Origin of the sequence: Rhizobium aethiopicum, assembly GCF_014197535.1 — a bacterium.
GTDB lineage: Bacteria > Pseudomonadota > Alphaproteobacteria > Rhizobiales > Rhizobiaceae > Rhizobium > Rhizobium aethiopicum_A.
In genome coordinates this window covers 4,082-109,935 of record NZ_JACIFV010000009.1, presented here as the reverse complement: position 1 = coordinate 109,935, position 105,854 = coordinate 4,082, and the positions used below count along the sequence as shown (strand labels likewise).

Here is a 105,854-nt window from a genome sequence, read left to right as displayed (position 1 = left end):
TCCTGACGACGCTTCAATCAGGACAGCTCTCGATGGTATCAGGCATACATCACGTTACAGCCATCACCCGAAAGGTGCAGGCGAACGTAGATTTTTACGCCGGCTTTCTCGGCATGCGCCTCGTCAAGCAGACGGCCGGCTACGAGGATGCGACGCAGCTCCATCTGTTCTACGGCGATTCGGCAGGCACGCCGGGTTCGCTCGTCAGCTTCCTCGTCTGGGAGGATGGCGCGCCCGGCCGGGCGGGTTACGGCCAGATCAGCGAAATTTCGCTGGCGATCGATCCGGCGAGCGTCGGCTACTGGTTGACGCGCGCCATGAGCTTCGGCCTGCGCTCGGAAGGACCCGCCGATGAATTCGGCGAGCCCGTTCTCAGGCTGAAAGACCCCGACAATATCATCCTCAAGCTCGCGGGCGCAAAGAACCTCACATCGCCTGCTGTCTGGGACGGCGCCTCGATCCCGGTCGAGCATGCCGTCAAGCGTGTGCGCGGCGCAACCATGCTGACGGAAAAGCCGGCCGAGAGCCGCAGCTTCCTCGAGCGCCATTTCGGCTACCGCTTCCAGGCCAACCGCGGCACGATCGACAGGCTGGTGTCGCAATCGGGCGACGTCATCGACGTGCGCGATGCGCGCGGTTTCTGGTCCGGCGCGCCGGGAACCGGCACTGTCGATCATGTCGCCTTCCGGGCCGCCGATGAGGAGGAGCTGCGTTCGGTTTCCGAGGCGCTTGAGAAGACCGATGCATCGCCGACCAACATGCACGACCGCAAGTATTTCCGCTCGCTCTATGCCCGCGAGCCGGGCGGAACGCTGGTGGAGCTTGCAACCGACAAGCCCGGCATGACTGTCGACGAAGAGCATGCGGCCCTCGGCACCAAGCTCTTCGCGCCGCCGGGCGCGATCACCAGTCTCGACGACCTCAAGGTGGTTCTGCCGCAATTTTCGATGCCCGGCCAGCCGCGCATCAATTACCGCGAGCTGCCGTTCGTCCATCGCTTCTATACGCCGCCCAATCCCGACGGCAGTGTCTTCGTGCTGCTGCACGGCTCGGGCGGCAATGAGACGACACTGATGCCGCTCCTCAACAAGGCGGCGCCGCGCGCGACCCTGCTCGGCGTCCGTGGCCGGGCGACGGAAGAGGGTTTTCCGCGCTGGTACAAGCGCATCACCCCCTTCTCCTTCGACCAGAACGACATCAAGACCGAGGCCGAAGCCTTTGCGGCCTTTATCGAAGGCGCCGTCAAATCCTATGGCCTAGATCCCAAGAAGATCGTCTATGTCGGCTATTCCAACGGCGCCAACCTGTTGAACTCGCTGCTCTACCTGCACCCGAACCTCGTTCACAAGGCGGTGCTGCTACGCTCCATGCCGGTCCTCAGCGACTATCCGCATGCCGATCTGAAGGGCACGGACCTGCTGGTCATCAGCGGCAAGACCGACGCCTACGGCAAATATGCGAGCGAGCTGGAGGAAAGGCTGAAGAGTTCGGGCGCCACCGTCGATTCCGACGTCATCCCCGGCGGCCACGATCTCGGCGACGCAGATGTGCCGATCATCCAGAAGTGGCTGCTCCAGAGAATGGGGGATGATCCACCGCCGCTGGAGCAGCAGGCGGTCAAGCCGACGAGCGAGCCGTTCGGGCAACCATAATGCCGGCGAGCACCACTGCGGCGCCCAGCGCCTGCATCGTCCCGATCGCCTCATTGAGCAGCGCCCAGGCGAGGATTGCGGCGACGACCGGCTGCAGCAGCAGCGTCAGCGATGAAAAGGCGGGCGGCAGATAGGCCAGCGCATAGGTGATCGCCACCTGCCCGCCGGCATGGCTGACAAAGGCGAGGCCGAAGAGGATCGACCAGCCGTAAAGGGTCGCCGGCAGCATCTGCCCTTCGAAGAAGAAGGCGATCGGGAAGATGCAGACGGCAGCCGATGCCGTGCTCCACAGCATGATGCGGATCGTAGCGAACCGGCTGCGCAGCCTGCCGATCGCCAGGATATAGCAGGCATAGAAGAAGGCGGCGATCATCGCGGTGCCGTCGCCGCTCAGATCCCCGTGGCCGAGCCCTGCCGGTCCGCCTTTCAAGATAACGACACCGGCGAGCGCCAGGCCCAGTCCCAGCAGGAAAACGCCGCTGGTTCGCGCCTTAAAAAACAGGACGGCGATCAGTGTGACGAAAACAGGCGCGAGGTTTGCAAGCAGCGTCGCGTTGGCGACCGAGGTCATGGTGAGCGAAAGATGCCAGGCGGCGAGGTCGAGCGCCAACATGAGGCCCGGAAGAGCCAGCAGGCCATAATCGGAAAGGCTTTGCGGCTTCGGCCCCGCATCCTTCTTCACGAGCGAGACGATCAAGATCGGAATCAGCGCCAGTGCCACACGCCAGAAGGCAGTGGCCATCGGCCCGGCTTCGGACAGTCGGACGAAGATCGGCGAACCGCCGATCGCTGCCCCGCCGAGAATGAGCGCCGCAAGGGCCAGACGATTGGAAGGCGAGGCTCCGGCGAGGGTGGAAGCAGGCTGCGACATGATCTCGATATTTCTGATTGCCCGCAGACCGGCGGCGGGCCATTAACTGCCGAGTGAGTAGCAGAAGTCGACCGCCGGCGACAGTCGAAGAACGACTTCCGAACGGAAAATCAGGCCGGGCGGGTGTTCGTCGCGGCCATCCGCAGCTTTGCGGCGATTTCGCCTGCAACGAAGAAGGCATGCTCGGTCACCTGCGGCAGCCCCATCAGTTCGCCGAAAGTGCCGCGCGCCAGCGGGCCGGAGATCAATAACGAAGGCTCCGCCTTGCCCGACGGACCAATCGCCTCCGACTGCTCGGTGCAGGCAAGGCCGAGGCCTGTGGGATCGAGCGACAGGTGGCCGCTTGCGGCAAGCGCCGCGAGCCAGGGCTGGGTTTCGAGAATGCCGCCATGCGCCGGCCCGGTGGTGACGACGACGGCGTCATAGCTCCGCTCCAACGGCTGGCGCCGGTGGCGCGGCTGCAGGCTGCAAACGATAAGCTCGCCTTCAATGCGCGCATCGGCGACCGACCCGGCAAGGATTTCCAGGCGGCCGGCGGCAGTCGCCGCGTCGAGCACGGCTTCCACCTGCGGCGCGATGCGGAACCGATGCACATCCCAATAGGGACGCAGATGACGGACGAGACGGCGCCGTTCGGCGACCGGCAGCGCCTGCCAGAGATCGTGTCCCTGCGCCCGCACCTGATCAATCACGCCGTGCCAGCTTATGCCCTGCGCCTTCGCGGCCTCTATGTCGGCGCGGATCCTGACAAGCAGCGCAAGGGCGGAATGCGCGGCATGGGAGACGAAGTCTCCAAAGAGCTGCTGCGGTATCGGCGCATGGCCGCGCGAACGCAGGCCGCGGCGCGAGATCGCCGTCACAGGCCCATCATGACCGCACTCGGCAAGAGAGGCGATGACATCGGCGGCGGTCAAGCCGTTGCCGATGACCAGCACCCGGTCATGCCGGCCGATCACGCCGAGCGCGCCCGGCTTGGTGGTATCGGCGACGAAGCGGGGATGGGCCGCCAAGCTGGCGGCAAGCCGGCCGGGCGCTGCCGGCGGCGGATGGCTGGTGGCGATCGCAACTATATCGGCCTCAGTCACCCCGCCTTTGTCGTCCTGGATCGACCAGCGGCCGCCCCGGCGCTCAAGACCGATCACGCGGGCGCGGTTGTGCAGCACGACGCCTTCTTCCTGCAGCGGCTTGAGAAGCGAGGCGACATATTCGCCGAAGAGCCGGCGCCGGGGGAAGAGCATGCCGTCCGGTTGCCTCGCCCCTGGATCGTCCGCGACGGCATCGCGGGCTTCGATCCAGGCCTGGAACTCGCCTAGATCGTCGGGCTGCAGGCTCATCTTGGCGGCGGGAACATTGATACGGTGTGCCGGATCGTCCGTATCATAGGCAAGGCCGCGGCCGAGCTCCGCGCGCGGTTCGAAGACCATGATGACCGGGGGCTCACCGCAATTTGCCCTGGCGAGATGATAGGCGACACCCGCGCCGGAGAAGCCGCCGCCGATAATGGCGACGACGGGTTGTTCAGACATCGGGAGAGGCTTCAGATGCATGGCGGCCGGGATATTCACTTTCGATGCCCGAGCATAAATGCCGGACATTTCCCACGCAATCTCCCTCTCCCCAATTGTCTAGGTTTCGAGTGCGGCCCCTATCTCGCTATCGTGGTCGAGAATTCGGGAGTGCCGCGGATGGTGTTGCTGACCGTGCAGATCTCGTCTTCGGCGGCATCGACGATCTTGCGGCGGGTCTGTTCGTCGACATCGCCCTTGATCGAGAAGACGATGTTGAATTTCGCAACACGTGAGAGCCCTTCCGGCGCCTTCTCGCCGGTGACGTCGGCCGTGATCTCGCTGATCCTGTCGAGAACCCCCATCTGACTGGCTGCAATGCGGGCACTGAGCACGAGACAGGCCGAGAGCGAGGCATAGAGCAGATCGAGCGGGCTGAAGCCCGGCTGAGAGGGTGCGGTGACGATATCGATCTCACCCTTGGTGGTGGACGTGACATGCGGAAAGCCGGTACGGCCGAGAGTGGCGATAGCACCTGTCGGACGGGGGCGAGCCTTGAGATCGGCCATGAAAAAATCCTCTGACAACAGCCTCGCAGAGATAGCGAGTTACGCCTCGGTCCGCAACGACGGCGCAACGCTTGTCACGGAACCTTTCCATCCGTCATCAGTTGACTACACCTGAACGAAATCAGTGACAAAGGTGCATAGCGATGCCGCATGCCCGCAACATGCATCGCCAGAATCGGCGGATGGACGCCCGCGACCGGCTGATCGTCGCGCTCTATGCACAGCTGAAGGCAGAGCGGGAAACGCGCGAGACGCTGGAATGGGCGATCCGCAACGGCGCCATCTCGCAGGAGGTGCTTGAGGCTATCGCGGCCGATCCGGTTCCCGTCGTCACCAGCGAGGACATCACCTCCCTCGAGAAAATCATCGCGCTCGATGAAAGGCGCAAACCAAATCGGAACTAGGCGTGATGCCGAAGCGTGCGCGGTTTTCGGCCGACACCATGCCATCGAACTGAAAAGAGGAGATCCGAAATGGCTGACATCACCTATCAGGTCGTGCCGCATGACAATGGCTGGGCCTACAAGCTCGGTGACACGCTGTCGGAAACCTATGCGACGGCTGAGGAAGCAATTATCCACGCCAAGGATGCTGCGTCACGTCAGAAAATCGGCGACGGCGACGCGTTGCTCGCCTATCCTGCACCCGACGGCGGCTGGGCGTTCCAGGAGCTCGAAACCGACAAGAGCAACAGTCGGCTCTGATTTGCAACGGAGGATGGCATGGCCGCGCGGGCAAGCTGGAAAGGTCATCTGAAGGTAGGCGACCTTGCTTGCGCCGTCGGGCTCTACACAGCCATCTCCTCCTCCGACCGCGTTTCCTTCAACATCATCAACCGCAGGACCGGCCACCGGGTGGAACGGCAATTCGTCGACAGCGAGACCGGCAAACCGGTCGAGCGGGACGATCAGGTCAAGGGTTATCAGATGGAGAATGGCGACTACATCGTCATCGAAGGCGATGAGATCGCAGAGATCGTGCCGGAGAGCGACAAGGTGCTCAACGTCAAGGCTTTCATCGCCTATGACGATATCGACAAGCTTTATTTCGATCGCCCCTATTACCTCGCACCTGCCGACGAACATGATGTAGAAACGCTGTCGCTGATCGTCCGCAGCATGTGCGACGGCAAGGTCGCGGCGCTCGCCCAAGCCGTGCTTTTCCGGCGCATCCGAACGCTGCTGATCCGGCCTCATGAGGGCCACATCATCGCGACCACGCTGAACTTCGACTATGAGGTGCGCTCGGCCGAGGCAGTCTTCAAAGACATTCCCGACATCAAGTTCGACAAGGAGATGCTCGAGCTCGCCGGTCACATCATAGAGACCAAGCACGGGAGCTTCGATCCGAGCGCCTACGAGGACCGCTACGAGGCGGCCCTCGTCGAACTGGTGAAGGCAAAGATCGACGGCCGGGCGCCGCCGAAGAAGAAACCGGCGCCCGAAGGCAAGGTCGTCGACCTGATGGAGGCGCTGCGCCAAAGCGCGGGCATGAGCGGCAAGACGGCGAAGAAGGCGTCGGCAAAGAAGAAGGCGCCGGCGCGCAGCGATAGCCAAAGGAAGAAGGCAGGCTGAGATGGCCCTCGAGACCTATCAGGCGAAGCGCAATTTCAAACTCACTCCGGAGCCACGTGGTCGCTTGGGCCGCAGCAGCGGCAACAGTTTCGTCATCCAGAAGCATGACGCAACGAGGCTGCACTATGACTTCCGGCTGGAGATGGATGGGGTGCTGAAGAGCTGGGCGGTGACCAAAGGGCCGAGCCTCAACCCCGAGGACAAGCGCCTTGCCGTACACGTCGAAGATCACCCGCTTTCCTATGGCGATTTCGAAGGCATCATTCCAAAAGGTCAATATGGCAGCGGCACTGTCATCGTCTGGGATCGCGGCACCTGGACGCCGCTCGGCGATGCGCACATGGACTATCGCGAGGGCCATATGGAATTCGAGCTCGATGGCGAAAAGCTGAAGGGTCGCTGGCACCTCGTGCGCATGCATGGCCGGCCGGGGGAAAAGCGGGAGAACTGGCTGCTGATCAAAGGAGACGACGCCGAGGCGCGTCGCGACGGCGACATTCTCAAGGAGCGGCCGGAATCGGCAAAGACCGGCCGCCAACTCGAAGAGGTGGCGGAAAATCCGGATGCGACCGGGGAGTTCAAGTCGAAAGACGGCAAGGCGATTGCCGCCAAAACACCGGCGGCAAAGGCCAAATCTCCGGCGCCCCGAGAACGCGACTGGCCGAAGGGTGCACGCAAGGGCGCAATGCCCGATTTCATCGAACCGGCGCTTGCCAAGCTGAAGCCGAAGCCGCCGGCTGGTGACCGCTGGATCCATGAAATCAAGTTCGACGGCTACCGGCTGCAGGTCAGGGTCGAGAACGGTAAGGTCAAAATGTTGACCCGCAGCGGCCTCGACTGGACGGAGAAATTCGGCAGCGAGGTGCTCGAGGCCTTTGCCGCCCTGCCGGTGCAATCGGCGGTGATCGACGGCGAAATCGTCGTCGAGCGCGATACCGGCGCCTCGGATTTCTCAGCGCTCCAACGCGATCTCAGCGAAGGCCGTGATGATCGCTTCGTCTTCTATGCCTTCGATCTTCTGCACCTCGACGGCCACAGCCTGGTCAATGTGGCGCTGATCGATCGCAAGCAGTTGCTCGAAAGCCTGCTGCCCGACGACAACGACAAGCTGCGCTACAGCGGGCATTTCAACGAAAGCGGCGGCCTGGTGCTCGACCATGCCTGCCGGCTCAGCCTCGAAGGGGTGATTTCCAAACTGCGCGACAGCAAATACACGTCGGGACGCAAAGGCGATTGGATCAAATCGAAATGTTCGCACCGGCAGGAATTCGTCATCGGCGGCTACGTGCCGTCGACGTCGATGAAGAATGCGATCGGCTCGCTGGCGATGGGCTATTACCAGGACGGCGAGCTCAAGCATGTCGGGCGCGTCGGCACCGGATATACGGCGGCAACCGCGCAGCTGCTCTATGAGAAACTGTCGCGTCTGACGCAGAACGAGAATTCATTCGATGACACGCTGACATCGGAGGAGCGGCGCGGGCTGATCTATGTGAGACCGCAGCTGGTCGGCGAGGTCGAATTCCGCGCCTGGTCGGCTGATGGCAATCTGCGCCACGCGGCCTTCCGCGGCCTGCGAGAAGACAAGCCTGCCAAGGACGTGACGCGCGAGACGGAAAAGACCATGGCCCCTGCCCTGCCGAAATCAGCGGTGAGACTCACCCACCCCGACCGCATCTACTGGCCGGACGAGGGTGTTACCAAGGAGGGGCTGGCCAATTATTACGCCCAGGTCTGGCGCTTCATGGCGCCTTTTGTCGTCAACCGGCCGCTGGCGCTCCTGCGCCTGCCGGACGGGATCAACGGCCGGCAGCGGTTTTTCCAGAAGCACGCCTGGAAAGGCATGAACTCGCATATCCAGGAGATTACCGACCCCAAGGACAAGCAGGGGGAGAAGCTGCTCAGAATTACCGATTTCGACGGCATCATGGCGCTGGTGCAATCGGCCGCGCTTGAAATCCACCCCTGGGGCACAACGACCGGCAATTGGGAAAAGCCCGATATGATCACCATGGACCTCGATCCCGACGACGAGGTGGCGTGGGCAGATGTGATCGCCGCTGCTTACCAATTGAAGGAGCGGCTGGAGGCCGAAGGCCTCGCCGCCTTCGTCAAGACCTCGGGCGGCAAGGGGCTGCATGTGGTGACGCCGCTCACGCCGAAGGCCGGCTGGGCCGAGGTGAAGGGCTTCGCCAAATGGCTTGCCGACAGCATGTCCGCCGACGATCCCGACCGTTATCTGGCGACGGCGACGAAGGCCAAACGCAAGGGGAAGATCTTCATCGACTATCTCCGCAACGGTCGCGGCAATACGGCGGTCGCACCCTATTCGACACGGGCACGGCCGGGTGCTGCGGTCTCGATGCCGCTGGAATGGAGCGAACTCACGGCCGATGTCGGGCCAGCCTATTTCACGGTTGATAATACGCCAACCCGGCTCGACGCGTTGCCGCAAGATCCCTGGGACGGATTTTTCGCCGCGGCGAAGCCGTTGGAAAAGAAGAAGCGGTAGAAGAAGCCTTCCCAGCTCCAACCTTTTGGATTTACGCAATTCCGGACGGAAAACCGCTTCGCACTTTTCCTGGAATTGCTCTAACGCGACTTCCGCCCGCCTTCCGCCGTCAGGCTCTTCTTCAGCGCATCCATGATGTTGATGACGTTGCCGGTCGATTTCACCGGTGCGGGTTTTTTGGCGGGTGCGGCCTTCTTCAGGCTCTTCTGCTTGTTGCGGATCATCGATTTCAGCTGCTTCTGGATCGGGTCCTGCACCATGGTCGGGCTCCAATCCTTCGTCTCTTCCTTCACCAGCCGCTTCATCAGCGTCAGCAGCTTGCTGTCGACCTTCGCCTTATCGTCGATTTCGGCCGAGGGTTCGCGCACCTCGTCGCCATAACGCAGAGTCCAGAGCACGATGCCCTTGCCTTGAGGCTCCAGGAGAACGGCGCGCTCGCGGCGATAGAGAACAAGGCGGGCAATGCCGACGACGTCATTCGCCTTCATCGCCTCGCGGATGACGCAGAAGGCTTCCACGCCGACCTTGTCCTCCGGCGCCAGGAAATGCGGCTTGTCGTACCAGACCCAATCGATCGAGCCGCGCGGGACGAAACTCTCGATATCGATGGTGCGGGTGCTTTCGAGCCCGACCTCCTCGATCTCCTCATCTTCGAGAATGACATAGTCGTCCTCCCCGCGTGGGAAACCCTTCACCTGGTCACGGTCAGCCACCGGCTTATGGGTGACGCTGTCGACATAGCGGCTTTCGACACGATTTTTCGTCTGGCGATTGAGGACGTGGAAGCGCACCTTGTTGCTTTCGGTTGTCGCCGGCGTCAGCGAGACGGAGGCGGTGACGAGCGAGAGCTTGAGATAACCTTTCCAGAACGTCTGACGTGCCATGACTGTCCTGCCCTCCCGAAGCGATGGAACTTGGCAATCAACGGCAAAAACCGGCCTTCGGTTCCAGGCCCGGCATTGCCGGCAGCACTTGGCTCAGATCGAGAGATACCGCTTCTGCCACGGCAGCTTCTTTTCCTCCCATGCGCGCGGCGTGAACTCGTCATAGGCGGTTTCGGCGATCGCGAGCATCCAATTGCGGCCCTTACGGGCCAACAGCACGCAAGACAATTCCATGCCAGGCGCGACGGCAATCGACGGCCGGTTGGCGCCAGGAATATCCAATCCCTTGTCGCGCCACTGGATGACGATCTCATCGGGCTCGGATGTCCATTCCCCCGAGGCAACCGAGGCCTTGCCGTCGGAATTGAAGCGGAGCGGCGGCGCCACGACGTTCAGAAAGCTGCCGTCATTATGATAATTGCCGTCGATCTGACCGCTGGTGGCTTCACCCTTTCCCTTCAGAACCATGTCCTGGCCGCATCGCATGAATATGTTGCGCCGGAAGCTCCCCGACCATGGCCGATTGGCGAAGAAGGCGATGTCGCATCCGTTGATGACGTTGTCGTGGATGTCGATGTCCTTGCGAAAGGCCCGCTCCTGGTCGGAAAAGCCGCTCAGGCTGATGCCGCGATTATTGTTCTCGATCCAATTGTCATAGACATGATGGCCGGTACGGTCTGCCTTGTCTCCGATGCCGTAGCCGAAGGAATAGTCGTTCATCCTGCCGTCGCGCATGATGTTGCTGCGCACCACGGCATCATCGCCGACCGATGAAAAGGAGAAGTTCTTGCCGCCGATGAAATTGTACTCGACGAGATAGTTGCGGGTTTTATCGCAGACCAGGGCACCTTTGTTCGAGGTGCTCGTCGGCGACTGCAGGAAGAGGTTGCCGCGGATCACGACGTCCGAACTGATATTGTCGTCGCTGTTCTGATAGGCGAACTGGCAGCAGTCCGCGCCCTCGCCCGGAGCCGCCCCCATGCGATTGTTTTCCAGAAGAACGTTCTTCGTCTTCGTCAGATAGATGCCGTCGCCCTTGACATTCTCCGTTTCACAGCGCCTGACGACGAGGTTGTTGCCGTTGTGAAACTTGAAGCCACGAGGCGAGTTCTTGACGATGACGTCTTCGACCACCGTATCGGAAAACACCTGATAGGCGACGCCGATATCCTCTGCCCCGTCGATGACCTCAGCCCGGGTGGACGCTCCGTGAACTTTTTTTCGCAGGACTGCAGGCATCGGATCTCCATCGACGCGGTTACCGCAGCGCTGCGCATCTTCTCAGATGCGCCAAGGGTGCGGCTAGGCTTTGAGCTGCTGCAGCATTATCCTTAAATCAATTCCGATCTAAGACATACGCTGTCGCGTCGAATTAATGCAGGGCATGTGGCAGGAGTTTGACGGCCTGCCTCGACTTCACACGCTGCCATGCGACCTCAGAGGCCCACGCCTGGCGGTCGGTCACCGCGTTTCGAGTATCCGCATCAACCGGCCGCGATAGCTGTCCAAGATGACGGCAAGCACGATGACGGCGCCGATGACGATCGGCTTGATGTTGTCGTCGGCGCCCAGCAGCTGCAATCCCGTCGACAGCACCTGCAGAATGCAGGCACCGACCAGCGTTCCGACGATCGAGCCCTTGCCGCCCGAGAGGCTGGTTCCGCCGATGATGACCGCGGCGATCGCATTCAATTCATAACCGATGCCCGCAACCGGACTGCCGACATTGAGGCGGAGCAGATAGACCATGGCCGCGATGCCGGCCGTCAGGCCGGAGATGGTGAACACCGCGATCTTGTAGCGTTTCGGCTCATGTCCCGACAGCCGCACAGCCTCTTCATTGGTGCCGATCGCGAAGACGAAACGCCCGAACACGGTGTAACGCAGCACGAACCAGCCGACGAGGACGACGACGATCGCAATCAGAAAGATCGACGGGAAGATGCCCCCGAAGATCAGATTTCCGAAATCGACAAAGGGCTGTGGCAGGCCGGTGATGGTGGAGTTGTCGCTGACGACGCGGGCGAGACCGCTGGCGACATTCAGCATGCCGAGCGTGACGATGAAGGACGGCAGCTTCCACTTTTCGCAGACCCAGCCGTTGATGGCACCGAGGACCGCGCCGGTGCCCATCGAGGCGAGTGAAGCGAGCACAATCGCCTGCCAGGGCGAGAGCCTGGGGTCGATCATGATCGTCGCGCCGATGACCGTGCAAAGGGCCAGCAGCGAACCGACCGAGAGATCGATGCCGCCAACCAGGATGACGAAGGTCATGCCCGAGGCAAGCACAGTGTTGATGGCAATCTGCACGAAGATCTTCAGGAAATTCTCCGGCGTGGCGAAATAGGGCGCCGTCGCCGAGAAGAAGATGACGATCAGGATGAGGGCGATGGCAACGCCTGCTTCTTTCATCGAGATCCGGATCAGCTTGTCCCAGAAGCCTGTTTCTTTCGCTTCGACCTTGGTTTCAATGTTGCCGGACACGACTGTACTCCTTGTAAGCGAGTGAGAGGATCCTGCTCTCTTCGAATTGATCCCGCGCGATTTCGCCGGCGATCTTGCCGTCCGACAGGACGATGATGCGATGGCAGATGCCGATGAGCTCCGGCAGATCCGAGGATACGACCAGAACACCCTTTCCTTCCGCGGCAAACTTCCAGAGAAGCTCGTAGATTTCAGCCTTGGCGCCGACATCGATGCCGCGGGTCGGCTCATCGAAAATCAGCACTTTAGGACCGCGGAACAGCCATTTGGCGATGACCACCTTCTGCTGGTTGCCGCCCGAAAACGTTCTGACCAGCTGATGGACCGAGGGCGTTTTGATGCGCAGCTCGCGCACGAGGCGCTGCGCGTTTTCGTTCTCCATCCTGCGGCTGATCAACCCGTTCCGGGAGATCTTGCCGAGATCAGTGACCGTGGTGTTTTCCGCGCAGCTCATGTCGAGCATCAGGCCCTGCAGCTTGCGGTCTTCGGTCGCCAGGCAAAGGCCGGCGGCAACCGCATCCTTTGGCGAATGGATCGCAACCGGCTTTCCGTCGACGCGGATTTCGCCGCCGGCTTTGGCGTCGGCGCCGAATATGGCGCGGACCGCCTCTGTCCGGCCGCTGCCCACAAGCCCGGCAATGCCGACGATTTCTCCCTTTGCCACGGAAAAGGACAGTTCCGGGCTGTTGCGTGTCACCTTCAGGCCGGAAACGCCAAGCGCCTCGCCGAACACGGCGCTGTCACTGCGAAAGACGCCGTGATCCGAGAGCGTTCGCCCGACCATCAGCTCGACGATGTCGGGGATGGCCAAGCCGGACAGCGGACGCGTGATGACATGCTGGCCGTCGCGCAGCACCGTGACGTCATCCCCGACTTCGAAAATCTCCTCGAGCCGGTGCGATATATAAAGCGTCGTCACCCCACGCGCCTTCAGCCGCTTCAGAATTTCGAACAGCCGGTCGACTTCCTTGGACGTCAGGGTTGCCGTCGGCTCGTCGAGAACGAGCAGCTTGCTTTCGTAGCAGAGCGCCTTGGCGATTTCGAGCAGCTGCAGTTGCGCGACGCTGAGGCGACTGGCGAGCGTCGTCGGCGCCACATCGAGGCCGACTTCCGCCAGCAGTTCGGCCGCCCGGCGGTTCATTTGCCCGTAGTCCACCAGGCCGTATCGACGCGGAAGATGCTCGAAGAGCAGATTTTCAGCGACGCTGAGATTGGAAAGCGGATGGAGTTCCTGGTGGATGATGCGGATGCCGGCCTTGAAGGCCTCCAGCGGCGAGGCAGGATGATAGGGCCTGCCGTCAAACGAAATGTGGCCATCGTCCGGCTTGAAGACGCCGCCCAGCAGGTTGATCAAGGTCGACTTGCCTGCGCCGTTTTCGCCGAGCAGGACGTGGCCCTTGCCGCGGCCGATCCGCATGGAAACGTTCCTGAGCGCGACGACGCCCGGGAAGCGCTTGCCGATCCCTTCCAGCTTCAGGATGTGGTCATCTGCTGCGTCCGACACGTCCACCTCGTGCATGATCTGTTTGAATTCGATGGCCATCACCACACATGCGCACTCCGAAAGCCGCAACGAGCGCCATCGGGTGATCACCATGAAGTCGGGTGGCAGCGGTCAGCGCCGGCAGCAGCCGGCGCTTCCTTTTGTCTTAAACCAGTCGGCGATGGCGATTATTTGAGGTCGCCTGACGTGACGAGCTTGATGTCGGTCTTGACCCAGCCGGTGAACTTTTCGCCGGCAAGTTCACGCATGCCATAGTCGATGCCCATGACCGCCATCTGCGCGCCATATTGCTCGACGGTGGCAAGCATCTTGCCGTCCTTGATCAGCGGCTGCACCGGCGGGATGTTGTCGAAGCCGACGACCTTGATCTTGCCGGCCTGGCCGGTTGCATCAAGAGCCTTGACGACGCCCAGCGCCATGGAATCGTTGGCCGCCATGACACCTTGAATGTCCTTATACTTCGTCAGGAAATTCGTCATGACGGTGTTGGCTTCTTCTGTCTCCCAATGGGCGGTCTTGCTGTCGAGAAGCTCGAGCTTGCCCGACTTGACGGAGTCCATGAAGCCTTCCTTGCGCTCCTTGGCGTTGTCGGCCTCAGGATTGCCCTCGAGAATGACGACCTTGGCGCCCGCCCCCAGATCCTTGGCCAGCGCGTCGCCGGCGAGCTTGGCGCCTTCGCGGTTGTCCGGGCCGAAGAATGCCAGGTCGATGCCGGCTGCCTTCTTGGCATCGGCATCGAGCGGCACGTCGATGTTGATGACCTTGACGCCTGATTTCACGGCCTTTGCAAGCGGCGTGGCCATCGCCTTCGAATCGGCCGGAGCGACGACGATGATGTCGTATTTCTGCGTCACGAAGTTCTCGACGGCATCGACCTGAGCGGCAAAATCACGCTCGTCCTTCATGCCGACGGCCTTGAAGTCGAACTTGTCCTTGTTCTCGGCCGCATATTTATCGGCACCGGCCTTCATCTGCTTGAAGAACTCATTGGACAGAGACTTCATGATCAGGCCGACCTTCGGCTTGCCGGCCGCGAAAGCGGGCGACACGCCGCAGGACAGTGCGAGCACCAAGGTGCCGGCAAGTCCAAGCTTCAATGCCGCACGGCGCGGCGCACGCATCAGGACGGAATCACGCTTCGTAGATTGGGACATTTCTCTCCTCCGAACGGTTCCGGGCCTATCCTCACCTGAGTACCCTCATGATGAACCGTTTCCAACAGCACTTGGGTAACAACGGTCCGCGGGATTGTCAAGGCAGCCAAAATGGCTGGATATAGGAGAACGCGGCACCAATCCTGACTTTCTCGAGACTCGATGGTGAACCGTTTCCATTGAATGCCGGTGTTCCTCGTGTTATGCAGACGCCGTCAAATTGACTGCGGCCCTTTGACGAAGGCGATGGAGACCATTAGCTGAAGCCCGGTCGGGTGCCTCCGCGTCCCCGAGACTGAAATGAAGGGACATGTTCTTCCATTATGCCAAAGGTCGGAATTCGAGACGTTGCCAAACTTGCCGGCGTTTCCACCGGAACTGTCTCGCGGGTCCTGAATGACCATCCCGCCGTGACGGATGAGCTGAGGGGACGCGTCAGACGCATCATCGACGAGCTCGGCTATATGCCGGACCCGTCGGCCCGAAGCATGCGCAGCAAGGTCAGCCGGCTCATCGGCATCGTCATTCCCGATCTCACCAATCCGTTCTTCTCGGAACTCGTGCAGTCCGCCGAACAGGCGGCGGCGAGCCATGGCTACAACATCATCGTCATGACGTCTTTTGACGATGCGGCCAAGGAGGCAGACCGCATCGGGCAGCTGACAAGCCGGAAAGTCGACGGCATCATCCTCGTTCCCAGCAATGATTTCCATACGCTCAAGCTGCCGAAGGGACTGCCGATCGTCGTCGTCGACCGTCTCATGCCCGGATATTCCGGCATCGCCTCCGACCACCGCGCCGGCGTGCGTCTCGGCGTCGAGCATCTTTTGCAGCTCGGCCATCGCCGCATCGGCTTCATCTCAGGCCCCAGACATTCCGTGCCTGCCAATGATCGCCTCAAGGGTTATCTGGACGCCATGGGGCAGCCCGACGACGGCGGACAAGGTCAAGGGTTGCCGCTGATCGCCGAGGCGGCTTTCGATTATGAAAGCGGACGATCGGCGGGAAACTACCTGCTGGCACGTGCCCGCAGCGAACGGCCGACCGCCATCTTTGCAAGTTCGGATCAGCAGGCGATCGGCTGCATGAGAGCGGCACATGATCTGGGAATACCGATACCCGCAGCGCTTTCTATTGTCGGATTCGACGGCATCCCGCTCTCGAGCATGACCACGCCGCGGCTGACAACCGTCAAGCAGCCGATTCAGAAGATTGCCGCCGCGGCGGTCGCCGTCTTGTTGAACAGGCAACCGACGCCAGATCTCGACCACCCGATCCTGCTCGCCTGCGAGCTTTCGGAAGGGGAGACGACCGCTCCACCGCAACCCGATTGAGCGTCGGCGGCAGGCCTTTCGTATAGTTTTCCGCCGCTCACTCGGGCTGCGGATCCGTCGCAACGCGCGGCGATTCCTCCCATCACCACCATGACTACCGCCGGCGCTCCAAGCGTCCGCGTCCGACCTTGCGCCGACATCCCGAAGTGAATCCTGTTGACGGATATCCTACAAGTGGATATGTCTCTAGCATCTCCACTGCAGACGAATGAGAACGCATGTCGCTGAAATCCATGAAGCCCCTCACCCGTGCGCCTCTTCTCCACGTCTCCGTGCAGGAAAGCCTGCGCGCCTATATCAGCGACAACGGATTGAAGCCCGGCACGCTGCTTCCGGCCGAATCCGACCTGGCGAACCAACTCGGTGTCAGCCGCAATTCCCTGCGCGAAGGCATCAAGGCGCTGGAATCGCTGGGTGTGCTGGAATCGCGCCGGGGTGTCGGCATCTTCGTAAAGGCATTCTCATTCGAGCCGCTGCTCGACAATCTCGCTTATGGCCTCGGCGGCGCCTTGCGCCAGATCGAAGAAGTGATCGAGATCCGCCGCACCCTCGAAGTCGGGCTAATCGGCAAGACGCTTGAGATGATCGGCGACGACGATATCGCCGAGCTGCGCGCCACGGTGGAGCGCATGCGGGTCCATGCGGAGCGTGGACAATCCTTTGCCGACGAAGACCAGCTTTTTCATACCCTACTCTTCCGCTGCCAGAACAACATGACCCTTGCCCGGCTGATCGACGTGTTCTGGCTCGCCTTCTACAAGGCGTCCGATTTCGTCAATCTCGACAATGTCGACCCTGTCGCCACCTGGAGGGATCACGCGGCGATCGTCGATGCCATCGAGGCGAAGGACGTCGCGGAAGCGCAGAAGCGCCTGGACCGCCATTATGACGGCATTTCCCGGGTGATCGCAGCCAACAAGAAAAGTGCAAATCTGGGAGGAGCACAATGAAACGACTGCAAAGACTATCATCGGCCATCGCATTGACTGCTTTGATGGCGACGACCGTCGTCCCGGCCTTCACCGGCCCCGCGCAGGCAGCCACGCTGTCCGGCGGCTTCGATGTCGGTCCCGGCGGTTTCCAGGGCAATTTCAATCCGCTCGCCGCGACGGGCGGCTTCACGTGGCTCAGCGTCTATTTCGAGCCGCTGGTGACCTATGACGAGAAGCTCGAGAAGGTCGTCGGCCAGCTCGCCTCGTCCTATGAGGTCAGTCCCGACCAATTGACCTACACCTTCACGCTTGCCGATGCGAAATGGCATGACGGCAAGCCTTTCACGGCAAAGGACGCCAAGTTCACCATCGAGCTCGCCAAGAACGCCAAGACCGGCTCCGTCCTGGCGGCCCGCCTGAATGCCGTTTCCTCGGTCGAGGCCAAGGACGACAAGACCCTGGTCATCAAGCTCTCGGCCCCGTCCGCCAGCCTGATGGACACGCTGACTAAGGTGATGATGCTGCCGGAGCACGCGCTTTCGCAGATCCCTGCCGATCAGCTCGCCAAGAACACATGGTGGTCCACCGCGCCGATCGGCACAGGGCCGTTCAAGTTCAGCAAATATGTCACCGATCAATATGTCGAACTTGTCGCCAACACCGACTACCGCGGCGGCAAACCGGCGCTCGAAAAGATCATCAACCGCTATTTCGCCAATCCGGCAGCGGCGATCGCCGCACTGCGCGCCGGCGAGATCCAGTTCACTTATGTCGATTCCAACGATCTGAAGGCCTTCAACGACAATAAGGATTTCCGCGTCATCGAAGGCAATTCCTTCGTCGTCAACTATCTCGGCTTCAACCACGACTCGCCGATCTGGAAAGATGTTCGGGTCCGTCAGGCGGTGATGTACGCGATCAATCGCGATGCAATCATCCAGAGCCTCTACGGCGGCGCGGCGAAACCTGCAAACTGCGCCTATGTCGCCGATCAGGTGGTGCCGAAAGGCATCGAGACCTATGCCTATGACCCGGAGAAGGCCAAGCAGCTGCTGAAGGAGGCCGGCTGGGATGAGATCAACGGCAACAAGCCGATCACCCTTCTGACCTATTACACGACGCCGCTTGCCGCCAATGTCATGGCGGCGGTCCAGGCGATGCTCGCCCAGGTCGGCATCAACGTAACGCCGCGCGCCGTCGACACCCCGACCTACAACAGCATCGTACTCAATCCGACGCCTGACGTCGCACAATTTCAGATGGTCTATGCCGGCCTGCAGAACGGCCCGGATCCGGGGAGCATCAATGTCGGCCTCAACGAAAAGCAGATCCCGCCGGCCGGCCCGAATGTCGCGCGCGTGCGCATGCCGGTGCTGACGGCCGCTCTCGACGCGGCGCTTGCCGAAACGGATGCTGCAAAGCGCGACGGCCGTTACCAGGACGTCTGCAGGGTGATGAACAAGGAACTGCCCTGGGGTCCGCTATGGGTGGCGAAACGGTACGGCGTCGCCGCCTCCAAGCTGAAGGACTTCGTCTGGACCCCTGCTCCCGGCGGCGGCCCATATCAGGCGCATCCGGAGAAATGGGCGATCGCCGAATAGGGCGTAACGCATCCCGAGAAGCATAGGTCGGTCCCGCGCGTCTTTCGAGGCGCAGTGGGCCGCCCGCACAGGAACGGATTTCATGCTGAGATACAGTCTCCGGCGCCTGCTGATCGGAGTGGGCATGCTGCTTGCCTTGAGCGTGCTGATCTTCGCCATGCTGCGCCTCACACCCGGCGATCCGATCGACGCCTATATCGACCCCAATATTCCGATGTCGTCGTCGGATCTTGCCGAGCTGCGCGCCACGCTCGGGCTCGATCAGCCGCTGCCGGTGCAGTATCTTGGCTGGCTGCGCCAGGCGCTGACGGGCAATCTCGGCTATTCGATCAAGCGGCCGGACCAGCCGGTGCTCGGCCTCGTGCTCTCGCGCGTCGGCCCGACAGTCCTCTTGATGGGATCCGCGATCGTGATCGCGATCGTTGCGGGCATCGCGACCGGCGTCGTCAGCGCGGTTCGCCGCAACTCCATCACCGACCTGTCCCTGTCGGTCTTCGCAGTCACCGGTATTTCCAGCCCGCCCTTCCTCAGCGCTCTTGTCGGTCTCTATCTCTTTTCGGTCTATTTCAACTGGATGCCCTCCGGCGGCATGCTGACACCGGGCCAGGAATTTTCCGTCACCGACCTTCTCCATCACCTCATCCTGCCCGCGACATTGCTGGCCGTCGCCCAGACAGCGCTGATCATGCGCTATATGCGCGCCTCGATGCTGGAGGTCCTGAACCAGGACTATGTGCGCACCGCCCGCGCCAAAGGCGTCTTCGAATTCTGGGTCATCACCAAACACGCTTTGCGCAATGCGCTGCTTCCCGTCATCACGCTGATCGGCTCGACCATCGGCCTTGCGATCGGTGGCGCGATCTTCATCGAAAGCGTCTTCAACTGGCCCGGCATGGGCCTGCTCATGGTCGATGCCGTGGAGGGTCGCGACTATCCGGTGATCATGGGTTCGACGCTGGTGATCGGCGCCTGCGTCATCGTCGTCAATCTTCTGACCGACCTTGCCTATGCGGTGGTCGATCCGCGGATCAAGGTGGGCTAAGCGATGCTGGCACGAAACCCTGCCCGCAGCCCGGGCCCGATCGTACGCTCCCTGCATCGCTTCCTGCTCAACCGGACCGGCCTGCTCGGCCTCTGCATGATCGCGCTGATGATCGCCGCGATCCTTTCCTATCCGCTGTGGTGGAGCTTCAAGCCCAACGACATCGATCTCATCGCGATGAATGCGCAGCCGGGGCCGACACACTGGTTCGGCACGGATGGGGTCGGCCGCGACATCCTCGCCCGGGTCCTGGACGGCGGCCGCATTTCGCTGCTGGTGGCCCTCACCTCGACCGTCATTTCCGCCATCATCGGTTTCCTGATCGGCGCCGTCTCGGCACTTGCCGGCCGCTTTGCAGATGCGGTCACGATGCGGTTCGTCGATCTCGTCATGACGCTGCCGCCGGTCATCTTCCTGCTGGTGCTCGCCTCGATCGCCGGCACCGGCATCTGGCCGACGGTCTTCGTCATCTCGCTTCTATCCTGGCCTCTGCTGGCGCGAATGGTGCGCTCGCGGCTCTTGGAACTTCGCGAACGCGACTTCGTGATGGCGGCAAGAGGCATGGGGGCGGGTCTGCCGCATCTCCTCTTCCGCCACGGCCTGCCGAACTCGATCGACATCCTCGTCGTCTTCGCGACGCTGCAGATCGCCAATGCCATCCTGCTCGAGGCCGGACTTTCCTTCCTCGGGCTCGGCATTGCGCCGCCGGCGGCAAGCTGGGGCAACATGCTGAATGCCGCCCGCTCTACCGCCGTGCTCGAACAATACCCCTGGCAGTGGCTGTTTCCCGGCGGGTTCCTGGTGCTTGCCGTCCTTGCAATCAACTTCATTGGCGATGGTCTTCGCGATGCCTTCGACCCTCGCGCCGAATTAAACTGACGATCGAAAGAAAGCGAAAATGAGCAAATTCAAGGGTGTCGTTCCTCCCGTCATAACCCCGCTGAACAAGGACTACACGGTCGATTACCCGTCCTACACCCGGGTGCTCGAAAATCTGATCGAGGCCGGATGTCATGGCCTGTTCGTGCTCGGTTCGACCAGCGAGGTGATCTTCCATGACGAAAAGAGCCGGGAGGAGATCATCGAGCATTCGGCCAAGGTCATCAACGGTCGCGTACCGCTAATCGTCGGCGTCATCGACCCGACCACCGACAGGGTCATCAACCATGCCAGGACCGCGAAATCGGCCGGCGCCGACGCGGTCGTCGTCACGGCGCCGTTCTATACGGTCACCAGCCAGGCCGAGATCATCGATCACTTCCGCTATATCCGCGACGCCGTCGACGTACCGCTGATCGCTTATGACATTCCCGTCTGCGTGCATGTGAAACTGCAGCGCCAGACCAGCGTGACGCTTGCGAAAGAGGGAACGATCATCGGCATCAAGGATTCGAGCGGCGACGACGGCAATTTCCGTTACGTGCTGCTCGATCTCGCCGACCACAAGGACGTCTTCCTGATGACCGGCTCCGAAATCGTCGTCGATACGGCGCTGCAGATGGGCGCCCATGGGGTGGTGCCTGGCATCGCCAATGTCGATCCGCACGGTTACGTCAGGCTCTGGAATGCCGCCCAGCGCGGCGACTGGGCCGCGGCCCGCAAGGAGCAGGAGCGCCTCTGCCGGCTCTTCGAAATCGTCTGGGTCGGTGCAGGCCGCGTCAGCGGCGGCGCCGCCGGCATCGGCGCCTTCAAGGCCGCGATGAAGAGCCTCGGTATCATCGATACGGCGCTGATGCCGCGTCCGCGGGCAGCCCTCAACGAGGCCGAAACGGCAAGGATCGACGAAATCCTGCGCGCGACCGGCCTGCTTCCCTGATGGACGCCATGCAACAGACCGCCGACACCATTCTCGACGTCAAGGGACTGCGGACCGTCTTCCGTATCCGCTCGGGCGAAGTGACGGCGGTCAACAGCATCGATCTGACGGTGGCCGCCGGCGAGACGCTTGCTCTCGTCGGCGAGTCCGGTTCGGGCAAATCGGTCACCAGCCTTTCGGTCATGCGGCTTCTGACCCGCAATATCGGTGCGATCGCCGCCGGCAGCATCCATCTGAAGCGCAAGAACGGCGCCGTCAGCAATCTTGTCTCGCTCGCCGAACACGAGATGCGCGCCATCCGCGGCAATGATGTCGGGATGGTCTTTCAGGAGCCGATGTCGAGCCTCAACCCGGTCTACACCATCGGCGACCAGATTTCCGAGCCGATCCGCATCCATCGCTGGGCGGACCGGAAGACCGCGATGGATGCGGCCGTCGCCCTTCTCGACAGCGTCGGCATTCCCGATGCCCGGCGCCGCGCCGGTCAATATCCGCACGAGCTCTCCGGCGGCATGCGCCAGCGCGCCACGATCGCCATGGCGCTTGCCTGCGACCCGACGCTGCTGATCGCCGACGAGCCGACGACGGCGCTCGACGTCACCATCCAGGCGCAGATTCTGGCCCTGCTGCAGAAGCTGCAGCGCGAACGCGGCATGGCCATGCTCTTCGTCACCCATAATCTCGGCGTTGTCGCCGAAATCGCGCATCGGGTAGTGGTGATGTATGCGGGGCGGATCGTCGAGACCGGGCCAGTGGCCGAGGTTTTCCGCAATCCGAGACATCCCTATACGATCGGCCTCATGGCCTCGATGCCGAAACTCGGCGATGCAAGCCGGATGAAGCAGGCGGGTGAAAGGCTGGCGGCCATTCCCGGCGTCGTGCCGAGCCTGATGAACATGCCGGCCGGATGCGCTTTCCAGCCGCGCTGCAAATTCGCCATCGACGCCTGCCGCCTGGCTCTGCCGCCGCTTGCCGAGGTCAATCCGTGCCACCAGAGCCGCTGCATTCGCTGGCAGGAGATCCGATGAACGACCCCCTTCTCTCCGTCCGCGACCTTGGCAAACATTATGCGTCCCGCGGGACCAGACTGACAATTCTACAGGCTATTTCCTTCGATATCGGCAAGGGCGAGGTGGTCGGGCTGGTCGGCGAATCCGGCAGCGGCAAGACGACGATCGGCCGATCGGTCCTGCGGCTGGTCGAACCGTCGGCCGGCAGAGTCCGCTTCGACGGCACCGAACTCACCACCTTGTCCTCATCCGAAATGCGGCGTCTGCGGCCGCGGATGCAATATATCTTTCAAGACCCGTTCGCGAGCCTGTCGCCGCGCATGACGATTGGCGAAATCCTGACAGAGGGATTGAAGATCCAGGGCCTGGGGACGGCAAGAGAGAGATTGGAACGCGCCCGCCGGGCGCTCGAACAGGTCGATCTTCCGCCGGAGGCCGTCAACCGGTACGCCCACGAATTCTCGGGCGGCCAGCGGCAGCGGATCGGCATCGCGCGTGCGCTGACGCTCGCGCCGGAATTCATCGTCGCCGACGAGCCGGTCTCGGCGCTCGATGTCTCGATCCAGGCGCAGGTGATCAATCTTCTGCGCGACCTGCAGCAGCGCCTTGGTCTGACCATGCTGTTCATCAGTCACGACCTCGCCGTCGTCGAATATATCTGCGACCGGGTGATCGTGCTCTATCTCGGCCGGATCATGGAAATCGCGCCCAGTGCCGAGCTTTACGCCAGGCCGCTGCATCCCTACACGCGGGCGCTTCTTTCTGCGATCCCCTCGCCCGATCCCGATGCGCCGCGCGACCGCCAGATCCTGAAGGGCGATATTCCGAGCCCCGCCAATCCGCCGAGCGGTTGCGTCTTCCGCACGCGCTGTCCGAATGCCCTGCCCGCCTGCGGCGAGACCGTGCCGGAGCTGCGCGAAATACAGCCCGGGCATTTCAAGGCCTGCATCCGTGATGACCTGAACTGAAGGACTTGCGATGACCACCACACCCCGGCGCCACCCGATCGCGGGCAACTGGGCAAGCCTGCTCTTACCGATCGCCGAAGACGACAGCATCGATTTCGAAAAGCTCGCCGAGGAAATCGACATACTGATCGCCGCCGGGGTCGACGGCATCTATTCGAACGGTACGGCGGGAGAATTCCACAATCAGACGGAAGCCGAGTACGAGCGAATTCAGGACGTGCTGGCGTCGCGTTGCCGCGCGGCCGGAATGCCGTTCGTCATCGGCGCCTGTCAGCCGGATCCGATCATCATGCTCGATCGGCTGCGCCGCGCAACTCTTCATAAGCCATTGGCGATCCAGGTGATCCTTCCCGACTGGTGGCCGCTCACCAATCTCGAAGCCACCGATTTCCTGAAGCGCGCGTCGGAGGCGGCGGAAGGAATCCCGCTCATCCTTTACAATCCGCCGCATGCGAAACGTGTCCTGTCGCCAGCCGAGCTCAGCGAGGTTTGCGGCCCCTGCCCTTCAGTGGTCGGGATGAAGATCGCCGATGGAGACGACGCCTGGTATTCGCAGGCACGAGCGCATCTTTCCGAATTTTCGCTGTTCATTCCCGGCCACCATCTCGCAACCGGCATGAAGCAGGGCGTCGCTGCCGGGGCGTTTTCGAATGTTGCCTGTCTTCATCCCCGCGGCGCCCAGGCCTGGACAGAGCTGATGCACCGGGATCTCGACGCAGCGCTTGATATTGAAAGCCGCATCTGCGCCTTCATGGACGATCACATCGTCCCGTTTCGCCGTGACCGCGGCCATTCCAACGCAGCGCTCGACAAACTGCTTGCCGCGATCGGCAACTGGGGTCCGGTCACCACAAGGCTGCGCTGGCCTTACCGCTTTATCGCTGAGCAACAAGCGGTAAGTCTGCGCGATCATGCGCGCCTGATCATCCCCGAGCTCTTCGCTCAGTAGGACCGAACGGGAGCCCTGTGGGATCATGCCGGAATGCGGGCGATGACCTTGATCTCAAAATCGAAGCCCGCCAGCCAGTTCACGCCGATCGCGGTCCAGTTCGGATAGGGCGGCTTGCTGAAAGTCTCCTGCTTGACGGCCATGATCGTTTCAAACTGGTTCTCGGGATCGGTATGGAACGTCGTCACATCCACTATGTCGTCAAAGCTACAGCCGGCAGCCTCCAGCGTCGCCTTGAGGTTTTCGAAAGCCAGCCGGACCTGGCGCTGGAAGTCCGGTTCAGGTGTTCCATCGGAACGGCTGCCGACCTGGCCGGAGACGAACAGAAGATCGCCGGTTCGGATGGCGGCCGAATAACCATGGTCCTCGTAAAGGGCATGTCTGTTCGCCGGAAAGATTGCTTCGCGTCGGTTCATTGTCATCTCGTTTCCTATCATTGGATGAGCAGCAGGCGGAGCTTCACAGGTCCCTATGCCATCTGATATACGGTGCGTATATGAAATAGGCCACATACGGGCCGTATGTCAAGCTTCATATACGCACCGTATGTGAAATTGGAGATGAGATGGCAAAAAAACGCAGCCAGACGATGGAGGAAAATCGTGCGAAGCTGATCGCGGCTGCCCGAAAAGCCTTTGCCGAGAAGGGATATGCCGCCGCCTCGATGGACGAGCTAACTGCCGAAGCCGGCCTGACGCGGGGGGCGCTGTACCATAACTTCGGAGACAAGCGCGGGCTGCTTGCAGCAGTTGTCGATAAGATCGACACGGAAATGGCATCGCGCGCCCAGGAGATTGGCGCCCGTGCGGGTGACGACTGGCAAGGTCTGCTCGCAGAAGGCGCGGCTTATATCGAAATGGCGCTTGATCCGGAGGTCCAACGCATCGTTCTGCTCGACGGGCCCGCCGTATTGGGTGATCCATCGCAATGGCCGAGCCAGAGCAGCTGCCTTCAGGCAACCAGGCAGACAATCGATCGCCTTATCGTCCAGGGCGCCCTCAAGCCGGTCGACGCGGAAGCAGCCGCCCGGCTGCTCAACGGCGCTGCTCTGAATGCCGCCCTCTGGATCGCTGCCAGTGACGAGCCGCAGGATGTGCTGCCGAAAGCTGTCGAGGCCTTCGACGCTCTGGCTGCAGGCCTTCTCAAGGCGTCCGCATAAGCTTGCGACATACTGGCGGCAAATCGGGTCTTGATGGGAGAGATGCGGTGCGGAGTGGCCAAAACTGTCGTCTGTCACCAGTAGCTCCCGAAAACCAGGAAAACCGCACCGACCGCGATGACAACCAGCGCCGGCCAGTTCCGCGCCAAGCTGAGGAACCTCAGGCCTTGGCGTCGCGGTTCGAGCGTGGCGCCGCCTTGCGGCATCAGGTGCGGATCACTCGGCTTTCGACGAAGCGTCGGCCGCAAGAGAAAAACAAGGCCACCAATTATGAGAGCGGCACCAATCAGAACTGCCCACATCGTCACCTCCGTCGGAGATACGTGGTGCGAGTTAAACCAGATCCTGCTGTGATTGTTCCGCTGGCCGATTGGGCTGCTGCTTCTGGTATTTGCGGCTTTTCAAGACAAACGGATTTGTCACTGCCCGACCAAACATGTATTCGATCGCCGAAAAGCTCTTGCATCAACCTTGGCGGCTGTTCTGCCGCGCCCCAACCGAACGCGATTGCAAATGACTGAACATGCCATGACCTGGGGGATCGCCGGCCTCACTGCGATGGCCGTCGTCGTCCGTCCCTTTCGGTGGCCGGAAGCGATCTGGGCCGTTTTCGGCGCCCTGCTCCTGCTCGCCTTCCGCCTGCTCGGACCCCATGATGCCCTGGCGGGCGTCGCCAAGGGCGGCGACGTTTATCTCTTTCTGATCGGCATGATGCTGCTCTCCGAACTTGCCCGGCGCGAAGGCCTGTTCGACTGGATCGCCGCCATTGCAATCGCCTACGCCCAACGATCACCCCGCCGTCTCTTCGTGCTCGTCTATCTTGTCGGCGTGGTTGTCACCGTCTTTCTTTCCAACGATGCGACGGCCGTGGTGCTGACGCCGGCCGTCTATGCCGCCTGCCGGACGGCGCGGGTGAAGGACCCGATGCCTTATCTGTTGATCTGCGCCTTCATCGCCAATGCCGCGAGCTTCGTCCTGCCGATTTCCAATCCGGCCAATCTGGTGATCTTTGCCGGCGGTGATATGCCGCCGCTGTCCCGCTGGTTGTCGACATTCATGCTGCCATCGATAATTTCGATCGTCGCCACGTTCCTCTGCCTCTACTGGACGCAGCGCCGCGCCCTTGCAGAAGATACTCTTGCCGCCGACACGCAGCGGCCGCCCCTCTCCCGCAGCGCCCGCCTGGCCGGATGGGGGATCCTGCTGACGGCCATTGTTCTTATCGCTGCGTCGGCCGTGCATGTCGATCTCGGCGTGCCGACCTTTGTTGCGGGCACGATCACCACCGCGATCGTTCTGATGCTGACGCGTCAAAGCCCGGCCGAGACGATGAAGGGCATCAGCTGGAGCGTTCTGCCGCTGGTCGCCGGCCTGTTCGTCATCGTCGAATCTCTCGATCACACCGGCTTGACGAACATTCTCTCCGATCAGCTGGCTGCGCTTGCCTTGTTCTCGCAATCGCAGGCGATCGGCACGGCGGGCCTGCTCGTCGGCGTGATCTGCAACCTCGTGAACAATCTTCCGGCCGGCTTGCTTGCCGGCAGCGTGGTGCAGGCCGCCGGTGTCTCCGACAAGATCGCCGGCGCCGTGCTGATCGGCGTCGATCTCGGGCCCAATCTGTCGGTGACGGGGTCGCTGGCGACGATCTTGTGGCTGTCTGCCCTGCGCCGCGAAGGCCTGCATATCGGCGCCTGGACGTTTCTAAAACTCGGAACCGTCGTCATGTTCCCCGCACTCATTCTGTCTCTGGGGTCGCTCCTCCTGTTTTGAGTGTCTACAGGCGCTACGCATGCCGCCTAACCTTTTGGATCTACGCAATTATCTGGCAAAATGGCGCGAGAGGCCTTCATGCAGGCAGTTTCCGAAGCAAGAATTTACTTGCGCAGCGAATGCGACACATTCGAACGACTGACGGCCACTCAGCGGGAGGATCGACGATGGGCATCATCGACGAGCGTGAAGAAGCACTCGAGAAAGAGTACATCGTCAAGCTCGAGCGTTCGTTCCATATCAAAGCTAGGCGCGACCGGATGCTGGCACGCTGGGCGGCCGAGCTCATCGGACGAAATGACTTCGACGTCTATTTCGACGAAGTCATTTCCGCCGGGTTGCTGGAGTCAGGAGATGAGCACGTCTTCAGAAAGATTCTCAGCGACCTGCAATATGCGGGCGTCGCGATCAGCGCTCAGACGGTTCGCGAAAAAATGAAGCAGCTTCTGCTTGACGCGGCAAGGTCCCTCGACGACGCCGACTAAAGCCTTTCGGGCGATGTGCGCCAGCCTGCCGGCACTTTCGTGCAGGAGACATCTCATGACCGTCTCTTCCCCTCCGGCGCAGGCCCTCATGCCAGCTGAGCGCCTCCTCAGGGAGATGAGGCGTCTGGTCGCCGCGTCATTTGCGGCGCTGCAAGACAAACGGATCAACCGCGATCTTGCCCCCGCCGAACACGACCAATGCCAGCGCCATTGCCGCCCAGGGCAAGTGAAAGTTCGCCCAGCCCTCCGGGATGGTGAGCTGGATAATCGCCGTCATCAGCAGCAGACCGAGAGCAGCGAAGCGTGTGGCCAAGCCGAGGATAAGCAGAATTGGCAGGACCAATTCTCCGATTCCGGCGGCCGTCGCCATCGTCAGCGGAAACGGGTAGGCGACTGCGCTGCCGAAGATATGAAGCTTGAACTCCTGCTCGAAAAGATATCTTGCGCCCGATGAAAGCGTCAGGAAGCCGTCCCATTTCGTCAGCCCCGACTTGAAGAAGGGAATAGCCAGCGCAAAACGCAATGCCAGCAGCGGCAGTGACCTGGGAAATGAGGCGAGCAGGCTTTCCGCGCGTGTGACGAGGGCGGCAGCGGCAGCGCCAAAGCCGTGCGAAGGGGCCACTTCGGTTTTCATGTGGAGTTTCCTTTATACTATTGAAGGGTGCTGAACGCGCCAAGACCTGCAAGGCCGACCAGCGCCGTTCCGAAATCGAATCCCGGGGCAGCCGCACATGCCGCCTCTGCCGCCTCGCCGAGAGTGGCGGCGTTGAACAAGGCGGCTGTAAAAACGGCGTCCCGCGGCGGCAGGACATGAACATGGACCGACATCTCCGGTCGCACGACCAGGACCGCTTGCCCGCTCCAGTCGGAGACCGGCGAAACCATCTCCTCTTGATGTGCGCTCCAGATCGAACCAACCGGAAAATTCGACAGGATCAGGTGCGCCGAGGGGTGTGGGACGAGCCGCAAATCCGAAAGCATCTCGGGCGCCACGGCTCTGAGTGCCGCAAGATCGAGAGGCGCGCTGTCGGCGGCGTGGTAAGCCTCCGTCCAGGCGGCCTCGAGCCGTGCGACATCGGGCAGATAGACAAGCGTGTCTGCAGGCTCAAAAGCTGTGATGAAGTCGGGGAAATCCTCGCCATATTCCATGATCAGCGGCGAGGCCGGCTTGTGATCCTGAGCGTAGGCCCGCGCCATGGCCGCAAAGAACTCCGAACCGACGAGCCTCTCAGTTACCGGAAAGCGTTGCGCCAGCGCCTTTGTCAGCCCGACGAACACATTGTTGCGGTGTACGGCAAAGCGTGCCGCGTCGGGCTTGCCTCGCGCGTTGACGACGCCTTCCGGCACCGGCCGCTCGGCATGCAGCAAGGCATCGGCGAAGGCGGTTTGGCAGGTTGCGAAATCCATCGTCACGCCGCCCGGATCCGGCGCCCGCCGCGGCGAAACGTTTCGGCGGCGAGCATCGCATCCACACGTTTCGCCTCTGAATACAGTGTGGCGAAATCCGGAACATTATTGTCCCATTCAATCAGCGTCGGGAGTGCGCCGGTGCGCGCGAGGGTATGTTTGTAGAGCGCCAATACGTCGCTCTTCACGGCTGTCGCATGCGCGTCAATCAGCAGCCGGTCGCCGGCGGGGTCGACGGTTTCGTCGTAACCGGCGAGGTGAATCTCACCGACGAACTCGACCGGAAAACGATCTATATAGGTAGCGGCATCGAGCCGGTGGTTCACCGCCGAGACCATCACATTGTTGACGTCGAGCAGAAGGCCACAGCCCGTCCGCTCAGCGATCGTCGCCAGAAAATCCACTTCGTCGATCGTACTGTCCGCGAACAGTATATAGGTGGAAGGGTTTTCCAGCAGCAGTTGCCGCCCGAGCGCCTGTTGCGTTTCGTCGACATGGTCGACGACGCGCGCCAGCGTTTCTGCCGTGTAGGGTAGCGGCAACAAATCGTTGAGATATCCCGTGTCATGCGTCGACCAGGCCAGATGTTCGGAAAAGCTCTGCGGCCGATAGCGATCGAGCAAGCTGCGAAGCCGCTTCAGATGCGCCTTGTCGAGCCCACGCGCCGCACCGATCGATAAGCCGACCCCGTGCAGCGACAGCGGATAGTGTTCCGTGATGGCTTCGAGGTAGCGATGCGGCGGCCCGCCTGCGCCCATGTAGTTCTCGGCATGGACCTCAAAGAAGCCGACATCCGGCAGATCGGCCAGAATAGTGTCATAATGCTCGGGCTTTAGGCCGAGGCCGCCCCGCGCCGGCAGCAGGACAGGTCGGGTTGTCGAAGCAGTCATCGCATTCTCCCGGTTTGGCGAGAAAAGATGGAGGCCCGAACATCGGGCCTCCGCTTTCGTGGTCAGGCTTTCGTCGGCTCGAGCTTACCCATGTGCCCCTTGACGTTCATGCTGGTGCAGGTGCCGGCTGGGACTGCCTTCCAGGCGTTGCCCTGATAATCCATCGTCGATGTCCCTGCGCAGGTCGTGCCGGCACCGGCGGCACAATCATTGTGACCCTTGAGCGCGATGCCATAGCATTTCTCCTTGCCCACCATTTTCTCCGCCGGCAGCGGTGCGGCGAAGGCAGCGGATGAAATCGCAGTGGCGAGCGAGCCTGCGAGGGCGAGGCTGAGAGTGGAACGGTTCATGGATGGTCTCCTCTTGCAAAGATCCGCGCACCGGTCATCGGCCCGCGTAATCCCTCTTTCGAGACGACGATCCCGCTAGTTACAGGCATGACGAACACGAATTGGTGATCGGCCTTCGCACGATGGTACGGTTTTGTTCGTGGGACGTGGCGGGGCTCGTTTGGCGCAGGCGCCGCCGGAGGATTGCGCCGCACTCAGCTTATGGGGATTCACCTGCGACGGCTTCAAGGACCAGCGGTCCTTCCGCCTCCAGTTTGACGCGGCCCCGGCCGACGCGCGCGAGGCGGATGGGCGCCTGCTTTTCTTCGAGCCGGCGGCGCAACAGCAAGAGCCGGGTTTCGAGATTGTCCTTGATCTCCGGCATGCGTGCGCCGGCGGTCAACCGCATTTCCCGGTTGGTGAACTCGCTTCTGCCGTCGCTCAGATGCCAGTCGAGCATCAGGCGCAGCAGTGTGCCGGCAACGCCCTTCACGATGTAAGTGCCATCGATGAACACGCTGTCATCGAAGCGGTGATGGACAATGCGAATTTCTCGGCCGGCGGCAACAGGCTCGGGCGTGCTGATCGCAGGTCTCTGTTCGGCGGCAGCCGCTGCCCGCTCGCTGGCCCTGAGGGCGCTGGCAGCCTGTCCCGCCAGTATCTCGAGAGCAGCCTCGTCCTCTTCTCGAAAGGCGAGCCGCTCCGTGCTCTCGATGAAGAGCACGCCCGTCACCGCGCCGCCGGCGATCATGGGAACGGCAATCTGGCTCATTGCCGTCGGCAAATGCGGGAAAGCGATCGTGCGCGTCGCATTTTCAGCCCCTTCCGCCTCCAGACCGATGGCTTCGCCAAACCGGCGCACACGGCTCATGTCACTGACCTTGATCGTCTGTCCACCCGCTGCCGCAGCCCCGATCAATCCTTCGCCGCCTGCGATTTCGGATCCGAGGCCCGAGCGCTCGTAGCCGATGCTGCCCGTCGTGATCAGGCAGCCGCGATGGTTGTCGTGGATGAGCACGAGCGCGTTGCCGTATCCCAGCACGTGCTTGACGCCGACGAGCAGGCTGTCGATGATCTCATCGGCCTCCGACTGTCGCTCGATCGCCTTGATCGCCTTGGAAAGATCCGGGAGGCTGACAGGCGCCCGGCTGCTCGGCGGCGAAGCTGTTTCCACCGGCGAGGGAACCTTCTCAATTCCGTACACCCGGAAAATATCGGCGCTCCTCAGCCGCATGACATCCGACATGCCGATCTGCGCGCTGCTCGCCTTGAGCTGGCGGGCGATCTTGTCGAACAGCGCGCCGGCATCGACCGAACGAACAAAACCAATGTCGAGCAGAAACTGGTCGCCGGTGAACCCGTCCACCAGGATCAGCGTGACCTTTGGGTTGGCGCGTATATTCGCCGCCGTCTTGGCGAAGAACTGGTTGGAGAGCGCGACATGCTCCTCATCGACCCGCACCACATGGGAGAGATAGGATATGTTCGGCATGCCGTCGGCCGAGGCCGTGGCGATGATGGAGGGAATGACACCCTCGAAGCAGGCGGAAAGATCGGAAAGCCGCAGATTCATTGGGACCGCGCGCCAACATGGGTGCCCGCCAGCATGCCGGCGAGCGGACCGGGCGTCTGGACATAGATTTCACTGATCACCAGCCGGGCGACCCGCGCCTCGCGCGCCGTCAGCCATGGCGCGATAAGACGCCGGGGGACGCCGAGCGATTCGAGCTCGTTCGTCGCCGCGGCGATGAAATGATCGGCGCGATCGAGGTCAGAACGCTGGATCTCTCGCATCCCGGCGCTCCCCTTCAGCTGGAAACTTACATAATCCGAGGGGGTTACGAAGGTGGCGGCGATCCGCCCGGTCTGGCGTATACCGATTTCGAGCCGCGGCCACTGCCAGGCTGAAAAGATGACGTCGATCGTTTCCCGGTCTTCAAGAAGATGGAAGCCGACGCCGCGTCCCGCCGAAGGACGGCCGGTCTCGTCAGCCACCGCGATGATGCACATCAGCGGCCTGTTGAAAAAATCGAGAAGCCTGTCATCAAGCCTCACTGGCGTCCCCCATTGCTTTGCCCCAATCCTCCTTAGCAAACTTTTAGGATTCCCGGTACGGCTTGCACATTCATTTAGGAACGCCGGTTTTTTCGCTGCGCTATAGAAGCGACGTACCGGCCGGACGGCCTCGATTATCATCACACCCGGGTGTTCGGCGGCCCCGTGCCGCCGGGCGAAAGACAATCGCGCCCGCCCCGCATAGCGGAGCGGGGCACGGATTTCTGCGTTTCGCCGCAGGCGAAACCGCCGGCGGTCGATGCGGGACGAATTTGGAGAAAGAGAAATGGAGAAGTTTGATCATGCGGCGGTTTCGCCGCCGGCGCACGGGATGGCGGTAATGGCCTTTGGCAAGCATGTCCTTCGTATTATGGCGGAAAATACCGGCGGTTCGCTCGGCATGTTCGAAGCCTGCGTGCTGCCTGGCGAAGGTCCGCCACTGCACGTGCATGAGCGCGAGGACGAGTTGTTTCGCGTTCTTTCGGGCCGCTTCGGCTTCTGGTGCGCCGGCGATTATGTCGAACTCACGGAAGGCGGCTCTATCGCCTTGCCGCGCGGTGTGCCGCACCGGTTCCGCAATGTGGGGCAGACCGAGGGCCGCCTCATGGTCATCGTCACCCCGGGCGGGTTCGAAAGCTTCTTTCCGATCGTAGAACTCTGCAAGCCGGAAACGCCCGAGCAGATCGCCTCGATCGCCCGCGGCTTCGGCCTGACCTTCCCACCCGAGGACGATCGCAAGGTGGCCTGAACCAACGCAAACACGTCTCGATAATGAGCAACGGTCCATTTGAAAGGAGACCGAACGATGACACATGTACCTTCGAATGAAAACGCAGTGACCCTGACAACCGCGCAACTCGATGCCTATTTGGCCCGGATCGGGGTCGAGCGGCCTTCGCGCCTCGACATCGACAGCTTGTCGCAGTTGCATCGCGCCCATCTCATGAGTTTTACATGGGAGGCACTGGACGCCTTCATGGGATGGCCCTCCGCGATCACCCCGGCTGCGGCATTCGCCAAGATGGTCGAGAGGCGGCGCGGCGGCTGGTGTTATGAGATGAACGGCCTCTTCGGCGCCGCGCTTGCTGCACTGGGCTTCCGTGTGACGCGCCTTTGCGGCGCCGTCGACCGGGAAAAGCTTGGCGATATCGCCATCGGCAATCATCTGACGCTGCGTGTCGACTTCGACCGTCCCTATCTCGCCGAGGTCGGCATAGCGGACGCCATCATCGAGCCGGTGCCGCTTGTGGCCGGGCCGATCAGCCAACGCGGCTTCGATTTCTCGATTATGCCGGCCGACGGGAACTGGCTGCGCTTCAGTAACCATGTGCTCGGCATCGCGAAAAGTTTCGATTTCCGGCTCGACTACAGCGACGAAGCCGCGATGGCCGCAACACATGGCTGGCTGATGCAAGATCGCGGCTCTCCGTTCACCAATGCGCTCGCGGTGTTGCGGCACACGGCGGACGGCTACGTCGCCCTCCAGAACGACCGTCTGCGCCGCGTGACGGCGAACAGCCTCAGCGAGGAGAGCATTACGAGCGCCGCCCATCTCGGCGACACGTTCGAGACAGTCTTCGATCTCGACATTCCCCGGTCCGACCGCGTCTGGGAGCGCCTCCGGACGATCCGCCGCGACAAGGCGGCGTGAGCCGACAACCTCATCATTTCCCATCCGAGGAACTATCAATGCTTCGCATAACTGCACTCGCCCTTGCTCTGGCTTTGACCACGACCTTTGCCCATGCCGCCGCCACCGATCCTGCGCCGGGCGGACCCTACAAGACCGATCCCTCGCATTCGAGTTTCAATTGGTCGTTCGACCATTCCGGCCTGTCCCACTACACCGCGCGCTTTACCGGAGTCGATGCGCGGCTCGACTGGAAGCCCGAAAAACCTGAGGCCTCCACGCTTTTGGTCACGATTGATCCGCTTTCGGTCCGCACCGACTATCCATGGCCCGAGAAGGTCAACTTCGATGCGGAGATCGGCGGAGACGAGAGCTTCCTGGCGGCCAAGCCGATCACCTTCGTTTCTAGGAAGATCCATGTAACGGGCAATAAGACCGGCACCGTCGAAGGCCTCCTGACCTTACGCGGTGAGACGCACCCGGCAACGCTCGACGTCACCTTCAACGGTTCAATGGCCGAGCACCCGATGATGGGCGTGCCGAAGATCGGTTTCTCGGCGACCGGCAGCATCCGTCGCAGCGAGTGGGGATTGGATTTTGCCATCCCCGAACTCGGCGACATCGTCACCTTCGCTATAGAAACGCAGATGGTGCCGGCTGATTACTCATTCCAGTGAGAAGCGAAGCGAGCTGCAGGTCCAACCTGACCTGCGCCTCTTTTCCGATTTCGCTGGAAATGGCGATGCGACCCCTTTATCTTGCAGGGATGGCGTGTGCTGCGTGCGCCACGGGCTTTCCCGAAATCGACGGAGACTGAAGATCAACCTTCCAAAACAAAAGGGAGCGCTGACCGGTGTCGCAGCCTATCTCTCCAGGTCTCATCCGATCCACCCTTCGCCAGTTCCTCGATAGCGAAGCGTCAGGCGGTCTCGCCCTGATGGCAGTCGCCTTGGCGGCAATCGTGACGGCGAACTCACCGCTTGCAGAGGGTTACTTCCACGCTCTTCACGTCTATCTGGGGCCGCTCAGCCTGCTGCACTGGATCAATGACGCGCTGATGGCGCTGTTCTTTCTGCTCGTCGGCCTCGAGATCAAGCGCGAAATGCTGGACGGCCAGCTCTCCAGCTGGAGTCGCCGCATGCTTCCGGGCGCAGCCGCCGTGGGAGGCATGCTCTTCCCCGCCCTGTTTTATCTCTTGTTCAACTGGGAAAACCCGGCGGCCCTGCGTGGCTGGGCGATTCCGACCGCGACGGACATCGCATTCGCACTGGGCGTCATCTCGCTGTTCGGACCGCGCGTGCCTGCCTCGCTGAAGATCTTCCTGGCGGCACTGGCGATCATCGATGACCTGGGGGCCGTCGTGATCATCGCGCTGTTCTACACGAACGATCTCAACCTCCTGGCGCTTGCCGGGGCTGCGGCAGTGCTCGCGGCGCTCTATGGCATGAACCGTGCCAGGATTCTGAAGCTCTGGCCGTATCTGCTGCTCGGCGCCGTGCTGTGGGTGCTCGTCTTTGCATCCGGCATCCACGCGACGCTGGCCGGCGTTCTCCTCGCTCTGACGATTCCGCTAAAGGTGACCCCTGGCACGCCCGAAGCAAGCCACGAGCAGTCGCCGTTGCACCATCTCGAGCACATCCTCCACAAGCCCGTCGCATTCGTCGTCGTTCCGATCTTCGGCTTTGCCAATGCCGGCGTCTCCTTCTCCGGCGTCTCGGCAGCCACGTTGACAGAGCCATTGACGCTCGGCGTGGCGGCGGGCCTATTGCTCGGAAAACTGGTCGGCGTCCTCACCACGGTCTTCCTGCTCGTCAAAATCGGTCTCGCCGACCTTCCAGCCAAGGCGAGCTGGGGGCAGATGACCGGTGTGGCCGCCCTCTGCGGCATTGGTTTCACCATGAGCCTTTTCATCGGGCTGCTTGCATTCAACGATCCCGACGTCCAGGACCATGTGAAGATGGGCATCCTGCTGGGGTCTCTGCTGTCCGGTCTGGTCGGCGCGGCGATGCTCGCAACATTCAATCGCCGATCCTGAGAGAGCGGGGCTGCAGGTCTCCATGAAGAACCCGGCCGATATCGCCCTTTGTTAATCAAACGTCTACAACAAAAGCCTGCTCGAATTGTACGCAAATTTTGGATAAAGTCGGCCAGTCGCTGGCCTAGCAGTGACTTTTGTCAATTCGCTATTTCTATTATCCCGAACCAGCATCGCTTACACTTCGGTTTAAATGTCGATATCATTACGTTCAGCCTCACTGCAGAATAGATGCCGCAGCTACAGTGTTGAAGATCTCATGACGGACGCCGCCTTTGCGGCAGCTCTGCGTGAATCCGCCTTAGAATTACTGGCAATCCATCGCAGAGCGCCGAGAATAGTGCGTTATGTTGCCGATCTGCAGAAGTGGCTGCTCAGCCAGGCGGCGTTGGCATTGCATTTTGAGCGGAAGCTCAACCCGTCTTGTCCCCCTTTGACCGCTTCCAACCTCGCAAAGTTTCTGATCGAGAACCACATCGCCAGCCCCAACACCGTGGTCGCACATGTGAAGGAGATGGCGTATTACAAATTATTCGAGCCGGTAGAGACGACCGATCGGCGCGCCAAGCCGTTACAGGCGAGCGCCTATGCTGAAAGCTTGATCCGGCAATGGTTCGAGGGGCACCTTCGTTCCCTGGACGGCATGGACGCGGGAGATCGCTGTCGGTGGTCGGAGGCGGATGAGACAATTCTGTATCGCGCTCACCCGCGTATCGCACGTCGGCTGTTTAACCATCCGGATTGGTATAGCCCGCCCGAAAGCATTGCGCTGTTCGTAAGGTCCGAATCCGGAAGCAATATATTGCACGACCTCATGTCGCGTGTGCCACTGGCACCGGTCGTAGGTGAACGCACCTGGGTGGGCGATGTCTCCGCACGATTGACCGCAGCCGAATATGTCATTTCCCGCAGTCATGCCAGCAGATTGCTGGCGGCCGCGCAAAATCAAGGATTGCTGGGATGGGAGGCAACCCAAATGAGCGGGAATTGCTGGATCTCCGCGAGATTCGTCCTCGACTACAGACGCTGGCAGGCCACGAAATTCTCCGTGATTTCCGAGGTTTTGGCGAGCATCGAGTAGACGCTTGGGATAGCGTTTCCTCAGGAACGCCGAACCGATGTGAGGCGGACCAGCCCAGTTTGCCGTCCTTTCGTCGGGCAGGCCACATAGAATGGTCGGCCTTAAGCGTACTTGAACGGACAGACGCAATTACAGGCCAAAGCCTCCGATTGATGAGACAAGTTCGAGACCGGACGCATGAGACTGCTTTGGGAGATTGTGTGGTGCCCAGGGGCGGAATCGAACCACCGACACGCGGATTTTCAATCCGCTGCTCTACCAACTGAGCTACCTGGGCCAACCTGCTTCGCGAGGGTGCTCCTGATGAAAAGAACCGCGGGGCCTTGGTTCGCCCCGGAAGCGAGCGGGGTTATAGCATCTTGTTCGCCCATGGCAAGCGTCAAATGACTCTTTTTTGACGGCCTCGCCGATTTTGCCGATTCACAAGGAAAAATAAGAGCTTCGGGGAGGAAATCTGCTAGTTTTCCTCGTCGGGATAATCGGCCTTCGTTTCGTCGTCAGCCACCGGAATGGCGTAGGAGCCGGTCAGCCAGCGGGAGAGATCGACCTCGCGGCAGCGGTTGGAGCAGAAGGGGTAATGTTCGCGGTTCGATGGTTTGCCGCATTCCGGGCAAGGGCGCGTCTTGCGCAGCGGTTCGACCTTGGCGGCGGCTTTCTTGTCTTCGGGCATGATCGGTTCGTCCTAAAGCATGGCGCGCAAATGGTTAGCGGTTGCGACAACGACACGCATAAAAACAAAGCCTTAAAGCGCGACGCGCGGATCTGAAAGATCGTGACGCGCTTTAAGCATCGGCCGTCGGTCAGCCCTCGGGCCACCGGCTATGCACATCGAAGCCTTCGCCGGTCAGAAGCAGAATGGTTTCATATAGCGGCAGGCCGACGACATTGGTGTAGGAGCCCACCATCTTCTGCACGAAAGTGCCGGCGAGACCCTGGATGCCATAAGCGCCAGCCTTGCCGCGCCACTGGCCGGAGGCGAGGTAGTTCTCGATCTCGAAACCGGACAGCCGCTTGAAGCGGACCTTGGTCTCGACGATCTTCTGGCGGATCTTGCGGTCCGGCGTCACCAGACAAATGCCGGTATAGACGAGATGGTTGCGTCCCGACAGGAGATGCAGCGAGCTCAGCGCCTCGTCGGCGAACTCGGCCTTGCCGAGAATGCGCCGACCGACGGCGACCACCGTATCGGCGGAGAGGATATAGCTGCCCTTCCAGGTGATGTCGCCCTTGATGGCGGCAAGTGCTGCCTCAGCCTTCTCGGCCGAAAGCCTTCGGGCGAGCGAACGCGGATGCTCCGACTTCTTCGGCGTCTCGTCGATATCCATCGGCATCAGGCGCGAAGGCTCGATGCCGGCTTGGTTGAGCAGGTCGACGCGGCGGGGCGAGCCCGAGGCCAGAATGAGCTTGTATTTCAGCGCCATGAAACCTCGACCATCGGCGGACGGTGGGCAGACTTACTTGAAACGATAGGTGATGCGGCCCTTGGTCAGATCGTAGGGCGTCATTTCCACAAGCACCTTGTCGCCCGCGAGAACGCGAATGCGGTTCTTGCGCATGCGGCCGGCGGTATGGGCGATGATCTCGTGTTCGTTTTCAAGCTTCACGCGAAACGTCGCATTCGGCAGAAGTTCGGTGACGATTCCCGGGAATTCGAGGACTTCTTCTTTCGGCATATAGAGGTTTTCTTCCTGTGGGTTGCAGAGGCAGCGCAACGCGCGCCTTTAAAATTTGGGCGGAAACTACACAATCAACGCAGGTTTGTGAACCTTGTTGATCAGGCTTTCCTTTATTTGTTTTCATGCCGATTGCGCGGCAATGCCATTTCGTTTGAGCAGCCGGCTTTCGATGAGGCCGGCCAGGTGATCGCGAACTTCGCGATAGCTGTCCAGTATCTGCTCGCGCGTGCCGCTGACGACCGTCGGATCCATGGTCGGCCAGTAGACGACGTCGATCGCGTTCGACCGCGTCAGCTCGAGTGCGGCGTGATGGGCCTGCGGCGACAGCGTGATGATCAGATCGAAATAATCGTCCTCGAGTTCATCAAGCGTCTGCGGCTGGCGGCGCCCAAGGGAAAGCCCGATTTCCTCGAGCACGACATCGACGAAGGGATCGCGCTCGCCGGCGCGAACGCCGGCAGACCTTATATAGGTATTGGCAGGCAGAATGCTACGGGCGATTGCTTCGGCCATCGGCGAGCGAATGGCGTTCAGACCGCACATGAAGAGGATGGCGCCCGGCCTCTTTCCCTCCTCGATGTCGGCGCCGAGATCCATCACCGTCACCCGCGCCAGTAGAGCACGCAGACCAGGGTGAACAGGCGCCGGGCGGTGTCGAAATCGACCTCTATCTTGCCCGCCAGCCTGTCCTTCAGCGTCTGCGAGCCTTCATTGTGGATGCCGCGCCGGCCCATGTCGATCGCCTCGATGCGGCTTGGCGTGGCCGATCGGATCGCTTCGTAATAGCTTTCGCAGATCATGAAATAATCCTTGACGATCCGCCGGAAAGGGGTGAGCGACAGGATATGGGTGGCGACATCGCCGCCTTCTTCCGTCTTGATGGCGAACACCAGCTTCGAATCCATCAGCGAGATGTTCAGCCGGTAAGGACCGCCGGTATGACCGAGCGGCTCGAACCTGTTCTCCTCGATGAGATCGAAGATGGCGACGGCGCGTTCATGCTCGACATCGGGCGTCGAACGGCCGATCGTATCGTCGAGGACGACGTCGCAAAGCCGGAAATCGCCCGCCGCCATCCCTTCACCTAATCGAGGTTGAGGCGGATCGCGACCGACCGCGCATGGGCATCGAGGCCTTCGGAGACCGCAAGCGCGATCGCCGCCGGGCCGAGGGTGCGCAGCTCACCCGGCCCCAGGCGCAGGATCGAGGTTCGCTTGACGAAATCGAGCACCGAAAGACCGGAGGAGAAGCGCGCCGAACGCGCCGTCGGCAGCACATGGTTCGAGCCGCCGACATAATCGCCAATGACCTCGGGCGTATGAGCGCCGATGAAGATCGCGCCGGCATTGCGGATGCCGTCGAGCAGCCGGTCGGGGTTGGCGAGGGCGAGCTCGACATGCTCGGCTGCGATGCGATTGGCGAGCGGAATAGCCTGCTTCAGATCGCCAACGAGGATGACGGCGCCGAAATCGCGCCAGCTTGCCGCTGCAGTCTCGGCGCGGTTCAGCGTCTTCAGCTGGCGTTCGACCGCCTGCTCCACCGCCTTGCCGAATTCGACATCGTCGATGATCAGGATCGCCTGAGCGCTGGCATCGTGCTCGGCCTGCGCCAAAAGGTCGGCGGCGATCCAATCAGGATTGTTGTCCTTATCGGCAATCACCAGCACCTCGGAGGGGCCGGCGATCATATCGATGCCGACGGTGCCGAATACATGGCGCTTTGCAGCGGCGACATAGGCATTGCCGGGGCCGGTGATCTTGGCGACGGGAGCGATGGTCTCGGTGCCAAAGGCGAGAGCGGCGATCGCCTGGGCGCCGCCGACGCGATAGATCTCCGTGACGCCGGCGAGCCTGGCGGCAGCGAGCACCGCCGGATTGACGGCGCCGCCTGTGGCAGGAACGGCGATGACGACGCGTTCGACGCCGGCGACCTTGGCCGGGACGGCATTCATCAGCACCGAACTCGGATAGCTCGCGGTGCCGCCCGGGACATAGAGCCCGACTGCCTCGATCGCCGTCCAGCGCGAGCCGAGACCGACGCCGAGATCGTCCTCGTAGATATCGTCTTTCGGCAGCTGGCGGCGATGGTGGCTCTCGATGCGCAATGCCGCGAGCTTCAGCGCGCCCAGCACTTCGGCAGGCACCGCCTCGATCGCGGCGTCGATCTCCTCAGGCGTGACGCGCATCGGCACGGTGGCGAAATCGATGCCGTCGAATTTCAGCGAATACTCGGCCAGCGCCACATCGCCGCGCGCCCTGACATCATCGATGATAGCGCGAGCGACGGCATTCACATCCTCGGACACTTCGCGCTTCGTCGTCAGAAAAGCGGCAAAGTGCTGCTCGAAACCTTCCGATGCCTGATCCAGCCAGATTGCCAAGACCTATATTCCTTCTCAACTCGAACCGCGATGTTCAAACTTCAGGCGTCAAACCATTCAGGGGTGGCGGGGTTTGGAAGCCGCCTGCCATGCGCCGCCGATATCGGCCATCTGGACCTCGATGCATTCGACGTCGAGCGCAATCGAGGCCGTGCCCGACAGCGCCAGCTCGATCGTGCCATCCGGCCCCTCGCCCTTTTTCTCGAAACGCAGCGCCAGCAGCGACAGAACCTCATCGCGTTTGCCGCGATCGATGCCGAGCGAACGGACGGCAAGCACGCGCTTGAACACCAGAGCGGCGCGGCGGCGCTCGAAACCTCTGCGCTTGCGCGCAGCACTTTCCCAGACGAAGCGGTTGGCGGCAAGCGCGAACTGGGCGCCGCGCGGCGACCAGTCGATGTCGCCGACCTTGAAGACGCTATCCTGCATATGCGCAGATATGATCGCGAGGTCCTCGTCATCAAGCGCAACAAGCTTCAGGTCGGTCATTCAGGCTCAATCCCCAGAGCATGTTGCCGAAAAATGCGAGCGGTTTTCGGACGACATCATGCTCTTGCTGTTTAACAGGCATCGCCGGAATGGCGATGCGTCAGACAAGGGAAATAAGATGCTGCGGCCGATTACGCAACCGGAATGAAGGTGTCTCTTATTCGCTGATGCGCTGGACGACGGCCCCGCAGCGGGTCAGCTTCTCTTCGAGCCGCTCGAAACCGCGGTCGAGGTGATAGACACGGGAGACCGTGGTTTCGCCCTCGGCGGCAAGGCCGGCGATGACGAGCGAGACGGAGGCGCGCAGATCGGTCGCCATGACGGGCGCGCCGCGCAGGCGCTGGACCCCCTCGATTTTCGCCGTCTGGCCGGAGAGCGTGATCCTGGCCCCGAGCCGGGCAAGCTCCTGCACGTGCATGAAGCGGTTTTCGAAGATGGTCTCGGTGACGTGCGAGATGCCGGAGGAGCGGGTCATCAGCGCCATGAACTGCGCCTGCAGATCGGTGGGGAAGCCCGGGAACGGATCGGTGACGATATCGACCGGCTTGATGCCGGCGCCGTTACGCCTGACGCGCATGCCGTTATTGGTGGCGGAGATTTCGGCGCCGGCGCGGCGCAGCGTTTCCACCGCGGTTTCGAGCAGCGCCACATCGGTATTTTCGAGCACGACGTCGCCGCCGGCCATGGCGACGGCCATGGCGTAGGTGCCGGTCTCGATGCGGTCCGGAAGCACGCGGTGGCGGGCGCCGGAAAGCGAGGTGACGCCTTCGATGGTGATGGTCGAGGTGCCGGCGCCCGATATCTTGGCGCCCATGGCGTTCAGGCAGTTGGCGAGATCGACGACTTCGGGTTCACGGGCGGCGTTGCCGATGACAGTCGTGCCGCGGGCAAGGGTCGCCGCCATCATCAGCACATGGGTGGCGCCGACCGAAACCTTCGGGAAGGTGTAGCGCGCGCCGATCAGACCGCCGTCGGGCGCCCTGGCATTGATATAGCCGGCATCGATCTCCATGGTCGCACCAAGCGCCGTCAGGCCTTCGATGAAAAGATCGACCGGGCGCGTGCCGATGGCGCAGCCGCCCGGCAGCGACACGCGGCAATGGCCCTCACGCGCCAAGAGCGGACCGATGACCCAGAAGGAGGCGCGCATCTTCGAGACGAGTTCATAGGAGGCGGTGGTATCGACGATCGTGCGGCAGGTGAAATGGATCGTGCGGGCGTAGGAGTCTTCCTGGCGCTCGCGGCGGCCGTTGACGGCTACGTCGACGCCGTGATTGCCGAGGATGCGCATCAGAAGCTCGACATCGGCCAGATGCGGCACGTTTTCCAGCGTCAGCGTATCACTGGTCAGAAGCGAGGCGATCATCAGCGGCAGTGCGGCATTCTTGGCGCCGGAAATGGGAATGATGCCATTCAGCTCATTACCGCCGACAATTCTGATACGATCCATGTGCGCTTACTTCCTGAAAGTTCTGTCTTGAAAGAAGGAGTGAGGTGTTTAGGGGATTTACGAGGAGGCTTCAATTCGCCCCGGACGGAACATTACGATTCGTCCATTTTTGCGGCGGGCAATCCATTTGTCTCATCGGCCTGGCCGGAACGGCGGGCACGCACCTGCTGCTTGCGTCTCGAGAGATTTTCCCTGAGCTTTTCGGCGGCGCGCTCGCGGCGCAGTTTCGCCTGTGCCTCGATCGCCTCTTTACGGCTCTGCTGGCCGGTTTCGGTCTTGTCGTTCATGTGAACAGAATTAGCCGAATTCGCGCCGATCCAAAAGTCCCCTGCACCTCTATCCACGCGAAGTTGGATTTTGCGGCTTGCGCTTATCGTCAAGCTGTGGCAATAGCCGCCCCGTTCCCGCAATTGAGCCGGCTGGCTCCATGCGGATCTGGTCCTGCTGCCGTAGCTCAGTGGTAGAGCACACCCTTGGTAAGGGTGAGGTCGGTGGTTCAATCCCACTCGGCAGCACCAGTTTTCTCTAGTAATTACAATAAGATAGAACAAACACACTTTGAGCGAGGCAGCTTTCGTGTGCAGAACAAAGCATGAAATTGTACGTGAAATCAGCACGAAACGTACAAAATCTGTACAGCGTCTTGGCTGCTTGTTCGCCGCCCGTTCCCACGCCAATTCCCATTCCCGCACATCGTTAGTGACTCATTAGCAACGGCTAACTCTCCTCAAAAGTTATGATATTGCGTCATACGTCTTTTGGGTTATTAATCGACTCGGGCTTCACAACCCTGACCACGAATAGGCTTCGCGCAAGCGAAGTCGAACACATGCGCTGCTTAGCGGCAGGCGCATTGCCTGGGCCATTCACATGGCCGGCGGGCGGTGCGCGTATGTCCAGGGCTTCGGCCTAAAGGCGTACCGGCATGTCTTCGTGGCGTGTTGTGAACCCCCGGCTACGGTGCCGCGCACCGTGATGTGGCGGGGAACAGCATGATGCTGATGGAAGTGCATGACACCGGGGCAATCAAAGAAGAAGACCCCCAAAGACCAAGGAGACTTTATAAGGCAGAATGGAAGTTCAGAATCGGCCAGGCGGTGCGGCTAGGCGAGCTTTCAGCGGTAGTGCTATCTCGAGATCGGAGCGCTTGTGGACGCGAGCTCTATCAAATCTGGATAGCAGGAAAAGCATACGGCAGGCCATTCAGACAGGCGGCCTGCAGTGCATTGGCAATATAATAAAAAAGGGCGGCACCAGATCCGCCCGTTATTATTTTTAGGGGTTGAGGATGGCGCGGGCCGCATTGTAGGCGGCGCGCACCGCATAAGACCGGTTCATGGTCTTCGTCTCTTTTAGGTACGAGACAATATCCTCAGTCACATCCGCGCAACGCTGTCGCTCTGCGAGGATGGCTGCCTCAATGGCTTTCCCGATGTCGAAGCTGGATGGCCGTACACCCAATGAGTCAAGAAGCTCCCTCACCGTAGCCATAACGTCATGTGGAGCAGTCATGCGGCTTCCTTGCTCGTCACCGGGAATAGGGGCGATACCATCCCAACAACTCCTCGCATCACGTCGATAGACGAGGTAAGCGCCGAAAGTTGCGAACTGCCGCGGCCTATCGATGATAGGCCCTTGCCTGCGTAGTCGTTACACGACAACTCGACTTGGTAAGTTGTCGTGCGACCTGGGTGATGCAGCGTCTTCAGCGACACATCAACGCCACTCGATATGAGCCGGCCAATCAGAGCCTCAACTGTCTTGTCCTGTTCCGCCTTGATTTCGTCCACGACCGCAAACATGCGATCGCCGTCTGCTGTAGCTTTCAGCCGGCTCTCCGGAATTCCGCGACCGATAAGATCAAGATAGCCGTCCTCGACTTCCTTGATGCGCGCCGTACTCAGGCCGCACATTCTGGACATGAGATCTACGCTGATGCCGTATTTTTCGCGCTCAAACTTATTGACTCTCATTTCAGTCTCCTTCTCTGTGGTGGTTGGGTTTGGTGGTTATTCACATAGCGGCCTGTCTTCTGGCCTCCATGAACGCTTTTGCTGCATTAGCCAAAGAAAACTTCGGAGGAGCAGGTGGAGTTGGGCATGGAGCCGAGTTGTTGCCATCTGCGTGTGATATTTGCAGCATCCGAACTTCGGCCAACTCAACAATGAATTGATGCACGTTTTCCAGATCGATGCGGAACCACTCTCCGCTTACCTTCTGGTTCCGGAACCGCTTGTGACACGCTAACTCAAATTCGCATCCGTGGCTCTGAGTTGAGAATCGCCATATCCGCTTTAGTTCAACCTGAAACGGGCATCCGATCTGAAGCTCGACAAGCCTGTTATGCGGATCCCGCGCGCGACCTATTTTTAGCATGCCAGATAGAGGGCCAGCGTCGTCCTTCCCACCCACCGCATATACAAAGTACGCCATCAGGATGCCGCCTCTTGTTCAGCCATCCATTTTGTGAGCGACGAACGGCGAGCCGCAACGCTACCGCCTAGTTTGAAATGCGGCATCAAATCTCCGTAGGTGAGCCGGTAGACTTGCCGCGATGTTACGCCAAGAAACTTGGCGATTGCGTTGGCGCCCATGAGAAGGTCGCCCTCTCTAACTTCACACTCCACTTTAAGCTCCTCTTGGTGGTGTACGGTACGACACTCCTAACTTCATTCAACAAATTTGTCAAGATGGATCACCCATACCGCCGCAGCGCCTCCTCGATCTTGCCGTGCAACTCTGCGACCGCGCCAGCGTTCGCAATCACCAGATCCTGATCACCGCAGCCGCGCTCGCTGACGTGGTCACCAGCAATGCCGCCACGGCCAGCGATCTTGTAGATGTCTCCGCCCAGTCGGCGGATAAGCTGCGCTTCGTTCGGAAAGCGGCAGTCGTCTGTAACGACGCGGCCGCCGGCGTCAATGACCTGAAGAGCGCGATGCTCCCACAAGAATGTCCAGAAATCCTTGCCGATCAGATCCCTGCCCCACTCCGTACCAAGGGCCTGCATCGCGTGCCGCGGTGTTTTTCCTTGCAGTAGCCGCGTCGGCGTTTCTTTCAGGTCGCCTTCGATCTGATCCTCCGCCAAACCAATAGCCCGCATCATATCCTTGAGCGGCCCGGCGAACTTGACGAGTGTATAGTCGTGCTGCTCGACGAGGTAGCGGGTGGCCGTAGACTTGCCGGCGCCAGCCTGGCCGGTGAATGCGACGACGGGCGGGAAGTTATCGTTGGCCGCACTAATATTCTGTTGTGGGCTGTCGCTACTTTCATGCTTCCCTATTGCCGCGCCAAGCGCGCGCAATTCGGAAGGAACGTTGTCATTGGAGGCCGGCACTGCGGTGAGCTCGCCGGCGGGCGTCCAGGCTGGTACTTGGTTCTCGGTCATGGTGTTTCCTCCTTGAGTGCTGCGTCTATCAGCGACTGCCAAACGTGCTTGGCCTTGTCGTAGTACTCTGGGTAGGCGAGATAGACATTGCCATCGCCGCATGCGAAGTCGTCATAGCCGACGACAATCTCCTCAGCGGCGGCCAGTTGCGCCGCCGACGGCTCGCGTATCTCTTCAAGGACGGCGCGGGCTTGTCCAATAAAGAACTCCCAAGGGAGATCAAATGCAGCGTCCGTATTGTTTTCTTTTGCTATGGCCCGCGCCACCCGCTCGATCATTGTTGTCATGATGCTAAGGTCTCCCCGGTGATTGAAGTGGGCGTGGGGGATGACTGTTGCGCTATAAGGTCATCCCGCTCTCGGCGCGCCACGTCACGCTCGTACGCATACCGACTACATTCAATTTGGTTGGTGGTCCTCTCTGCTGCGATGACCGCCTCCAGCTCCGCTACTTTATTGCTGTAGTAGTCGAGAACGAAATCGACTCCGCCGAGAACGGCGTTCAGATCTTCGCGGCGGATATGCTTGTCGTGGTCGCGAATGTGGATTTCCCATACGCGACGCTTGACGGTTTCGATGTATTTTGGCGTTGGGGTCACAGCATCACCCACATGGCCGAAACCATGCCGCCAACTGCGAGTAAGCAGATTATCCATTCAACTGCCGATCTCATGCTGCACCGCCTTCGGCATCTGATGATGGAGAGACATTTATGATAACACCGCACCCTGCGGCTTTCGCCAACTCATGGCCTTCGTTTAGCCACTCCGAAAAGCGCTTCTCCGCTACCGCCTTGAGGTGCTCCTCCGATGGTTCTTCTGGGCACGGCCCGCTGTATCCGTGGAATTTGAACATCTCCTCGCCGGGTGCCATCGGGTGTCCGCAAAGCTCGCAAACTGCTATATCGTCCATCACGCCACTTCCCCCACTTCGCGATACGCGACGATAATGCCGCCGTTCTCAGTTCTCTGCGGGCTCCAGTTGCCCTCCACTTCGCGCTGCGGACGCGCCCACAGATAGCGGCCAGCCGTTGCCCCTTCTATAATCCGCCCGTTGCGCAGGCGGATGTCGACGATCGCCTCTTTGTTGACGGGGCAATCACCATCGCCGCGCCAGATGTTCCAGCCTGTGGTGTTGGTCATGCGATCGCAACCTCCGGCATCATGTGCCCAAGATAACTAACGGCAATTGGGCAGGCGTTTGGTTGCGCGCCGATAGCCTTTTCTCTGGCAAATGCCACGCGGCTTTCCGTGACTATCGCGTCAGGCCATCCGATCGTGACGCGGGCGAAGCCGCCTCTCTCCATGGCGAAACTAAACATATAGTAGTGCAGCATCACGCCATCCCCCTCGCCCTGCAATCCATCAGCGCGTCAAACGTCGCCATGAACTCTTCCCGCGCCTTCTCCGGCGACCAGTAGCGCAGCGTCACGCCCAGTTCCTGGCCCGCATAGCGCGCGTGCCACTCCATCGGCACGAGGTTGACGAGCTCGTCGGCAATGATGCGGTTGTCGGCATCATGCACAACGGCAGGCATTTCCGCCGCCAGGCCGAACCGATCGGCGATCGCAGCCATGACTTTCGCCTCGGCTTCCTTGTAGCCAACTAGGTGGCGCTTGAGCGGGCGCGGAACGTCAACGGTGTAGGCTTCCGCCGCATCGTGCAGCAGCGCCCACAGAGCCACGTCCACGCCTTCCCAGCGAAGCTTGCGGGCCATGAGTACGCAATGCTCGGCGACGCTGTAGAAGCGCAGGCAGTGGCCGGCGTAGCGGCATTGCAGGCTCAGTGAGTGCGCGATGTCCTCGATGAAGACTTCTTCGCTCCGCGGGTCGAGGGGCCAAAACTTGCGGCCGGTCGCCGTCTGCATGAAGTCGCCGGTTCGGGCGGGATGTCCGCTGTCCGAGGACAAGGGACGGCTGGCGGCAATCTCCTTTTCGACAGCCGCCACGACTCGCGCGCCAATGTCTGTGTGTCGACGCAATCCGACGTACTGGCCGCGCTCCATGATGGCCTCGTACTGCGCGCGCGGGATGACGTGGTCGATCTTCATGATTGGCGCCACATCACCGCCAGGCCCGCCAACAAGACCGCCGCTGTGGTAACGCTTGCCACCCTCGACGTTGTCATTCGCCGGCGAGTACTTCGGCAGCACCACAGGAACGGCGCCAAGGCCTTCGACCATGAGCGGTTCGGGGTTATACTGTTCTGGCGGATTCGGTATAGCGGCCAGCATCGCCGCTTCTCTTGCCGTGTTCATGGTCATCAAAACGCCTTCCCGCCAGCGGCCTTGCGGTTCTCGATCTTGTGATCTTCGCGGTTGGCGTTGAATGCCATCTTCTCGACGATCGCGCCGCCCAGGTCGAAGCCAAGGAAAGTTGCCAGATCGCCGATGCGGATCATGGCATCGGCCAGTTCGACTTCAGCGTTTGGCCTGTGCGGCAGCTTGTCGTCCATCTTGACCTTGCCGCCGGTAGATTTGCGATAGCCCTCCATGGCTTCGCTGATTTCGCTCACGATCAGCATCATCATTTCTGGCACGTTTCTGTCCAATGCACGCCCAGTCGCGAGGTTCGTGCACCAGCCGGCTTTGCGGCTTGCTGCGTGGCAGTCGGCCGCAAACAGGTTGATGGCGGATGCGTGGGAATAGTTGTCGTTGGCGGGCACGAGGCCCGCGTCATGATACGCTTTAGCGTTTGCGCTTCTGTTCAGCATTTCAGTCTCCTCTGTGGTGGTATTGGTTGCCGCCGATTGGTGGTCGGCGGCAGGGGTGGTTATCGTTCCTGCTCGTCGGTGCTAAAGCACCAAGAAGCGCTGCTGCTCACTTGGAAGGTCTCTTCGCACGATGGACACTCGACCTCGTGGGTGTCGTTTTCGTCGTACAGAAACCAAGCCTCGTTGTCGGCAATGTGGAAGTCATCGCCGCAGTGAGGGCATTTGGGTGATTTGTTGGCCGTGAACTCAAGCCAACCATCCGCATCAAGTGCCGCAAACTTCGCTTTGCTCACGCCGCCCTCCTCTGCTCTGCCGGCTCGTTATCGTTTGCCGCATCCATCATGGCGACCCGCACACGCGAGACTTCACCAAACTCGCGATGGTAGCTAATCGACTGCATCGAGCGGCCAGACAGGAAGCCTGCGCCCCAATGCCACGCATCCTGCGGCGTCGGTGTCTGGTGCGATTCCGAAATCACGCCGTTGCCCTCCGTCGCATACTTGCTCGAGTGGTGGATGTGGAAGCCGTGAATGAATCGATGCACGGTAGCGCCCCAGTCCTCGGCGCGGCGGTGGGCCATGATGCTGGCCATATCCTTGAGCTTGACCGTGTGGCCGTGCGTTGCCCCCAATAAGACGCGCCCGAAGCGGAACCAGAAGAACAGCGACGGATCCACGTCGACGGTGACGCGCGGCTCATTGCGATACCAGGCCAGCAGGAAGTAGGCGACGGCCACCGAGGCGTGTTCGTCATGATTGCCCGGCAAGATGCGGACAGTAACATGGCCGTGCCTAGCGAGGTTGGCGTCGATCGCGCGGACGACCAGTCGGCACGCCGTCATCAGCACCTTCTGGTAACGCCCGTCGACCTGCAGGACGTTGCCAGACTTTGCCGTCTTGTTCTCATTGCTATCCGAGTGGAGCAGGTCGCCGCCACCCAATACGATGGCATGGCCGCTCGGTGGCGTTCTGGCGATCAACTCGTCGAGCGCCCCGCCGATTACCCGTTCGGCGATCGATAGATCCCAATTGGCGCCTGTCTCGCGATGCCATGCGAACAAACCGACGTGGAAATCCGCAAGGGGCGTGAGCGTCAGAAGGTCGTCGGTCGGGACGGTATTGAGTGCTCTAGGCTCAGCCGGCGGCACATCGACGAACGCTTCCTTGAGAATGGCGGCGACGTCTTGCGGCGCGTATTCGTTGCGGGTCTTGATCCATTGCTGGATAGTCCGGCCGTCCGCGTCGACGAGCGCAGAGACGCCCTTGATGGTATGCCCGGCTGGGATGTCGAATTCGGCGCCAGCTTCCGGCCGCTGCTTGATATAGTCGCCGTTCGGCGTGTTGCTGATCTGCGCGATGCGGAACCCCGGCAGAACCGGCTTCGTGCCGCACATGCCGCGCTCGGCGGCGATCTTCAGGCGCGAATTGAACGTGTTGCGCGGCAGGCCGAGCAGTTCGGCGGCCTGCGATTTGTTGCCGAGCGCTTCGAACGCGTCGGCGGCTTCCTTGGCGAGTTCGTCACTGAGGCGAGGTGTGGGCATGTTATGCGATCTCCAATTCTGCTTTACGGCGGCGGATGAGCGCTTCTTGTTCCTCAATCCATTTCATCATGGTCGCGCGCTCCGCAGTTATGCGTGCCGTCTGCTCCTCCGCCGTTTCTGGACGTTCGTAAATGATGCGCAGGCGATCATACGATTCGCCGTATTCGTAGCGAGGCGAGTAGTCCACCTCCGCGCTCGACCGGAATTCCGGAGGAATTTCCATCAAAGTCTCTTGGAGAATTTGGATCACTTCTGCGAGGCCGTGAGGCGGATAGCCAACTGCGTCCTCGCCGTAGCCATACTCTCTGACTGTTATCATCACATCCATCCTACCCTCCAATAATCGCTTGCGGCTCAGCCTGCTTCACTTCGGATCCGCCTCGCTGGCCGCCCTCTTCGGCAAAGCCTGCCGCATCGCCGTCCATTGTCATGCCGACGCCAGTGCCGTTGGCCTCGGCGGTGTCAAGCGCGTTCTGCAGACTGTTCGCCTGCTGGGCGGAATACGGCAGCTTGTAGAAGCGCGGCTCCGGCTTGCCGTCGAGTAGGACATAGATTGCCTCGTCGACATCGATGCGCGCGCCAAGCACGGTGTAGTGGCCTTTGGCGGGCTGCCATGGCGCAGCGTGGCCGAGCGTGATGAATGCTGCGGGTGCGGTTGCCAGTGCGACAAGCAGGAAGGCGACGGCTTGCCGCTTGTTATTTGCTGTCCAGCAAATAATGCCGGCGGCCAGCACGAAGGCTAGCCATAGGGTGATGGCGGGGGTCATTAGCGGCGCGCCTTGAGGATTTTTGCTTGCGGGTCGATTCCAGACGACTTGAGAGCTTTCCGAAATAGCCATCCGAGTGCGAAAAGAAATCCGATGATCAGGTTGATTGGCCCGAGTATCGCCATCACCGAGAAGAATCCGACGTCTGTCAGATCGACGTCCATAGGGAATGACCCACGACGCCAGAAGAACTCGACACTAAGTGCGGAGCCAGCCGCGCCAATGCCAAGCCAAATTGCTACTGCGATCACTATTTCCATCACCCCTCTCCTCTCTTCATCTGCTTGAACACACTCGACGCCGAACCAGGCACGACCTGCCCGCCAGCCATACGAAACCGGATCGCCGTCCGCTCCTGCTTGTCCTTGAGTAGGTCGACCGTGGCGCGCCATACGACGCCACCTTCGGCCAGCCGCACCTCGACGGACACTGGCACCGGCACCTTTGCGCAGCCGAAGCAGCGAACGTTGATGGCATACTCGCCATCAGGCAGGCCGCGTGTGAAGGCGGATTCCGCGTTCAAAGGTGTATCGTCATTCGCGGTGCCCAGATCGTCGCGAAGAAGACTCCAAACGCGATCGGAGCGATGGCTGTAGCCGACGGCTAGATCATCGCCATACTGGACCCACAAGTCGACGTCAGTGCTGCCAGCTGGCCAGGCGATGCTGGCGACGAGGTTGCCGGGCAGCTGGGCGGGATCATCTTTGGCCGCCGGATTGATTGCCGAAAGAACGATGAGAACAAGCGCACCGAGGACAGCATTTAGGCACAGAAGAACGTCTCTGAAGCCTATTGAAGTTGCCTTGCCGCTGCTCATTCCGCGATATCCTCGGCGTATATCGCGGCAGCCGTCTTCAGCATTCGGCCATTCTGGATCGTCCAGAGAGCGAGAACGCATCCGACAATGGTTGCACCGAACGCTGTGCCCGTCCCAGCCATGAGATGAGCAGCATTCGCCATAACTCCGTCACTGGACTTCATCGCAGATATGTCGACATGCCTGAAGGCCATGAAAAACCCTATGGCGTTGCCGATCAGGCCGATGAGGACGAGGCCCTCGATGACGTCGACAACATGTTCGATGCGGATAGCAAGCAACCTTGCGCCCTTGGCCAAGGCGCGCCGCTCGCCGGCGACCCAAATTCTCTTCTTGGAGAGCGCCGTCGAAAGCCTATCGACTTCGATGATGCGCGCTGTTGTCGAATACAGGCCGAAGATGAACAATGCCGTGATGACGTAGCTTATGTGCGCTGCGTCGGCGAGGAATGCCATCTGGACGAAGCCCAGGACCGCCGCCCACACCATGACCGAAATCCAGCAGACATTGGCGACAATGTATCTCGAGAGGGCCGTCATATGGTTGCCTCCCTCATTGACGCGAACAGCGCGCAAAAGAACACCATGAACAATGTTCCGCCGCGCATGTCGGCATTTGAAAACGCAACAGATAGAAGCCCGCACGTTACAGTGAAAAAGGTGAAGAGCGCCCGCATCACGAAGCCCTCCGCGCCAGCAGATCGCAAACAACCGAAGCCGGAACCACGAAGCCGAAGCCGGTCATGGTCGGCGTGTAGGTGTCGGCGCCGGCTGCATCCTTGCCGGACTTGAGCGGCGCAAGAGTAACGCCGACATTGATGCCGACCACGCGGCCGTCATTTGCAAAGATGCCGCCACCTGATTGTCCCATGACCGTGGTCATGTCAGTTACGACAACGCTCTTCCAGTTGCCTAGCTGGCGGCCAGCACCGGCAACTCTGCCGAACGACGCGATGAACTCCATGCCAAGCGGATTGCCGACGGCCTGGATCTGCTCGCCGAATCGCGGCTCACGGCAATCAAGCTCGCTGGAACCGGCGACGTTGCCGTCGGTGTGGATCAGCGCGATGTCGTAGTCTTTGTTGACCCAGAGCACTGTCGCATCGCTCTCGATGCCGGCATTGGTCTTGATCTTGACCGTCTTGGCGTCGTCGATGACGTGTGCCGCCGTCACGATATTGCCGCCGCCGATGTGGACGCCGGAGCCGAGGCCATTGCCGACGGAAATCTTGATGGACGAATCTTCGGATGTGGTCGCCGGCGCCTGGACGATCGTATTGGTGACCGTGGTATAGACCGGCTGGCTCGGCACGGCGAGCGCGACGACACCGAACATGGTGATTGCGAATGTCAGAACGGCTACGGCCGCATATCTGTAGAATCTCATCTGCGCCTCCTCTGTGGTGAATGGGAAGCAGAGGCTTGGTGGACCTCAGCAAGATCACTTTCATGTAAACATACAAATTTGTCAACGAATGTGGCGCAGGAACCTAAAATTCATAGATGGCAGAATTATCCGCTGGATCCCGCAGACCCTTATATGACGGATGCCGTAGCTTGCCGTCATGCGTCCAGGATCGATACTCGATCTCGGCGACCAGAGTGGGCTTAATCCATATCAGGTTCTTGCGCCGGCCAGTGTACCTAACCGCTGGCGCTGACACCTTCATCTTGTCCATGGTTGCACGCAGCTGCATTGCCTGGTCTGCCTTAAAGCCCGTCCCGACCGATCCGACGTAGACCAATTTCCCGTCCTTTCGCGCCGCAAGCAGCAGCGCGCCGATATTTCCGAACGCCGAGCTAGATTTCTGATAGCCAATGATGGCAAAGCCGTCGCTCTGGATGCATTTGATCTTCAGCCAGTCGCCGTACCTACCGCCGCGATAGGTGCTGTTCCGATCCTTGGCGATGATGCCTTCAAGCCCATGCTCGCAGGCGATGCGCAGAAGCGTTTCACCGTCCGCTTCGATCTCCTCGGAGAGGCGAATAGCTTCCTCCCCGCCGGGCGGCACTATCCCCTCGAGGAGATGGCGCCGGCGAGATAGAGGACATCGAAGACCATTAAGACCGACTCCAACGATATCCGCTTTCCGCCCTTGCCACCGAGCGACTGCTGAAGCTTGCCGAAATCCGACCGGCCCAGTTCGTCAAACACGACGGCCTCACCGTCCAGTATCGCCGTCGAAACAGGAAGACGCTTTGCCTGGGCGGCGATGGCGGGAAAACGGTCCGTCCAGTTATGGCCGCCGCGCGTCAGAATGCGGACGCCGCCAGGTTCAATGTGGATGGCCAGGCGGTAGCCGTCCCATTTTACTTCATATGCCCATTGCGGACCTTTCGGCGGCCGCGGCTTGAGGAGCGCGAGACAAGGAGCGACGCGCGCCGGCATGGGGTCGAGAAGCAGTTGAGATTGGGCGGGATCGCGCCGCCGGCGGCGCCGGCGGCGGAGTGGTGCATCCGCGTCACCCAGCAAGTGCTGGGAAGGCTTGCGAGGCGGCTTTGTCATGCCGCCATGACATCAGCAACACCTTAAAAAGCAATTGACCCAGAATGATTATTGACTAATCGACAGACAGGAACATAAAGAGAACATAACTGGATGACGGCCTTGCGCAGATTTCTGGAAATAAATGGATGGTCGCCCGGCTATCTCTATGTGGCTCCGCACCACGTGACGATCTTGGCAAGGTGCGATGCTTGCGGAGCAGAGCGCGAGTTCGATCGGCAGAGTGTGCCTGCGAGGTTAGATTTCGCACTTATCCCCGAGATTGAGGCGCGACTGAAGTGCACGGCGTGCGGCGCCAAGGCTGGCCGCCTACGGTTCGGCAGTTATCTGGAATCCTGAAATGAAAAAAGCCGCCTCACCGGTTAAGGCGAGGCGGCTGGATGATGGGCGTTACGCTGGCGCGGACCAGTGCAAGAGAGTGCGCGGATCGGACACCTTACGCAACTCGACTTCGCCGCACTTGACGATCGGCGTACCGGCCACATTGGCGTCAAAGCGAATTTCCAACCGCCAACGAACGTTAGGAGCAGCGTCAGCGATTTGGAACGCAGGCGTTTCGAGATAACCAGCGCGCGCGAGTGCGGCCCATTTTTCGTTGGCTGAACCGCTGTTAAACGGCTCCATCGCGTAAGCCGACATCGAGGTTGAGCCCTGATCATTCAGAAGCAACGAAACCCCGGTAAATCCTGCATAGTTGTTCGTCTCAACCTTGCAGCGGGCTTGGAACCACTCGCCAGCCACGGCACCCGTCAGGGCCGTGTTAGCTGCGTTGGTGCGGAAGTAAAATAGGTCTTCCGCCGTACCCGCCGGCGTGAATGTCATGACCTCATATTCACCGAGACCATCCGATCTCGCTTCCTTTGATGCAACGACCGACGATCCTCCTGATGAGCGCTCGACCCGCATTCCATTCGCAACTGAACCTGTAGCGCCAGTACCGAGCGTCCCGGTCGTGCCGAGGCAGAGCGGATTCGTCAACACGTTGCCCAGCGGGTTGTTCGTGGCGTCGAACAAGTCATCAGGATATGCCGTGAAGTTCTGTGCGGCTGGCAAAATCGTAGCGAGAAACTGGACCAAACCATATCCGACCGATTCCCCACCCTTCGGGTTAAAGTGGATGGAGTCTGGGGAATAGCCGCTCTTCGGTTCACCGTAGGTTGAGGCTAAATCAGCCCAATACAGGTTCCAGTCAAAGAAATAACAATTCTTCTTGGTGCGGCAAAACTCGCGCGTCTTGCGATTAATCCAATGTGCCTTCGCCCTTTCTGGACCGCCCCCAGTCCATGAACCCACGCCGCGCGCAAGTATGGGCATGAGGATGACGATTTTTCCGAAAGACAGGTAGTAGCTTGCAAGCGCCTCGCGAGCGGCTTGGATGCTTTCTTTCGTTTGGGGCCCCATGTCATTGGTGCCGTCATCGATAATGATGATGTCGCAATCAACTTTGGTAGCGAGATACGCTTTGCGCGCTTCGATCTGCGCATAGGTCTGGCCGCTGACACCTGCATTGAGGCCCTGAAAATAGCGCGTCGCGCCACCTACTCCTGAAGGCTCCCAACCGACATAAACAGTGCTATCCCACCAAATCGGGCAGGAGAATAGGCGGCCAGCATAGAAGCGCGCCCAAGACAACCAGCCGCGTGACCAGTGGGAGATCTTCGGGCTAAATGTGCCGTTCTCATTATGCTGCACGAGGGACGTGCCGATGACGCCAAGCCGGTAACCTCGCGCCGGTATGGAAATGGGCGCCTGATTTGGCACCCTACCAAGTTGCAGAGTCGACATATGGTTATGCCTCCACCCACTGGAATTTGTCGCCCGGCTCGGCGTAGACGTCGTAGTCAGTCGCGGCCGGAACAAGGAAGCGCTTGCCGGTCGTCGCGTCCGGCGTCGGGCCGACCGATACCCAGGAATCGGCGGCGGCGCGGATGCGGAACATTGCCTGACCGGAGCCGGCGCTTTCGGTCGGAGCGACGTTGGTGGACGTCACGCCGCTGGTCGGTGCCTCGCTCCATGCGATCTTGCCGAGGATGGCCTGGGATTTGTCTCGAGCGAACAGAGAGCCGGGATAACCGCAAACGACATGAAGGCCTGAAAAAGCCATGGGTAGTCTCCTGAAATGTGGTGTTGGTCGGCTGGTTCGCCGTGATTAGCCGCGCGTGGCGCGCCGCTGTGGTGGGTTTTCGTAGAGACGATCGAGGCGCTCGTGAACGCCGTCGATCCTGTTGCCGACGCCTTCGATGGCACGCAGCAATTGTGCGGTCTGCTCGGCTTGACTGGTCTTTGTCGCAAATATTTCCGCGCTGTGCAGCCGATGGGCCGCCAAGTCCGCGCCGACTTTGTCGGCCTTGTCCTCGGCGACCTTCACCTTGGCCTCGACGCGCGCCCACACGCGCCAGCCGGCGCCGGTGAGCATGACGAAGAAGCCGACGACGGCCATGATTTCTGCTCCGGTCATGGCTTTGCCTCCAGGCGCGCGTCGCGGTCGGCATAGAAATCGCGCAGCGCCAGGTGGCGCCGCAAGCACGACAGAAGCCGCTCGCGATCGGCGGTCCACAGGCGCTCCAGCTGGGCCTGCGTCAACGCCTTGTCACCCAGATCCACCGGGCCTTTGCAACGCTCGATCAACATGCTGTCTGGCTTCCGCAGCACCGGCGGAGCCGGAGGCACTACCAGTCTATCGGACCTTGTTAATGCGCTGCACGCCGGGAGCACCGAGAGCAGTGCGGCCAGCATCAGGATCTTGGCTAGCTTCACGCTGCAATTCCTCGATTTGAGATTGAAGGTCTTCGTTGGCGGCCTGCATCTCGGCGATGCGTTCCGCCTCACGTGCCTTGGCGGCATTGTTGGCGGCCACCTGCCGCTCGGTCTCGGCGTTGGCTGCGTCAGATGCGGCCTGCTTGAGCTCGGCGATTTCGGCCTTGTATTTCAGGCTGGCCGCGTCATAGCCGTTGTTGTAGATGGTCGAGACTCCCCACCAGACGGCGAGCGCGAGCAGGACCACGGCAATGCCGTAGCCAACCCATTTATTTGCGAGCGCCCCGATCATTGCGACAGCCCCGACACGCAGATCTCAGCCTCGCCGGCACGCTGGGCGTCACCCATCTCGCGCCGCTTTACGAGGCCCTGCACGACACGGCCGCCGGCCTTGTTCCAAGCCGTCTGCGCCTCGCATGCCTCGCGATAGCGGCCCTGCACCGCCAGGCGCGCGGCTGTCGAATTGACCATGCCTGACACACCGAAGTTAAAGGCGCCGGAGATCATCGCGGCCTGCACGCCGATCGGGAACCGGGTGAAGCCCTTGATCTGCTTCGTCAGCGGCTCGTAATAGTCGCGCTTCACGCGCGCCTCGAGGATGGCCTCGCACTCGTCGGTCGTGAAGGTCATGCCGGGCTTGACCGGCTTGCCGTCGATCTGCGTCTCGCCGTGGCAGATGTCCCAGATCTTGGCGTAAGGATCCCAGTGTGATTTCAGCACCAGGCCTTCCCACGGCTTGATCAGCGTTTCCGTTGCTAGGATGACGGCGGCCGGCCGCGCCGGCTCGGCGAAATACGACTGGCCGGCGGCCAGCACGGCCGCGAACATGGCAGCAGCAATGGCAGCCTTGCCGCGCTTCGTCGCGACAATCTTATTGATCGGCAACTGGTGCCTCCTTGTTTTGGATGAGCAGGCGCGCGACCCATGCGCCGCCGAGCAACGCGAGCGTCAGCCACCACGGCAGGTAGTCAGAGACGACCGGCACGACATTGAGGATGACGTCGGCCGCGGCGGCGAGCTCGATAAGGCGGAGCGACCAGGCCTTTTTGTAGACCGCGGCCGCATCGGGGATGAGCACGCGCGCGACAGCGTCACGCGCGCCTGAGAAAAGCGTGCGAAGCATGGTTGGCTCCGGTGGTGTTTGGGGTTTATTACGCCTTGCCGTTGAACGTTTTTGCGTCTACTATCAACCCTAACTACAAGGATAGAAGAGCGCGATGAAACGCAAACTATTGGCCCCGCTCATTGGCGCGGCCGGCTTAGGCATTATCGCCAACGCCGAGATGTTTGAACTGACAGAACACAAGTTCTTGTACGCCTTTGAGACGATGGGAGGCTGCATAATCGTGCTTCTCGCAGTCTGCATCCATGCCGCCCAGGCTGGCCTGTCCGACTTCGAACGCCGCAGCCCTTAGCCGGTCGTCCAGGCCGTACCAGTATCGCCGTAGGTGTTCCGTGCATAGGTGACATCGGTCGTCATCGCATCCACTGTCGGCGTTGTCCCGGATGACCAGTTGTCGGCGATATAGACCTTGTATGTGGTTGACGTCGTGCAGCGGATGTGGCTGCCGCCGGTGAAGAAGTTCTCGAGCACTTTCAACCCGTTGACCTTCTGAATGCTGAACTGGCGAAAATCGGCGTTGGCGTTGTTGTTGCCGCCGAAAACATTCTCCTTGAAGGTGACGAGGTGGCTGACATTGTCGCCGATATCTAGGATCGCGGCGCGGCCAGACACGGCGTCACGGCCGTTGTCCTCAAACCAGTTACGCAGGATGTTAAGACCATTCTGCTTGTCGTACATGATGCCGTTGCCGCTGCCGCCTTGGATGAGGTTTTCGCGGATATTGACCTGGTTGCCCGAGAACGAAGTGTTGCCGGTGACTCGAATTCCCGCCGTCGCGCAGTTCTCGATCCAGTTGTTCTCGATGGTAATCTGGTTCGGGCCGGAAAGGGTATTGTTACTGTCAAGCCAGAATCCGTATGTGAAGCCGTTGATCGAAGCTTCCACTGGACCATCGATCCGGTTCACACGGATGATGCCATCCAGGCAGTCCTGAAGATGGACGGCGAACTGCTGACGTCCAGCAAACCAGCAATCCTGAACGACGAACTGCAGCGCGCGGTTCATGAAGATCGCACCGCTGTTTGCCGCTCTCGTGCTTGCGGTCGAGAGGAAGCGCAGGCCTTCGACGCGGTTGGACCGCATCAGCGCTGTGCTACTATCACTGTTCTCGAATGAGAAGCCATAGCCCTCGTGGGCAACGATGATGCAGGTATCGGTGTGCGAGCCGCCGCCCTTAATCTTGATGCCATGCTTGTTGATGGCGATCGGGCTGGCCAGATAATACCGGCCCTTCGCATCCACGGTGAGCGAGCCGCCGAAGATGGCGTTGTCATTGCTTGCCGTCTGCCTGACGATATCGGCGATTGCCGCGTTGAAGGCTGCCGTGTCGTCCGTGCCATAGGTGACGGTCTTAGTGACGGCGGAGATGGCCGTCGATGCGTTGGCTGCGAGCGTGATCTGCGTCGCGCTGGTGCGGGACAGGATCGTTGAATAGAGCGTCGCGCCGCTGGTGCCAGCTCCTTCGACCGCGATTGACTTGCCGACATCCGTTGTCTGGAAGTTCGCACCGGTCACGGTGAGTGCTGCAGATCCTGACGCGATCGTCACGGCAGCGCGGATGATGACGGCATCACCCTTGGCGCCGAAATCTTTTACCCTTCGGTCCAGGCTTCCTGCCGCCGCGCCGCCAATGTCGGAAAGAACCTGCGTCGGCGTCCTAGTCTCGTAGCCGGTGAGGTCCGCCTTTACGCGGATGTAGTTCAGCGCAACGGGCGTCGGCAAGGTGACCGAAGCCGCTGCGGCTTCGGCCGCAGCTTGGGCCGCCTCTGCATCAGCCGCAGCCGCCTCGGCCGCTGCAACGATAGATGCGGACACTTGGTCGCTGATTAGCTGAAAGACGGAACCGGAGACATATCCGAACAACCTCATGCCGGCGACTAAGCCGCCCGAGACGACATTGTTGCCGGAGTTAGTCTTGATCGTCAGGGCAGATCCGCCATTAAAGGCGATCGTAACTGGCGAGCCGGTGTTGGCCTCGAATACATTGACGATAACCAAGGCGCTTTCCGAAATCGGAAGATCGCTTGTCGCCTGGATCGCGTTGGGCGTGCCGGCTCCGGTGTCGAGCGCCTCGATGAACGAATATGGGAGATCGCCTATTCGAGTCCAACTGCCAGTGCCGGATGCGCCGCTCTTGCGGTATACACCATTATTTGCCGCGGTCGCGTCGCTCATGACCCAAGCCATGGTATTGGCGGCCTTGCTTAGGTCGGCGTCTAGCTCAGCCTTCGTAGCGTATATCGCGCCAGCATTGGCGGAGATCGCGGTAATGAACGACTCAAGCCAGGAGCCCCAGGCGCGAGCTTCTGACTTCTTTACCTTTTTGGCCCCAGATGATGGAACGCCAGAGGTGTTGTAATCATCGAAGACTACTGCGGCTGTAGGTGCTGGCATTCAATTCTCCATGTGTGGAAGTGTTCGCGCAAGGCGACTTAACGCATCACGGCTTTTATTGTCAGGTGACGGTAAATGCGCCAGTTGCTTGCGGGGTAGCCGCTACACCGGATGCGTTTATGGCCTCAATGAAGCCATATTTGATTCCCGCCGTTAGGCCGGTGATGACGCGACTGTCCGCGGAACTAGGCGATCCGTATTCAGGGGGAGCCACGTAGGTCGCTCCGACGAACGTGTTGCTTGTGTTCCAATAGCAACGAGCCGCTGCATAGTTGGCGCTATTCGGCGCCGTCCAATTGAACGTAACCTGCCCTGCACCGCCGGTAGCGGATGCACCGGTGACGACGCCAGGCGGGTTTGAATCTGCCGTGGATGTTCTGATTTCATAATCAGTCCAATCAGAACTTGCGCCGCCTGACCACGTTCTCAACCTGAACTTATACTGCACACCATCGGCGAGATACCCAGAGCGAACCTGTGTCTCGCCGGCCGTGGATACGACTGACTGAGGTCCGGTGGATCCAGACGTTTTTTCCCACTCGAGCTCGTATGTAAGCGACGCAGAGACAAAATCCCAGGTGGCCAAGGCATATGCGGCAGACGATCCGCCGGAGACTACTTCCGTCTGGATTACAACATCGAAATTAACGGGAACCGGTGCACTTGATGGTGGAATGATGATAATGGATGAGCCAGGGTCACCCTCTTCTGTCGCGGCGTTGAAATCATACAGCCCCGATGGCACAACAATACCACTAAAGGTCACAGTCATATCCCGAAGAGAAACCGTCACCTTCGACGTGATCTCGATTACGGCGTCGGAAAGTTTTGGCGCGTATTGGATGCGCACGAACCGATGATAGGCAACATCGTTATCTGGGTCATAGTGAGCGGTGATACTGACCCGTGCGCCATTGCGGCGAATGTATGCGAGTTTCTGCAGGCGCTGGATATGGTTGTGTGTTTGCACCGCGACATTATCGACTGTCGCTGTTCTTTCTGTGTCTTCGCCGACATATGGATTGCCATAGATCGCAGCGTCGTTGGTGTTGTAGAGGTCGCTCGGGTCAGTAAACCGACCACGGACAGCCAGAACAGTCGTCGCAGGATCCACATTGGCGTTAAGACCAAATGAGATGATCTCGTCTCGCGTCAATGTAATTGACGGCGCCACATATTCGCCAGCGTGAACGCCAATCAGGCCATCGGCACGCTCATAGACGACAAGTTCTGCGGCCTGATCTAGCGTCTTGCCTACTTCGATAGGGTCGCTGTTGGCACGAAACCACATGCCGCCGTAATACCGGCTCTCTGTGCCGCCGCTCTTGTTTGTTACGGTTTGGTCGCAAACATTGGCCGCGTTGATCCAGTCGGGAAGATACATGTCGTCGAGCGACAACTTGCCACCATATGGACTGGTCAGGTGCCAAAGGCGCATGATGGCAAGATTTTTTGTGAATGCAGTCGTGCCGGTGCGGGGATCGTACAGCAGCATTCCGTCCATAACGGCCGAATGCTCCGGCATCTGGTTTGGGTATACCTTCAGGTAATCCTTGGACGGCGCGGTGTAGCAGCGCAGCCGCACAGACGCCAAACCATCTCCGCGATGATTTGAGCTCCATATCGTCGAAAATGTCGAGGCTATATCAGAATATGCAGTCTCGGCAGGGAGACCAATCCTGGATGTGATTTGTACGTATGCATTGCCATCATCATTGAAATGCCCTGGAGACACGACATTGCCGGAGCCATCCAGCGTCACCGCCTCATCATGCAGATAATGCTTTACATATCCCTGGATTCGATGGCCTGCGTGGACGAGAATGTGGTACGCAATTCCGTTCTTTTCCTCAAGGAACACGTAGTCGCCGGCCTTCTTGACGCGACCCAGCACTATGGGTAGCGATGGAACCGACTGTTTGAGATTGTATGTGCCGTCTTCTGGCTTGGGTACGGACGGCCTGGGAGTGAGCGCTCGAGACAGAAGTGTGGCACCTGCCGCAAGGCCGCCGTAAAGAAGCGCCGCAGTGCCGAGGTAAAGCACATTCGCGGCAGCAACCGTCGTTGCCGCCGACGATACGATCAGCGGGATCAGCTCAAGACCAGTCATGAAAATTCCTAAATGGACCAGATCGCCAGAGGCCTCGCCGCCATGCTGCCGATGCGATTGGTGAAGCGCACCAGCCAGCGGCTGCCGTCGAAAATGGCGCCGAACTGCCGTTCCGGATTATTTGGAGAACCGATGACGCCGACAGCGCCACACACAGGCACCGCCAGAGCGCGAGCGTTGATACGTGCTGCCGCGGCTTCCATTAGCGGCACACAGCCGCCGGCGGCCCTGACAATGGCTAGGTATTCGGCCTCGCTGGCGAACGCCCCGCGCCAGTTTTCGACCGGATCGCGATGACCAAGCCAGATCGCCCAAGCGGCCGGAAACAGCATGCAGTTCAGCGTCGCCGGATCCCAGTTCTTTCGTTCCTGGGCGGCCAAAAACGACAAGAGCGCCGAATCTAGCCCCACTGCGGCCATCTGACTGTTTTGTCCTTCAGGCCAGGGATGCGCTCGCAGAATTTATCATCAGCCGCGGATGGGTTCAGAATCTTCGCCCTGGCGCGCTGGTCGACATCCGACAGCACGGCGCCGTTGGTCACCGAGCGCAGCGTAAATCGGTTCGCGATATCCACCTGGATCGTCGAATTGATCCCCTTATCGCTGGCGCTATCAACGAAGTTGAGGTTGGAAATGGTGCCGGTGAATTTAACGATGGGCGAGCCGGTTGGTTGGTCGTAGTCGTCGCATTTCTGAAGCAAGATGCGAAACCGTGAGCCAACGATGCTACCGGCCTGATAGTCGGCCCAAATCGCGTTGCTCTCCGCCTCCCTGATGCCAGAAAGCACCAGCGACAACGTGAACGCCTCGGCATTGATTGCCGCCTCGATCTGCGCCAGCGCGTCCTCCGTAAGCACGCAGGCGCGATAGACATCACCGTTGGAATCGATTAGCGGGCCGCCGGAGCCATCCCAAAAACGAAGCGTGCCAGATGGAAGCTCCACCTGGCACAAAACACGAAGACTGGCCAAACCGTCCTCCAATCAATGATGCTAAATCAGCGAATTCCAGTAATCAGTCGCCTCGACGAAGCTGACGTTTGGCCGCGTGCCCTTGGTGATCGCATCCTGCGTGATGTCCATGCCGCGGTCTTCGGCCAGATGGCAAAGGCAGGTCGGCCGGTCGAAATTCAGATCGGCGCCATCCGGAATGAGCTCCCGCACGCTTGGCGAGATCGACACAGTCCATGTATCGCCGTCGATCTCGGTAACGGGGCCGGTCTCGTAGAGCGCGTTGTTGTAGCTGAAGCGCACGCCGACCAGATCGGCCTCAGCCTTGATGATGCGTAGCTTGATCGATGTGGCGGCCAGTGGCGTCACGCCGACGGACACAACCGAAATAGCGTTCTGCTCGTATTCGGTGTCATCGCCAAATGTCGTGTCGTCGCTATGCGTCGCCTCTGTCGTCGGCTCGAAATGGCCGGAAGCGTAAGGCGCCGATAGCGATGATGGGACGCGCACGACAACCAGTCCGGAACGTCCGCCCAGCTTCTGCCGGATCGCCTGCCAGGTCTTCCACTGATCGCGATAGCGGTTCTGAACGACGACACCGGTATAATCTATCGCCCAATAACCCAGATCCGTGCGGATGACCGGCTCGACGCCGCCAAGGGATCTGCCGCCGCTTCTCGTGAAAGCGACGACATTGGCCTGCACCTGCTGCGGTGTCAGCAGGCAGAATGGCCATTCGACGACATCAACCATTTCTGTAATCTCCGCCAGCGCTGTCGTTCTGATATTTCGCCATGGTCGGAACCACCTGCTGGTTAGCGGCGCTCAAGATGCGCGGGCTGGCCGCGGTCACCGTGTCTTGGCTGACGCTCTTCACGTAGGCTCGCAGGCCGCCGGTGTCGTCGACGGAAACGCCGACCTGGATCTGCGTCTTGCCTCCACCGCTTGTTTTCGTGCCGCGCGGCAGGACAACCTCGCCACGCTGAAGGATGGCAGGCACTTCGCCAGGCTGCAGGCCCGCGACGCCACCGGTGTGGTAGCGCTTGGCACCAGCGAACGTAGAAGGCGACACGGCGCGCCCGTGGCCATATCCATCCGAACCGGCGACGCCGCCGGAATGGAGGATGCCGGGAATAATCATGCCGCCGAGGAGGCCGCCACCGCCGCCGCCAAACAATCCACCGCCGCCCGCCCCACCAAAGATGGCGTTGAGCGAAACATCGATCAGCTTGTCGACGACCTTGTCGAGGGCGCCCGCCAGCGCTTCCGCCGCAGACTTGCCGCTGCGCAGATCGCTGATGAAGCCGCCGACGACGTCCCGGCCCAGGTCGCGGAACTCTTCTGCCGATTTTTTCAGCCGCTCCTGAGAAACCTTCAGACCTTCGCTGGCCGAAGACGCTTTAGCATAGTTCGTTGACAGCGTGTCGATGCTCGCGGCTAGCTCTGGTGTGATCGTGATGCCGGCCTGCTGCGCCTCAGAGAGGAGCTGCTGCTGGATCTTCGCCTTCTCGACCGCGAAGCCATAATCGTTGATCAGCGGATTGAGCCGCGCCTGAGCCGCGTACTCGGCATTCAGGACGTCGATGCGCTTCTGAATGTCGTCAACGCTGCCCTGAAAAATCTGATCCGGCGTTTTCTTACTGCCGAGACCAGCATCGTTCATCGAGATGCCGGTGCCCGAGAGGTAAGCCTCAGCCTCCTCCTTGCGACGGCCCGGGTTTGAACTCAGCGCCGCAATGGCCTTCGCCACCTTCTCCGGCCCGCCGCCATCCTGGATGGCCTTAACGACCGCATCGGGCAGCGAACCGTAATTGTAGGCAATCGACGTCAGCGCCGCCTGCTGAGCCTCGGAAAGGCTCTTCCAGGTGTCGATGCCGATGGCCTTCTGAATGCCGTCTTGGAACTCCATGATGCGGCGAGAAAGGTCTCGCTGCGCGTCATCAAGCGTGACGACCGTATCCTTGGTTACTTCTTCGATCTGGCCGTTGGCGCGTGTGGCCGTGTCCGAGCCGAATCCGACGCGGTAATGGTTCGTGTCCCATTTCGCGTTGGTGATGAAGCCCTCAAAAGAACGGATCATCCGCGCGGCGGCTGACTTTCCGACTTCGTCGAGCTGAGCCTCATCGATGTCGTACTGGCGCGCCTCTTCTCTGTTCATGAACCGGCCGCCGCCGGAATACACAGGAGGAACAGTGCCCAACGGGCTTTTGTTGATCTGATTTTGGAGCGTCTGATAGTTCTTGGCATATTCAAGAACCTGGTTCGTCGCCTCCGCCATCGCCGGGATAAGATCGGTTTTGATCTTGCCGGCAATCGTCGAGATTGCGTCTCCACCCTGCGCGCCGAGGCCTAGAGCCTGCGAAGTAAGTGTGGCAAATGCTTCCTTCGCTTGCTGCCCGGTGAGGTTAAGAGTCTTCAGGCGCTTCTGCGTTTCCTCAAGAGCATCCTGCAGAGGCAGAGATTCGTTCGCCGACAAACGCAGCTGCTTAGCCAGTTCCCTGATATTCTCAGGGATGCCTTTCATACCCTCGATGCGCTCCATCTCCAGCGAAAATTCGCGGAAATCAGGAACGTCTTTCTTGAGCAGCGACAGCGCCCTCTGAAAGTCGCGAACGGTCTGCGTCGCGCCATGGAAGTCGTCGATCGGCACGCTCAGAAGATCGCCGGCGAGATCCTTGCTGGCCGCGGCGATGGCCTTTTGCAGGCTGCCAAATTCATCCTTGAGCTTCTGCAGCTCAATCTTCTGCACCGACGCCGAATAACCCTCGACGCTGGCCTTGGCGACGCCCCATGCCTTGTCGAAAGACTGGATGAGCTCGGCGTGCGCCTTCAACAGCTTTTCAGCGTCCGGCACATCAGATTTCAGCGTCGAGAAATACTGCACCGCTGCGCCGGCGAGGCCGATAAGCGCAAACGATGCCAGCGAGATCGGGCTGACCATCGCTGAGAACGCGCCGCCGAGCGTCTTCACGATGCTGCCAAGACCGCCGCCGGTAGACGACAGCGCCTGCGACACCTGGCTGCCCTGCTGCATCATAACCTGGAAAGGTGACGCACCGCCGGCAAGCGAGGTCGCGATATCGTTGAGCTGGAATGACAGGTTCTGCACCGCGGCGCGCTGGGCGCCGAGCGATGCCTCTACCCTCTTGCCGGATCCAACGAAGCTGTTGGCAGCGTTGTCGTTTGCCCTCTTGAATTTCGTCTCGATCTCTGTTGCAGTTTGGCCAGCACGCTTTGCGATCGCCGCGAGCTGCTTCTCTGACTGCTTCTGCGTGAATTCGATGGAGACGAGCAGCCGCGCGAGATCTTCAGTGGTTGCCGCCATCTTGGCTCCAATTTATGAGGGGAAATATGGATGCCGCAGCAAGATCACTTGTGATCGCTACATGCTTGGTGATGTTGGCCGCCGTTGGATATCTTGCGATCGGAGAATACCGGTCGAAATATTCCAGCGGCGCGCAAACAAAGGCGCTCATCGAACGGAACCAAGAAACAAGGCAGCGGTTCGACAACGCCTTTGGTCGCTAAAATCCTTCAATGCCAAGGTTTGCCAACTGCTCGTCACCCATCGCGGGCGGCAGCGCCTCTTCAGTCTGGTGCGCCTTGCGATAGCCTTCGGTGCAGGCGGCGAACTCCCAGAGCGTGCAGTCGTCGACATCGCGCGGCGTGAAGCCGATTACGGCGCCAGCGGCATAGTAAGACGACCACTTGGTTTTGCCATTTGGCAGCGGGTTAGGATCGGTCTTGCCGTCACCTGCCCCGCTTCCTACTCCCCCGGCTCACCGCTTGGCTGGTCGTCAGTTTCCCACATGATGAACCGGCGCAGGATGTCTGCGGCCGGAACAGCGAGCGCATACGGGCTGGCAATATCGAGCGCCGAGTCCAGAACCTTCTGGGCGTCACGCTCCTGCATGCCGCCGCCGATAAGGCCAAGGCGGATCGGCTGGATAACATCATCGATCTTGAACTGCGAAGACAGCAACCGCATCAGCACAACGGCGCATCCTGCGTCGCTGCGCTGCTCGATGGCGCGCAGCTCGCCGATGCCGAGGCGGAAAGAATGCTCTCCGCCCGGCCATACGATCTGTTCTGCTCCGCGCATTAGGGCTTCATCGTCCGTGTGGGGATGCCGTCAAATTCGATCGACAGTTCAGCCGTAACCTTCGTGCCGCGCTCCGCCTGGTTGTTGATCGAGACGAGATAGGCATTGCCGGTCTCGTATTCGGTGTCGCCAACGGCAGCGTTCACATGATGGATGCGGATACTCTTGGTCTGGCCCGACTCCCACCAGTCAAGCAGGATCTCGTGGCTCTGTGCAGCCCAAACGCCGGAGGCGGAGATCGTCGCTTCGGACGACTGAACCGCGCGCCCTACCTGGGCGGGCAAGGACTCGTCGTCACACGATGGGACTTCAGAAGTCGCCATGTTGTGCTGGCGATTGATGCCTCTAGAAGTGAGGCCGCAGATTCGCGAATAGACGCCGCTGCCGTTGGTCGTCTCCACTTCGAGGACCATCTGATGGAAGTTAGCAGTTGTCGCATACGCCATTTGGTTTTCCTTTCATGGCAAAGAAAAACCGCCGGTGGTGCGGCGGTTCGCTAGTGCGTTTGTTTGGATCGAGAGCATCAAGCCACCAGTTGGAATTTGGCGCCCTTGCTCATGTTTTCAGAGCCCCACAGTGGCTGCAGGTTGCTCAAGCACCACGCCATCTTAAACTGGAGGCACTCTGGTGTGCTGTACTCAAATGATGCCAGAGGACGAATGTGATCGATATGCCAATCACCGTAATTGTCCCAAGACATACCTTCAGTGAATTGCCGCTCAAGGTGATCCTTGAGCTCATCGACGGTATAGCCAAGGATGTCGAAAGTCCTCTTTCCGGCCTTTAGGCTTCCGCCTATCGCCCGACGAACCGCTGCCCGCATAGTCCACTCAAGGTGTCCTTTTGGGGTTGACCTTTTGGCGTCGTTATATCGTTTTGCGGAGGCTCGCACTTTGTCGCGGTTATCGACTACCCACGTCTTTGAGCGCTCCGCTCCAGCCTTTTTGGCGCAGGGCTTGCACAACACCTGGCTTGCGTGCTTGCGCTCAAAACCATCTCCGCACCCTTCACAGGATACAATGAATCCAATGATCGTGCGCGGTCTACGGGTGGCGTCCTGATGGCGACCGCGCTCACGGCGAACGATTACCTTGCACTCTTCGCAAAATTTGTGAGTGGCTCTGCCATTGCACTCGCCCTCAACACCGCATCGCTCACAAAGATACCGGCGAGGTGGGCTCTTGTTATCAGCACGATAAGCTGCGTCAGAGGCCATCTTGCGTGCATTCTTGCAGCTATCGCAATATAGGCGCCTTCGACTACGCGTCTCGACCACCGCATCACAATCGGCGCAATTGATACTGAGAACGCTCATCGGAGCGCGCTTCTTGACTTCATCCATGCGATAATCCCCAAAGCCAATGACTATCTAGGATTTTTCAACAAATTTGTCAAGAATTTGCCGCCGTGGCGGCTTTGTCTTCGTCGCTCGTCCGATAGAAACGGCGTAGTCGACGAAATCATGCGGGAAGCTTTGAGGTTCTGGCTTTGCCCTTGCGTGGAAGCCTAAACGGCTGCCAGGACGGCTCCAGTGAACCTCTTCATGGAATACGGCCCAGGCCATCAATCCGGCTCCTGGATGCTAGCCGTGACGCTGACAATGCCGTGTGTCGTCAGGCCGTCTGCATCGGTGAAGACCCGGCTGAATTCGACCATGATCTCGGCCAGTGCATTGTCAGTAAGGTCTAGCTCCTGCAAATGCAGAGCCTTCGTAACGAGATGAACAAGCCTCTTGGCCTCCACCTGCCCGACAGCCTTGCTCCAGATATCGATCTGGAATGTGTGCACGCCGCTGGTGACGCAATCGGCGCCATCCTCGACCGTGTCAGAAGGCCCGAAGCTGATGTATGCCGTCTTCGTCTTGAAAGGATCGGCCGGCACCTTGTCATAAACGCCACCGGCCAGAGCCGTGATGTCGGTATTCAGTCGAAGCGTGTCATAGACGAGCTTCTGCAGTTCAGCCTGCGGCGCTTCAGCCATCAGTCAGCCTCCGCCGCGATAGGCGGCCCTTGCAATCTCATCGCGGCTCGAGTCTGGCGCTTGATGCGGCCCTGAATGCGCTTTCGCAGCGATCGGTATGATGGAAAGAAGAATGGCTGTGCATGCGCTCCAGGGTGCCCGGTTGCGTCACCGCTGAAACTCTTGTTTCCGCCGCCCTGCGCCACGTTGTGCGGCGCCGTACCGAACTCCACCCAGGCAGCATAGAAAGCCTTCTCGCTCCCAGCGTAGACGGTGATGCGCAGGCCGCGCTCGTTAGGGTCGCTCTGCGCGATGACCTTTGATCCCGCCGGAGCATTGCCCCAGGTCCAGCCGATGCTATCGCGCAGGTCGCCGGTGTCCTTTGGGACCAGTCGCTTCATCATGGCGACCAATTCATCGGCGCCTTGCTCCATTGCGCCACGAGCGGCCAGCTCGATGCGCTTAGGGATCATGGCAAACCTTTTATTCAGGTCGCTTATTCCCTGCACCATGTGCTGCTCCGGCCTCTACTACGCGACAACGCCGCGCTCGCAGAGGAAGTCGATCGATTTGTTTTCGGTGGAGCGCGTCACGTCGCGGATCGCGTATTCCGTGCCTGTTCGCGTGTCCGTGATGCGCCAATCGGCCGTCACGCGCCTCGTTGCAGCGCTCGCCCTTACGCGGATGACTTGCGGATGGCGGTTCTCAAGCCTTGCGGAAATGACCGCCTCGCCGCCACGCATATGGATGAATTCGGCAGCATCTTGGAACTGCTCGATCCAGCCGGCTACGGTGTTGCCATAGCCGTCATCTTGCTCATTGCGAACAGCGAAGGAGACGCGCTCTTTCAGCGCGCCTGCCGTCATTACGGGCTCGCAACGCCGCTGTACTGGAAGTCGACATTGAGCACGGTCGTCGATGCCGCGAGGCCGACGAGCGTGTAATAGTCGCCACCCGTGATGTCTGCTACCGGGCAAAGCTTGCCTGGTGTGTCGGAGAGGTAATAAGCAACGCCAGCCGTCAGAACGGCGCCGAGCGTCACCGGACCCTCTGTCTGCACAACGATCGGCTGATTTGCGGCCGCGCTGTTGAGCGCCACGCCGATATTGCCGGTCTGGCCGCGAGCTTCGGCGGTTGCCGCATCGCTATCGGCCAGTTGCCATTTGCCGGTCGTGGCCGTATCGAGATAGACAATGTCGCCTGCCGCAATGGCAGCGCCAGCGATGCCGGTCTTTGTCGGCACGCCTGCGCTCGCCACGACGCTCGATGCCGTAATTACGATGTCTGCCATAAGAAGTCTCCGTCACATGCGCTTAAGGTTCAAGAAGCAGGCGTCTCCATAATGCTCAATTGCTGCCTTGTCGTAAGCCTCGGCGGCCTGAAGTGCAGTTTGGTGATGTCCGAGATGAAGACGAACACCATTTACATTGATGTAAGACATCCACTTTCCATTTGTTTTGTTTAACGAAACGCCCTTGAATCCTGATGAGTTGTTTTTTGGCGGTGGGCCGGCTATCTTAATCTTTGCCGTTATTTCACCGGTCCTTTTTCGCTCATCGGGATCAGAGTAGCGCCGTATGTTTGCGTCTGATATTTTTGCGCGCTCCGACGAATCCTCGTACCTGCTTTTCAGTGAGATACTGATGCGATCTCGAATTCCCGGATTCTCCGCATATCTTTTTAGGTGAGCTCTGCGCAGATTTGCTCGTTGCTCATCAGTCGCCTTGCGACCTCGCACCGCCTCTGCTTGGCGGGACACGGCCTCAGGTGATTTAGACTTCCCCTTAAGTGCGGCACTTCTCTTGGCCCGCGTCTCGGCGCTCTGAACTTGCCCCTTGACACCCTCGCCGCCATCAGTGAGGTTCATCAATGGTGCACCTTTAGCGCGATATTCAGCGATGAGCGCGACTTCCATCATCATGGAATCTTCCTGCGTCATCCCTGATGCCAAAACACACATCATCACTTCCGCGCCTGCGTCGACGACAGATCCAATCCAGCGCGACTTCTTCCACCCCTCCTTTGGAGCCTGGCTCAGATGGAGGGAAAGCCTTGAATATGGATTATTGGTGATGCCAATGTAGCGAATTTCTTCTAGTGCGCGGCTATCGACTAGGCCATAAACAAACCATGTATCGGCGCGCCGAGGCGCATTGCGCCTGTCGTAAATTTCCATGCAAGGTGTCCAATCCTGCGTCCAGTTGTTGTATTCGGCAGGCGCCTGGACAGACGCTTTTCGGGAGCTACCCTAGCCGAACAACACAATATAGGGTTTTGCGCCTATATTATCCAGCCGTTATTGCGGCGGGTTGGCAGTCGGGCCGGTGGCCGGGTAGCCAAGAACAGCAACGCCAGAGATGAAGATGTTGCCGGAGTCATTGCCGGACGGCGTAACGGTCACGCGCACATAGCGCTTGGTGCCGATATAGCCGATCTTGCGGCACTCGTTGTCATCACCGAAGTCGAACGAAGCCTGCGTCAGCGTGCCGACGAGCTGGCTTGCGGGAACCGCCGCAGCATCGGACAGGTTGGCGACATCGCCGGCGTCGACCGTGACTGCGAACGTGGCGTTCGTGTCGGTGTTGGTGCCGGTCACGATAACGAACTCGGCGGCATTGTAGCCGGCCGTGTCGATGATGGCGGAAACGATGGCAGTGTTGTCGGTGCGTGCGGCAATCGGAACGATCAGCGGCACGACGTGCAGGGTGTTGTGAATTTCACGATTTGGCATGGTGGTTCCTTTCGGTCAGGCGAAGCGGCCGACCCGATATCTTTCAAGAATTGATGATACGCCCATCGGCAGATCGACTGCCTTTAGGTCTGTGGTGACGGCCTCGCGGTGTTCGTAGAAGTGACCGACAAGGAGAAGGATCGCAGCGCGAAGATCGGGCGGCAACGTCGCATATCCGCAAGCGAAAGTGACCTTGACGGCGCCAGGCTCGCAGTAGATTTCCGGCCATGCCGTGTCTCGTGCTGGCCAAATACGCAATGGGCTTGTGTCGAGATCAAATCTCAAGCCAGAGACAGTCGCTGGCGATCCGCTGGCATCCGTGTAGGCCACCGATGTGACCGATGTGACCGGGCCAAGCGGCACAACTATCTCGCACGGAAAGTGGTCAAGAGACATGCGCCACGTCTGCGGAGAAAGCGCTATGCCTATGCCGTTAGGCCCTTCAATGGCGGCCGTCGCAGCAGCCACCATTGCCGTGATATCGGCGTTATCGTCATCGTGGAAAACACGCAGATGACGTTTGGCCTCGTCGACGGACACAACCGGAGAGGCTGGCGCTACCGTCCTGACCAGTCGCGTCCATTCGTTCATTTGCGGCGGCCTCGGCGTTCCTGGGTGGGCGCGACAACGGCAGTCTCGATCTCGGTGGCCGCAACAGCCACTTCGGCTGGAGCCGCGGCGACTGCCTTTTCAGCGATCGCGTCGCAAAGATTTTCCCAGCCGTTGCCGACGCGCGCGGCGAACTCCTCAGAATCCACTTCATCGCCGAAATTGTACGAAAAGTCGGCGCCGACCAAACTTGTATTTACCTTGACGAGCATGCCGCCCTCCATGTGGTGGGCGCCGCCATTTTCTGACGGCGCCGCTTTGATTACGGATGCAGCAGGGTCTTGACAGCCGCGCTATCGAGCAGCTCACCATCGAGGCGCATGAAGCCGATCAGACCAACCTGACCAAAGTCGGCATAGCGCTCAACTAGACGCTTCATTGCGAACTCGCTGACAACGCGGACGGCATACTTGTTCATCGCGCCGAACAGCACGGACTTGTTGCCGGTGCCGATGTCGGCGATCGCCTGGTTGATCGAGTAGCGATAGTCGCTGATGCTCGCAGGTGCGCCACCCTTGACGTCTGCCGGCTGCCAGATGTAGTTGCCGTTCAGATCCTTGAGCTTGCGCAGCGCCTTCAGCGTGCTGTCGTTGAACTGCCAACCAACCGACGGGTCAGAGCGGTAGGCCGGATCGACCGAGTGCTCGAGGTTGAACAGGTCGTCGAAGGTGATGGCAGATGCGCCAGCCGCAGCTGTGGTGCCGGCAGCGGAAACGATACCGTTCGGCTTGGAGGCGCCGTCGCCGGTCGTCAGGTGCCGGTTGGCAATGCGGCCGATACGCTCAGACATTGCATCGCGAACGATGCCCTCGACGTCCATGACAGCGTCCTGCAGAAGCTCATCGGAGATGAGAACGACGCCGGAGGTGTATTTGTAGGCGTCGAGCGACTTGGTGCCGAAGGCGATTTCCGAAACGGAAACCTGCTGGTTTTCACCGATAAGCGCGCCTTCGTTGCCGGTGTCGTTCATCGACGGCATCGTGATCGTGGCGCCGGTAGCGGTATTCAGCATGCGGGTCACGCCAGGATCCATCATCGGACCCCAAGCCTTCAGCGACTTGATGAGCTCCGCCAGGAACTGGCCGGGGACGAGATAGCCGCCCTGGGTCTGGGTGCCGACGGACTGCCCGCGCTCTTCGACTGCCTTCAGGATGCTGCGCTGCTCAGGCGAAAGGCTGGCACGGCCGCCGCGAAGGAATCCGCGGAAAGCTTCTGCATAGAGTTCGTCGGCGGTCTTTTCGACCTGACCCGGCTTGACGGTGCGGGATTCGCCATTCGGGCGGCGCTCGTCAGCAGCATTGAGGTCGCGCTCGCGGGCTTCAAGAGCCTCTTCGCGCTTGATGCGCTCTTCGAGCTTGTCGTACTCGGCCATTGCCTTGTCGTGCGCAGCGTCGATTTCGGCAACGCGAGCTTCGGCAGTGTCGTCCTTGATTTCGTCACGGAGCGAGCGGGCTTCGGCGACGAGACGCTGCTGCTTCTCGCGCATTTCAGAGATTTTCATGTGCTTTTCCCATAGAAAAGCCCGCATGGGAGCGGGCCCGTTGTGGTGGTGCTTGGCGGTGACAGCGCTTTGGTCAGCGCATGCTGCGGACCTTGAGTTCCAGGTCCATCTTCAGGCGCGCGCGGTGAGCGGCCTTGCTTACCGGCGCTGCCGCCGGATCTTCTTCGCCCTCTACGGGCGTGATTTCTGACGGATTCGCCGATCGCCATTCCTCGAGCGATCGAACACCAATCGTGGTGTCTTCGTAGGCCGGGAAGGCAACTGCCGACACCTCCATAAGCTCCAAAGCTTGGATGGTGCGCACCGGCACCTCGCCGGTCTCGTCCCAAGTTTCCTTGGTGACGCGGAAGCCGAAGCTCATGCCGCTGATATCGCCGCGCTCTACGAGCTCCCATATATCGTTGCCGTCCGTGGTGTTCGGCACATCGATCTCGACCTTGAGTCCGGTGCCATCCTCGGCCAGCCGCAGCGTGCCGCTCTTCGTTCGTCCGATGACCCTGCCCGGGTCGTGGTCGACGAGCGCTCGGATGTCGCCTTTAATGGCTGTCGCAAACGCACCAGGAGCGATCTTCTCCTGGAAGTACCCGCCAATCATGGCGAGCCGCTCAAAGACAGCCGCGTAACCTACCAGCGTCCGCTTGTCGTCTTCGGCTCGCGTCTCAACCCCGAGGCCGGCCGCGCGCTTCTCAATGTTTGTGGTCATGCGGCCTGCGCCCCGTCGTTCTGATTGTTGTCGTTGGCTGGCTTAGGCGCATTGACGGTGCTCTGCATTCCCAAGGGGACAGTCGCACCCTGGATATGCAGCTTTGCCGCCTCGCCGCCCTGTGCTGGCCAATTCTCCATGCCGCGCACTTCGTCGGGCGTGTTGATGGCGTTCTGGATCGCAGTCGCGTAGCCGTCCATGCGGGTCTTGAAATCGCCGCGAAGGAGACCGTCGACATTGAACTCTACGAACTTCGACTTGTTGCGCGCTGTGAACAGCTTGAGGTTTAGCTCCTGCTCCCACGCCTTGATCCACTGCGTCAGCGTGTGCTTGACGAAGTGCAGATCCTGTTGCTCGGTGTTCGAAAACGTGCCGTGCGTCAGATCCTGCAAAAAGACAGGCGGGATATCGAAAATCCTCGCGATTTCCTCAATCTGGAAGCGGCGAGCCTCTTCCATCTGGGATTTCTGCGGATCAACGCCTACCGGCTTCAATTCATGCCCTGCAGGCATGATCATGACGTTTCGACGCTCGGCGTTGGCGTCTTTAACCGCCTTCTCGACGTCTTGGGCGGCCCTCGTTGCAGCTGCCGGCGACGGCATTGGCCCATAAAGCGCAAGCGGAGGCACTCCGCCATTGGCGAAGAACTTGCGGGCGTATTCGTCAAGGGCCAGCGCCAAGCCGACCGCGCCCTTGAGCTTGCTCACCGGGTCGATATGCGTGATGCCGTCAGGCTTCAGCATGAATGTAAGATCGATGACTTCGCTGGCCGCGTAGACGACGGTGCGTTCACCGTCCCTATAGCGGTACGACTTGCGGCCGTTATTTCGCTCTATGGTCAGTTTGTCGACGTCAAGCGGCCAGATGTTCATGACCCTGCCGGCCTTATTGCGCTCAATAAACGAGACGCCGCGGCCGCGCAGAAGAACGCTCACCATCATGGCCTTGCGCCACATGAACGACGTCAGTTCGTCGTTTGGAGCGTCATGAAGGATGCCATAAAGCGGATCGTTTTCGACCGTCTCGCGGCCTTTTTCGCCTTTGCGAAAGACCTGGAGCGGCAGACTGGCGATCGTGCCTGCGATAAAATTGATGGCGCACCAGACGGCTGGTACCTCAAGCGCTGTCTCATAGTTGACGACAACGCCTGCGACGCTATGCCATTCATTGAACAATGTGCGCCATGCGTTTGGGTCTGAAAGCGAAACGCTAGGGCTTTCAATGGTGGCGCGCGTCTCCGCCGCCACCCTATCCTTAAAAGGCCACATTCATATTCCTTGCCGCCGTCACACGACGGCAATCTTGAAGTCTGGATTTTCCCAAGGTGATATCGCCGGCTTGAGCTCGACAACGCCATCCACCGCAGCGCCAACAGCCATCGCCGCAGCAACGGCAGGGTCGATGCGAACCGTGGATTTCTTCTTTGAGAACCACTGATTGCCCATGAGCGGGTCAGTTTCGATCGCCACACCCATCAGGGCGCCCAAAAGCACCGGCGAACGCCGTAGCCTGATGCGCTCCTCAAGGATGAGCTCCTCGAGCGCCGCAACGCTGCCCGGCATCCAGAGGCCAAGAGGCTTCGGCAGACCGGCCGCCTCAGCCGCCGCTACCTTCTCCGGAGATGGAGCGGCGCGTTTCTTGCCGCCCTGCGGGTGATTTACCGTCTGGATTCCGGCGCCGTACGCGTCAAGTTCTTCAGCGAACTTGTCAAATGCGTAATTGTCGTACGCCAGGACACCAATGCCATGCTCGGTGTTGAGGCGAGCGAATAGAGCAGCAACATGATCATATCGTACACGTGAGCCCTCCGGCGCATTGATGTAGCCCTGATCGAGCCAGAGCCGGTAAGGGACGTGATCGACCTTCGACCGCTCATCCATTGTGTCGCGCGGCGTGAACGCCTCGATCCACAAGTCGAATGTCGGAAGGTCCGCCTCAGTGCCGTCTGCCCGAGTGATGCGCTTCGTGCCGGTCTCGACGACGAATGCCGCCGCGGTCAGATCCTTGGCGCCGGACAAGTCCAGGCCTGCCGCCGCAATCGGCTTGCCGGCGTGTTCCTCGTATGGGTCGAAGTCGACCATGACCCTTTCGAGTATCGGCCGAGGGATCCAGGCAGTGTCGGATTCTGTCCAGACGCAGAAGTGCAGGCGCAAAATGTTGTTGCGCTTCGACGGGATGTCGCGGGCCTGAGCCACGACGCCCTCGATGTATTCGTATTTCAGCGTGACGCCGAGGAGCGGATTGGCCTTCACCCAGCACGACGGGTCCGTGAACGGATCATCGTCTTTGTCTAGGGCACAGACGTATGAAAAGCACTCGTCGCTGGTGCCAAACACCTCGCCCACATAATGGAAGTCGTCGTCCGGCGTCTCGGTGCCAGCCGCAACCTTTACGGCCCACTGATGCTCCGCCCAGCAAACGCTGTTGCGGTCGCTTCCGGAGTTCGTGATCATCAGCAGCAGCGGCTGGTCGCGAAACTTGAAGCCGCGCTCGAGCATTTCAAGCGTATGGCCGTTAGGGTGTTCGTGGATCTCGTCGCAGAGTGCGACATATGGACGAGGTCCGCTGTGCGCCTGCTCGCGAGAGATAGGCCGAAAGAACGATCGCGACTTGATGTGCGCTAGGTTCCAGACCGGGTTGCCGCCCGACGGCGTCAATTCCCGCTTCAGCTTCGGCGACTGCTCATACATCGCGACCGAGTCGCGAAATAGAACGAATGCCTGCGCCTTGTCCTTGCCGGCCGCGTAAATCTCCGCCGCGGCCTCGCCGTCTGCGGTCATGCAGTAGAGGCCGACAGCTCCAGCGAATGGCGACTTGCCCTGCCCCTTTGCCTGCTCGATGTACGCGCGCCGGAAGCGCCGGACCACCTTGCCGTTCTCGTTGGTGCGCTTCCATCCGAACAGTGAGCCGGCGATGAACGCCTGGCTGGGCTGCAGGATGAATGGCTTGCCTTCGAACTGGCCGCCATTGAGGCGGAGCACGTCGCGACAGTAGCCGATGAAACGCGCCGCGCCGGCGGGATCCCATATCAGGCCGCGCTTCTTACCGTCGCGCAGATCGTCGAGGTGACGGCGGCAGGCATTGCGCACGTGCGGGCCAGCAACAATCTCGCCCGAGACAACCGCCTTCGCATATGCCGTGGTAGGGTCAGAAATACTTGTCGGCGGGGTCTTCTTCTTCGCCACCTGGCTTAGCTCCCGCCTTCGATGCGTCCGCGGGTGTCGCCCCCATCTGCCCGAGGCACTGCCTCAGCAGGTTGAGCGCCTGCACGCCAACGTCCTCGTTGGCCATAAGCCTTCCGCGCACATAACTTGCGATTTCAACGAGCGCCCTATGCGATGCATTGAGCCATGGAATTTCTTTGGCGATGGTGCGCCACGCCAGCTGCTGGCCTTCCGGCATCCATGCCGGTGGCTCGCCGAGATCATCGCTGACGGTCGGCTCGACGCGCTCTTCGAACCGGCCTTTATTCTTTTTGTCAGCACCAGTGACGGTAGCCTTCGCCTTTGGCGTTCGCGGCCTCGCCATGAAACTTTATCCTTGACAAATTTGTTGATTACTTTATCGTGGAGAAATCAAAAGGCGTCGAGCCATTGCTCCGCCGCGCTCCCCATCACCCTCAACTTTTGAATTGTGGCGTTGTGTACGAATGACCCGCGCCGGTACCCAGGGCGGCAGGCCCTAGAGATCTGACCCACCCCTCCCCAGGGCAACCCTCCATCATATCATTCTTCGATGCGATCGTCAAGCATTAAATACAATAAAATCATCTATTTATCGAACTATTTTCATCTATTTTCTAAAGCGGCCACCCATCGGCACCATATCGGATGACGTTCTGCCCTTTGTCGATGCGCTGCTTCACCCCATCGTGATGCGCTTTGCAAAGAGACTGGAATGGGCCAGACCAAAACAGTTCCTCGTTCCCTTTGTGGGGGGTGATGTGGTCGCATATGGTTGCGGCCGTTACGTCCTCAGCCTCAAGGCAGAAGCGGCATAGCGGCTCAGCGCTTAGCTGCGCCTCACGCAGGCGACGCCATGCTGCCGTCTTGTATAGGTGATGCCATGCGCTGTTGTTTGCCACGCAATCACCGTGATTGGTTGCGGAGATCTGGATTTGAACCAGAGACCTTCAGCTTATGAGGCTGACGAGCTACCAGACTGCTCTATCCCGCAGAAACGAAAGCGGCCGCTCGACACCGCAATCGCAGTGGAGCAGCCGCAGGATTACCACGCAGCGAGAGGAGGCGCGCATGGTAATGGGTAATGCCCAACGGAATGCTGCGTCCAAGCCACAAGCATCGTGCCGTAAGTGGGCAATAGGTGCATCCAGCCACTGCTCGTCAGCAGCGCCCTCCTGTTGCTTCAGGATGTTAGGCATGTAGCCACCAGCGCCACGGTACAATGCCCGGTGCGAAGACAACCACAGAGGACTAGGATGCTCATAGAAGCCGCATTGGCGCGGCCCTTGAATTGCAGCCCATAAGGCCGCGTTGGAGTTACCCAAAGCTCAGAGACTGCAACCAACTGCAGTATGGCGATGGGTCCGGAACATCGCCGGAAGAGTGTGGGATGCAATCGCATCCCTTCACTCGTTCCCGAGTATGACCCCGTTTATTAAACACCGCTGACATATTTATTTATTGCGGCGCGGAGATTTTCGTTTGCCGCTAAAAGCGCCCTCTTGCCGCCGCCTCTGAATTTTGCGTACTTTCTTGACTGACCAAGCGCGACGCCAATATCTTCCAGCGTCTTTGCCGACCTAACCGAAGCGATTGCCGCCCTGTCCTTCTCGCTCAAGTCACGCTCCGCCGCCAGGAATGCCTGCTTTTCTTCCATCTTCTCATAAACATCCTGCCATGCCTCGGATCCTCCCTTTCCACTGGGCATACGCTTCAGTCCGATAAAGTTGTCTGATATTCTTGACGCACCTAGCGAGAGTCCGTCTGGGCATTTTTTTACATCCGGCATTACCTCTGTGTTGGCAATCGCCTTAGCCAACTCCTTGGAGGCATCACCATCAAAGATAACATCTGGCTTCTTTCGCTTGCCGCGAGGTACGAACGACCTGTGGTCGACCTTGAATATCTCGGCCATGGTTGCGTTGTTGAAGCCCTTGGCCGAAGATCCGCCGCCAAGGTTCTCCTCTTGTCCATCGGTTGTGCCTAGCATTGCGCCGCGCGGCATTCTATAGTCGCCAGCGACTGGCTTGCCGTCTATACCAGCCATGGTGCAGCGTTCAGTCTGAGCGCCATCACTGAACCGAAGTTTGCCGATCTGGATGATTGGCCCAGGAATCATTCGCCCAAAGAATTCACTGTAGACATCTGGACCGCGAACGATTTCGCCTGCGATCTCCTCTTCCATGGCGTCAAGCGTCGGCTTAATTCGCCAACGGCGCTCTCCGTGCGCGTCTTTTGGAGGCTTGTTATCGTTGGCGGCAACCGTCGTCCAATTTGTTTGTACAGGCTCGGCAGTCTCTGGTTGCTGTACGAACTGGCGCAGAGCGCTAAGCTGCTCTGCAAGTGAAGCGTGCCTTGCCATCACGCGGCCTCCTGCTTCGGAGTATTATCGTTCGCCGCAATAGCCAATCCAGTGTTTGGATCCATGCCTGTTATCTTGCGATAGATGAACCTGTGGATCTTGCGCAGCATCTCCTTTTCTCTCTTCAGTAGGGCGCCGCCCTTATTGACCGGCTTTATGGCCACGCCGTAAAGAAAATCTATCTGCGACGCAGTCAGCTTGTCCTTGTGATGCTTGATCATCCAGTGGCCGAAGAACGACCACTCATTTCTAGACATATCGTTACGTGGGTGAAGGAAGCGCTGCCCAGTTGTTGGGTCGAACCAATGCGTCTCAACAACTTCTTGGCGGTTCGCTTTTGCGATGTCATTCCACCAAACGCAGTTTCCGTTGTCCATCACCACTAGGTACTTCAGGTCATCTCCCTCATACCTCTTCGCTTGGTCTCGCTGGCCTTCGTTCATGGGTGCAAATCCGTCTAGGTCGAAGCCCTCCGACTTTACGTCAATCGGCACCCAGCCAGAGCCTTCCCAATTGTTCGCCACCAAGTCCGCCCTGCCTCGCGGAGAGGAGTTGCGGAACACGTCATAGCCCTGCTTCATCAGCCAAGCTGTTGCGACATGCTCATTGATCGCACCCTTTGTATTGTGGTGGATTTCAACTTTTGCGCCTGTATCGTCAAAGACAAATGCCACTTCCGTCTCCTGCAATCGTGGTGGTTGATGGTGATTGCAGGATATATAAGGTTTTCAGATGCAAATGACAAATTTGTCAAGCAACTGCCGTGCCGGCTACACGGCGGAGCGGCAAACCTTCTTCGTCTGCTGCTGGACGGTGCGCAGGTAAACGCGCAGGCCGTTCTTGAGCGGCGCCGACACGTTGTTGCGCTCGGCGTCGTCGACGGCCTGCCACGCGTATGCTTCGATGAAGCGCGACAGGCGGCAGTCGTTGCTAACAACGGCCTGGGCGTTGGCGGTTGATGCTGCTGCGAGTAGTGCTGTGGCGATAAGGATGCGTTTCATGGCAGTCTCCTCTTCGTGGTGAGCCGCTATGCGGCCGGCTTAATGATGAATTTGGTGAAGTCTATTTGGCCCGGCTTAAATCCAAGTCTCTCGAGGTATTCGTGCCGCAGCCATCTTCTTGCTTCTTCCTCAGATGAAAACGTTGTCTTGTCGTCCGGTCTTCTGTGGAGGCCCATCGACATCACGACCCACCTTGCAGGCTGCATTACGCAGCCCTGCGAGAGCGGATGATAGCGGCACGAGCAGCCAGCTCGGCGCGCGCTGCCGGCGTGGCAAGAGCAAAGAGCTGTTTCTGGGAAAGGAAGCGAACGTCAGCAGAAGACTGAACCTTCACGACCGGAATGTTGAAGCCGTCGATGGTGATGGTGTTGATGATGGTCTGGTTGTTCATGGCGGCCTCCTCGGCGGTGTGTGGTGCGTTTCGGTAATATTGGTTTTACAGCATTCTACAAATTTGTCAAGCGCCATATCGACAAAAAAATACGTATTACGTGACAAATAACATTTGCACGTAATACGTGGTTATGCGATAACAATCTTACCGAAGCAATTCCGCTTCGGGGACTAGGAGGCACCCATGAGCATCAAGCTCAGCATCCAAGTCCGGTTCGGCAAGTGGAGGCTGACAATCTCCATTAGCCGGTAACTGGGGGCCGGAGGGGCCGCAACCTCTCCGGTTCCCAAGATATAGCGAAAAGGCGGAAAACTTTCAATGCTTGATCTAAAGGCCCACCGCATCGGCCTCAATCTGACCCAGCAGGAGATGGCCCAGGCCATGGGCATGCCGCTGCGGAGTTATCAGGATATCGAGGCCGGCAAGAACCCAGTTCGTCCCGTTCATGAGGCGGCCGCCAACTATGCGGCCTACGTTATTCGCATCAAGGACCGCACAAAGAGCGATGATCCTCTGCGTCTGTTCTTGATCCGCTTCAAATCGCATGACGGCCGATGGGGAAACCCATGGACGGTTTGGGCTGAAGACTTCCCGGATGCTGTCGAGCGGTTTTATAATCTCGCCCGAGTGGACAAAACATCCGAGATCCAGATCAAGGGCGCCTTAAGCGGCCTGATACCAGATCACTCGATCGATCACGCGGAGGCTGTGCTGGAGCATCGCGATTGGCCTTGGCCGGATTGATTATCATTCCCGGCCAGCCATCCGCGCACAAGAGCCACGGCCTGGCGCGCTGCGTCTTCCGTGGTAACGGAGCGCAGCACCTCGACAGTGAACCCGAGGCGAGCCAATGCAGCGTGGCGATCGACCTGGGCCGGTGACAAGCGCCCGCGGCCGACCTTGTTCTCGATCATGCGCAGTTGACCGCCGGCGATGTAGATCCGCATATCGGCCTCGCCGGGTGTCATGCCTGCGGCAATCGCCTCCATCTGGGCACGCGGGCCGCGCTTCGCTGAATTCTGATCGCCAGCCAACAGGAACCGCTTGCCGTACTCCGGCATGGCGCGCAGGGCGCGCACCTGGGCCGCCTGCAGTTCCCACTCCTTCGGCTCGGCCTCGGTGACTTGTACGCGGGTGCCTGCCGGACCGGTGGTGGTCACGATGCGAACGCGCTGGCCGTTCATGCGGGTTGTCTGGGTGGTTTTCTTCATTTTCAATTTCTCCCCCAAGCACCCGGACATCCGGACACCCTAAAGGGTGTGTCCGTGTCTGTCCGGTTTGGATGCTCGATTAAATGTCTGGATTGTCCGGTGTCTGTCCGGGATGTCCGGGCTAATTTATCCAAACCCAGTTGTAACTTTCACCCACTACACCCTGCTTTATCAGGCTTGCTTTTGCTCTGGTGAAGTTCTTCTGCTTCGTGCCTTGCGGCGTATCCGGCTTCGCTGCCGCGTACACGGCCTGACGCCAATCATCCTCCTTCACCACAAGGATGTCTTCCGGATAGTGTTGACCACCTGGGCTCTCTTGTCCGGAATCGGCTATCAGAGACTTCAGGATGTCCAGCGCTTCGCCGTCTTTCTTGGCTAAGCCGGCAATCATCCTTTCGCCAGGGCTCGCCCCATCAGCTGGCACCACAACAGGCGCAGTCGTTGGATTGCCTTCGTCGTCGGCACCAATCTGCACGGATTGCATGGTGAAGCAGAGCACATCGCCCTCCTCGCCATCGTTCGTGCCATCGCAGACCAATCGATGCTTGTTGCCATCCTTCTTGACCATGAAGGAAGCGTCGACGGCGCCATCCAAATCGATCGCACCTTTGCCGCGCTCGCCGCTCCATGCGCTATGGTGGATCGCCGTGACGTGCGCCCCTGTCTCGGTAAGGATGTGGTCGCACGATCGAACAAACTTCACCATGTCCTTCGACGCATTCTGGTCGCCAGCGCCAAAGACGCGAGTCAGGGTGTCAACGATGACCCATACGCACTTGTGGCCGGTTATCGTCTCTGCCTCGCGAATGACCGCGATGATGTCGTCGGCGTCCTTGGTATCTCGGGTAAAATCAAGCATGCCACCAACCACGAGCAACGGCACATCCTTGACATTGTGGTGCTTGCGGAAGGCCATCATGCGCCGCTCCGTGAGCTTCTTTCGCTCCGCAGCGACATAGATGACAAGGCCTTGCCTCACCTTCTGGCCATGCCACTCCATACCGGCTGCTATGTGGCAGGCCAAGTCGGTCGTGACGACGCTCTTGCCGGTCCCTGGAAGGCCGGAAATCGTGGTGAACTCACCGACGCCGAGCCATCCCTTAAGGATCGTCTCCTTCGGCTTGCCCTCCTCGATCTCGTCGAACCATGTAAGGTCAAACCGCTCGCGCTTCTTTGGTGGCGATGCGGCCGCTTGCTCGTCCGGCACTGTGTCTTTTGGCGCGTCTTCCCCCACAACATCGCCATTGACAGTGGCCGCCGCGCTCTTGTTGAGGCCGTTTTGCGTCATCCGCTTAATTGCCTCACGGTTCACGACGGTATTGTCGTTGTCGTAATCTCTATCCGGGATCTGCCGCGGCGAGTTGGCTGTCTTGTCTAGGCCGCGCTTAATTTTGTCGCGGCACGACCGCTCTCCGTCAGTCGCCGCCAAGCCGTTTGAAATAGCCGCATCCAGCAATCCGGCCTCGGCCTCACCACGGGATATCCATCCACCGGCTACCAACTCACCGACACGGCATGCGCTGGCGAAGAGCTGCTGTCCGCGCTGCCCCTTTGGGAGTGACGAAAGCTGCTCGAGCTCCATGGTGAATGCTTTGGCAGCATACCGCTCCTTGCCGTCGTTGTTCTCTGGATGATAGACATATTCGCGCGGCTTCGTCTCGATCGGCGCCGGCGTCTTGGTGATGACAAGGTCAATGAGCCATGCAGGAGCATCAGCGAATTCCGGAATTCCATCGCCGTCCCAGTCGATCCACTGATAGCGCCTGCCATCAGCCATGACGCTGCCTGGACCGACGATGTATCCGCCGTCTCCTCTAGTGTCAACGCCGTCGGCTATGGCTGCCCTGTTGCGCACTCCAGGAATATGCTTGAAAAATATGTGCGTTCCGCCATTGGCCGTCGTGGCTCTGGCCGTGTCTGGAAGCGAGCCGTGCTTCTCCTCCATCTCGGCAAGCCATGTGTGCCCGTCGCGGTCGCCATGCCGATCTAGGTCGAGAACCCACCCGCCAAGTTTTTCACCAGTTGGAATGCCGATAACTGCATTCGGATGACGCTCGCCGAACCAGATGTCAATGATGCGCCTCGACGTCGTGGCACCCTTCAGCCCGTTGGTCGTGTATGGCGCCTTCTCAGCGCGGTCCATAACCTCACCGGTTGACGGATCGAACTCTTCGCTCGCCTGCTCTCGGCACGGAAAAACAGCAATGCCCGCGTCAATGTATGAGCGGGCTATGTCGACTGGCCTTGTTTCCGTTGATGGCAACGGGTGTTTTAGATTGAGTTTTGCCATTACGCTGCGCTCCTCGTCGCCTCGATGATGTATGTGATTGCCTTATCGGCGCTGATTGCGAACCACTCACCGTTTTGCCTAGCGCCGGAGAAATATGAATGCGCAGATCGCTCGACGGCGCGCGCATTGTTGGCGAAGCGCGTCAATTCCAGCCGCAGTGCGTGTGGGCTGCCGGTGGATAGTTGCGCCAATCGCTTTTCTGGAGAGTTGGCGATCCCGATCTTGCAGAGTGGTGGATTGGTGTCTTGTGCGGATATGACGTAGACAAAGCGGCCGAATTCAATCTTGTCACCGCGTGGAGACACATGAGGTTTTGGTGGTGCTGCCAGCTGTTTAGGTGATGCTATTGAGGCGACCTTATCCCATGCCCAGCGCGGCAGGCGCTTAGATACAATCGCATCAGCGTCAGGTGGATCATGAATGCCAAGCTCGCCCAGCAGATACCATAGCGCGCTTTGACCTCGCTCTTGGGTGTCCATATTGGCGCTTTCTACTGTGATCTGCATGCGCAGGATCTGACCCGCGTCATCTGCGACCAGAATCAAATTGCTCTCACCGTTATCGTTAACGAGATCTGCGCTTACGATGTGCACTGTTAGTATCGGCTCTTTAGGCGGCTGCAATGCTGGCCTCCTGGTTGTTGTCGTTTGCTGGCATAAGCCGTTGGATGCGCTCACCAAGCCATGCGAATTTCGGAACGGCCCAGCTGTTGCCGAGCGCCTTGTAGCGTGGGCCGTCTGGGCACTGATCGGCAGGTTTGCCGCGCCACGGAATCAGCGTGTAGTCGTCTGGAAAGCCCTGCAGGCGCTCGCATTCGCGTGGCGTCAGGCGGCGGACTGCGGATGTGAGAACGTGGGGCTTCTTGTCACCGCCGCCCTGGCTGGCTCTAAGTGCGGTGGCGACATCGCCGCCCAACTCAGCAGTTGCACCGCCTTCGCGGCCACGGATTGCGACAGTTATAGCCGGAGGATGCGCGCCCGCCGAAAGCGGATGGCAAGGATCACCTGCCTTCGGCACGCTCCTATTGAGCGGAATCGTGATCTGCGTGGTATCGAAGGCGATAATCGGGGCACCGCGCCCCGATCCCTCCTCACTGGCATCATGGCCTTCGGCTGTGAGAGCGTGCGAGACTTCACCGGTGACGCAGACGGCATTAGGACCTTTTGCCTTTATTGTCTGCGTGACTTCCTCCAGGATGCCAAGGCCAGATCGCTCACCCGGCGTCCCATTCGCGCCCTCTCCTGATCTGTCCAGCGCATCACGAGCGATGGAATATGCGGTTCCAGTTGCCACCAGATGGCTGTGACCGTGGTTTGCATCCTGGCCGGAAGCACCATACAGACGGCCGAACGACGCATCGATGGTGGACGCTACATGATGGACAAAAGTCTCGCTTTCAAAGTCAAGCCTGCCGTGCGGTCCACCATGGGCATTAACAGCGGTTGAGACGTCCAAAGGCCCAGATGTCCGGTTGCCTACGGAGGCAACCGGACCATCAATCGCGGCCTCGACGAGGCCGCCATCTAGATCGAAGTCGGTTCCGAGTCCGCCACCGCCCTTAGTGCGTGCGCTAATTGTGGGGGCAACGTCTTTCCCCGCTTCTCGGCTCGGCGGAGAATGCCGGCGCAAGCCGTCTTGCTCAAAAAGAACCGCGGCGGGATCTGCCCCGTTTGCAAAATCTGCGACAACGATGACACGACGGCGTCGTTGGGCCACTCCGAAGTATTGAGCGTCGAGGACACGCCACGCGGCACGTCCTTTTGGTCCAGAGACCATACCAGCACCGGGCCACTTTCCTCTTGCCGGCGGCTCGATGGCGGCATCTGCGCCCACAAGTCCAGCGAGGAAGCAGCCGAAGGCGTTGTCTTTTGTGCTGAGGACGCCGACGACGTTTTCCCAGACGACGTTCCGAAGTCTATTGCCATCTGCAAGCTCATGGGCCAGCCTCACGAATTCGAGTGAAAGATTGCCGCGCGCGTCGGCGAGTGATTGGCGAAGGCCGGCCACGCTGAATGCCTGGCAGGGCGTACCGCCGCAGAGGATATCCACGCGCCCAAGGCGGCGCGGATCGATCTTGGTGAAGTCGCCGAGGTTCGGCACGTCTGGATAGTGGTGCTTGAGCACGGCCGATGGGAACTTCTCGATTTCCGAGAAGGCCACAGCCTGCCAGTTGAGTGAGCGCCAGGCGGCGCTGGCTGCTTCTATTCCCGAACAAACACTGAGGAAGCGGATGCCGGTTGCGCCAGCAACAGGCGTGTTATCGTTTGCGTGCTTCAAAACGGTATATCCCCCTTCCGGATCAACTCCCGCAGCCGATCTGCGCAGCCCTGCCAAATCGTGCCGCAGAAGATGAGCACCTGCTCTTCGCTCCACTCCGCCAGGTCGCTGCCGAACTCCTCGACCAGCGGGCCGGCTGCGTCCATGCCGCCTTGCCTGGCTGCCAGCTCGTAAGGATCCATGCGGCGCACGCGCTTGATCTCTTCGATCCGCAGGTTGCACTCGCCGCAGAGATAGCCAGGATCGTCCGTCGGCTTGTTCATGCGGCTGATGCCAATGCCGGTCGCGTGCCGCCCGCAGCAGCGGCACGTCGTCGGCTGGCCGTCCGCTGTTGCGGTTGGCGTGAAGGTCATGCTGCTTCTCCGAAAAGGTCTGTCTGGAAAGGCTTGTTATCGTTTGCCGGCACAGCGGTTATTGCTGGCGCAATAACTTCGGGCGCCGGTGCGACGGCCTTCGCGAATTCGACGCAGACGATCTCACACATCGGCGAGACGCCTTTCCAATCGTTGATGTAGAAGTTCGTGTCGATGCCGCAGCCAGCCTCGAAGTGCAGCCCGGTCAACTCCTGGAACTTGACCGCCTTGCCGTCTTTCTGGCGCTCGTAGCAAGGCTTGCCACTGTAGTTGAAGCCAGCTGACATCTGCGGCACGATGAACGCGCCGCTGTTCGCTAGATGCGCAGCGATGTCGATGACATGGAATTCGAAATCCTTGCCGGTATAGCGCGGGCTGTTGCGGTCGCGCTTGATCGCGCCGAACGGAGGGTTGCTGATGGCGACATCAAACCGGCCCAGCCCCATGTCGAGCACATCCAGCACATCGGCAAGAATCCACTCCGCCTCCGGCAGGATCTTCTGTCCAACGGCTAGATAGTCAGGATTGCGTTCAACGCAGGTGATTTTCGCCCTGCGGCCGCTGCGGTGCCAGCAGGCATAGGAAAGCATGCCGATGCCGGCGCAGAGATCGATGATGCGACCGCCATAGCCGCCCTGTCCGATTGCGTCGATCGTGAAGTCGAAAGCCATGTCGTATGGCGTGAAGAACGCACCAGCCGCGCCATTGACGTGGTTGGCGCTCTCGTTCCAGTTCTTCAGAACGAAGTCCTTGTCGTCTTCGGTCAGGGCGTCTTTCGTGAGCAGATCGCAGGCCTGCGCGTGCGCCTTGGCCTGGGCTTTGGTGAGTTTGGCCATTAAGCGGCCCTCGCCATGTCACCGACCGGTGAGTTATCGTTCGCCACCGCCATGGGCGCGTAGTCTTTCCAGTCAAACCACTGAACCTGCGGCCTACCCTCATGCCGCTTGTCGAAGACGAACCACGCATGACATACGGCGGATCCAGCCTTCGGCCCGGTCCATCCGTCACGGTGCATCATTGGTAGGCGGCGGGAAGCCACATGGACGCGAGCCAACGGCACGCTGGCGAACCACGGCTTACGCGCCCCGCCCTCGAGGAAGGCTAGGCGCAGCAACATGGCGACGTAGGGCGCGCGCTCCAGCGCCTTGTCGACGAACTCGCGAGCGAGCTTGAACGGCGGGTTGGTGATGATTGCCGGGAACCGATAACGCCAGTCCGCATCAAAGATGCTCATGACCTTGGTTCCTGGGAAGCCTCTGTCGACGATGTCAGTGCAGATAACGGCGCGGCCAGCGCTTGTCAGCACCTGGGCGATAGCGCCGTCGCCACACGCGGGCTCCCAGATCGTACCGGCAGGCAGCCACTTGTCTTCGATGGCGAGCAGAGCACGCGTGGCTTCTGGTGGCGTTGCGTAGAAGTCGTGTTGTCTGTCGGCATGACTGTGCATGCCAACTCCGGCAACCATTGCCATTATTCTCTCCTCTGTGGTGCAGTCCCGCGCGTTGGTGGCGAGCGGGGTGTTGTATGTTTGGCTGTACGTTATGCCGCTTTATGCGCAAATAATTGAACGCCGACTGCGCGCTAGGGCGCGGCAGTGTGGCGGTGGCGTGGCCGGTCGTGGTGGTCGCACTTGACGCTCTGGACAATCTCGTAGTCGGGCAGATGGCGGCCATCGCAGATCAACGTGTAAAAATCGTCGGTCAGATCAAGGTGGACAACACGAAGGATCGGCGTTCCATCGCGAAACCTGTCGGCAATTGCGACCTGCTTGTACATAAAGTGCTTTTTGCGCCTCAAAGCCGCCGTGAAGTGATAGACCTTGAGCACGTCTCCGACCGCGATTGCGCGGCCGGTCTTGTCGTAGATGGCGGTCATGCGGCGCGGACGGTGAGCACATCATCGCCGGTTTTGATCGCCGCGCCCTTGACCTTCTTGCCAGCGTCCAGCGCCGCCTTAATCGCGGTCTTGTCCGGCGACTTCACGACCTTGAGGAACCGCGCGGGCACGGCCGTCTCATCCACGATTTCGACGCTGTCGCGGCCCTTCGTCACCGAGATCGTTGCCTCGGTAAGTGGCGCCTTCGGAAGACCAGCCGCCTTCATCAGGCGCAGCATGAGCGCACGCATCGCGGCCTGCCGGCGCTCCTGACGCCTCTTGCGGGCGTCGAGTTCGTCGGCGCGCTTCTTGATGGCATTGACCATGCTGGCCGCTTCGCGCTCGTGACCGAGCAGGCGGGCGAGCACGGCGCCGAGGTTAGTCTCGCCTTCCAGCATGTCGGCGCGGAGTGTTTCGTCTTCCTGGAGATCGGGGAACGCTGCGAGCAGCGCGTCGATCTCGGCCTCGAGATTGGCGACGTCTCCGGCGAGGAATCTGGTGTTGTCGTTTTTGGTCATGCTGCGGCCTGCAACGCGGCAAGAACGGCGCCCTTTACGGCTACCGCGTCAGCATGCCATGTGCCTTTGGTAATGCGATGGATGATGGCGTCGCGGTCGGCTTCCTCTGGCTCCCATTGGCCTTCAAGTCCGTAGCACGAGCAGTGCCCGCCATGGACTTCAAACAGCTTGCCGTCACGCTCAAACAGCACGTATGCATCGCCGCTGTAGTTCTCATAGGTGTAGCTGGCGACGATGACTGTCGCGCCAGACAGCACATCCGGCGAAGCCTGAAAGTCGGACAGCATTCCAGCTTCGCCGCTTTCGCTCCAATCGTGCAGATAGATCGGTCTTCTCTCGCTCATTATCGTCTCCTCTTGTGGTGGTCTGGTATTGTTACGCTGGTGTAAACATACAAATTTGTCAACTACCTCAGAACGGAATGTCCTCCCAATCCTCGGCGATGCTGCGATTGTCGTTCGCCGGTGCTGGTGCGTTGTCGTTATCGGCACGCGGTCCAACGCGATGGGCCACGACATCTGGGTATTTCGGATTGCGTGCATAATCCAGTTGCACCTCGGTCGTGTCCATCAGCTCATGCTGTCGCTCAAGGAATTCGAGAACAGACGAAGGGAACGGCCTGGAGCCGCCGTGAAGAATCCACCACCTATCGGCTTTGCTTTTTGGATACCCCTTGTGGCCGCAGCAGTGCCATTCGTTTACCGCCTTCATGCCGACCATGTACGTGCACTTCACCGAGTCTGGCTTGCCGTCCTTCCCAGGGTGATGGCGGAACGTCCTCGACGAAACAACAGACCAAGGCTTTTCCGTCGACAGCACCGGAGTGTTGTCCGCCTGCGCCGTGATCTTCTCCTCCTCGTTGGGCGGAAAGACATAACCGCAGCACTGGCAAGTCATGATAGAGATCGGGATGAGTTCGCCGCAGCCGCAGTTGCCGTTGACGTCCATCTGGTCCTGCGGGCAGAGCTTTTTCGGCTGCTCTCCTAAGCCCTTGCCGGGCTCGCGCGGCCTGATCTGATCGATCGGCCCATGATAGGCGAGGTTCTTGCCATGGTCGGCAATGAGGCAATCGGTCTTGCCTGGCGAGTTGCGCGTACCGCGGCCGAGGATCTGCACCAGCTTGCCGGGAGACTTGGTGGACAAGATCAGGCTGATGAAGTCGACGAACGGAAAATTCGTGCCGGTCGTGATCATGCTTACCGAGGAGATGGCCCACACCTCGCCGGCACGGAAAGCCTTGAATATCTTGTCGGTCTCGTGCGAGTTGTCGCTCGTCAGCACGGCGCACGTCCGGCCATGGCGGCGTACCGCTTCGGCGACGTGGGCCGCGTTCTCCTTGCTGGTGCTGAAGAACAAGCCAGCTCGCCTGCCTTCTGACAAAACCATGTCTTCGGCGACGGCCGCTTCGATAATTCGCTCAGCAGCCTCCGATACCTGGCCCGGGATGTATTCGCCGCCCCGCGTGCCTACACCTTTCAGGTCGATCTTGCTGGTGGTTTTCTGACTGGTCAGGCGAGTCAGGAACCCCTGATCGATCAGTTCGCCAATGCCGATCTCGTAGACGACATCATCGAAGAGCTTGAACTTGAGCGGCGCGCCTGTGATCGGATCCACGGCCTCGTCATCGTCCAGATCGTCGGTCAGACGGCCGGAATCCATGCGGTAGTCGGTCGCCGTCGTGCCGCAGGTCCGGCTGTCCGGATTGCGCTGGCGCACGGCCTTGAAGAACTTGCCATATTGCGTGTTGGCGTTTCGCGAGATGGCGTGGGCCTCGTCGACGATGACCAGATCGATATCGCCGATCTGGTCGACCTTGTTCCAGACCGATTGGATGCCGCAGAACAGCACCTGCGCGCGAGCATCGCGCCGGTTCAGACCCGCCGAATAGATGCCGGCAGGCGCGAACGGCAACAAGCCGAGGAACTCTTGGTAGTTCTGGCCGACCAGGGGCGCGGAATGCGTAACATTGAGGATGCGCATGTCTGGATAATCTGCCAGCAGTTCCTCGATCAGCTTGGCGATGACCAGAGCCTTACCGGCGCCCGTCGGCAGCACGATCAGCCCGTTGCCGCCGTCGTCGGCCCAATAGGCATAGAGCGCGTCGAGTGCGGCGCGCTGGTAGTGGCGGAGTTCTAGCATCAGATGAGCCTCCCCTTTCGACGCGCGAAATCAATGGGATCCGAAGCGTGCTTTTCTAGGTTGCACGGCCGGCATAGGATTTGGATGTTGGTCGGCCAGTTCGATCCGCCCTTCGAGAGAGGTGTAATGTGATCGATGTGCCATGTGGACTTGTTGACGCGTGCGCCGCATTCACCGCATTTTCTACCTTGCGATAGGAATATTCGAAGGATGTCGGCCGGGGTGTGGCTCCCCTCTGCCTGATTTATCCTTGCCCGTCGGCGACTGTTTTGCACCGCCACTTGCTCAGGATGGTCTCGCTTGTACTGCCTTTCTCTGGCAACAAAATCTGGATCAAGGCGCTTCAAGCGCATGCGCTCACGCTCTTTCTCCTTTACTTCAGGTCGGGCTTTTCTTGCCTGGTGGTATTCACGCTCGCGGGCCACTAGAGATGCGTCGGATGCCCTGCGCTTTCGCTGTGAAAGACGAGACGCTGTCTTTTTGGCTTCCTTCCGGCCGGGCTTTTCATTACGGCGCCTATCCCATGCCTTCTCGCACTCGCTGCAATGACCGCTGGACGTGAACCTGAATGCAACGTGACCGCTCTTGCATGACTTTCCCGTGAAATACGACTTTGCTCCGGCCGCCATTGCTAAGCTCCGGCTCGGCAACCATGGGCCAAACTTCATCAACCCGCCCTCACCGCTTTGAGCCGCTTCATCTCTCGCGCCTCAAGTTGACGCACCCGCTCGCTTGTCATCCCCATCTCGTCGCCGATTTCCCGCAACGAATGGCCAAGCGCGCGGCGCACAACGATCTTGCCGCCCCGCCCGGTCATGCCGTCCAGGGCTTTCGAGAGATCTGCATGGGCCAGTTGGGTTGCTGGCGTTGAGAGGTTCATGTGGTCTTCGATTGGAACGAATTTCAGGTTCTTTTTGCGGTTGGCTGCCTTCGTGGCTGCGTTTTTGAGGATGCCGCGCATCGACCACTCAAGCCAATTCCACATGCCTCCGTCCTCACGGAAATTCTTCCAGTGAGCCAAGGCATACATGATCGTGTCGGTCACGAGGTCGTCGCGGTACTCTCTTGGCACTCGCCGGCCCGCCAACCTTTTGAGGCCCGGAACATATGCCATCACCCGCGCGTCAAACTCTGCCGGCCGATTATCGTTTGCTGCTTCCATTGTTGGCCTCCTTCATACTGAGAACGTCTAAAAGTCTTGCCCGGGCCTTGGCCTCAAGCTGTCGCACCGCCTCACGGCCGACGCCGCGCTCATCGCCGATCTCGCGCAAGAGCTCGTCATCTGCGCGTCGCAGCACGATGTCGCCGTGCCGTATGCCGGCCAGCACCTCGGTGACGATCGCGAGATCGGCGGCGTGTTCTTGCGCCGGTGGCGTACCGACGCGGCCAGCCGCAGCGAGATCTACAGTAGGCGCGGCCCGCTTCTCGGCCCGCATTGCTCGTTTGTGGTTGCTGGCCGCCCGCCGCATGATGATTTGCGCCCAGGTGCGGAACGTCTCGACGCGGCACTTTTCGGCAAGACTGAGCATCATGGCGATCGTGTCCTGCAGCAGATCCTCGTGGTGCGCGCCGGCCATGTACTTGGCTTGGCGACGCAGCGCGGGCAGATAGGCAAGCAGGGCGGCGTCGAAGCCGGCGGGCCTTTGGGCGTAGGTCATGCAGCCTCCTCTCGGGTCGCGCCGTCGATCCAGATGCTGCCGTCAGGCTTGCGGTAGGTTATTGTTTCCGCTTCCTCGTCGACGTCGACTTGCTCATAAGGAACGAACGCCGGGTTGAAGAGCATGGCCGGGCACGCCGCCCGCTGCTCGTCTATCGAAAGTGGCTTTGCCCATCTGGCGCAGCTGACGTGGCAATCACCACCGCGCTCCGGCTGAAAATGGATGCATGTTCGGCAGGTCACGCGCGGCAGCAGACCGTTATGGCAAACTGAGTTGTGCTTGCAGAATCGGCAGAGATAGAATTCCGGATCTTCCGAAATCTTCGGCGGCGGAACGTCTGTAAAAATGATGCGCTCAAGATTCGCCAGTAAGCGCAGGCAGAACTCCACATCGTACTCTACGCGCTCCGAATGATATTCTTGGGTGTCGGCGCACTTGATGTAGTAATAGCCGCGATCATAACCCAGAACGTGCATATATATTTGAATTTGCGCGTGATGTAGCGGTTTTGCCTTCTTCACGCCATCCTTAATTACTGCCTTGAAGCCTTTTGTATTCAGACTTTTGCACTCGACGACATGGATTGTCTTCGGCGCTTCAAGCAGGCCAAGAGCGATGCCATCGAGCTTTCCGCGAACGAATCCGTGAACGGCACGAGCCCTTTCTTGCTCGCCCCATACTTCCACGCCGATCGCGCGCAGGTCGCGCAGCATCTTCTCTTCGTCATCCTGGCCGCGCTCAAACAGGCGCTGACGCTTGCCAGTTGCTGGCTCCGGCTTCGACGCCCAGCGGAACTCGTAAAACAGCGCTCTCGCGCACTCAGCGCCGGCTAGCGACACTGAGATGCCGAGAGAATCCCAGTCCCTCGCTTCGTCGACATAGTGCTTGTCGATCGCGGCGATGGTACTGGGCTTTGGCTTAGGGATTGGCGCCATTATGCTGCCTTCCTGCGTCCGTGATTTTGGTGAAAATCAAGATGGTCATTGGCCGCCACGCGCACGGAGACGGCTTTCTCAAAGTCCGAAAAGTGACCAAGATGCTTCTGGCGTTTGCCGACGTAGATGAATACCCGCCACAGACCTCGCGAAACGTCCCAATACACTCCAGTATGGCCGCTTGAGTTATTTCGCTGCATCGTGTGATTGCGGGCGTTCTCTAGGCGAGTGACATCCCTGAGATTTGCCAGCCTATTGTTGGACTTATTTTGATCTTGGTGATCTATCTCATCCGGCACATAGCCAAAGAGAAGAAGCCATATCATCTGATGAACGAGTAAGCGGACACCCTTCAGCTTAACGCGCAAATAGCCGTCCTTTGTCGCGCATCCTGCAGACTTTCCTGCGAAGCGAGCATTCCACGAACGGCCGACATCATCTCTGGTACGCCAAGTTAGAACGCCAGAAGAAGGATCGTAGATGAAGGCTTTTCTGGCATCTTCTTGCGTGATGGCATATTGCCTCATAAACCCATCTCCTTCGTGAAAAAGCAGCGCGCCGGCTCCGCAGGATCCTCGCGGAACGCCTTGCACCATGGCATGCCGTTGCGGATGATCAGCTCGCGCGGCTGCTCGCACCACGCAGCGTCCTCAAGGATCGGGCAGCATCCATCGATGTCATTGCCGAATTCGTCTTCCCATGGCCCATCGCCGTTCCGGTTCAGGCAGTGGCTGCACCAATGGAATTCGAAATCCATACCGTCGGTGCCATTGGCGGGCCGCCATGGCCCGCCTTCCAGCTCGTCGATCGCCATTAGACGCGCATCGGCATAAGCACGCCGTCCCAGCCATCGGCTGTGCCCGTGATCACGGCCGGCGACCCGCCATCGCGCAGCTTGAGCACGACGTCTCCGGCCGGTAAGACAGAAAGGATCTCGCGCAGGTAGAGAGCATTGAATCCGATCTCGATCGGCTCGCCGCTGTATCCGGCCTCGATTTCGTCGGTTGCGATCGCGTCAGCATTATTGACCGTGAAGCCCACCGAGCCGGGCGCGATGCTCAACTTGATGGCACGGCCTCGCTCGCTGCTGACCGTCGCTACGCGGTCAGCAGCCTTCATGAAGGCATCACGATCGACGACCACGCGGTTTTCGTTGCTACGCGGAATGACGCGCTCATAATCGGGGAATGTGCCGTCGATGAGCTTGCTGGTGAGAACGAAGTCGCCGCTGGCGATGCGGATTTTCGCCTCGCCGACGGACACATTGACCTTTCCCTTAGGAAGCATGCCGACGGTCTTGCGCGGCACGATCACGCCATTGAATCTGCCTTCGCCGGGATAGTCGACCTGGTGCCGCGAAAGGCGGTGACCGTCCGTCGCCACGGCGCGCAATTCGTCTTCATGAAGGTGCAGGAAGACGCCATTCAGGTAATAGCGCGTCTCCTCGGTGGAGATCGCAAATGCCGTCGGCGCGACCAGCGCAGCAAGATCAACTTCGAAGCTCGCGTCATACTTGCCGTCCTTGAGATCGGGGAAATCCGACGCCGGCAGAGTGTTGAGCGCGAACTTCGACCGGCCGCTCTTGACGCTTAGCTTGTCGCCGTCAAGTGACAGCTCCATAGTGTCGTTTCCGGCCTTGCGCGCTATGTCGCCGAGCAGTTTGGCGCTGACCGTGAGGCTGCCGGGCTTGACGATGGTGGCTTCCGCCGACGCCGTCGCCTGGATATCAAGATCAGTGCCGGTGATGTGCAGTCGTTCGCCTTCTGCTGCCAGCAGGATGTTCGACAGGATCGGGATAGTGGTTCTGGCTTCTACGACCTTGCCCACGGCGCCGACGACGCGCGCGAGTTCAGTGCGGCTGATTGTCAGTTGCATGGTAATCTCCTCTTGTGGTGGGTGCCGCATGGTGGTGGCCATGCGGCAGGTGTGTTTAGGCGGTCGCGCCGTTGAAGAATTCCGTGGTGCGGAATTCATCGACGCAGAACGTTTTCGGTGGATGCTCGACGAGCCACTTGGCTACCGCCTCTTGCAAAAGTCGCTCGAGAGCCGGGATATCCTGCCATGCTCCGTCCGCGCCGTCTTCGCCCCAGCATTCCGGATTGCCCTCTTCCAGTTGCTCAAGTAGCGTCTCGATCAGCCAATCGGCGTGGAAATTCGGCTTCACGACGGAGCGGTCGGCCTCGATGAGGACGAATGGATCATTGGCAAAAACGCCCCGCCCTTCGGCCAGCGCCTCGTCGCGGGTGTCGTGCTTGCTGTGGAACAGTTCAGCGTCGATGCTATCGGCGACGTACCATTTGAAGTTTTTGTCACCCATGTTTCATCTCCTCTTGTGGTGGATAGCGGGCCGTCACCATCGGCCCGCGCTGGTTAGTTGAAGAAGCCGCCGGCGTGCAGGACGTACATTTCTGCCGCAACCACAGCCAAAGCGATCCAGAGGTTATGCTTTCCCTCACGCCGCTGACCATGTTTCGCAGCGTTGATGCCAACGCCGATTGCCGAAAGAGAAATGATGGTAATCTGCGGCCAGCCCATCACTTGCTGCCCCACGGCCGGCGACCGGCAGGCTTGCTTTCCTGCTGCTGCGCCGGCGCCCGCGAAGCCTGGCGGTTGTCGTTGGCTGCGACAGGTGCCGCGTCGACCTTCGGCTCCGGCACGTTGCCCTCGTCGGGATAGTAGTACTTTTTGATCTCGTTGCGGGCGGCATACTTCGGTGTGCCGTCGGCGTTCTTGTCCTTGCTGTCCTTCCCCATGCCGACGCGAGCGTGGAATGTGATGAATTGAAGCTCGTCCGAATCTTCTGGCGCCTCATTCATGCCGAGGGCACGCAGCAAGCACGCAAACTGCCGCTGGCCGATTTCCTGCACCTGCGAATTCGGATGCTGGAGATTGTAGTTGCCGAAGAATTTGCGACCCTTCAGCTCTTCCGGCGCCAGAACATCGATCGTGACGCTGAGATTGATCGCGTGGTCTCGAGTTCCCTCGTTCTTTTCCTTGATGTCGGATGCGCTGATTTCCAACGCATAGTCGCCGTTCGGCAAGTTGGTGAAATCACGCTGCTGCGTGTTCTCTTCGGTCGCTTCTACTCTTACGCCAATCTTGGCCATTCAAGTCTCCTTCTGTGGTGGTGTTGGTGGTTAGGCTGCGTCTGCCGACGTCGTGGTTGCGGTCGTCAGCAGATATTTCGATAGCTCAGCAAATCCCTGCCCGGGCTTGAACGGGATCTGAGCCGGCGCGCCGTTGAAACGGTTTTTGGCGTAGAAGCCAGCCCTCTCATCGGTGTAGATGACACGCTCGGCGCCAGACATGCCTTCCGGCTTGCTGGTCTTCTTGCCGCCGAATGCTGCCTCGACCTGTTTCACCGACGTGCGACGGTTGATGAAAAGCAGCGCCTTGCAGTTCTCCACGACCAATTCCAGTGCTCTTTTCTGGAGCTTGGGCCGGTAACGGTCATAGGCGTCGACGAGAGGGTCGTCGTGGCGCTTCGTCTCGCTGTGAAGGATTTGCACCACGTACATGCCGGCGCGCGTCAGTGCGCCGATCGCCTCGTGGTATTCACCCCACTCGACATCTGCCGCAAGGTAGCCCTTACCAAACGCCGTCGGAGATCCCTTGTCGTTGCTGTCGATTGTGTCCCAGCCGTTTCGGGCACATGTGGCGGCCCATACCATGGGCTCGACCTTGTCGACGCTATCGATGATCACGGTTTTGAAGTCGTGCTCAGTCTCAAGGAGGTCGGCGAAGGTGTCGAGCAGGCCGCCGAACGACGTGATCTGGTCGGACGGAAGATCGATTCCATCCGGCGTTTCCTCGCCGTCGACGAACAGATAGAGCGGGTCGGGGAATTCAGATGCAAGAGACGTCTTGCCGACGCCCGGCGTTCCATAGATGGCAATCGCAGGTGGCGTTGTGCGCTTGCTGGACTTCAGCCTGTCAAATACAGACATTCATTTCCTCCTGGAAAAAAGCAGATTGCGACGAAGAGGCAGACGATCACGATGACCGGCCACCAGCTGAACGGATTGGGCGGCCACATGCCGGCCGCGTCAGGTTTGGTCATGGCTGTCGATCGCCTTGATGAGCTTGTCGGTTCCCCAGACGCAGACGCTGATGAAGGCAATGGAAACCGCGCCGATGAACACGGCCGGCGTTAGGATGAAGAGCGCGACGGATACGCCCGCGACGATTGCCGCGATGGCTGCTCGGCGGAGTGCGGGCGCCTTGAAGCGGGTGGGCTGGTCATTTGCAGACCGCTTGCCGACTGGCGCGTCGATCGGCACGTAGTCAAGCGGCGTGCCGGTGAGTGGTGGGAGGATAGTCATGCTGCGGCCCTCGCCCGGCGGCGCGCTACTTCACGCGCGCCATTCGGGCCGTAGGTCTTGCCGCTTGCTACGAACGGCACGTAGTGGCTGGCGGGGTAGCTGCCGGGTTGGCGCGCGTTGGCGCGATCGATCTTCGCCTGTCGGCGGGCGGCGGCCCGCCTCATCTGTCTGGTCATAAATCTCCTCTCAGCCGTGCGCTTGGTCGGCGCACGGCGTTGCTGTGGTGGGTTTGGTGGTGGCGTTAGGCGGCGAGCTGACCGTACGGGTTGTCGACGAAATGCTCGACAACGTCCTTGGCCGGCTTCAGCTGCATCCCCGTAACAGAACGCAGTTCCTTGATGGCGTCGATCTTGCGACCGGCGACAGCAAGCCGCTGCCATTCGTGGGCGTAGGTCGGCGCCGCTTCCTGGCTGGTGGTTGTCAGGACGTAGACGCCGAATTGCTGGCCCTTGTGAACGGACGCAAGGCGCGCCGCTTCCTTGGCCGCAGCTGCTTCGGTGGCGTGGACGTGCGGCAGAACGGGTGGTTTCGGCTGGCCGTCTTCGATCAGGGCGACGATGGCGGTGGGGGCCGGTGTGGTGACCAGTTCGAAATATGAACCTGGGCGCCAAGTAGTCCTGCCGTCCTGTTCGAAATGAACTGATGACGGGACTCCGCCCGTCCGAGCAACGGCGATTACTTCCGTGCCCAGCGGCATGTTTTGCAGCGGAGAGTCAATCAGCCGCAAGCGGTCACCTACCTTGAATCCGCCACCTGCATCGGCGCGGTTGTCGTTGCTTGCCGCAACCGCAACGGGTTCGTCGACCCATTCGGCGATGAGGTCGATGTTCTCGTCGCCAAAAAGGTGAATGCCCGATGATTGGCGGAAGAGCCTGGTTTTGTCTTCCACGCGGGCTGACAAGCAAGGCTCATTGGTGTCGTACGCGAAATGAACATCGCCGCCCATCGGCCCGACCTTGCGGCCGTCGCGCGTCTTGTAGAACTTGCCGGCCTCGATGGTGAGCGGCGCGACGAGCGAGAACGATGCTGGAATGTTTTCGCGGTTCCACGAATGATGCAGGTTGTCGGTGTCATCGGTGATTAACAGCGTGCCGTACTCCTCCTTGTGGATCAGGTACTCCTTGCCCTTGGTGTACATGGACGCCTTGAATGGCTCCAGCCACACCACCCGGTCCCCGACCTTCGGCTGCCATGCCGGCACGAGTTCGACGCGGCTCATGAGGCAACTGTGTGAACCCTTGTCGCCGTCGACATTGACCCTCACGCCATCTTCCGCCCAGAAGCCCGTAATGGTGGCTTCGTCGCCATTGTTTGCGCGTCCATACTTCTCGACGAACCGCACCCGATCGCCAACTTTAAACTTCGCCATGCTCATGCCTCCCCTGCTGTCTTGGTGGATTTCTTGAGCGCGCGCGGCTTGGTGAAGTCCACGGCGATCACGTTGCTGGGCTGCTCTTCGGACTTGGCCGGTGTGGGCTCGTAGCCAGGATCGTGCTCGATCTCGGCGGCGAACCACCAGATGATGCTGGCGCCGTCGGCAAGGCGAACCTGGTATTCCTCACCCCAGCTGCGCTCGCCGATGATCTGGCCGGTCAGGTGCGGGTTTTGGCGCGACCGCACGAAGTCGCCGAAGTTGAAGTATTCGCATTCGCACTGCTCCGTCATGCCGCCACCTGCTGCGATGCCACCTGCAGGCCTGCCAGCAGCAGCTCACGGTCCGACGGCTCGACTTCGGCCGTGTCCAGGGTGGGAATATGCGGCACGGTGACCGGCGCCATGCCGCTCGTCGTCGAGCAGCCGCCGTTCCATGGAGACAGGCGGACTACACGGCCGGCCGTACTGTTGTCATTGGCTGCGGTGCGTTTCGGTGTTTTGCTACGCTTGCCGCCGAGGGCGTAGAAAACGGTCTGGTGGCTGACGCCCAATCTGTCTGCGATTTCGCGCAGCGAGAGCTTTTGCGCTCTCAGCGAGCGCATCATTTCTGTCGGTTCCATGTGTCTCCTCTGTGGTGAATCTGCCAAGCTGGTTGCTTGACAAATTTGTTAGTGAGTTTAGGTGTAGTGTAAACATCTCCTTATGCGCAAGGTGTAATATGCCGCGTCAGCAAAAACAAAGAACTCGCCTGGCGCGATTGATTATTGAAAAGCAGGGCGGCGATTCCGATCGCGAAGTCGCCGAGCGCCACGGCTGGCTGCAGCAGACCTACAACAGATGGAAGAACGGCGGCACGCCGCGGCCCGATATGTATGCCTCGCTTGCCGAATTCCTCGGCGTGACGCACGACGAGCTCGAGGCGCTGGTGATCGAGGCGCGGCAAGCAGCTGCCTCGCCGGTGCCGAGAACCGGCGTCTTCAATACGGCCAAGACTTATGGTCGCGTCAGCGATCGAAAAGACGGCAAATATGCGTTCGAAGCTTTCAACAACGGCCGCAAGCGCATTCCGGAAGGCCGATACTGGATCGACATCGATACGAAGGTCATGGAGCCGGCGCTGCCCGTCGGCACCCGCGCGTGGGTGGATCCAGGCGTCTGGCCGAAGCCAGGCCATGAAGTGCTGGTGCATGCCAAGGGGGGATCGGCATGGCTCGGCCGGCTGCAGTCGCTGGGCAATGGCACGGCTAGCCTGACGCGCGACGCTGGGCAGCCGGTGAATGTTCGCGATGTCGAAGCCGTGCATGCCATTGTCCTTTCTGAGCGGATTCCTGCCGGCTGACGCTGGCGCGTGACGCGGTCGCGAGAGCGGCAAGAATGCGCTTGACAAATTTGTGAGATGTTTGGTAGACATCCCACGTCGCTGTGGTGGCGATATGGAACTCCGGGGTTTGACCGCAAGTCTCCTCCCCCGAGATAGTACGAGCTGCTTTCTGCGAGCCTTAGCAGGTGGTGCTGGCCTTCGGGTTGGCTCGCGGAAGCGGCCCGAACCGGAAACACAGAAAAGCGCCTGCAGGCATAAGCCAGCGGCGCTATTTTTATGTCGGCTTGTTGTGGATCTTTCTCAAATTCCCCTCCATCAGGTGCTTCTATAAAAAGGAAAGGCCGCCCTCATGGCGGCCCTCTTCTTCTCGGCGGTGCGCGCCCCTTCGGCGCTAAAACTCTTCTGACGGTGGTTTCTTTCTTGGTTTGCCGCATGATGCACTCCCTGAAATGGCGGTATCTGAAAATGATGCCCTGTGAAAATATGGTGGGTATACCACCGGTTGAAACGCAGCTACACTAAACTCTTCTGTCGTCGAGAAATGCCAGCATCGGAGACCTCCTTGTCTGACCCGTTCGGCGCCTGGTTGATGAGCATATGAATGCCACGACTCAATTGATTGTGCAAGTGCTTTCTGTTGTGTTTTGATTATGATTGTGATAAGCAATTGATAAATAGGAGCAATTTTTAATGTCTCGATTGACAGAAAAGTTACATGAGCAGTCCAAGAAGACCGGCGTCACTCAGGCCGACATTTCTCGCGAGCTGCAAATCACGCAGCAGGCGGTCAACAACCTCTTCAACGGTAGGGCCAAGTCATCCAGCTATTGGCGCGAGATCGCGCGCATGCTGCTGATCGACGAAGACGAGATGCGCGAGATGATGATCGAGGCTGGTCGCGATCCGGACCGCAAGACGAAACTGCCGCCGCTATCGCCGCTGACGCCGAGTTCGGCATTTCCTCCCGGCGTGATCACGGATGACGACTCGCCGGTGCCGAACGCCAAGATGGTGGAAGTCGTACCATTTACGCGGCCCGGCAAGATGATTCCGGTTCTCGGCGAGGTCGTCGGAGGTGATGACGGCGAGTACATTTTTAACGGCCAGGTGCAGGACTGGGTCGCCTGCCCGCCCTTGCTCGTGAACGTCAATGGCGCCTATAGCGTCTATGTCGACGGCGAGTCGATGTCGCCGCGGTATCGGCCCGGCGAGACGGTCTATGTCCACCCGAACAAGCCGCCCCGCCGAGGCGATGACGTGATCGTGCAGATCAAGCCGGGCGAGGAAGGCGCGGCTCCCCACGGCTTCATTAAGGAGTTCGTCGGCTGGACCGGCAATAAGCTTGTACTGCAGCAGCACAACCCGCAGAAGCGAATCGAATTCGATCGAGGCAAGGTCATAAGCGTGCATCCGATCATACTTTCTGGAAAATATGCTTAATTCACAATCACAGTTGACACGCTTGCTATAAGTGCTTATAAGTCTCCTCACAGCCGCACCTTGGCTGTCACCACTGAGGAGACGACAATGCAAGGCAGAAGATTTATCGAACAGGAAGACCACGTGCCGCTGGCATTCGCTGCCGGCAGTGTCGAGCCCTTCCGCAAGCCTGACCATAAAGCCAAACGCCACCCGAAGCCGCGCAATGTAGATTGCCGCGGCCGTTTTGCGTTGCGCCGCCAGAAGCCGGGCCGTGTGCTGGCTGAGATTGGCGGTGAGGAATGAAATCGCCGCTATTGACCTTCTCGTCCTGCTTGCGACACGCCTTTTTCGAGGGCGCTGGCTACAAGGACCTGGAACGAATATCTGACGACGACCAGCGCCGATGGGTTGAATACGACCCAACAGACCTTGCCCCATTCAAAAGGATGCAGGAAGCGCTGGCGGCAACCGACGAGTTGCTTGCCGGTCTGCGCGATCTGGTTGAGACTGTCCAGTCTGGCGTCGATGCAGGTCTCATCTTATCAGTGGACGGCAAGCGTCCCGACCTCCAGTTCCTTAATGCGGCCGTGGCCCTCCTAGCCAAGCACGGAGGCGGCCAATGACCCTCCGCGATTTCATCAAGGATCTGATCGGCGCAGCGTCGGCCGGCGCCTTCGTCGCCGCCGTATCCATCTGGCTGCCGTATATCGTGCAGCATCACTGACCAACCACCACCATACCAAGAGGAGACCACCAATGAATTTCGATATCCTGAACAGATTCACCGGCGAAGTGCAGGTGACGGCTGAAATCGACTGTGACGCAACCACCATTCCTTCTGTCAAGCTTGGCCTTGCGGTGAAGTGGGCGATCAAGGAAAAGAAAGACCTGCGCAGCGCCAACCTGTACGGCGCCGACCTGCGCAGCGCCGACCTGTACGGCGCCAACCTGTACGGCGCCAACCTGCGCAGCGCCGACCTGCGCAGCGCCAACCTGTACGGCGCCGACCTGCGCAGCGCCGACCTGTACGGCGCCAACCTGTACGGCGCCGACCTGCGCAGCGCCAACCTGTACGGCGCCAACCTGTACGGCGCCGACCTGCGCAGCGCCGACCTGCGCAGCGCCGACCTGGGCAGCGCCAACCTGCGCAGCGCCAACCTGTACGGCGCCAACCTGTACGGCGCCGACCTGCGCAGCGCCGACCTGCGCAGCGCCAACCTGGGCAGCGCCAACCTGGGCAGCGCCGACCTGCGCAGCGCCAACCTGGGCAGCGCCAACCTGCGCAGCGCCAACCTGTACGGCGCCAACCTGTACGGCGCCGACCTGCGCAGCGCCGACCTGCGCAGCGCCAACCTGTC

The 105,854-nt window shown here is 60.1% G+C and carries 138 protein-coding genes, 3 tRNA genes and 1 pseudogene (1 of these 142 cut by a window edge); 32 read left to right on the top strand and 110 right to left on the bottom strand.

The annotated features are described in order from the left end of the window. Positions 1-1,652: the 3' portion of a VOC family protein gene (locus GGD53_RS14945; protein WP_210303215.1), read on the top strand. It extends 28 nt beyond the left edge of the window; the window shows 1,652 of its 1,680 coding nt (coding positions 29-1,680); its start codon lies off the left edge, out of view; its stop codon occupies positions 1,650-1,652. Here the strand turns inward: GGD53_RS14945 and GGD53_RS14940 are convergent. The 3 genes from GGD53_RS14940 to GGD53_RS14930 form a co-directional block, all read right to left on the bottom strand. After that, positions 1,618-2,523 carry a DMT family transporter gene (locus GGD53_RS14940; RefSeq protein ID WP_184457224.1) on the bottom strand — a complete coding sequence of 302 codons (906 nt, stop codon included), beginning with the start codon at positions 2,521-2,523 and terminating at the stop codon, positions 1,618-1,620. The genes GGD53_RS14945 and GGD53_RS14940 overlap by 35 nt on opposite strands. Positions 2,524-2,633: 110 nt before the next feature. Further along, positions 2,634-4,118, bottom strand: a complete 1,485-nt coding sequence (locus GGD53_RS14935; RefSeq protein ID WP_184457223.1) for an FAD/NAD(P)-binding protein — start codon at positions 4,116-4,118, stop codon at positions 2,634-2,636. Between the two features lie 50 nt (positions 4,119-4,168). Continuing rightward, complete coding sequence (locus GGD53_RS14930; RefSeq protein ID WP_184457221.1) at positions 4,169-4,597, bottom strand: OsmC family protein; 429 nt, start codon at positions 4,595-4,597, stop codon at positions 4,169-4,171. A 143-nt stretch (positions 4,598-4,740) separates the two neighbouring features. On the opposite strand from GGD53_RS14930, the gene GGD53_RS14925 reads away from it, so the two are divergent. The 4 genes from GGD53_RS14925 (at position 4,741) to ligD (ending at position 8,683) form a co-directional block, all read left to right on the top strand. Next, on the top strand, positions 4,741-5,001 hold the full coding sequence (locus GGD53_RS14925) for a hypothetical protein (protein WP_184457219.1): 261 nt from the start codon (positions 4,741-4,743) through the stop codon (positions 4,999-5,001). 69 nt (positions 5,002-5,070) lie between these two features. Further along, complete coding sequence (locus GGD53_RS14920; protein ID WP_184457217.1) at positions 5,071-5,301, top strand: DUF2188 domain-containing protein; 231 nt, start codon at positions 5,071-5,073, stop codon at positions 5,299-5,301. Positions 5,302-5,319: 18 nt separating this feature from the next. Next, positions 5,320-6,171 (top strand): Ku protein, encoded by an 852-nt coding sequence (locus tag GGD53_RS14915; RefSeq protein WP_184457215.1) that lies wholly within the window; start codon positions 5,320-5,322, stop codon positions 6,169-6,171. A gap of 1 nt (position 6,172) precedes the next feature. Next, complete coding sequence (gene ligD, locus GGD53_RS14910) at positions 6,173-8,683, top strand: DNA ligase D (RefSeq protein ID WP_184457213.1); 2,511 nt, start codon at positions 6,173-6,175, stop codon at positions 8,681-8,683. A gap of 80 nt (positions 8,684-8,763) precedes the next feature. Here ligD and GGD53_RS14905 read toward each other — a convergent pair whose 3' ends face one another. The 4 genes from GGD53_RS14905 to GGD53_RS14890 all read right to left on the bottom strand — a co-directional run bounded on the left by GGD53_RS14905 (position 8,764) and on the right by GGD53_RS14890 (position 13,570). Further along, positions 8,764-9,567, bottom strand: a complete 804-nt coding sequence (locus GGD53_RS14905; protein WP_184457211.1) for a Ku protein — start codon at positions 9,565-9,567, stop codon at positions 8,764-8,766. 93 nt (positions 9,568-9,660) lie between these two features. Further along, a complete protein-coding gene (locus tag GGD53_RS14900; RefSeq protein WP_184457209.1) occupies positions 9,661-10,806 on the bottom strand; it encodes a right-handed parallel beta-helix repeat-containing protein in 1,146 nt (381 codons plus the stop codon). Positions 10,807-11,028: 222 nt separating this feature from the next. Beyond that, the gene (locus GGD53_RS14895; RefSeq protein ID WP_184457207.1) at positions 11,029-12,051 is read right to left on the bottom strand and encodes an ABC transporter permease subunit; all 1,023 of its coding nucleotides are present in this window, start codon (positions 12,049-12,051) and stop codon (positions 11,029-11,031) included. Beyond that, positions 12,035-13,570 (bottom strand): sugar ABC transporter ATP-binding protein, encoded by a 1,536-nt coding sequence (locus GGD53_RS14890; protein WP_184457365.1) that lies wholly within the window; start codon positions 13,568-13,570, stop codon positions 12,035-12,037. The genes GGD53_RS14895 and GGD53_RS14890 overlap by 17 nt, the downstream gene beginning before the upstream one ends. Before the next feature lie 16 nt (positions 13,571-13,586). On the opposite strand from GGD53_RS14890, the gene GGD53_RS14885 reads away from it, so the two are divergent. After that, the gene (locus tag GGD53_RS14885; RefSeq protein ID WP_184457204.1) at positions 13,587-13,730 is read left to right on the top strand and encodes a hypothetical protein; all 144 of its coding nucleotides are present in this window, start codon (positions 13,587-13,589) and stop codon (positions 13,728-13,730) included. Here GGD53_RS14885 and GGD53_RS14880 read toward each other — a convergent pair. Further along, the gene (locus GGD53_RS14880) at positions 13,723-14,709 is read right to left on the bottom strand and encodes a sugar ABC transporter substrate-binding protein (protein ID WP_184457202.1); all 987 of its coding nucleotides are present in this window, start codon (positions 14,707-14,709) and stop codon (positions 13,723-13,725) included. The two genes, GGD53_RS14885 and GGD53_RS14880, sit on opposite strands and share 8 nt — an antisense overlap. A 323-nt stretch (positions 14,710-15,032) precedes the next feature. Between GGD53_RS14880 and GGD53_RS14875 the strand changes: the two genes are divergently transcribed. The 9 genes from GGD53_RS14875 (at position 15,033) to GGD53_RS14835 (ending at position 24,361) form a co-directional block, all read left to right on the top strand. After that, the gene (locus GGD53_RS14875) at positions 15,033-16,043 is read left to right on the top strand and encodes a LacI family DNA-binding transcriptional regulator (protein WP_184457200.1); all 1,011 of its coding nucleotides are present in this window, start codon (positions 15,033-15,035) and stop codon (positions 16,041-16,043) included. 218 nt (positions 16,044-16,261) lie between these two features. Then, on the top strand, positions 16,262-16,993 hold the full coding sequence (locus GGD53_RS14870; RefSeq protein WP_184457199.1) for a FadR/GntR family transcriptional regulator: 732 nt from the start codon (positions 16,262-16,264) through the stop codon (positions 16,991-16,993). Continuing rightward, on the top strand, positions 16,990-18,576 hold the full coding sequence (locus GGD53_RS14865; RefSeq protein WP_184457197.1) for an ABC transporter substrate-binding protein: 1,587 nt from the start codon (positions 16,990-16,992) through the stop codon (positions 18,574-18,576). The genes GGD53_RS14870 and GGD53_RS14865 overlap by 4 nt, the downstream gene beginning before the upstream one ends. An 82-nt stretch (positions 18,577-18,658) precedes the next feature. Next, on the top strand, positions 18,659-19,618 hold the full coding sequence (locus GGD53_RS14860; protein WP_184457195.1) for an ABC transporter permease: 960 nt from the start codon (positions 18,659-18,661) through the stop codon (positions 19,616-19,618). Positions 19,619-19,621: 3 nt separating this feature from the next. Further along, positions 19,622-20,497 carry an ABC transporter permease gene (locus GGD53_RS14855; RefSeq protein WP_184457193.1) on the top strand — a complete coding sequence of 292 codons (876 nt, stop codon included), beginning with the start codon at positions 19,622-19,624 and terminating at the stop codon, positions 20,495-20,497. A 19-nt stretch (positions 20,498-20,516) separates the two neighbouring features. Continuing rightward, positions 20,517-21,434, top strand: coding sequence for a dihydrodipicolinate synthase family protein (locus tag GGD53_RS14850; protein ID WP_184457191.1), 918 nt, complete (start codon positions 20,517-20,519; stop codon positions 21,432-21,434). A gap of 8 nt (positions 21,435-21,442) precedes the next feature. Next, a complete protein-coding gene (locus tag GGD53_RS14845) occupies positions 21,443-22,462 on the top strand; it encodes an ABC transporter ATP-binding protein (protein WP_184457189.1) in 1,020 nt (339 codons plus the stop codon). After that, positions 22,459-23,412 carry an ABC transporter ATP-binding protein gene (locus GGD53_RS14840; protein WP_184457187.1) on the top strand — a complete coding sequence of 318 codons (954 nt, stop codon included), beginning with the start codon at positions 22,459-22,461 and terminating at the stop codon, positions 23,410-23,412. The genes GGD53_RS14845 and GGD53_RS14840 overlap by 4 nt, the downstream gene beginning before the upstream one ends. Positions 23,413-23,422: 10 nt before the next feature. After that, entirely contained in the window at positions 23,423-24,361 is a 939-nt protein-coding gene (locus GGD53_RS14835; protein WP_184457185.1) for a dihydrodipicolinate synthase family protein, read from the top strand. 23 nt (positions 24,362-24,384) lie between these two features. Here the strand turns inward: GGD53_RS14835 and GGD53_RS14830 are convergent, their stop codons facing one another. After that, entirely contained in the window at positions 24,385-24,777 is a 393-nt protein-coding gene (locus GGD53_RS14830; RefSeq protein WP_184457183.1) for a RidA family protein, read from the bottom strand. Positions 24,778-24,926: 149 nt separating this feature from the next. On the opposite strand from GGD53_RS14830, the gene GGD53_RS14825 reads away from it, so the two are divergent. Further along, entirely contained in the window at positions 24,927-25,520 is a 594-nt protein-coding gene (locus tag GGD53_RS14825) for a TetR/AcrR family transcriptional regulator (protein ID WP_184457181.1), read from the top strand. Positions 25,521-25,594: 74 nt separating this feature from the next. Here GGD53_RS14825 and GGD53_RS14820 read toward each other — a convergent pair whose 3' ends face one another. Next, on the bottom strand, positions 25,595-25,822 hold the full coding sequence (locus tag GGD53_RS14820) for a hypothetical protein (protein ID WP_184457179.1): 228 nt from the start codon (positions 25,820-25,822) through the stop codon (positions 25,595-25,597). A gap of 211 nt (positions 25,823-26,033) precedes the next feature. Here GGD53_RS14820 and GGD53_RS14815 point away from each other — a divergent pair, with 211 nt between their 5' ends. Further along, positions 26,034-27,290, top strand: a complete 1,257-nt coding sequence (locus GGD53_RS14815; protein ID WP_184457177.1) for an arsenic transporter — start codon at positions 26,034-26,036, stop codon at positions 27,288-27,290. 167 nt (positions 27,291-27,457) lie between these two features. Beyond that, on the top strand, positions 27,458-27,775 hold the full coding sequence (locus tag GGD53_RS14810; RefSeq protein WP_184457175.1) for an ATPase inhibitor subunit zeta: 318 nt from the start codon (positions 27,458-27,460) through the stop codon (positions 27,773-27,775). Between the two features lie 136 nt (positions 27,776-27,911). On the opposite strand, the gene GGD53_RS14805 is transcribed toward GGD53_RS14810, so the two are convergent. The 6 genes from GGD53_RS14805 to GGD53_RS14780 form a co-directional block, all read right to left on the bottom strand. After that, positions 27,912-28,409: a DoxX family protein gene (locus tag GGD53_RS14805; protein WP_184457173.1), complete on the bottom strand. Its 498-nt coding sequence runs from the start codon at positions 28,407-28,409 to the stop codon at positions 27,912-27,914. A gap of 17 nt (positions 28,410-28,426) precedes the next feature. Beyond that, complete coding sequence (locus GGD53_RS14800) at positions 28,427-29,182, bottom strand: HvfC/BufC N-terminal domain-containing protein (RefSeq protein WP_184457171.1); 756 nt, start codon at positions 29,180-29,182, stop codon at positions 28,427-28,429. Between the two features lie 2 nt (positions 29,183-29,184). Further along, on the bottom strand, positions 29,185-30,072 hold the full coding sequence (bufB, locus tag GGD53_RS14795) for an MNIO family bufferin maturase (protein ID WP_184457169.1): 888 nt from the start codon (positions 30,070-30,072) through the stop codon (positions 29,185-29,187). A gap of 62 nt (positions 30,073-30,134) precedes the next feature. Next, entirely contained in the window at positions 30,135-30,422 is a 288-nt protein-coding gene (locus GGD53_RS14790; RefSeq protein WP_184457168.1) for a BufA1 family periplasmic bufferin-type metallophore, read from the bottom strand. Positions 30,423-30,621: 199 nt separating this feature from the next. Next, complete coding sequence (locus GGD53_RS14785) at positions 30,622-31,974, bottom strand: GAF domain-containing protein (protein WP_184457166.1); 1,353 nt, start codon at positions 31,972-31,974, stop codon at positions 30,622-30,624. Then, complete coding sequence (locus GGD53_RS14780; protein ID WP_184457164.1) at positions 31,971-32,456, bottom strand: pyridoxamine 5'-phosphate oxidase family protein; 486 nt, start codon at positions 32,454-32,456, stop codon at positions 31,971-31,973. The genes GGD53_RS14785 and GGD53_RS14780 overlap by 4 nt, the downstream gene beginning before the upstream one ends. 286 nt (positions 32,457-32,742) lie before the next feature. Between GGD53_RS14780 and GGD53_RS14775 the strand changes: the two genes are divergently transcribed. The 5 genes from GGD53_RS14775 (at position 32,743) to GGD53_RS14755 (ending at position 37,202) form a co-directional block, all read left to right on the top strand. After that, positions 32,743-33,204 (top strand): cupin domain-containing protein, encoded by a 462-nt coding sequence (locus GGD53_RS14775; protein WP_184457163.1) that lies wholly within the window; start codon positions 32,743-32,745, stop codon positions 33,202-33,204. A gap of 57 nt (positions 33,205-33,261) precedes the next feature. After that, entirely contained in the window at positions 33,262-34,107 is an 846-nt protein-coding gene (locus GGD53_RS14770; RefSeq protein WP_184457161.1) for an arylamine N-acetyltransferase family protein, read from the top strand. Positions 34,108-34,145: 38 nt separating this feature from the next. Further along, positions 34,146-34,763, top strand: a complete 618-nt coding sequence (locus GGD53_RS14765) for a YceI family protein (RefSeq protein WP_184457159.1) — start codon at positions 34,146-34,148, stop codon at positions 34,761-34,763. Between the two features lie 176 nt (positions 34,764-34,939). After that, entirely contained in the window at positions 34,940-36,121 is a 1,182-nt protein-coding gene (nhaA, locus tag GGD53_RS14760; protein WP_184457157.1) for a Na+/H+ antiporter NhaA, read from the top strand. Positions 36,122-36,380: 259 nt separating this feature from the next. Then, on the top strand, positions 36,381-37,202 hold the full coding sequence (locus GGD53_RS14755; RefSeq protein ID WP_184457155.1) for a hypothetical protein: 822 nt from the start codon (positions 36,381-36,383) through the stop codon (positions 37,200-37,202). Positions 37,203-37,403: 201 nt separating this feature from the next. Here the strand turns inward: GGD53_RS14755 and GGD53_RS14750 are convergent. The 10 genes from GGD53_RS14750 to GGD53_RS14705 all read right to left on the bottom strand — a co-directional run bounded on the left by GGD53_RS14750 (position 37,404) and on the right by GGD53_RS14705 (position 43,484). Then, positions 37,404-37,479 (bottom strand) — tRNA-Phe (locus GGD53_RS14750). A 180-nt stretch (positions 37,480-37,659) separates the two neighbouring features. Further along, a complete protein-coding gene (gene yacG / locus GGD53_RS14745; RefSeq protein ID WP_064800614.1) occupies positions 37,660-37,872 on the bottom strand; it encodes a DNA gyrase inhibitor YacG in 213 nt (70 codons plus the stop codon). Positions 37,873-38,002: 130 nt separating this feature from the next. Continuing rightward, positions 38,003-38,623, bottom strand: a complete 621-nt coding sequence (locus tag GGD53_RS14740) for a Maf-like protein (RefSeq protein WP_011423951.1) — start codon at positions 38,621-38,623, stop codon at positions 38,003-38,005. 33 nt (positions 38,624-38,656) lie between these two features. Further along, a complete protein-coding gene (gene infA / locus GGD53_RS14735) occupies positions 38,657-38,875 on the bottom strand; it encodes a translation initiation factor IF-1 (protein ID WP_003545338.1) in 219 nt (72 codons plus the stop codon). A gap of 123 nt (positions 38,876-38,998) precedes the next feature. Continuing rightward, positions 38,999-39,475: a low molecular weight phosphatase family protein gene (locus tag GGD53_RS14730; RefSeq protein ID WP_184457153.1), complete on the bottom strand. Its 477-nt coding sequence runs from the start codon at positions 39,473-39,475 to the stop codon at positions 38,999-39,001. Positions 39,476-39,480: 5 nt separating this feature from the next. Next, on the bottom strand, positions 39,481-39,954 hold the full coding sequence (locus GGD53_RS14725) for a UPF0262 family protein (protein WP_184457151.1): 474 nt from the start codon (positions 39,952-39,954) through the stop codon (positions 39,481-39,483). Positions 39,955-39,962: 8 nt separating this feature from the next. Continuing rightward, positions 39,963-41,258, bottom strand: a complete 1,296-nt coding sequence (hisD, locus tag GGD53_RS14720) for a histidinol dehydrogenase (protein ID WP_184457149.1) — start codon at positions 41,256-41,258, stop codon at positions 39,963-39,965. Positions 41,259-41,315: 57 nt separating this feature from the next. Continuing rightward, positions 41,316-41,747: a DUF2948 family protein gene (locus GGD53_RS14715; RefSeq protein ID WP_064800610.1), complete on the bottom strand. Its 432-nt coding sequence runs from the start codon at positions 41,745-41,747 to the stop codon at positions 41,316-41,318. A 157-nt stretch (positions 41,748-41,904) separates the two neighbouring features. Then, entirely contained in the window at positions 41,905-43,197 is a 1,293-nt protein-coding gene (gene murA / locus GGD53_RS14710; RefSeq protein WP_184457147.1) for a UDP-N-acetylglucosamine 1-carboxyvinyltransferase, read from the bottom strand. Between the two features lie 92 nt (positions 43,198-43,289). After that, positions 43,290-43,484 (bottom strand): hypothetical protein, encoded by a 195-nt coding sequence (locus GGD53_RS14705; RefSeq protein WP_010034782.1) that lies wholly within the window; start codon positions 43,482-43,484, stop codon positions 43,290-43,292. Between the two features lie 156 nt (positions 43,485-43,640). On the opposite strand from GGD53_RS14705, the gene GGD53_RS14700 reads away from it, so the two are divergent. Further along, a tRNA-Thr gene (locus GGD53_RS14700) sits at positions 43,641-43,715 on the top strand. 757 nt (positions 43,716-44,472) lie between these two features. Here the strand turns inward: GGD53_RS14700 and GGD53_RS14695 are convergent. The 29 genes and pseudogenes from GGD53_RS14695 to GGD53_RS14565 all read right to left on the bottom strand — a co-directional run bounded on the left by GGD53_RS14695 (position 44,473) and on the right by GGD53_RS14565 (position 58,804). Further along, positions 44,473-44,709, bottom strand: coding sequence for a hypothetical protein (locus GGD53_RS14695; RefSeq protein WP_184457139.1), 237 nt, complete (start codon positions 44,707-44,709; stop codon positions 44,473-44,475). Continuing rightward, complete coding sequence (locus GGD53_RS14690) at positions 44,706-45,170, bottom strand: hypothetical protein (protein WP_184457137.1); 465 nt, start codon at positions 45,168-45,170, stop codon at positions 44,706-44,708. Before GGD53_RS14690 ends, GGD53_RS14695 begins: the two co-directional genes overlap by 4 nt. A 40-nt stretch (positions 45,171-45,210) precedes the next feature. Further along, on the bottom strand, positions 45,211-45,630 hold the full coding sequence (locus tag GGD53_RS32385) for a GIY-YIG nuclease family protein (protein WP_184457135.1): 420 nt from the start codon (positions 45,628-45,630) through the stop codon (positions 45,211-45,213). Continuing rightward, positions 45,630-45,791, bottom strand: coding sequence for a helix-turn-helix transcriptional regulator (locus GGD53_RS32240; protein ID WP_348647423.1), 162 nt, complete (start codon positions 45,789-45,791; stop codon positions 45,630-45,632). The genes GGD53_RS32385 and GGD53_RS32240 overlap by 1 nt, the downstream gene beginning before the upstream one ends. A gap of 101 nt (positions 45,792-45,892) precedes the next feature. Then, on the bottom strand, positions 45,893-46,585 hold the full coding sequence (locus GGD53_RS14680) for a deoxynucleotide monophosphate kinase (protein ID WP_210303214.1): 693 nt from the start codon (positions 46,583-46,585) through the stop codon (positions 45,893-45,895). After that, complete coding sequence (locus tag GGD53_RS14675; protein WP_184457133.1) at positions 46,582-46,872, bottom strand: hypothetical protein; 291 nt, start codon at positions 46,870-46,872, stop codon at positions 46,582-46,584. The genes GGD53_RS14680 and GGD53_RS14675 overlap by 4 nt, the downstream gene beginning before the upstream one ends. Beyond that, positions 46,869-47,240 carry a hypothetical protein gene (locus tag GGD53_RS14670; protein WP_184457131.1) on the bottom strand — a complete coding sequence of 124 codons (372 nt, stop codon included), beginning with the start codon at positions 47,238-47,240 and terminating at the stop codon, positions 46,869-46,871. The genes GGD53_RS14675 and GGD53_RS14670 overlap by 4 nt, the downstream gene beginning before the upstream one ends. 13 nt (positions 47,241-47,253) lie before the next feature. Then, a complete protein-coding gene (locus tag GGD53_RS14665) occupies positions 47,254-47,496 on the bottom strand; it encodes a hypothetical protein (protein ID WP_184457129.1) in 243 nt (80 codons plus the stop codon). Further along, on the bottom strand, positions 47,496-47,726 hold the full coding sequence (locus tag GGD53_RS14660; RefSeq protein ID WP_184457127.1) for a hypothetical protein: 231 nt from the start codon (positions 47,724-47,726) through the stop codon (positions 47,496-47,498). The genes GGD53_RS14665 and GGD53_RS14660 overlap by 1 nt, the downstream gene beginning before the upstream one ends. Next, a complete protein-coding gene (locus GGD53_RS14655; RefSeq protein WP_184457125.1) occupies positions 47,723-47,920 on the bottom strand; it encodes a hypothetical protein in 198 nt (65 codons plus the stop codon). Before GGD53_RS14655 ends, GGD53_RS14660 begins: the two co-directional genes overlap by 4 nt. After that, positions 47,920-48,846 carry a hypothetical protein gene (locus tag GGD53_RS31720; RefSeq protein WP_246717783.1) on the bottom strand — a complete coding sequence of 309 codons (927 nt, stop codon included), beginning with the start codon at positions 48,844-48,846 and terminating at the stop codon, positions 47,920-47,922. Before GGD53_RS31720 ends, GGD53_RS14655 begins: the two co-directional genes overlap by 1 nt. After that, on the bottom strand, positions 48,846-49,295 hold the full coding sequence (locus GGD53_RS14645; protein ID WP_246717782.1) for a hypothetical protein: 450 nt from the start codon (positions 49,293-49,295) through the stop codon (positions 48,846-48,848). Before GGD53_RS14645 ends, GGD53_RS31720 begins: the two co-directional genes overlap by 1 nt. 59 nt (positions 49,296-49,354) lie before the next feature. Continuing rightward, positions 49,355-49,588, bottom strand: a complete 234-nt coding sequence (locus GGD53_RS14640) for a hypothetical protein (RefSeq protein ID WP_184457123.1) — start codon at positions 49,586-49,588, stop codon at positions 49,355-49,357. Further along, entirely contained in the window at positions 49,585-50,835 is a 1,251-nt protein-coding gene (locus tag GGD53_RS14635; RefSeq protein ID WP_184457121.1) for a helix-turn-helix domain-containing protein, read from the bottom strand. Before GGD53_RS14635 ends, GGD53_RS14640 begins: the two co-directional genes overlap by 4 nt. Position 50,836: 1 nt before the next feature. After that, complete coding sequence (locus GGD53_RS14630) at positions 50,837-51,163, bottom strand: hypothetical protein (RefSeq protein WP_184457119.1); 327 nt, start codon at positions 51,161-51,163, stop codon at positions 50,837-50,839. Position 51,164: 1 nt separating this feature from the next. Continuing rightward, positions 51,165-51,602 carry a hypothetical protein gene (locus GGD53_RS14625; RefSeq protein WP_184457117.1) on the bottom strand — a complete coding sequence of 146 codons (438 nt, stop codon included), beginning with the start codon at positions 51,600-51,602 and terminating at the stop codon, positions 51,165-51,167. Beyond that, complete coding sequence (locus GGD53_RS14620) at positions 51,602-51,862, bottom strand: hypothetical protein (RefSeq protein WP_184457115.1); 261 nt, start codon at positions 51,860-51,862, stop codon at positions 51,602-51,604. The genes GGD53_RS14625 and GGD53_RS14620 overlap by 1 nt, the downstream gene beginning before the upstream one ends. Further along, positions 51,862-52,419 (bottom strand): hypothetical protein, encoded by a 558-nt coding sequence (locus GGD53_RS14615; RefSeq protein WP_184457113.1) that lies wholly within the window; start codon positions 52,417-52,419, stop codon positions 51,862-51,864. Before GGD53_RS14615 ends, GGD53_RS14620 begins: the two co-directional genes overlap by 1 nt. Beyond that, the gene (locus tag GGD53_RS14610) at positions 52,416-52,958 is read right to left on the bottom strand and encodes a hypothetical protein (protein ID WP_184457111.1); all 543 of its coding nucleotides are present in this window, start codon (positions 52,956-52,958) and stop codon (positions 52,416-52,418) included. Before GGD53_RS14610 ends, GGD53_RS14615 begins: the two co-directional genes overlap by 4 nt. 136 nt (positions 52,959-53,094) lie before the next feature. Further along, the gene (locus tag GGD53_RS14605) at positions 53,095-53,805 is read right to left on the bottom strand and encodes a S1 family peptidase (protein ID WP_184457109.1); all 711 of its coding nucleotides are present in this window, start codon (positions 53,803-53,805) and stop codon (positions 53,095-53,097) included. 103 nt (positions 53,806-53,908) lie between these two features. After that, positions 53,909-54,163, bottom strand: coding sequence for a hypothetical protein (locus tag GGD53_RS31715; RefSeq protein ID WP_246717786.1), 255 nt, complete (start codon positions 54,161-54,163; stop codon positions 53,909-53,911). 162 nt (positions 54,164-54,325) lie between these two features. Then, positions 54,326-54,807, bottom strand: a pseudogene (locus GGD53_RS31710) (non-homologous end-joining DNA ligase); the annotation flags it as partial. 507 nt (positions 54,808-55,314) lie between these two features. Beyond that, on the bottom strand, positions 55,315-56,709 hold the full coding sequence (locus tag GGD53_RS14595; protein WP_184457108.1) for an SGNH/GDSL hydrolase family protein: 1,395 nt from the start codon (positions 56,707-56,709) through the stop codon (positions 55,315-55,317). A 4-nt stretch (positions 56,710-56,713) separates the two neighbouring features. Continuing rightward, positions 56,714-57,028: a hypothetical protein gene (locus GGD53_RS14590; RefSeq protein WP_184457106.1), complete on the bottom strand. Its 315-nt coding sequence runs from the start codon at positions 57,026-57,028 to the stop codon at positions 56,714-56,716. Positions 57,029-57,073: 45 nt separating this feature from the next. Then, positions 57,074-57,382, bottom strand: coding sequence for a hypothetical protein (locus GGD53_RS14585; protein WP_184457104.1), 309 nt, complete (start codon positions 57,380-57,382; stop codon positions 57,074-57,076). Further along, the gene (locus GGD53_RS31705; RefSeq protein ID WP_246717781.1) at positions 57,379-57,555 is read right to left on the bottom strand and encodes an anaerobic dehydrogenase; all 177 of its coding nucleotides are present in this window, start codon (positions 57,553-57,555) and stop codon (positions 57,379-57,381) included. The genes GGD53_RS14585 and GGD53_RS31705 overlap by 4 nt, the downstream gene beginning before the upstream one ends. Before the next feature lie 46 nt (positions 57,556-57,601). Continuing rightward, positions 57,602-57,973: a hypothetical protein gene (locus GGD53_RS14575; RefSeq protein WP_184457099.1), complete on the bottom strand. Its 372-nt coding sequence runs from the start codon at positions 57,971-57,973 to the stop codon at positions 57,602-57,604. Beyond that, a complete protein-coding gene (locus GGD53_RS14570; RefSeq protein ID WP_184457097.1) occupies positions 57,970-58,566 on the bottom strand; it encodes a lysozyme in 597 nt (198 codons plus the stop codon). Before GGD53_RS14570 ends, GGD53_RS14575 begins: the two co-directional genes overlap by 4 nt. Continuing rightward, positions 58,553-58,804 carry a hypothetical protein gene (locus GGD53_RS14565; RefSeq protein ID WP_184457095.1) on the bottom strand — a complete coding sequence of 84 codons (252 nt, stop codon included), beginning with the start codon at positions 58,802-58,804 and terminating at the stop codon, positions 58,553-58,555. The genes GGD53_RS14570 and GGD53_RS14565 overlap by 14 nt, the downstream gene beginning before the upstream one ends. A 94-nt stretch (positions 58,805-58,898) precedes the next feature. Here GGD53_RS14565 and GGD53_RS14560 point away from each other — a divergent pair, with 94 nt between their 5' ends. Then, the gene (locus tag GGD53_RS14560; RefSeq protein ID WP_184457094.1) at positions 58,899-59,096 is read left to right on the top strand and encodes a hypothetical protein; all 198 of its coding nucleotides are present in this window, start codon (positions 58,899-58,901) and stop codon (positions 59,094-59,096) included. Here the strand turns inward: GGD53_RS14560 and GGD53_RS14555 are convergent. From GGD53_RS14555 to GGD53_RS14530, 6 genes are all read right to left on the bottom strand, one after another. Then, positions 59,093-61,198: a right-handed parallel beta-helix repeat-containing protein gene (locus tag GGD53_RS14555; protein ID WP_184457092.1), complete on the bottom strand. Its 2,106-nt coding sequence runs from the start codon at positions 61,196-61,198 to the stop codon at positions 59,093-59,095. The two genes, GGD53_RS14560 and GGD53_RS14555, sit on opposite strands and share 4 nt — an antisense overlap. Before the next feature lie 61 nt (positions 61,199-61,259). Further along, positions 61,260-63,308 (bottom strand): hypothetical protein, encoded by a 2,049-nt coding sequence (locus tag GGD53_RS14550; protein ID WP_184457090.1) that lies wholly within the window; start codon positions 63,306-63,308, stop codon positions 61,260-61,262. Positions 63,309-63,316: 8 nt separating this feature from the next. Further along, complete coding sequence (locus tag GGD53_RS14545; protein WP_184457088.1) at positions 63,317-63,718, bottom strand: DUF6950 family protein; 402 nt, start codon at positions 63,716-63,718, stop codon at positions 63,317-63,319. Further along, positions 63,709-64,278: a hypothetical protein gene (locus GGD53_RS14540; RefSeq protein WP_210303212.1), complete on the bottom strand. Its 570-nt coding sequence runs from the start codon at positions 64,276-64,278 to the stop codon at positions 63,709-63,711. Before GGD53_RS14540 ends, GGD53_RS14545 begins: the two co-directional genes overlap by 10 nt. 21 nt (positions 64,279-64,299) lie before the next feature. After that, a complete protein-coding gene (locus tag GGD53_RS14535; protein WP_184457086.1) occupies positions 64,300-65,010 on the bottom strand; it encodes a hypothetical protein in 711 nt (236 codons plus the stop codon). Then, on the bottom strand, positions 65,003-67,582 hold the full coding sequence (locus GGD53_RS14530; RefSeq protein ID WP_184457084.1) for a phage tail length tape measure family protein: 2,580 nt from the start codon (positions 67,580-67,582) through the stop codon (positions 65,003-65,005). The genes GGD53_RS14535 and GGD53_RS14530 overlap by 8 nt, the downstream gene beginning before the upstream one ends. A gap of 26 nt (positions 67,583-67,608) precedes the next feature. Between GGD53_RS14530 and GGD53_RS14525 the strand changes: the two genes are divergently transcribed. After that, entirely contained in the window at positions 67,609-67,785 is a 177-nt protein-coding gene (locus GGD53_RS14525) for a hypothetical protein (RefSeq protein WP_184457082.1), read from the top strand. 238 nt (positions 67,786-68,023) lie between these two features. On the opposite strand, the gene GGD53_RS14520 is transcribed toward GGD53_RS14525, so the two are convergent. From GGD53_RS14520 to GGD53_RS14415, 22 genes are all read right to left on the bottom strand, one after another. Then, a complete protein-coding gene (locus GGD53_RS14520) occupies positions 68,024-68,359 on the bottom strand; it encodes a gene transfer agent family protein (protein WP_184457080.1) in 336 nt (111 codons plus the stop codon). Then, positions 68,359-68,805, bottom strand: coding sequence for a phage tail tube protein (locus GGD53_RS14515; protein ID WP_184457078.1), 447 nt, complete (start codon positions 68,803-68,805; stop codon positions 68,359-68,361). The genes GGD53_RS14520 and GGD53_RS14515 overlap by 1 nt, the downstream gene beginning before the upstream one ends. 77 nt (positions 68,806-68,882) lie before the next feature. Further along, complete coding sequence (locus GGD53_RS14510) at positions 68,883-69,701, bottom strand: hypothetical protein (protein WP_184457077.1); 819 nt, start codon at positions 69,699-69,701, stop codon at positions 68,883-68,885. A gap of 27 nt (positions 69,702-69,728) precedes the next feature. Then, positions 69,729-69,923 (bottom strand): hypothetical protein, encoded by a 195-nt coding sequence (locus GGD53_RS14505; protein WP_184457075.1) that lies wholly within the window; start codon positions 69,921-69,923, stop codon positions 69,729-69,731. Further along, positions 69,923-70,339 (bottom strand): DUF3168 domain-containing protein, encoded by a 417-nt coding sequence (locus tag GGD53_RS14500; RefSeq protein WP_184457073.1) that lies wholly within the window; start codon positions 70,337-70,339, stop codon positions 69,923-69,925. Before GGD53_RS14500 ends, GGD53_RS14505 begins: the two co-directional genes overlap by 1 nt. Next, entirely contained in the window at positions 70,339-70,830 is a 492-nt protein-coding gene (locus GGD53_RS14495) for an HK97-gp10 family putative phage morphogenesis protein (RefSeq protein ID WP_184457071.1), read from the bottom strand. The genes GGD53_RS14500 and GGD53_RS14495 overlap by 1 nt, the downstream gene beginning before the upstream one ends. Before the next feature lie 18 nt (positions 70,831-70,848). Continuing rightward, the gene (locus tag GGD53_RS14490) at positions 70,849-71,184 is read right to left on the bottom strand and encodes a phage head closure protein (RefSeq protein WP_184457069.1); all 336 of its coding nucleotides are present in this window, start codon (positions 71,182-71,184) and stop codon (positions 70,849-70,851) included. Next, positions 71,184-71,609 carry a hypothetical protein gene (locus GGD53_RS14485; RefSeq protein ID WP_184457067.1) on the bottom strand — a complete coding sequence of 142 codons (426 nt, stop codon included), beginning with the start codon at positions 71,607-71,609 and terminating at the stop codon, positions 71,184-71,186. The genes GGD53_RS14490 and GGD53_RS14485 overlap by 1 nt, the downstream gene beginning before the upstream one ends. A 12-nt stretch (positions 71,610-71,621) precedes the next feature. After that, on the bottom strand, positions 71,622-72,494 hold the full coding sequence (locus GGD53_RS14480; protein WP_184457064.1) for an AP2 domain-containing protein: 873 nt from the start codon (positions 72,492-72,494) through the stop codon (positions 71,622-71,624). A gap of 120 nt (positions 72,495-72,614) precedes the next feature. Further along, positions 72,615-73,049, bottom strand: coding sequence for a hypothetical protein (locus GGD53_RS14475; RefSeq protein WP_184457062.1), 435 nt, complete (start codon positions 73,047-73,049; stop codon positions 72,615-72,617). Between the two features lie 15 nt (positions 73,050-73,064). Then, complete coding sequence (locus GGD53_RS14470) at positions 73,065-73,640, bottom strand: head-tail connector protein (protein WP_184457060.1); 576 nt, start codon at positions 73,638-73,640, stop codon at positions 73,065-73,067. Beyond that, a complete protein-coding gene (locus GGD53_RS14465) occupies positions 73,637-73,870 on the bottom strand; it encodes a hypothetical protein (RefSeq protein WP_184457058.1) in 234 nt (77 codons plus the stop codon). The genes GGD53_RS14470 and GGD53_RS14465 overlap by 4 nt, the downstream gene beginning before the upstream one ends. Before the next feature lie 50 nt (positions 73,871-73,920). Beyond that, entirely contained in the window at positions 73,921-75,159 is a 1,239-nt protein-coding gene (locus GGD53_RS14460) for a phage major capsid protein (protein ID WP_184457056.1), read from the bottom strand. Positions 75,160-75,232: 73 nt separating this feature from the next. Continuing rightward, the gene (locus tag GGD53_RS14455; RefSeq protein WP_184457054.1) at positions 75,233-75,862 is read right to left on the bottom strand and encodes an HK97 family phage prohead protease; all 630 of its coding nucleotides are present in this window, start codon (positions 75,860-75,862) and stop codon (positions 75,233-75,235) included. Then, positions 75,859-77,130, bottom strand: a complete 1,272-nt coding sequence (locus tag GGD53_RS14450) for a phage portal protein (RefSeq protein ID WP_184457052.1) — start codon at positions 77,128-77,130, stop codon at positions 75,859-75,861. The genes GGD53_RS14455 and GGD53_RS14450 overlap by 4 nt, the downstream gene beginning before the upstream one ends. An 18-nt stretch (positions 77,131-77,148) precedes the next feature. Continuing rightward, positions 77,149-79,047, bottom strand: coding sequence for a terminase large subunit (locus GGD53_RS14445; protein WP_348647421.1), 1,899 nt, complete (start codon positions 79,045-79,047; stop codon positions 77,149-77,151). Continuing rightward, complete coding sequence (locus tag GGD53_RS14440) at positions 79,010-79,390, bottom strand: hypothetical protein (RefSeq protein ID WP_184457051.1); 381 nt, start codon at positions 79,388-79,390, stop codon at positions 79,010-79,012. The genes GGD53_RS14445 and GGD53_RS14440 overlap by 38 nt, the downstream gene beginning before the upstream one ends. 570 nt (positions 79,391-79,960) lie before the next feature. Continuing rightward, positions 79,961-80,038, bottom strand: a tRNA-Met gene (locus tag GGD53_RS14435). A 441-nt stretch (positions 80,039-80,479) separates the two neighbouring features. Then, complete coding sequence (locus tag GGD53_RS14430; RefSeq protein ID WP_184457049.1) at positions 80,480-81,406, bottom strand: hypothetical protein; 927 nt, start codon at positions 81,404-81,406, stop codon at positions 80,480-80,482. Further along, positions 81,406-82,080 (bottom strand): hypothetical protein, encoded by a 675-nt coding sequence (locus tag GGD53_RS14425; RefSeq protein ID WP_184457047.1) that lies wholly within the window; start codon positions 82,078-82,080, stop codon positions 81,406-81,408. Before GGD53_RS14425 ends, GGD53_RS14430 begins: the two co-directional genes overlap by 1 nt. A gap of 96 nt (positions 82,081-82,176) precedes the next feature. Continuing rightward, positions 82,177-82,407, bottom strand: a complete 231-nt coding sequence (locus tag GGD53_RS14420; RefSeq protein ID WP_184457045.1) for a hypothetical protein — start codon at positions 82,405-82,407, stop codon at positions 82,177-82,179. Positions 82,408-82,612: 205 nt separating this feature from the next. After that, complete coding sequence (locus GGD53_RS14415; RefSeq protein WP_184457043.1) at positions 82,613-82,798, bottom strand: hypothetical protein; 186 nt, start codon at positions 82,796-82,798, stop codon at positions 82,613-82,615. A 321-nt stretch (positions 82,799-83,119) separates the two neighbouring features. Between GGD53_RS14415 and GGD53_RS14410 the strand changes: the two genes are divergently transcribed. Continuing rightward, positions 83,120-83,545: a helix-turn-helix domain-containing protein gene (locus GGD53_RS14410; RefSeq protein WP_184457041.1), complete on the top strand. Its 426-nt coding sequence runs from the start codon at positions 83,120-83,122 to the stop codon at positions 83,543-83,545. On the opposite strand, the gene GGD53_RS14405 is transcribed toward GGD53_RS14410, so the two are convergent. The 27 genes from GGD53_RS14405 to GGD53_RS14275 form a co-directional block, all read right to left on the bottom strand. Beyond that, positions 83,497-84,012, bottom strand: coding sequence for a VRR-NUC domain-containing protein (locus GGD53_RS14405; protein ID WP_246717779.1), 516 nt, complete (start codon positions 84,010-84,012; stop codon positions 83,497-83,499). The genes GGD53_RS14410 and GGD53_RS14405 overlap by 49 nt on opposite strands. A gap of 121 nt (positions 84,013-84,133) precedes the next feature. Continuing rightward, positions 84,134-86,302, bottom strand: coding sequence for an AAA family ATPase (locus GGD53_RS14400; protein ID WP_184457037.1), 2,169 nt, complete (start codon positions 86,300-86,302; stop codon positions 84,134-84,136). Continuing rightward, positions 86,302-86,925, bottom strand: coding sequence for a GIY-YIG nuclease family protein (locus GGD53_RS14395; protein WP_184457035.1), 624 nt, complete (start codon positions 86,923-86,925; stop codon positions 86,302-86,304). The genes GGD53_RS14400 and GGD53_RS14395 overlap by 1 nt, the downstream gene beginning before the upstream one ends. After that, a complete protein-coding gene (locus GGD53_RS14390; RefSeq protein ID WP_210303211.1) occupies positions 86,912-88,579 on the bottom strand; it encodes a DNA cytosine methyltransferase in 1,668 nt (555 codons plus the stop codon). The genes GGD53_RS14395 and GGD53_RS14390 overlap by 14 nt, the downstream gene beginning before the upstream one ends. Continuing rightward, a complete protein-coding gene (locus tag GGD53_RS14385; protein ID WP_184457033.1) occupies positions 88,576-88,932 on the bottom strand; it encodes a DUF6511 domain-containing protein in 357 nt (118 codons plus the stop codon). The genes GGD53_RS14390 and GGD53_RS14385 overlap by 4 nt, the downstream gene beginning before the upstream one ends. Next, positions 88,929-89,768: a methyltransferase gene (locus GGD53_RS14380; RefSeq protein ID WP_184457031.1), complete on the bottom strand. Its 840-nt coding sequence runs from the start codon at positions 89,766-89,768 to the stop codon at positions 88,929-88,931. The genes GGD53_RS14385 and GGD53_RS14380 overlap by 4 nt, the downstream gene beginning before the upstream one ends. Continuing rightward, positions 89,768-90,403, bottom strand: a complete 636-nt coding sequence (locus tag GGD53_RS14375) for a hypothetical protein (protein ID WP_184457029.1) — start codon at positions 90,401-90,403, stop codon at positions 89,768-89,770. The genes GGD53_RS14380 and GGD53_RS14375 overlap by 1 nt, the downstream gene beginning before the upstream one ends. Before the next feature lie 110 nt (positions 90,404-90,513). Further along, positions 90,514-90,807 carry a hypothetical protein gene (locus GGD53_RS14370; protein ID WP_184457027.1) on the bottom strand — a complete coding sequence of 98 codons (294 nt, stop codon included), beginning with the start codon at positions 90,805-90,807 and terminating at the stop codon, positions 90,514-90,516. Next, positions 90,804-91,325: a siphovirus Gp157 family protein gene (locus GGD53_RS14365; protein WP_184457025.1), complete on the bottom strand. Its 522-nt coding sequence runs from the start codon at positions 91,323-91,325 to the stop codon at positions 90,804-90,806. The genes GGD53_RS14370 and GGD53_RS14365 overlap by 4 nt, the downstream gene beginning before the upstream one ends. Then, positions 91,322-91,669 carry a hypothetical protein gene (locus tag GGD53_RS14360; protein ID WP_184457023.1) on the bottom strand — a complete coding sequence of 116 codons (348 nt, stop codon included), beginning with the start codon at positions 91,667-91,669 and terminating at the stop codon, positions 91,322-91,324. Before GGD53_RS14360 ends, GGD53_RS14365 begins: the two co-directional genes overlap by 4 nt. Before the next feature lie 67 nt (positions 91,670-91,736). Continuing rightward, positions 91,737-93,464 carry a DEAD/DEAH box helicase gene (locus GGD53_RS14355; RefSeq protein WP_184457021.1) on the bottom strand — a complete coding sequence of 576 codons (1,728 nt, stop codon included), beginning with the start codon at positions 93,462-93,464 and terminating at the stop codon, positions 91,737-91,739. Beyond that, entirely contained in the window at positions 93,464-93,817 is a 354-nt protein-coding gene (locus GGD53_RS32380; RefSeq protein ID WP_184457019.1) for an HNH endonuclease signature motif containing protein, read from the bottom strand. Before GGD53_RS32380 ends, GGD53_RS14355 begins: the two co-directional genes overlap by 1 nt. Positions 93,818-94,131: 314 nt before the next feature. Next, complete coding sequence (locus GGD53_RS14345) at positions 94,132-94,626, bottom strand: sigma-70 family RNA polymerase sigma factor (protein ID WP_184457017.1); 495 nt, start codon at positions 94,624-94,626, stop codon at positions 94,132-94,134. After that, entirely contained in the window at positions 94,607-95,122 is a 516-nt protein-coding gene (locus GGD53_RS14340; protein ID WP_184457015.1) for a sigma-70 family RNA polymerase sigma factor, read from the bottom strand. The genes GGD53_RS14345 and GGD53_RS14340 overlap by 20 nt, the downstream gene beginning before the upstream one ends. Then, positions 95,119-96,057 carry an oxidoreductase gene (locus tag GGD53_RS14335; RefSeq protein ID WP_184457013.1) on the bottom strand — a complete coding sequence of 313 codons (939 nt, stop codon included), beginning with the start codon at positions 96,055-96,057 and terminating at the stop codon, positions 95,119-95,121. The genes GGD53_RS14340 and GGD53_RS14335 overlap by 4 nt, the downstream gene beginning before the upstream one ends. Next, a complete protein-coding gene (locus GGD53_RS14330) occupies positions 96,057-96,584 on the bottom strand; it encodes an HNH endonuclease signature motif containing protein (protein ID WP_184457011.1) in 528 nt (175 codons plus the stop codon). The genes GGD53_RS14335 and GGD53_RS14330 overlap by 1 nt, the downstream gene beginning before the upstream one ends. Continuing rightward, positions 96,581-96,871, bottom strand: coding sequence for a hypothetical protein (locus GGD53_RS14325; RefSeq protein ID WP_184457009.1), 291 nt, complete (start codon positions 96,869-96,871; stop codon positions 96,581-96,583). The genes GGD53_RS14330 and GGD53_RS14325 overlap by 4 nt, the downstream gene beginning before the upstream one ends. After that, positions 96,871-97,932 carry a DNA polymerase III subunit beta gene (gene dnaN / locus GGD53_RS14320; protein WP_184457007.1) on the bottom strand — a complete coding sequence of 354 codons (1,062 nt, stop codon included), beginning with the start codon at positions 97,930-97,932 and terminating at the stop codon, positions 96,871-96,873. Before dnaN ends, GGD53_RS14325 begins: the two co-directional genes overlap by 1 nt. 55 nt (positions 97,933-97,987) lie before the next feature. Further along, entirely contained in the window at positions 97,988-98,374 is a 387-nt protein-coding gene (locus tag GGD53_RS14315; RefSeq protein ID WP_184457004.1) for a hypothetical protein, read from the bottom strand. 53 nt (positions 98,375-98,427) lie between these two features. Continuing rightward, positions 98,428-98,592 (bottom strand): hypothetical protein, encoded by a 165-nt coding sequence (locus tag GGD53_RS14310; protein WP_184457002.1) that lies wholly within the window; start codon positions 98,590-98,592, stop codon positions 98,428-98,430. Beyond that, complete coding sequence (locus GGD53_RS14305) at positions 98,592-99,164, bottom strand: DUF669 domain-containing protein (protein ID WP_184457000.1); 573 nt, start codon at positions 99,162-99,164, stop codon at positions 98,592-98,594. Before GGD53_RS14305 ends, GGD53_RS14310 begins: the two co-directional genes overlap by 1 nt. A gap of 30 nt (positions 99,165-99,194) precedes the next feature. Further along, a complete protein-coding gene (locus tag GGD53_RS14300) occupies positions 99,195-100,004 on the bottom strand; it encodes an ATP-binding protein (RefSeq protein ID WP_184456998.1) in 810 nt (269 codons plus the stop codon). 99 nt (positions 100,005-100,103) lie between these two features. After that, complete coding sequence (locus tag GGD53_RS14295) at positions 100,104-100,379, bottom strand: hypothetical protein (protein WP_184456996.1); 276 nt, start codon at positions 100,377-100,379, stop codon at positions 100,104-100,106. Further along, positions 100,376-100,555, bottom strand: coding sequence for a hypothetical protein (locus GGD53_RS14290; RefSeq protein WP_184456995.1), 180 nt, complete (start codon positions 100,553-100,555; stop codon positions 100,376-100,378). Before GGD53_RS14290 ends, GGD53_RS14295 begins: the two co-directional genes overlap by 4 nt. 65 nt (positions 100,556-100,620) lie before the next feature. Beyond that, on the bottom strand, positions 100,621-101,748 hold the full coding sequence (locus GGD53_RS14285) for a hypothetical protein (protein WP_184456993.1): 1,128 nt from the start codon (positions 101,746-101,748) through the stop codon (positions 100,621-100,623). Positions 101,749-101,750: 2 nt separating this feature from the next. Then, complete coding sequence (locus tag GGD53_RS14280; RefSeq protein WP_184456991.1) at positions 101,751-102,044, bottom strand: hypothetical protein; 294 nt, start codon at positions 102,042-102,044, stop codon at positions 101,751-101,753. Then, positions 102,041-102,373 (bottom strand): helix-turn-helix domain-containing protein, encoded by a 333-nt coding sequence (locus GGD53_RS14275; RefSeq protein WP_184456989.1) that lies wholly within the window; start codon positions 102,371-102,373, stop codon positions 102,041-102,043. The genes GGD53_RS14280 and GGD53_RS14275 overlap by 4 nt, the downstream gene beginning before the upstream one ends. 137 nt (positions 102,374-102,510) lie before the next feature. On the opposite strand from GGD53_RS14275, the gene GGD53_RS14270 reads away from it, so the two are divergent. The 5 genes from GGD53_RS14270 to GGD53_RS14250 form a co-directional block, all read left to right on the top strand. After that, positions 102,511-103,092: a helix-turn-helix domain-containing protein gene (locus tag GGD53_RS14270; protein ID WP_184456988.1), complete on the top strand. Its 582-nt coding sequence runs from the start codon at positions 102,511-102,513 to the stop codon at positions 103,090-103,092. An 828-nt stretch (positions 103,093-103,920) separates the two neighbouring features. Further along, complete coding sequence (locus GGD53_RS14265; RefSeq protein ID WP_246717777.1) at positions 103,921-104,514, top strand: S24 family peptidase; 594 nt, start codon at positions 103,921-103,923, stop codon at positions 104,512-104,514. Positions 104,515-104,601: 87 nt separating this feature from the next. Beyond that, positions 104,602-104,799, top strand: coding sequence for a hypothetical protein (locus GGD53_RS14260; RefSeq protein WP_184456985.1), 198 nt, complete (start codon positions 104,602-104,604; stop codon positions 104,797-104,799). Beyond that, positions 104,796-105,119, top strand: coding sequence for a hypothetical protein (locus GGD53_RS14255; protein ID WP_184456983.1), 324 nt, complete (start codon positions 104,796-104,798; stop codon positions 105,117-105,119). The genes GGD53_RS14260 and GGD53_RS14255 overlap by 4 nt, the downstream gene beginning before the upstream one ends. Before the next feature lie 133 nt (positions 105,120-105,252). Beyond that, on the top strand, positions 105,253-105,854 hold a 602-nt coding region (locus GGD53_RS14250; RefSeq protein WP_184456982.1), incomplete at its 3' end, for a pentapeptide repeat-containing protein.

Excerpts from the sequence above, each read along its gene's own strand:
- GGD53_RS14415 (WP_184457043.1), bottom strand. The coding sequence starts at position 82,798 with ATGAACAACCAGACCATCATCAACACCATCACCATCGACGGCTTCAAC.
- GGD53_RS14830 (WP_184457183.1), bottom strand. The coding sequence starts at position 24,777 with ATGAACCGACGCGAAGCAATCTTTCCGGCGAACAGACATGCCCTTTAC.
- infA (WP_003545338.1), bottom strand. The coding sequence starts at position 38,875 with ATGCCGAAAGAAGAAGTCCTCGAATTCCCGGGAATCGTCACCGAACTT.
- GGD53_RS14810 (WP_184457175.1), top strand. The coding sequence starts at position 27,458 with ATGGGCATCATCGACGAGCGTGAAGAAGCACTCGAGAAAGAGTACATC.
- GGD53_RS14525 (WP_184457082.1), top strand. The coding sequence starts at position 67,609 with ATGGATGCCGCAGCAAGATCACTTGTGATCGCTACATGCTTGGTGATG.
- GGD53_RS14835 (WP_184457185.1), top strand. The coding sequence starts at position 23,423 with ATGACCACCACACCCCGGCGCCACCCGATCGCGGGCAACTGGGCAAGC.
- GGD53_RS14890 (WP_184457365.1), bottom strand. The coding sequence starts at position 13,570 with ATGCACGAGGTGGACGTGTCGGACGCAGCAGATGACCACATCCTGAAG.
- GGD53_RS14515 (WP_184457078.1), bottom strand. The coding sequence starts at position 68,805 with ATGGCGTATGCGACAACTGCTAACTTCCATCAGATGGTCCTCGAAGTG.
- GGD53_RS14785 (WP_184457166.1), bottom strand. The coding sequence starts at position 31,974 with ATGAATCTGCGGCTTTCCGATCTTTCCGCCTGCTTCGAGGGTGTCATT.
- GGD53_RS14670 (WP_184457131.1), bottom strand. The coding sequence starts at position 47,240 with ATGGATAATCTGCTTACTCGCAGTTGGCGGCATGGTTTCGGCCATGTG.
- GGD53_RS14485 (WP_184457067.1), bottom strand. The coding sequence starts at position 71,609 with ATGGCAGACATCGTAATTACGGCATCGAGCGTCGTGGCGAGCGCAGGC.
- GGD53_RS14440 (WP_184457051.1), bottom strand. The coding sequence starts at position 79,390 with ATGGCGAGGCCGCGAACGCCAAAGGCGAAGGCTACCGTCACTGGTGCT.
- GGD53_RS14280 (WP_184456991.1), bottom strand. The coding sequence starts at position 102,044 with ATGACGGAGCAGTGCGAATGCGAATACTTCAACTTCGGCGACTTCGTG.
- GGD53_RS14915 (WP_184457215.1), top strand. The coding sequence starts at position 5,320 with ATGGCCGCGCGGGCAAGCTGGAAAGGTCATCTGAAGGTAGGCGACCTT.
- GGD53_RS14935 (WP_184457223.1), bottom strand. The coding sequence starts at position 4,118 with ATGTCCGGCATTTATGCTCGGGCATCGAAAGTGAATATCCCGGCCGCC.
- GGD53_RS14870 (WP_184457199.1), top strand. The coding sequence starts at position 16,262 with ATGTCGCTGAAATCCATGAAGCCCCTCACCCGTGCGCCTCTTCTCCAC.
- GGD53_RS14660 (WP_184457127.1), bottom strand. The coding sequence starts at position 47,726 with ATGACCAACACCACAGGCTGGAACATCTGGCGCGGCGATGGTGATTGC.
- GGD53_RS14690 (WP_184457137.1), bottom strand. The coding sequence starts at position 45,170 with ATGAGAGTCAATAAGTTTGAGCGCGAAAAATACGGCATCAGCGTAGAT.
- GGD53_RS14295 (WP_184456996.1), bottom strand. The coding sequence starts at position 100,379 with ATGACTATCCTCCCACCACTCACCGGCACGCCGCTTGACTACGTGCCG.
- GGD53_RS14930 (WP_184457221.1), bottom strand. The coding sequence starts at position 4,597 with ATGGCCGATCTCAAGGCTCGCCCCCGTCCGACAGGTGCTATCGCCACT.
- GGD53_RS14605 (WP_184457109.1), bottom strand. The coding sequence starts at position 53,805 with ATGAGATTCTACAGATATGCGGCCGTAGCCGTTCTGACATTCGCAATC.
- GGD53_RS14800 (WP_184457171.1), bottom strand. The coding sequence starts at position 29,182 with ATGGATTTCGCAACCTGCCAAACCGCCTTCGCCGATGCCTTGCTGCAT.
- GGD53_RS14495 (WP_184457071.1), bottom strand. The coding sequence starts at position 70,830 with ATGGTGCAGGGAATAAGCGACCTGAATAAAAGGTTTGCCATGATCCCT.
- GGD53_RS14275 (WP_184456989.1), bottom strand. The coding sequence starts at position 102,373 with ATGGAACCGACAGAAATGATGCGCTCGCTGAGAGCGCAAAAGCTCTCG.
- GGD53_RS14260 (WP_184456985.1), top strand. The coding sequence starts at position 104,602 with ATGCAAGGCAGAAGATTTATCGAACAGGAAGACCACGTGCCGCTGGCA.
- GGD53_RS31720 (WP_246717783.1), bottom strand. The coding sequence starts at position 48,846 with ATGACCATGAACACGGCAAGAGAAGCGGCGATGCTGGCCGCTATACCG.
- GGD53_RS14490 (WP_184457069.1), bottom strand. The coding sequence starts at position 71,184 with ATGACGGCAGGCGCGCTGAAAGAGCGCGTCTCCTTCGCTGTTCGCAAT.
- GGD53_RS14575 (WP_184457099.1), bottom strand. The coding sequence starts at position 57,973 with ATGATCGGGGCGCTCGCAAATAAATGGGTTGGCTACGGCATTGCCGTG.
- GGD53_RS14730 (WP_184457153.1), bottom strand. The coding sequence starts at position 39,475 with ATGGATCTCGGCGCCGACATCGAGGAGGGAAAGAGGCCGGGCGCCATC.
- GGD53_RS14855 (WP_184457193.1), top strand. The coding sequence starts at position 19,622 with ATGCTGGCACGAAACCCTGCCCGCAGCCCGGGCCCGATCGTACGCTCC.
- GGD53_RS14665 (WP_184457129.1), bottom strand. The coding sequence starts at position 47,496 with ATGGACGATATAGCAGTTTGCGAGCTTTGCGGACACCCGATGGCACCC.
- GGD53_RS14290 (WP_184456995.1), bottom strand. The coding sequence starts at position 100,555 with ATGACCAGACAGATGAGGCGGGCCGCCGCCCGCCGACAGGCGAAGATC.
- GGD53_RS14360 (WP_184457023.1), bottom strand. The coding sequence starts at position 91,669 with ATGAGCGAGAGAAGACCGATCTATCTGCACGATTGGAGCGAAAGCGGC.
- GGD53_RS31705 (WP_246717781.1), bottom strand. The coding sequence starts at position 57,555 with ATGTTGATCGAGCGTTGCAAAGGCCCGGTGGATCTGGGTGACAAGGCG.
- GGD53_RS14345 (WP_184457017.1), bottom strand. The coding sequence starts at position 94,626 with ATGGAAGCAGCAAACGATAATCGGCCGGCAGAGTTTGACGCGCGGGTG.
- GGD53_RS14840 (WP_184457187.1), top strand. The coding sequence starts at position 22,459 with ATGAACGACCCCCTTCTCTCCGTCCGCGACCTTGGCAAACATTATGCG.
- GGD53_RS14705 (WP_010034782.1), bottom strand. The coding sequence starts at position 43,484 with ATGAACGACAAGACCGAAACCGGCCAGCAGAGCCGTAAAGAGGCGATC.
- GGD53_RS32380 (WP_184457019.1), bottom strand. The coding sequence starts at position 93,817 with ATGCGCTTGAAGCGCCTTGATCCAGATTTTGTTGCCAGAGAAAGGCAG.
- GGD53_RS14300 (WP_184456998.1), bottom strand. The coding sequence starts at position 100,004 with ATGTCTGTATTTGACAGGCTGAAGTCCAGCAAGCGCACAACGCCACCT.
- GGD53_RS14625 (WP_184457117.1), bottom strand. The coding sequence starts at position 51,602 with ATGACCCCCGCCATCACCCTATGGCTAGCCTTCGTGCTGGCCGCCGGC.
- GGD53_RS14635 (WP_184457121.1), bottom strand. The coding sequence starts at position 50,835 with ATGCCCACACCTCGCCTCAGTGACGAACTCGCCAAGGAAGCCGCCGAC.
- GGD53_RS14680 (WP_210303214.1), bottom strand. The coding sequence starts at position 46,585 with ATGACCGAGAACCAAGTACCAGCCTGGACGCCCGCCGGCGAGCTCACC.
- GGD53_RS14500 (WP_184457073.1), bottom strand. The coding sequence starts at position 70,339 with ATGGCTGAAGCGCCGCAGGCTGAACTGCAGAAGCTCGTCTATGACACG.
- GGD53_RS14565 (WP_184457095.1), bottom strand. The coding sequence starts at position 58,804 with ATGCTTCGCACGCTTTTCTCAGGCGCGCGTGACGCTGTCGCGCGCGTG.
- GGD53_RS14585 (WP_184457104.1), bottom strand. The coding sequence starts at position 57,382 with ATGACCGGAGCAGAAATCATGGCCGTCGTCGGCTTCTTCGTCATGCTC.
- GGD53_RS14815 (WP_184457177.1), top strand. The coding sequence starts at position 26,034 with ATGACTGAACATGCCATGACCTGGGGGATCGCCGGCCTCACTGCGATG.
- GGD53_RS14335 (WP_184457013.1), bottom strand. The coding sequence starts at position 96,057 with ATGGCGCCAATCCCTAAGCCAAAGCCCAGTACCATCGCCGCGATCGAC.
- GGD53_RS14430 (WP_184457049.1), bottom strand. The coding sequence starts at position 81,406 with ATGGCAAGGCACGCTTCACTTGCAGAGCAGCTTAGCGCTCTGCGCCAG.
- GGD53_RS14465 (WP_184457058.1), bottom strand. The coding sequence starts at position 73,870 with ATGCTCGTCAAGGTAAATACAAGTTTGGTCGGCGCCGACTTTTCGTAC.
- GGD53_RS14315 (WP_184457004.1), bottom strand. The coding sequence starts at position 98,374 with ATGGGTGACAAAAACTTCAAATGGTACGTCGCCGATAGCATCGACGCT.
- GGD53_RS14520 (WP_184457080.1), bottom strand. The coding sequence starts at position 68,359 with ATGCGCGGAGCAGAACAGATCGTATGGCCGGGCGGAGAGCATTCTTTC.
- GGD53_RS14455 (WP_184457054.1), bottom strand. The coding sequence starts at position 75,862 with ATGACCACAAACATTGAGAAGCGCGCGGCCGGCCTCGGGGTTGAGACG.
- GGD53_RS14420 (WP_184457045.1), bottom strand. The coding sequence starts at position 82,407 with ATGAAACGCATCCTTATCGCCACAGCACTACTCGCAGCAGCATCAACC.
- GGD53_RS14620 (WP_184457115.1), bottom strand. The coding sequence starts at position 51,862 with ATGGAAATAGTGATCGCAGTAGCAATTTGGCTTGGCATTGGCGCGGCT.
- GGD53_RS14845 (WP_184457189.1), top strand. The coding sequence starts at position 21,443 with ATGCAACAGACCGCCGACACCATTCTCGACGTCAAGGGACTGCGGACC.
- GGD53_RS14905 (WP_184457211.1), bottom strand. The coding sequence starts at position 9,567 with ATGGCACGTCAGACGTTCTGGAAAGGTTATCTCAAGCTCTCGCTCGTC.
- GGD53_RS14925 (WP_184457219.1), top strand. The coding sequence starts at position 4,741 with ATGCCGCATGCCCGCAACATGCATCGCCAGAATCGGCGGATGGACGCC.
- GGD53_RS14825 (WP_184457181.1), top strand. The coding sequence starts at position 24,927 with ATGGCAAAAAAACGCAGCCAGACGATGGAGGAAAATCGTGCGAAGCTG.
- ligD (WP_184457213.1), top strand. The coding sequence starts at position 6,173 with ATGGCCCTCGAGACCTATCAGGCGAAGCGCAATTTCAAACTCACTCCG.
- GGD53_RS14400 (WP_184457037.1), bottom strand. The coding sequence starts at position 86,302 with ATGGCAAAACTCAATCTAAAACACCCGTTGCCATCAACGGAAACAAGG.
- GGD53_RS14375 (WP_184457029.1), bottom strand. The coding sequence starts at position 90,403 with ATGGCAATGGTTGCCGGAGTTGGCATGCACAGTCATGCCGACAGACAA.
- GGD53_RS14405 (WP_246717779.1), bottom strand. The coding sequence starts at position 84,012 with ATGAAGAAAACCACCCAGACAACCCGCATGAACGGCCAGCGCGTTCGC.
- GGD53_RS14630 (WP_184457119.1), bottom strand. The coding sequence starts at position 51,163 with ATGGATGTGATGATAACAGTCAGAGAGTATGGCTACGGCGAGGACGCA.
- GGD53_RS14365 (WP_184457025.1), bottom strand. The coding sequence starts at position 91,325 with ATGACCAAAAACGACAACACCAGATTCCTCGCCGGAGACGTCGCCAAT.
- GGD53_RS14410 (WP_184457041.1), top strand. The coding sequence starts at position 83,120 with ATGCTTGATCTAAAGGCCCACCGCATCGGCCTCAATCTGACCCAGCAG.
- GGD53_RS14555 (WP_184457092.1), bottom strand. The coding sequence starts at position 61,198 with ATGCCAGCACCTACAGCCGCAGTAGTCTTCGATGATTACAACACCTCT.
- GGD53_RS14385 (WP_184457033.1), bottom strand. The coding sequence starts at position 88,932 with ATGACCTTCACGCCAACCGCAACAGCGGACGGCCAGCCGACGACGTGC.
- GGD53_RS14505 (WP_184457075.1), bottom strand. The coding sequence starts at position 69,923 with ATGGCCTGGGCCGTATTCCATGAAGAGGTTCACTGGAGCCGTCCTGGC.
- GGD53_RS14380 (WP_184457031.1), bottom strand. The coding sequence starts at position 89,768 with ATGGCCAAACTCACCAAAGCCCAGGCCAAGGCGCACGCGCAGGCCTGC.
- GGD53_RS14310 (WP_184457002.1), bottom strand. The coding sequence starts at position 98,592 with ATGGGCTGGCCGCAGATTACCATCATTTCTCTTTCGGCAATCGGCGTT.
- GGD53_RS14590 (WP_184457106.1), bottom strand. The coding sequence starts at position 57,028 with ATGGCTTTTTCAGGCCTTCATGTCGTTTGCGGTTATCCCGGCTCTCTG.
- GGD53_RS14475 (WP_184457062.1), bottom strand. The coding sequence starts at position 73,049 with ATGCCAAATCGTGAAATTCACAACACCCTGCACGTCGTGCCGCTGATC.
- GGD53_RS14740 (WP_011423951.1), bottom strand. The coding sequence starts at position 38,623 with ATGGCGCTGAAATACAAGCTCATTCTGGCCTCGGGCTCGCCCCGCCGC.
- GGD53_RS14330 (WP_184457011.1), bottom strand. The coding sequence starts at position 96,584 with ATGAGGCAATATGCCATCACGCAAGAAGATGCCAGAAAAGCCTTCATC.
- GGD53_RS14325 (WP_184457009.1), bottom strand. The coding sequence starts at position 96,871 with ATGGCGATCGACGAGCTGGAAGGCGGGCCATGGCGGCCCGCCAATGGC.
- GGD53_RS14265 (WP_246717777.1), top strand. The coding sequence starts at position 103,921 with ATGCTGCTGATCGACGAAGACGAGATGCGCGAGATGATGATCGAGGCT.
- GGD53_RS14675 (WP_184457133.1), bottom strand. The coding sequence starts at position 46,872 with ATGACAACAATGATCGAGCGGGTGGCGCGGGCCATAGCAAAAGAAAAC.
- dnaN (WP_184457007.1), bottom strand. The coding sequence starts at position 97,932 with ATGCAACTGACAATCAGCCGCACTGAACTCGCGCGCGTCGTCGGCGCC.
- GGD53_RS14450 (WP_184457052.1), bottom strand. The coding sequence starts at position 77,130 with ATGTGGCCTTTTAAGGATAGGGTGGCGGCGGAGACGCGCGCCACCATT.
- GGD53_RS14880 (WP_184457202.1), bottom strand. The coding sequence starts at position 14,709 with ATGTCCCAATCTACGAAGCGTGATTCCGTCCTGATGCGTGCGCCGCGC.
- GGD53_RS14340 (WP_184457015.1), bottom strand. The coding sequence starts at position 95,122 with ATGACCTACGCCCAAAGGCCCGCCGGCTTCGACGCCGCCCTGCTTGCC.
- GGD53_RS14885 (WP_184457204.1), top strand. The coding sequence starts at position 13,587 with ATGGCCATCACCACACATGCGCACTCCGAAAGCCGCAACGAGCGCCAT.
- GGD53_RS14940 (WP_184457224.1), bottom strand. The coding sequence starts at position 2,523 with ATGTCGCAGCCTGCTTCCACCCTCGCCGGAGCCTCGCCTTCCAATCGT.
- GGD53_RS14305 (WP_184457000.1), bottom strand. The coding sequence starts at position 99,164 with ATGGCCAAGATTGGCGTAAGAGTAGAAGCGACCGAAGAGAACACGCAG.
- GGD53_RS14900 (WP_184457209.1), bottom strand. The coding sequence starts at position 10,806 with ATGCCTGCAGTCCTGCGAAAAAAAGTTCACGGAGCGTCCACCCGGGCT.
- GGD53_RS14370 (WP_184457027.1), bottom strand. The coding sequence starts at position 90,807 with ATGACCGCCATCTACGACAAGACCGGCCGCGCAATCGCGGTCGGAGAC.
- yacG (WP_064800614.1), bottom strand. The coding sequence starts at position 37,872 with ATGCCCGAAGACAAGAAAGCCGCCGCCAAGGTCGAACCGCTGCGCAAG.
- GGD53_RS14715 (WP_064800610.1), bottom strand. The coding sequence starts at position 41,747 with ATGACCGACCTGAAGCTTGTTGCGCTTGATGACGAGGACCTCGCGATC.
- GGD53_RS14770 (WP_184457161.1), top strand. The coding sequence starts at position 33,262 with ATGACACATGTACCTTCGAATGAAAACGCAGTGACCCTGACAACCGCG.
- GGD53_RS14355 (WP_184457021.1), bottom strand. The coding sequence starts at position 93,464 with ATGCTAGAACTCCGCCACTACCAGCGCGCCGCACTCGACGCGCTCTAT.
- GGD53_RS14610 (WP_184457111.1), bottom strand. The coding sequence starts at position 52,958 with ATGACGGCCCTCTCGAGATACATTGTCGCCAATGTCTGCTGGATTTCG.
- GGD53_RS14510 (WP_184457077.1), bottom strand. The coding sequence starts at position 69,701 with ATGGATGAAGTCAAGAAGCGCGCTCCGATGAGCGTTCTCAGTATCAAT.
- GGD53_RS14645 (WP_246717782.1), bottom strand. The coding sequence starts at position 49,295 with ATGCTGAACAGAAGCGCAAACGCTAAAGCGTATCATGACGCGGGCCTC.
- GGD53_RS14865 (WP_184457197.1), top strand. The coding sequence starts at position 16,990 with ATGAAACGACTGCAAAGACTATCATCGGCCATCGCATTGACTGCTTTG.
- GGD53_RS14775 (WP_184457163.1), top strand. The coding sequence starts at position 32,743 with ATGGAGAAGTTTGATCATGCGGCGGTTTCGCCGCCGGCGCACGGGATG.
- GGD53_RS14725 (WP_184457151.1), bottom strand. The coding sequence starts at position 39,954 with ATGGCGGCGGGCGATTTCCGGCTTTGCGACGTCGTCCTCGACGATACG.
- GGD53_RS14860 (WP_184457195.1), top strand. The coding sequence starts at position 18,659 with ATGCTGAGATACAGTCTCCGGCGCCTGCTGATCGGAGTGGGCATGCTG.
- GGD53_RS14615 (WP_184457113.1), bottom strand. The coding sequence starts at position 52,419 with ATGAGCAGCGGCAAGGCAACTTCAATAGGCTTCAGAGACGTTCTTCTG.
- GGD53_RS14480 (WP_184457064.1), bottom strand. The coding sequence starts at position 72,494 with ATGGAAATTTACGACAGGCGCAATGCGCCTCGGCGCGCCGATACATGG.
- GGD53_RS14460 (WP_184457056.1), bottom strand. The coding sequence starts at position 75,159 with ATGAAAATCTCTGAAATGCGCGAGAAGCAGCAGCGTCTCGTCGCCGAA.
- GGD53_RS14550 (WP_184457090.1), bottom strand. The coding sequence starts at position 63,308 with ATGACTGGTCTTGAGCTGATCCCGCTGATCGTATCGTCGGCGGCAACG.
- GGD53_RS14820 (WP_184457179.1), bottom strand. The coding sequence starts at position 25,822 with ATGTGGGCAGTTCTGATTGGTGCCGCTCTCATAATTGGTGGCCTTGTT.
- GGD53_RS14255 (WP_184456983.1), top strand. The coding sequence starts at position 104,796 with ATGAAATCGCCGCTATTGACCTTCTCGTCCTGCTTGCGACACGCCTTT.
- GGD53_RS14655 (WP_184457125.1), bottom strand. The coding sequence starts at position 47,920 with ATGCTGCACTACTATATGTTTAGTTTCGCCATGGAGAGAGGCGGCTTC.
- GGD53_RS14850 (WP_184457191.1), top strand. The coding sequence starts at position 20,517 with ATGAGCAAATTCAAGGGTGTCGTTCCTCCCGTCATAACCCCGCTGAAC.
- GGD53_RS14560 (WP_184457094.1), top strand. The coding sequence starts at position 58,899 with ATGAAACGCAAACTATTGGCCCCGCTCATTGGCGCGGCCGGCTTAGGC.
- bufB (WP_184457169.1), bottom strand. The coding sequence starts at position 30,072 with ATGACTGCTTCGACAACCCGACCTGTCCTGCTGCCGGCGCGGGGCGGC.
- GGD53_RS14470 (WP_184457060.1), bottom strand. The coding sequence starts at position 73,640 with ATGAACGAATGGACGCGACTGGTCAGGACGGTAGCGCCAGCCTCTCCG.
- GGD53_RS32385 (WP_184457135.1), bottom strand. The coding sequence starts at position 45,630 with ATGGCGTACTTTGTATATGCGGTGGGTGGGAAGGACGACGCTGGCCCT.
- GGD53_RS14755 (WP_184457155.1), top strand. The coding sequence starts at position 36,381 with ATGACGGACGCCGCCTTTGCGGCAGCTCTGCGTGAATCCGCCTTAGAA.
- GGD53_RS32240 (WP_348647423.1), bottom strand. The coding sequence starts at position 45,791 with ATGGGCGCCAACGCAATCGCCAAGTTTCTTGGCGTAACATCGCGGCAA.
- GGD53_RS14875 (WP_184457200.1), top strand. The coding sequence starts at position 15,033 with ATGCCAAAGGTCGGAATTCGAGACGTTGCCAAACTTGCCGGCGTTTCC.
- GGD53_RS14805 (WP_184457173.1), bottom strand. The coding sequence starts at position 28,409 with ATGAAAACCGAAGTGGCCCCTTCGCACGGCTTTGGCGCTGCCGCTGCC.
- GGD53_RS14530 (WP_184457084.1), bottom strand. The coding sequence starts at position 67,582 with ATGGCGGCAACCACTGAAGATCTCGCGCGGCTGCTCGTCTCCATCGAA.
- GGD53_RS14535 (WP_184457086.1), bottom strand. The coding sequence starts at position 65,010 with ATGGTTGATGTCGTCGAATGGCCATTCTGCCTGCTGACACCGCAGCAG.
- GGD53_RS14765 (WP_184457159.1), top strand. The coding sequence starts at position 34,146 with ATGCTTCGCATAACTGCACTCGCCCTTGCTCTGGCTTTGACCACGACC.
- GGD53_RS14595 (WP_184457108.1), bottom strand. The coding sequence starts at position 56,709 with ATGTCGACTCTGCAACTTGGTAGGGTGCCAAATCAGGCGCCCATTTCC.
- GGD53_RS14790 (WP_184457168.1), bottom strand. The coding sequence starts at position 30,422 with ATGAACCGTTCCACTCTCAGCCTCGCCCTCGCAGGCTCGCTCGCCACT.
- murA (WP_184457147.1), bottom strand. The coding sequence starts at position 43,197 with ATGGATCGTATCAGAATTGTCGGCGGTAATGAGCTGAATGGCATCATT.
- GGD53_RS14920 (WP_184457217.1), top strand. The coding sequence starts at position 5,071 with ATGGCTGACATCACCTATCAGGTCGTGCCGCATGACAATGGCTGGGCC.
- GGD53_RS14285 (WP_184456993.1), bottom strand. The coding sequence starts at position 101,748 with ATGGCGAAGTTTAAAGTTGGCGATCGGGTGCGGTTCGTCGAGAAGTAT.
- GGD53_RS14695 (WP_184457139.1), bottom strand. The coding sequence starts at position 44,709 with ATGACTGCTCCACATGACGTTATGGCTACGGTGAGGGAGCTTCTTGAC.